This window comes from Pseudomonas sp. HP_12, assembly GCF_055283955.1.
In genome coordinates this window covers 343,411-458,753 of sequence record NZ_JBTOQG010000001.1, presented here as the reverse complement: position 1 = coordinate 458,753, position 115,343 = coordinate 343,411, and the positions used below count along the sequence as shown (strand labels likewise).

Sequence of the window (115,343 nt, the reverse complement as noted above, 5' to 3'; positions counted from 1 at the left end):
GTTATTCTCCCCATGTCGGCGAGCCCCCAATTTTTGCCGAGCTGTGCGCCGCGTTGGGTTCACGTAATGGGGTTTCCCATGTCAAACCTGATCCAATCACCCGTGAATCAATCCCGTGGTCAATAGGAGATGTCTACTTGCGCGCAGACTACTACAATCATGTGGCGATCCATCTTGTTCAGATACAGCGGGCTTTGGTCGTGAAGGAGAATTTTGCCTGTGTAAAATGTGAGCCAAGCACAGCGTCGGAGTACCGGGAAAGCCAAATTCCCTTTTCCCGAACTGAGGAGTTAGTACTGCGGCGAAGGTCAGTCACAATTTTCTCAATTGTAGTGGTCAGTTGCTCTGGATTAACGTCTTTTGTAATGCCTAAATAATCGATAAAGTACTGCCCGTCATCTTCTAATATTAATTCGGATGAAATTTCTCTTGTCGGAAATACTAAATCAATAACATTTGGGGAGATAACGACTCTCGGAAATCTCGCGGTCTCGCTTTCTACCTTGTAGGCGTCAATCAAACCAGCGCTGAAAGTGAACGCGCCATTGCTGAAATGTCGATTTACTGCTATTCCGCCCCTGCAAAGTAATCCTTCGTCTAACAACATGCGCTGGTACTTTGCAATCGATGTAATGAATCGAGAGAATGCTTTGGCCTTGTAGGGTTCGGATATTACGATTGAGTCAGAAAATTGGACCGTTGTTAGCGTGTTAGCATCAAAGAGCGTCTTGGCCTCCTTGTGACATTTGAATAATTTGTTGAGGTAAATTCCTTCTCCGCCGTTGGATTCGCTTTCAACCATAGACTTAAAGCCTAGGATGTCTAGAAACGCAACATAGAATATTTGCTGTTCAATCTTCATGGTTTGGATTTGTCAAATGCTTCAATGGTGTGGGCAATTTTTTCAAATAGCTTTTTGTAGTGGGTCATTCGTTTTTGTGCGCCAGTCCAATTATTGCCCGCCCACGGTTTCTTACTTTTCGTGATTAAAGCTGTATCTAGGCGATCGATATTGAAAACTGCTTTACCTACCTCCTGCATGAGAGGGGCAAGCTGGTTGAAATCAGGGATCTCTACAGATATAGGGTTCGGTGCTTTCTGAGACTGAGTAGGGAGATAGAGAGCTGGGTTGGCATCAAACTCGCTCAGTGCTGGACGTAATTTTTCTTCGATTTCCAACGGCAGTCTGCCCATCCAGAGCTTAAATCCAGGCTTGGCCTCGCCGGCATATTTTTTAAATGCTTGAACTACCGCACCTAGGAAAACAGGTTTGCCTGGCCGAATTGGCATGTCGACTGCCTCATACTGGGACAGTACTTGATCGTGATCTTTTATCCATCTCTTTAGAATTGTTGACAACGTGCCGATCGCTTGGACATTGAACCGATCAGGGGCAGCTGGAATAAAAAAGGCGTCACAGGCCAAGAAAAATGCTCTTGTTAGAGCGCCTGAGCTTGGGCCTACGTCTATAAATATATAATCATATTTTCTTTATTTGCCAATCGTACTAAGAAATCCCCTATAGCTACATATGTTCTCATCAGATTTGTGCGCATACTCATGCGCTGCACGTGTGCTTCTGCTAGATCATCCTCAATTGAGCTAAGATCTACCGCGCCTCGAAGGAGATACAGGTTTTTATGTACTTCGTGTGGGTGAATCTTATCAATATCAATAAATGCGACGTCACCCTTAATCCTCTGATTCAGCGCTTCGAGGATACTTGTCCCCGGAAGATCATCAATTTTTTAATGTCTGACTTAGCTGCTGCCTTGGCGTCGAGGGAGTCGATAGTCCGCGATAACGCGATCTCCGTCAGATTGCACTGCGGATCTGCGTCCACCATCAAGACTTTTTTGCCTTGATCGGCCAGATATGTGGCGATATTGAATGTGGTAGTGGTTTTAGAGACGCCGCCCTTGTGGTTATAAAGGGTAATTATTTTCATGCATAAACCTCTAACGATATAGGCTGGCGATAAAGACAATTAATAAGGCCGTTAGGCGATGAAACCCTTTTTAGTTCGAAAGCAGTGCTAAAAGCTCCCTGCGGGAGGGGGGTAGGTCTATCCACCGGGTTGGAAACGTCATGAAGCATGTTCATTCCTTTGACAGCCAGCTTTTCTCCGATAGTAGCGAAAGCATATTCGTTCGGCTAGGGGGAGGTTGTTTCAAGGTCTGGAGACTTGGCGGACTCGATAGGCGGATGCGCACAAAATTGACAGCCTGATCGGGGCGGCCGCGTGCTTTGATGCACGTGATCATTTTCCCGACAGGACTGGACCCGCCACTGCACGGTCTTGGAACCTTCATTGCGCTTCAATCTGCCCGGCTCGATGCCTGACTGGGTTACGTCTCAGCGTGTCCTACCCGTGTTCTGATTCAAGGACCAAGATTTGAGAAAGATTCAGTTATTCCTCGACATCCTTTGGTCATCTGGAACATCTGCAGGAAACCCGGGATGGCCCCTAGGCTCCAAGGCATGCCTGATGTATTTCTAGCCTATCCTGTGCTTAAGGAGGCTCAAGAATAAGCGGTTCTAGATAGGAAGATTCAGTTCCGCCCCCGATCCCTGACGGATCATATAAAGCGGTCTGCGGGATACGTAAGAACCAGCCATCACGGAAATTAGAAACGCATAACTTATTGAAAATATAGGATTTAACACTTGGATTGTAAATCCGCTTACGCCGGATCGATTCCGACCTCGGCCTCTCATTCAAAGCCCGTACGATCAACGTCTTACGGGCTTTTTGGCTGGCGGCGATTTAGTGAAACAAATTTGAGTCAGATAACACCGCACGCCATGCGATCACCGCCACCGCCCAATGGCATGGGCATATCGGAGTGGTTGTCGCCGCCGACATGAATCATGAGCGCGTGGCCTTTGATGTCGGCAATTTTCTTCAGGCGTGGTGCGAGCACAGGGTAGTTGGCCACGCCATCGGCATTGACGTAAACCGCCGGCAGGTCACCCAAGTGGCCCTCGCCATAAGGGCCCAGATGTTTGCCGGTGCTCGCCGGGTCAAAGTGGCCGCCTGCTGCCAGTGCCGCGACTTTTTTGCCGTCTTTCATGCCCGAATCGCAACTCGCTTTTTCGTGAACATGAAAACCGTGAATGCCGGCAGGTAAAGATTTCAGCTCGGGGGTAAACACCAGCCCGTAAGCGGTCTCGCTGATGGTCATCTCGCCAACAGGCTGTGGGGCGCCATCGGCACTCACCAGGTTCATTGGGACATTGAGCGACGCCGCCTGAGCGCTCACCGAAAATGCTCCAATCAGGCCAAGCCACAAAGCGGATTTCATAGACACCTCATTCAGTTTGTCTAAAGAAGGGCAGGACAGCTGCGCGAGCGTGTCACCCTTCGCTGGGAGAGAGCATAGACAAGGTATCGAGATTGCGACGGTAAACAAACGTAACCAATTGAATCCGAAAGCTTTGAACTTGCCTCCAGGGCTGCGGGTGTATATATTCCCCACTCTTATCAGCTGGCCTCGCTACACAGCACGCGGAGGTCAAGGTTGATATGTGCTACCGCCCTGATGGTGAAATTGGTAGACACACCGGACTTAAAATCCGTCGTCCGAAAGGATGTGCCGGTTCGACTCCGGCTCGGGGCACCATTCAGAAGAAAGGCACTTGAGAGCAACCTCAAGTGCCTTTTTCGTTTTACCCCCTCAAAACCTTCCGCAAAAACGGCGCCGTCCGGCTCTCATCCACATCCGCAACCAACTCAGGCGTGCCAGCAGCCACAACATTCCCACCCTTGTCCCCAGCCCCCGGGCCGATGTCGATCACCCAGTCACTTTGCGCAACCACGCGCATTTCATGCTCCACCACAACCACGCTATGCCCTGCATCCACCAACGCGTTCAACTGCGTCAGCAGTCGATCCACGTCAGTGGGGTGCAGCCCCGTGGTCGGCTCATCAAGCACGTACAACGTGGCGCCACGCTGACTGCGCTGTAGCTCCGTCGCCAGTTTGATGCGCTGAGCCTCACCGCCGGACAGTTCAGTCGCAGGCTGACCAAGGCGCAGATAGCCCAGACCAATATCACGCAGTACCGTCAGCGAACGCAGCACGCCGGGTTGTTCGGCGAACACGTCCACCGCTTGTTCAACCGTCAGCTGCAACACGTCGGCGATGCTCAAACCATTCCACTTGATGGCCAGGGTGTCCGGGTTGTAGCGGGCGCCGTGGCAGGTTGGGCAGGGCGCGTAGACGCTGGGCATGAACAGCAATTCAACGCTGACAAACCCTTCGCCTTCGCACACCGGGCAGCGGCCTTTGGCGACGTTGAAGGAGAACTGTCCGGCGTCGTAGCCGGCCTTCTGCGCATCGGGCGTCGCGGCGAACAGTTTGCGCACGTTGTCGAACAGCCCGGTGTAGGTCGCCAGGTTGGAGCGCGGGGTGCGGCCGATGGGTTTCTGGTCGACCTGCACCAGACGCTTGATCGCGCTCAATCCGCCAGCGATGTGCCCGCCGGTGGGTTGCGGCGCGTCGTCTTCCAAGCTGGATTCTTCCGCTTCGACTTCCGCGACCGGGCGTCCCAACTCCGCGCCCACCAGTTCCAGCAGCGCTTGGCTGACCAGGCTGGATTTGCCCGAGCCGGAGATGCCGGTCACGGATGTGAAGCAGCCCAGCGGAAACTCTGCGCTCAGTTCGTTGAGGTTGTTGCGGGTGATGCCTTCCAGGCGCAGCCAGTCAGTGGGCTGCCTTCTTGCGGCGCGCAACTCCGTGTGTTCGGCGAAAAGATGCCGCCGCGTTTGCGACGCCTCGATTTCGGCCAGGCCTGCGGGAGGGCCGCTGTACAGCACGTGCCCGCCATGCTCGCCGGCAGCGGGGCCGACGTCGATCAGCCAGTCGGCGCGGCGCATGGTTTCCAGGTCATGCTCGACGACGAACAGCGAATTGCCGGACGCCTTGAGCTGCTGCAGCGCTGTAAACAGGGCTTCGCTGTCCGCCGGGTGCAGACCCGCCGACGGCTCGTCCAGCACGTAGATCACGCCGAACAGTTGCGAGCCTAATTGCGTCGCCAGCCTTAGCCGCTGCAGTTCGCCGGACGACAGCGACGGCGTGCTGCGATCCAGCGCCAGGTAACCGAGCCCCAGCTCGGTGAGGGTGCTGACCCGCGCCAGCAAATCCTGAGCAATACGCTGAGCGGCGAGGCGTTTTTCGACAGACAAGTTCGGCGTCGCACGCACATCCGGTGCGGCGTCGTGGGCCGAACCGCCTGCACTGACCCGCTTCTTTTTCGCTTTGGCCATTTGCTCGCGATCCAGCACAGCGCTGTCGCGATCTTCATCAGCGAAGACGCCCGCTGCCACCGGCCGCAGCACCTCGGCCAGCCGCAACAGCGGCATTTGCGCCAGCTCGCCGATGTCGAGGCCGGCAAAGGTCACCGACAGCGCTTCGCGCTTCAGGCGTTTGCCATCGCACAGCGGGCATGGGCTGCCGCGCATGAACCGCGAGACGCGCTTTTTCATCAGCGCGCTCTGCGTGGTGGCAAAGGTGTGCTGCACGTAGCGGCGGGCGCCGGTGAAGGTGCCTTGGTAGCTGGGCTCGACCTTGCGCTTGATCGCCAGACGCGTCTCTTCAGGCGTCAGGCCGGCGTAGACCGGTACGTTGGGCTGTTCGTCGGTAAACAGAATCCAGTCGCGGTCCTTTTTCGGCAGGTCGCGCCACGGGGTGTCGACGTCGTAACCCAGGGTCACCAGGATGTCGCGCTGGTTCTGACCGCCCCAGGCCAAGGGCCATGCGGCGATAGCGCGCTGGCGGATGGTCAGCGAATCGTCCGGCACCATCAGCTCTTCAGGAATCTCATAGACCCGGCCCAGCCCATGGCACTCGGGGCAGGCGCCTTGGGGCAGGTTGGGCGAGAAGTCCTCGGCGTAGAGCATGGGTTGGCCCGGCGGATAGGTGCCGGCGCGGGAATAGAGCATGCGGATCAGGCTGGACAGGGTGGTCACGCTGCCGACCGAAGAGCGCGTGCTCGGCGTACCCCGTTGCTGCTGCAGTGCAACGGCGGGCGGCAGGCCTTCGATGGAGTCGACGTCGGGCACGCCCACTTGGTCGATGAGGCGTCGGGCGTAGGGCGCGACGGATTCGAAATAGCGGCGCTGGGCTTCGGCGTACAGGGTGGAGAACGCCAGGGAGGATTTGCCCGACCCCGACACGCCGGTGAACACCACCAGCGCGTCGCGGGGGATGTCGACGTCCACGTCCTTGAGATTGTGCTCACGGGCACCGCGAACCCGGACGAATCCGGGGCGGTCGGCATCTACGGTGAAGGAAGCAGGGCGGGCGTCATCTGTCAGGTGCGGCGGTGTGGTCATGGGTGAGGCCTTTGAATCCTGAAATGCAAGAACGGGTTTACTCGGCGAGGGGCACCTTGGGGGTGTGCCCGGCGTCATCGTGGTCGCCGCCGGTCAGCGGCTCGTCTTCACGCACATCGTCGGTGCGGTCGCGGTCGTCGGCCACGTCAGCGGGGCGCGCGTCCGGGTCGTTGAGTTTTTCACCGGGAATATGAGCGTCATGGGGGGTCATGCTGTTTCTCCTGTCAGTTCTTCGGATGCTTCACGAATGACCTCGGCGGCCTGCAGGCCCTGGAGGAAACCGGCCAGCGCCACTTCCTCCAGACGCAGCCCCTTGCGCTGGCGGATGCGCGGCAGCTTGGCCAGTTCGCCCATGGCGAAGGCTTCCAGCACGGCCGGGTGGATGTAGCACTTGCGGCAGACGGCCGGGGTGTTGCCCAGCAATCTGGCGACCTCCTTGACCATGGACACGACGTGTTTCTTCGCGTCCGCCTCCGGTTCCCAGTGCAGCTTGCGCAGGGTCGCCAGGGCCATCGCGCTGCCGGCCCAAGTGCGGTAATCCTTGGCGGTGAAGTCAGCGCCGGTCAGTGTGTGCAGGTACTGGTTGATGTCGTGGGAAGAAACGGTATGCCGCTGGCCGTCGTCGTCCAGGTACTGGAATAGGTTCTGGCCGGGCAATTCCATGCAGCGCTTGATGATGTTGGCCAGGCGTCGGTCGGTGACGCTGAGCCGGTGCTCGACGCCGCTCTTGCCACGAAACTCGAAGTAGATCTTGCTGCCCTTCACGTCGACATGTTTGTTGCGCAGCGTGGTCAGCCCGTAGGAGCGGTTGTCCCGGGCATACTGGCTGTTGCCTATACGGATCAGCGTCTGGTCCAGCAATGACAGCACCGCCGCCATGACCTTCTCGCGGCCCATGCCGGGTTTCGCCAGCTGCGTTTCCAGCTGCTTGCGCACCTTGGGCAGCGCCTGGCCGAAGGCGATCATCCGCGAGTATTTGTTCTCGTCGCGGATCTCGCGCCAGCGCGGGTGATAGCGATACTGCTTGCGCCCGCGGGCGTCGCGGCCAGTGGCTTGCAGATGGCCCTGGCGGTCGGCGCAGATCCACACGTCGCTGTAAGCCGGGGGGATCACTAGCGCGTTGATGCGCTTGATCTCGTCCTCGTCGCGAATGCGCTGGCCGTCGATGTCGAAATAGGCGAACTTGCCGCGCAGGATCTTGCGGCTGAATCCGGGCTGGCTGTCGTCGACGTAGTGCAGATCTTTGGGCAGGTCTTCGCTGTGAATTGTGTCCGGCATGAAAGGCAGTCCTGAACGCGGGGTCTTTCTGCATTGACCGTGGCGCTGCGCAGTCGTGCCGAATAATTGCGTTCTGACGAGTGCGATGGATCGGGCCTAGGCCAGCAGCGCCACTGACTTGATCTGCGCCCACAACCGTTGACCGGGTGCCAATTGCAGCTGATCCCTGGAATAGCGGGTAATCCGCGCCAGCAGTGGCGAGCCGTCGGCATCCAGGCGGACCAGCACATGGGCGGTGTTGTCAGCGGCGATCTCTTCGATGACCGTAACCGGCAGGCGATTGAGAATGCTGCTTTGAGCGTCGGGTTGCAGGCTCAGGCTCACGTCCCGCGCCTGCACCTTCAGGCGCAGCGGCTTGCCGGGCTGCAATGCCGAGTGGGCCACGCGGATACTCAGTTCGCTACGCGGCAGTTGTACGGTGATGAGCTGATACGCAGCGTCATAGGCCAGCACGCTGCCTTCGATGACCACGCCCGCGTCGTCGCCCATCGCCAGCGGCAGATCCAGCCGCGCCAGAGTTTCGCCTATGGGGCCGCTGGCCAGTGCTTTGCCGTCGCTGAGCAGCACCAGATGATCGGCCAGTCGAGCCACTTCATCCTGGGCGTGACTCACGTAGATCACCGGAATATCCAGATCGTCATGCAGACGTTCGAGGTAAGGCAGGATTTCGCTTTTGCGTTGCGCATCCAGCGCCGCCAGGGGTTCGTCCATCAGCAGCAGGCGCGGGCTGGTCAGCAGCGCGCGGGCGATGCCGACCCGCTGACGCTCGCCGCCGGACAGTTTGTCGGGCGCGCGGCTGAGCAGATGATCGATGCCCAGCAATGACGTCGCCTGTTGCAGCGTAATGCGCCTGTCGCGCTCGGGGATGCGCTTGAAGCCGAAGCGCAGATTGCCCTCGACGTTGAGGTGCGGGAACAGGCTGGCTTCCTGGAACACGTAGCCCAAGGGGCGTTTGTGTGGGGGGAGAAAGACATGGTTGGCGCTGTCCTGCCAGACCTCGCCGTTGACACGGATATAACCGTCGGCCGCCTTTTCCAGCCCGGCGATGCAACGCAGGCAAGTGGTTTTGCCAGAACCGGAATGGCCGTAGAGCGCCGTGACGCCACGACCGGGCAGGGTCAGGTCTACGTCCAGGGCGAACTCGGGGTAATCCACCTGGAGGCGCACTTCAATGTTCGCGCTCATGCGCCGCTCCACGCCGAACGCGCCTTGCCGCTGGAGTACAGCGCCAGCAGCACCACAAAGGAAAACACCAGCATCGCCCCGGCCAGCCAATGGGCTTGGGCGTATTCCATGGATTCGACGTGGTTATAGATTTGCGTGGACACGACTCGGGTTTTCTCCGGGATGTTGCCGCCGATCATCAGTACCACGCCGAACTCACCCACGGTGTGAGCGAAACCCAGAATCGCCCCGGTGATAAAGCCAGGGCGCGCCAGCGGCAGGATCACCGAGAAGAACGTGTCCCAAGGGCCTGCGCGCAATGTGGCCGCCACTTCAAGGGGGCGAGGGCCGATGGCGGCGAAAGCGTTCTGCAAGGGCTGCACCACGAACGGCAGGGAATACAGCACCGAGCCGATCACCAACCCGGTGAAACTGAACGTCAGCGTGCCGAGCCCCAGGCTCTGGGTCAGTTGCCCGACCGCACCGTTCGGCCCGAGCAACAGCAACAGATAAAAGCCGATCACCGTGGGCGGCAGCACTAGGGGCAGGGCGACCACCGCGCCGATCGGGCCTCTCAGCCACGAGCGGGTGCGCGACAGCCACAGCGCGATGGGCGTGCCGACGATCAGCAGAATCAAGGTGGTCAGGGACGCCAGCTTCAGCGTCAGCCAGATGGCCGCGAGGTCGGCACTGCCCAGCAGCATTTACAACTGATACCCGTAGGACTTGATGATCGCGGCGGCTTTCGGGCCCTTGAGGTAGTCCATCAGCGCCTTGGCGGCGGCGTTGTCCTTGCCCTTGTTGAGGATCACGGCGTCCTGCTTGATGGGTTCATGGAGGTTGGCCGGAACGATCCACGCCGAGCCGCCGGTCAGCTTGCCGTCCTTGAACACTTGGGAGAGGGCGACGAAACCCAGCTCGGCGTTGCCGGTCTGCACGAACTGATAGGCCTGGGCGATGCTCTGGCCTTCGACAATCTTGCTTTTGGTCGCGTCAGTCAGGCCCAGTTTGTCCAGGGTCTGGGTGGCGGCGAGGCCATACGGAGCGGCTTTCGGGTTGGCAATGGACAAGTGTTGGAATTTGCCATCCTTGAGCACTTGGCCTTTGTCGTCGACGTAGCCGTCTTTGGCCGACCACAACGCGAGGGTGCCAACGGCGTAGGTGAAGCGCGAGCCTTTCACGGTCTCGTTTTCGCCCTCAAGTTTTGCCGGAGTGGTGTCATCGGCGGCGAGGAAGACTTCGAACGGCGCGCCATTTTTGATCTGGGTGTAGAACTGGCCGGTCGCGCCGAACGAGGCCACGAGTTTATGGCCCGTATCCTTTTCGAAGTCGGTGGCGATGGCCTGGATCGGCGCCGTGAAATTGGCCGCGACGGCCACCTGGACTTCATCGGCAAACGCTGTGCCCGAGCACAGCGCGACGAAGGCGATGGCCAGTGAGGTGAGGGTGAAGCGGTGTGAAACTGCGCGCATGGAACGGCTCCGGGATGGCGAACGGGGTGCGGCAAACGGGGGTGAGGAAGAACGCCAACCGGACGCCGGTAAACGCTATGCAGCGAAATATATAGCGACTCTTCCCCGCGCGGAAGCCGGATCTTGCCGCGCTGCGTTTTAAATCGGCGGCTTAAGTCCCCGGCTTAGCGCCCGGCCAGCCGTTCAAGGGCGCCGATGGCCAGCGTCCGGGTGAGTTCTTCCGCCGACAGCGAATGCTTGATGCCCACCGCCTGACCCGCCCAGAGGTTCATGAAACCGTCGTCGCCCCGGGCTTCGGCCTTGCTGCGCAGCGGCATCAACGCGCCGCCCGCCGTGGGGAAGGCCGGCGCGGCATCGGCCATGGGTCCGATGTCAGCCATGATGCGGTTGACGATGCCCCGGGCCGGGCGGCCGGTGAAAATGTTGGTGATGGCGGTCTGGCTATCCTGCGCTCGGCTCAGTGCCGCCTGATGCAGCGCGGAAGTCTTGGCTTCCGGGGTAAACAGATACGCGGTGCCGATCTGAACCGCTGACGCGCCGAGCATGAACGCAGCGGCAATCCCGCGACTGTCGGCAATGCCACCGGCCGCGATGACCGGAATCTTCACGGCATCGACAATCTGCGGCACCAGCGCCATGGTCCCGACCTGGGTGTGAAGCTGATCGCTGAGGAACATGCCGCGATGCCCACCGGCCTCGTAGCCCATGGCGATGATCGCATCGCAGCCCCGCGCTTCGAGCCAAATCGCTTCTTCAACCGTGGTTGCAGAAGACAACACCTTCGCGCCAGTCGCCTTCACCCGCGCCAGCAACGCGGCATCGGGCAGGCCGAAGTGGAAGCTGACCACTTGAGGCTTCAGTTCTTCGATCAAGGCGCAGGCCGCTTCGTCAAACGGTGCGCGGTTGGAGGTGGGGGTGGGAGCGTCGAAGTCGGCGCCCAGTTCGTCGTAGTAGGGCTTGAGCAGGAGTTTCCAGTCTGCATCCGCCTGCGGATCGGCGGGCGGAGTCGAGTGGCAGAAGAAATTCAGGTTAAGCGGCGCGTGAGTGCTCGCGCGTATTCGCGCCACTTCTTCGCGAATCTGCGCGCGGGTGAGCATGGCGCAAGGCAGCGAGGGCAGACCGCCCGCTTTGCCGACGGCGATGGCCATTGCCGAGCCGGACGCGCCGGCCATGGGCGCTTGGAGGATGGGCAGTTCGATGTCCAGCAGTTTGAGCAGGCGGGTGTCGGGCCAGGCGATCATCGGCAGAGTCTCCATAGCGAAAAGGCTGTTAAAAAGCAGCATTTGAAACGTTGCGGTTGATTTAATAGACGCTCGGTCTAATATGCAACCCCATGAACGACATCATTGCAAAACCACGACGCCCCGGCCGCCCGCCCAAAGTGGCGCGCCCCGATGACTTCGACACCCGCGAGGCGCTGATCCGTTGCGGCGTCGAGGTGCTGACCGAGCAGGGCTTCATGGCCGCAGGCATTGACGGCATCCTCAAGCGCGTCGGCGTGCCCAAAGGCTCTTTCTACCACTACTTCGCCAGCAAAGAGGTGTTCGGCCTCGCGGTGCTCGACAGCTACGCCGGCTACTTTGCCCGGCGCCTTGATCGCTGGCTGCTGGATGAAACCCTGTCGCCACTGGAGCGGCTGGCCGCGTTCGTTCAGGAATCAAAGGTCAACATCGCCCGCCATGAGTTCCGCCGCGGCTGTCTGGTCGGCAACATGGGCCAGGAAGTGAGCGTCCTGCCAACGGGTTTCCGCGAGGCCCTGGAGAAGGTTTTCCTCGATTGGCAGGCGCGCCTGACGGTCTGCTTCAAGGCGGCGATTGCCGCAGGGGAACTGCCAGCGCGCACGGATTGTTCAGAACTGGCGGCGTATTTCTGGATCGGCTGGGAGGGCGCCGTGCTGCGGGCTCGACTGGTGCAGAACGAGCAGCCGCTCAACACCTTCATCATCGGATTTCTGCGCGGCTTGCCGCGCTGATGTTTTCAGGTCTGGTTATAGACGAGCGGTCTAAATAGGAGAGGGGCAATGTTCAAAGGCATCCTGATCAACAAAGACGACAACGGCTACCGCGCCGAGCTGGCAGACATCGATGACAGTCAGTTGCCCGAGGGCGACGTCACGCTGCGCGTCAGCCACAGCACGCTGAATTACAAGGACGGCCTGGCGATCACCGGCAAAGGGCCGATCGTGCGGCAGTTCCCGATGGTGCCCGGCGTGGATCTGGCCGGCACGGTCGAGGACAGCCGCGACCCGGACTTCAAACCCGGCGATCAGGTGTTGCTGAACGGCTGGGGCGTGGGCGAAGGCCATTGGGGTGGCTTGGCAGAAAAGGCGCGGCTGCAAGGCAGATGGCTGATCCCGCTGCCCAGCGCCTTTACACCGGCGCAGGCTATGGCCATCGGCACGGCGGGATACACCGCGATGCTGGCAATCATGGCACTGGAGAAAAACGGCGTGACGCCGGACAAGGGCGAGGTGCTGGTGACCGGGGCCAACGGCGGTGTCGGCAGTTTCGCCATCGCGTTGCTGGCCAAGCTCGGTTATCGCGTCGTGGCCTCCACCGGCCGCGTGAACGAGAGCGAATACCTGACGTCCCTCGGCGCCGCTGAAATCATCGACCGCGCGACCCTTGCCGAGCCCGGCCGCCCGTTGGCCAAAGAGCGCTGGGCCGGGGCGATCGATTCGGTGGGCAGTCACACGCTCGCCAATATCTGCGCCAGCACACGGTACTGGGGCACGGTGGCGACCTGCGGCCTGGCCCAGGGCATGGATTTTCCGGCGTCGGTGGCGCCGTTCATTTTGCGCGGCGTGACCCTGGCCGGTATCGACAGTGTGATGCGCCCGCGCCAGGACCGCATCGACGCCTGGGCGCGTCTGGCCGGGGATCTCGATGTCTCGCTGCTGCCGTTGATCAGCCGGGAGATCGGATTGGGTGAGGTGATTGAAACCGCACACCAGCTCATGGACGGGCAGGTGCGCGGGAGAATCGTGGTCGACACCCAGCGCTGATCAGCCGCAGGTGAAAGAGCGCACGTCGAGCACCCTGACCTGCGCCATGGCGGGGTGAAGGGGGTTGAGCAGCAGGTTGCGCGTGTGGGTGATGATTGCGGAGGGCACGATCAAACCCAGTTGCTCACGCCGTTCCAGCCAGGCGCTGCCGAAATCCATGCTGGGCCGGTCTGCCGGCGTGACATCCCAGCCGGGCGGCAGGTGCGCGAGGGCAGGCTGCCAATACAGTGCCGGGTCATCCGGCAACTGCAGGTGAACCAGCTGGAAACCCGGCTGCGGCAGGCTCGCGCACTGGACGAGGGTGTCCAGCGCGCAGCCTGACGCGCTCAGCGCCAGGTAGAGGGCAGGCTGGTCGGCATGATTCCAGCGCCCGCCGAACTGCGCGGCGCCCGTGCCGGACAGATCGTTCGCGGCATTTGCCTTGCTGATCCTCCAGGCCTGCATCAGACAACCCCGCCGTGCTGCAAGGCGCTGAGCACCCGACGTGCCTGGCGCGCGCCGATCTCGGTTTCGCACAGGGCGATAGGCGTCTGCCCGTTGAGCGCGCGGTTGGACGCAATCATCCAGCGGCGGGCGGTGTTCTGGTCTTCGAAGAGCTCGGCGGCGTGGGTGGCGAGGGCGGCGACCCGGTCGAGGCGTTCGGAGCCGACGATGTCCAGCGGTCGTTGCTGACGCTGGCGGCGCTCCAGCGTGGAGACCGAGGTGGCCAATAAGGCTTCGAGCTGGCTGTTGCTGAGGCGGAAGGCATTGCGCAGCACCTTGACCCAGCCGGGCGGGAAGCCCGAGCGGATGTAGTCCAGCCGTTCGGTTTCGTTGCGTGCGTTGAGCTGGTCGGCGATCAACCAGAATGAGGGGGCGGTGTCGGTTATCGCTGCTTGAAGAGTCGAAGGCACGTCCATGCTCCTTGTGAGATCCGGTGCAGGGACCTTACGCCGCTGTCAGGGTTTCTCAAGCGAGAAGCTGTTACCGGCGTTTGCATGCTTTGCTTCCCTAGTGGAGCCGGCTTTAGCCGGAAACGCCTAACGGATGGCGTACAGCGCAATCCGACAGCTGACCCTGTTCTTGACGATTTTTAATGACTCACTATGATTAACTTTAAATCACTCTCTAATCAGGACCGTCCTATCATGGCAACTTCCGCAAAGACCCGATCGGTGACGGCTCACGTTCCTGAGGCGTTGGCACAAAAAGTCGATTTGATGGCGGAGCGGCTGGAACGCTCCAAAAACTGGATCGTCAAACAGGCCCTGTCCGCCTGGATAGATCAGGAAGAAGAGCGCAGTCGCCTGACTCGCGAGGCATTGGCTGATGTCGATGCTGGTCACGTAATTGACCACCAGACCGTTCAGGCCTGGGCTGATAGCCTTAGCACCGACACGCCGTTGCCGGTTCCACGCTGATGGAACTGAAGTGGACGAGCAAGGCGCTTTCCGACATTGCCCGGCTCTATGAGTTTCTGGCAGCGGCCAATCAGCCTGCCGCCGCACGAACCGTGCAGCAACTCACGGCAGCACCGACTACGCTGCTCGTTAATCCACGCATCGGCGAACGCCTTGAAGAATTTGAACCGAGGGATGTGCGCAGAATCCAGATCGGCCATTACGAGATGCGCTACGAGATAGCCAATTCCACAATCTATCTGCTGCGTCTGTGGCACACCCGCGAGGATCGATAGGATCGTGGAAGCAGCGGAACTGAAGTTTGAGCTGGGCTGAAACCAATCAAAATAGCTCAGCGTGAATGCTGTGGTTCCGTTCCTTGACCTTCACGAGTGAGCAACGCGCGCTTGCGCTCCACACCCCAACGATAACCCGACAACGCGCCATCACTGCGCACCACCCGGTGACAGGGAATTGCCACGGCAATCCGGTTTGCCCCGCAGGCCAGGGCGACCGCGCGACTGGCGGTCGGCGCACCGATTTGCCGGGCGATTTGTGCGTAACTGGCGGTCGTGCCCGGCGGTATCTGCGCCAGGGCCTGCCAGACCCGCTGCTGAAACGCCGTGCCCTGCAAATCCAGCGGCAGATTAAGCCCCAGCTTCGGCGCCTCGATAAACCCGACCACCTCAGCCATGAGCCGCTCGAAGTCGGCATCGCCGCCGATCAGCGTGGCGCTGTGAAACTGATCCTGCAGGTCTTGCACCAGTCGGTTGGGGTCATCGCCCAGCAGAATGGCGCACACGCCTCGCGCACTCTGGGCCACCAGAATCGCACCGAGAAAGCACTCCCCCACGGCAAAACGAATCTCCAGCGCGGCGCCGCCCTTGCGGTAGTCGGTGGGGCTCATGCCCAGCAGTCCGGCACTGGCTTCGTAAAAGCGGCTGCTGGAATTGAAACCGGCGTCGTAGAGGGCGTCGGTGATCCGCCCGCTGTCCGTCAGTTTGCTGCGCACCTTGTCTGCGCGGTGGGCATTGGCGTAGCCCCTGGGCGTCAGGCCGGTGACGGCTTTGAACACGCGGTGGAAATGCCAGGGGCTCATGCCGGCGTGGACGGCCAGCTCGGCGAGGGTCGGCAGCAACTCTGCGTCGGCGATCAGTCGACAGGCGCCAGCGACAACCGCAGCATGCTGCTCAGCCAGACCGGTGCGGTCGGCGGCGGCGCGTTTGCTCGGGCGAAACCCGGCGGCTTCGGCCTCGGTGGCACTGTCAAAGAACACCACGTTTTTCGGGCGTGGCAAGCGCGCGCTGCTGCTCGGCCTGCAGTAGACGCCCGTGGTGCGCACGCCGTAGACAAACAGCCCGTCGGCGCTGGCGTCCCGGGACAGCACGGCGCTCCAGCGCGGGTCGAGCTCGACGCTTTCGGGTGACGGATTACGCGGCTGGCGGCTCATTGGCGGCTCTCTGACTGTTCACTGGCCTGTACGTTAAGCGCTGCGACGGAGGACGACACTCCGAGTCTTGCGTTCAAACTCTTGTACGCAGGACCTCGCATTCACATCAGCCCAGCATCGGCGGCAAGGTGCCAAGCAACGACACCGCCGCCAGCGCACCTGCGCCGAACAGGCATTCCAGAAACACGCTCATCTTCAAGCGCGCCACCGGCAGATCGGCCGAGTGGGCCAATTGCCGGTTCAGCGCCGCCAGCACCAGCATACCCAGCACCATCACGACTTTGACCGCCAGCACCAGGCCAAACCCGGCAAACGCAGGTGCAGGCCAGAACCCGCCGCTGAGCGCACGAACGTTGATCAGGCCCGTGGCGATGATCACCGCCACCAGCCCGTAGCCGATGCCACTGAAACGCCGCAATACCGCCGCGAGATCGACGCCATGATCAACCCTCAGCAGCCAGGCCAGCATCCATAACCCGCCGAGCCAGGTGCCGACGCCGAGCAGGTGCAGCATTTGATTGAGGATCAACAACTGGCCTTTCAGCCCGTCAAACATCGCGCCGTGACCGACCGGCGCCAGGGTCATCAGCAACAGGGCATTGAGGACCAGCATGACCCTCGGCTTCGCCCGGCGATTGAGGATGACAACCAGCGCGTTCAACAACAGATGGACGATCCACATGTGCCCGAACCAGGTATTGCCGAGTACCCGCCCGACCGTGGACGGATCGATTGCGCTGCTCCAGTCACTGCTCAGGTAAGCAGCCGTCAGCATCAGCCAGGCCACTGCGCTCGCCAGTGCAATAGCGGCTAGCCAGCCAAGCAGTCGACTCAGCGGAGGTCCCGCGGGGCTGGCCTCAAAAGGGCGCAGGTGCGGGACAAACAACAGGCTGCGGAACGCACCGATCCCGAACAGCAACAGCACTGCGCCGAAGTGGATGAACCGGCACAGGATCAGTCCTTCGTGCATGGGGTTATGGCGTCACCTGAAAGCGATAGGTGCCTTCGCTCTTGTGGGTGTCCACCGACACGGCGTGCCATTCCACCTTGTATTTGCCCGGGACCATCGGCACGGCCGGGGTCACGATCAGGACTTTCTTGTCGTTGGGATCGGTTTCGACGTTGCGCGTCTGGATGATTTCAGTCGGCGTATCGGGCGCGTCCAGGCTGATCACGACTTTGGTGAAGGTGTCTTCGACGCCTTCGGAGAAGATCAGGCGCAGCTCTTTGGGTGCGCTCACTTCACTGTCGGCAGCCGGCTGCTGGCTTTCAAGATGGGCGTGGGCGAAGGCGGCAGTGGAGGTCAGACAGGCCAGCAGGGACAGGCAGGAGAGGGCGTGCTTGAAACGGTGGGCAGACATCGGCGGGACCTTTGCTAGGGCGGCAGTTGCAGCGAATGGATGATGGAATCGACGGTAGTCGACTCGCGATGATCGGATCGCTACTAGACCAGAAAGTGCAGAAGGACTCCAGCGATTAAGCCGGGGGCAGCTTCGGAATCAAGACGTCTTCAGAGAGGAAATCAGCGCGGCGGGGTGATGGCGTAAATGGCTGCGTCGCCTGAACGACGCAGCCTGGCAGGCTCAGACCTTGAAGAAGCTCACGCGGTCGGTGAGCACGTCGGCCAGGGTCGACAGCTCGCGGCTGGAGCGTGCGACCTGATTGGAGCCGACCGCAGTTTCCAGTGCGGAATCGTGGATGCGGTTGATGTTGATGCTGACGTCATCGGCCACCGCCCGTTGCTGCGCGGCGGCGCTGGCGATCTGCGCGTTCATGTCGTTCAGCGCACCGACTTCGTGGCGGATCTTCACCAGCGCGGTTTGCGCTTCGTGGGTCTGCTCGACGGTGCGCTGGGCCATTTCGCGGCTTTCGCGCATCAGGTCGGCGGTCTTCACCGCACCCGCTTGCAACTGGCCGACCATGTCGCGGATTTCCTGGGTTGATTCCTGAGTGCGATTGGCCAGAGAACGAACCTCGTCGGCCACTACGGCGAAACCGCGGCCCGCTTCACCGGCGCGGGCGGCCTCGATGGCGGCGTTGAGCGCCAGCAGGTTGGTGCGCTCGGCGATGGAGTTGATCACCGCCACCACGTTCTCGATGGCGCGGCTGTCGCTGGACACCTGGCCCACCGAGTCAGCGGCGCTTTCCAGCTTGCGCGCCAGTTGGTCCATTGCCTGGGCAGTGCCTTCGACCACGCGCTTGCCGTTTTCGACTTCATGGTCAGCCGTCTGGGTGGCATTGGCGGCCTGGTCGGCGTAGCCCGCGACTTCTTTTACGGTGGTGGCCATCTGATTGATCGCCGTCGCCATCTGCTGGGTTTCACTGGCTTGCAGGCGCATCTGCTCGCTGTTGCTGTCGGAACTGGACAGCAATTGGGCGGAGGAGTGAGTCAACGCTACTGCGGCAGAGCGTACTTCGGTGATGGTGGCCGACAGGTGCAGGTTGGTCGCCTTGAGCGCACCCATGACGCTGTCGGGGTAGGACGTTTCAATCTTGTCGGTCAGCTCGCCGGCCGCCAGACGACGGATTGAAGCCGCGACCTGGTGGGGTTCGGCGCCGAGGGTCGACTTGAGGCTGCGGATGATCAGCAGCGAGGCGATGATGCCCAACACCACGGCGATGCCGGTAGCCAGCAGCATCAGCGAAGCGAATTGCGAGGCCGTGGCTCGTACCGAAGTGATGTGCCCGCCAATGGACGCTTCTTCGAGGTCAATCAGTGCGTTGATACGGGCGAGCCAGTCTTTGTAGGCGCCGGACACTTGCTCCATCAGCAATGTCTGGGCCTGGTCGATCTCGCCTTGCTGACGCAGCTTCAGCAGTTTCTCGGTGGCGCTCAGTGCCGTGCGTTCGGCGGTCTTGATGTTGGCCAGCAGCTCCTGCTCACGGGACGACGCACCCTTGGTCTGGTAGATGCGGTCCATGGGCGCGGCCGAGGCCTGATAAAGGCCGTCCAGGCGCTCGATGTCACGCAAGTGCGTGGCAAGGCCTGCGTCGTTGCGCACCAGCACGGCATCGCGCAGGGCAATGGCGCGGTCATGCACGCTGCCGCGGAAATTGATCGCGTAGCGCTGTTTGACGGTGGCGTCCTCACTGACGTCGGTCAAGGCGGATTCCATCAGATGAACCCTGTTAACGCCCACCAGGGTGACGAGAATCATCAGCGCGAGGACAAGCCCGAAGCCCAGTCCCAGGCGCTTGGCGATTGAAAGATCTTTGAACATAAGGGCACCTGAAATGATGGCGTTCGTGATATTAGAACGCTATTACTTGGTGCGCTTTATATCGGAGTTTCCAGCGCGGTGTCGAAATATTTTCGCTATTAAAGCAATAGAGTCCGTTGGTCCTTTTACAAGGAATTTTTCCGCCGTTGGGTGTTCGGGGACATGTCGCGAACGTCCGGTAGAACGCGGGCATAAAAAAAGCCACCGCACTGACGTGAGGTGGCTAAAAGTCTTACCAAAGGAATGATGAAGCGGAGCATGATTCGATTGCCTGATGCTGCGGAGTCATCCGGCAATTGAGTCGTGTTCTTCATCGCCGACGACGGTAACACTGGCTTAAAGTTTTCGACTATTACGAAGATTGATAGTGACTATCAAGACTCGTTGGGAATCCCGCCGGTCGGATAGTGCTACAAGATTTTCGGCCTTCAAGTGCGGGGTACAACCTGACCAGAACGTGCATCAACAATAATCGATGTGCTCCATTGGCTGGAACAGCCGTCCAGTCACTGGCATGTGTGTTTCGCTTCCATCTGCCGCAACGCCCGCTTCAGCGCTGAATCGTCGTGTCAACTTGAAACAGTGTCCCGCATTCGGGGGCGCACGCGCTGGGCCTTAATCGAGACAGGGGATAACAATGACTTTCGTGAAATGGAATCTGATGACGCTGGCGGTATCGCTGGGCGTCAGTCAATTGGCAACGGCAGCAGTTGTCAGTGATCAATCGGAGGCCAAGGGCTTCGTCGACGACAGCAGTCTGACCGTCCACCTGAAGAACTATTATTTCAACCGGGACAACAAAAACGGCAAGGACGACAGCAAGGACTGGACCCAGGGCGTGCTGGGTAATTTCAGCTCCGGCTTCACCCAGGGCACCGTGGGTTTTGGCGTTGATGCCTACGGTTACTGGGGCCTGAAACTGGATGGCGGTGGCGGGACCACCGGCACTGGCAACCTGCCGGTGGACAGCCATGGCAATCCCCAGGATGAATACGGCACAGCCGGCGGGGCGCTGAAGATGCGCATCTCGAAGACTGAATTGCGCTACGGCAATCTGCAGCCCCAGGCGCCAGTGTTTGCCGCGGGCGGCTCACGCCTGTTCCCGCAAACCGCGACCGGTTTCAACGTGCTGAGCAGTGACATCGCCAACCTGGAACTCGACGGCGGCCACTTCACCGGCAGCAACGGCCCGATCACCACCAACAATGATCACGGTATCTGGGCGGCGTATGCCAACGTCGAAGCCAGCAGCATTGACTACGCCGGCGGTAAATACGCACTCACCGATAACCTCTCGGTCAGCCTTTACGGCTCGGACCTCAAGGATGTCTGGCATCAGTACTACGGCAATGCCAACTACACCCTGCCGATCTCTGATCAGCAGTCGTTGAACTTCGATTTCAATATCTATCGCACCAACGACAGCGGTGCCGCCAAGGCGGGCGATATCAGCAACACGACCTGGTCGCTGGCGGCGGCCTATTCATTCCTGACCGCTCATACCCTGACCCTGGCCTACCAGAAAGTGCATGGCGACACGCCGTTCGATTATGTGGCCTTTGGTAATAACGGCGCGGGCGACACCGGCGACTCGATACTGCTCGCGAACTCGGTTCAGTATTCCGACTTCAACGGCCCGGGGGAAAAGTCCTGGCAGGCGCGGTATGACCTGAACATGGCGAGTTATGGCGCGCCGGGGCTGAGCTTCATGGTCCGTTATATTCACGGTGACGACATCGATGGGTCCCATATTCCATCGAACAGCACTTACACCGGTTATGGCGATGACGGCGACCACCACGAAACCAACCTCGAAGCGAAGTATGTCGTGCAGTCCGGACCGGCGAAGGATTTGTCCTTGCGCATGCGTCAGGCCTGGCACACCGCCAACGGCGATCAGCCTGACGGCGACGTGAAGGAATTTCGTTTGATTGCGGATTATCCGATCAATATTTTCTGATCGGGAGGCGGGTGATGTGAATCCCCGCTGCATAAGAAAGCCAGGCTGTCCGAAAGGAAGCCTGGCTTTTTTGCTTTTGTCACTGGCCGGGATATGTATCAGCAGGGCGGGCTTCTTCCCGGCTAAAGCCGGTCCCACACAGTGCATGCCGCTGCTTTTAGTGCGACCGGCTTCAGCCGGGAAGGGGCCGGTATGGACGACACACCTCTCAATGCCAGTCAGTCAGGCCTGTGATCCCCACGAATCGAAAAATTCGCCATGTGTTCCAGCCCCTTGATCACCCCCGAGTGATCCCAGCCACTCCCGCCCAACGCCGCGCAGGTGCTGAACACTTGCTGGGCGTTGGCCGTATTGGGCAGATTCAGGCCCAACTCCCGCGCACCTTCAAGGGCGAGGTTCAGATCCTTTTGATGCAGCGCGATCCTGAAGCCCGGGTTGAACGTCCCTTTGATCATCCGCTCGCCATGCACTTCAAGAATCTTCGACGAGGCAAAACCGCCCATCAACGCTTCCCGCACCTTGGCCGGGTCGGCACCGTTTTTCGAGGCAAACAGCAGGGCTTCGGCCACGGCCTGGATGTTCAGCGCGACGATGATCTGGTTGGCGACCTTGGCGGTCTGGCCGTCTCCGTTGCCACCGACCAGGGTGATGTTCTTGCCCATGGTCTGAAACAGGGGCAGGGCGCGCTCGAATGTGGCCTGCTCGCCGCCGACCATGATGCTCAGCGTGGCCGCCCTGGCGCCGACTTCGCCGCCCGACACCGGTGCGTCGAGGTACTGCGCGCCGGTGGCGTTGATTTTCTCGGCGAAGGCTTTCGTCGCCGAGGGGGAAATCGAGCTCATGTCGATGACCACGTTGCGGCTATCGACGCCCTCGCTCAGACCGTTTTCGCCGAACAGCACGTCGTTGACCTGCGGGGTGTCCGGCAGCATGACGATGATGAATTCCGCTTCCTGCGCCACTTCCCGCGGGTTGGCCAGCACCGTCGCGCCGCCCTCCACCAGGGACGCGGGCGGGGCGATGAAGTGCCGGGAGAGAATCAATTGATGACCTGCTTTCTGCAGGTTTTCTGCCATGGGCAGGCCCATGATGCCGGTGCCGATGAAGCCGATGTTAGCCATGAGATTTTTTCCCTTGTTTGGAGGAGGCAGACGGGTTGCGTACATGCCTCAATATTTCTTCCTGTCGGAGTGAGCTTGCTCGCGATTGCGATTTATCAGCCAGCGCATCGTCAACAGCCCACAGCATCGCGAGCAAGCTCACTCCTACAAGAATCGGTATCAGATCAAATTATGGGTTTTCAGCCACCCAAGCCCGGCTTCGGTGGTGGTCAGCGGCTTGTATTCACAGCCGATCCAGCCGCTATAACCCAGCCGGTCCAGGTGCTTGAACAAAAAGCCGTAGTTGATCTCGCCGGTGCCCGGTTCGTGGCGCCCCGGGTTGTCCGCCAGTTGCAAGTGACGGATCGCCGGCAGGTGGTTTTCAAGGGTGCGGGCCAGGTCGCCTTCCATGATTTGCATGTGGTAGATGTCGTATTGCAGCGACAGATTGCGGCTGCCGACCTTCTCGCGAATCGCCAGCGCCTGGGCGGTGGTGTTCAGGTAGAACCCCGGAATGTCCCGGGTGTTGATCATTTCCATCACCAGATCGATGCCCTGGGCTTGCAGGCGGTCGGCGGCGTATTTGAGGTTGTCGACGAAGGTCTTCTCGATCAGCCCGTCGTCGAATCCCTGGGGCTTGATCCCCGCCAGGCAATTGATCTGGGTGTTGCCCAGGACCTTGGCGTACGCAATGGCCAGGTCAACGCCGGCATAGAACTCCTCGACTCGATCGGGGTGACAGGCGATGCCGCGCTCGCCCTTGGCCCAGTCCCCGGCTGGCAAGTTGAACAGCACTTGAGTGAGCCGGTTGCGGTCCAGCTCGGCTTTGATCTGGGCGGAGCTGAAGTCATAGGGAAACAGGTACTCGACGCCACTGAACCCGGCGTCGGCGGCGGCTTCGAAACGTTGCAGAAATGCCAGCTCGGTGAACAGCATCGACAGGTTGGCGCATAAACGGGGCATGACGTACTCCTTGTTCGTGTTCCGGGTTCGCGTTGGGAGCTCTTGTTTGGAGCAACCAGGCGCGATCAGTCCAGCAGGCTGATGGCGGTGGGGGCGTCGGCGCGGCTCTCGGCCAGGGACTCGAATTCATTGATGGCGTTGATCTCGGTGCCCATCGCAATGTTGGTGACGCGTTCGAGAATGATCTCCACCACCACCGGCACGCGGTACTGCTGCATCAGGCTCGACGCTTCGGCGAAGGCGGCCTGCAGGTGCGCCGGGTCAAGGACGCGGATCGCCTTGCAGCCGAGGCCCTCGGCAACCCCGACGTGATCGACGCCATAGCCTTCCAGCTCAGGCGCATTGATGTTGTCGAACGCCAGCTGCACGCAGTAATCGATGTCGAAATTGCGCTGGGCCTGACGGATGAGGCCCAGGTACGAGTTGTTCACCACCACGTGGATGTACGGCAGCTTGAACTGCGCACCGACGGCGAGCTCTTCGATCATGAACTGGAAATCGTAATCCCCTGACAGCGCGACCACCTGGCGGCTCGGGTCGGCCTTGACCACGCCCAGCGCCGCGGGAATGGTCCAGCCCAGCGGCCCGGCCTGTCCGCAGTTGATCCAGTGACGCGGTTTGTAGACGTGGAGGAATTGCGCGCCGGCAATCTGCGACAGGCCGATGGTGCTGATGTAGCAGGTGTCCTTGCCGAAATACTGATTCATCTCCTCGTACACCCGCTGCGGCTTGACCGGGATGTTCTCGTAATGGGTCTTGCGCTGCAGCGTGCGCTTGCGTTCCTGGCAACTGGCGAGCCATTCGCTCCGGTTCTTCAGCTTGCCGGCGGTGTGCCACTCGCGCGCCACTTCGATGAACATCGCCAGGGCTGCGCCGGCGTCGGAAACGATGCCCAGATCAGGCGTCAGCACGCGGCCGATCTGCGTTGGCTCGATGTCGACGTGGATGAACGTGCGCCCTTCGCTGTACACCGACACGGTGCCGGTGTGGCGGTTGGCCCAGCGGTTGCCGATGCCGAGGACCAGATCGGACGCCAGCATCGTCGCGTTGCCGTAGCGGTGAGAGGTCTGCAGCCCGACCATGCCGGCCATCTGCGGATGATCGTCGGGGATCGTGCCCCAGCCCATCAGCGTCGGGATCACCGGAATGCCGGTCAGCTCGGCGAACTCCACCAGCGCGTCCGAGGCATCGGCGTTGATGATGCCGCCGCCGGCCACGATCAGCGGACGTTCGGAGGCGTTGAGCATCGCCAGGGCTTTTTCGATCTGCTTGCGGCTGGCCTGGGGCTTGACCACCGGCAGCGGTTCGTAGGCGTCGATGTCAAATTCGATCTCGGCCATCTGCACGTCGAAGGGCAGGTCGATCAACACCGGACCGGGTCGGCCGCTGCGCATCAACTGAAAGGCTTTCTGGAACACATAGGGCACCTGGCCCGGTTCCATGACCGTGGTCGCCCACTTGGCCACCGGCGCGGCGATGCTGGCGATGTCCACGGCCTGGAAGTCTTCCTTGTGCATCCGTGCGCGCGGCGCCTGGCCGGTGATGCACAGAATCGGAATCGAGTCGGCGGAGGCTGAATACAGACCGGTGATCATGTCAGTGCCGGCCGGGCCCGAGGTGCCAATGCACATGCCGATGTTGCCGGCGCTGGCGCGGGTGTAACCCTCGGCCATGTGCGAAGCGCCTTCGACGTGGCGCGCCAGCACGTGGTCAATGCCGCCGAGTTTCTTGAAGGCGGCGTACAGCGGGTTGATCGCAGCGCCCGGAATACCGAAGGCGGTGTCGACGCCTTCGCGACGCATCACCAGAACGGCGGCTTCGATGGCTCTCATGACGGTCATTTGTTAGTCTCCTGAACTCGATAGTTTTTGTACGTAAACAGCCTGATTTGAATCCGATTTTTTGTGAATGGCTGTTTTTATCCGTTCTATCGGTATCTGGAGTATCGAATGGATCGCTATACCGAATTGCGCAGCTACGTCCTGGTGGCCACCCGTGGCAGTTTTGCCGCCGCGGCGCTGGTGGAGGGGGTGACGCCGGTGATCATGGGCCGGAGATTGAGCGCGCTGGAGGATCGCCTGGGCGTAAAGCTGATTCATCGCTCGACGCGGGGCCTGACCCTGACCGATGCCGGCGAGTCGTATCTTGAGAACGCCAAGCTGGTGCTGCAGTCGTTCGAGGAGCTGGACGCCAGCATCAGCGAGAACGAAAGCAGCGTGCGCGGGCATCTGGTGGTTTCGGCGCCGGCGGGGTTTGGTCGTCAGCACGTCGCGCCCCATGCGCCGGAATTCCAGGCGCGGTTCCCGGATTTGCAGCTGTCATTCAACCTCACTGACAACGTGGTGGATCTGGTGCGTGAGGGTTATGACATGAGCATCCGCATCGGCGAGGTGCTGGACCCGAACTACGTCGCCATCAAGCTGTACGCCAATAAACGCGTGGTCTGCGGTTCGCCGGCTTATTTCGCCGAGCATGGGTTTCCCCAGGTGCTTGAGGATCTGGCGCAGCACAATTGCCTGTCGTTCAACCTGCAGGGCGGGCAGCATCGCGGCTGGACATTTCAGCGCGAGGGCAAGCCGGTGGCGATCAAGGTTGTGGGCAACCTGTACTGCAACGATGGCGAGCTGTTGTATGACTGGGCCAAGCGCGGGCTGGGCCTGAGCTGGCGTTCGACGTGGGAGATTCAGAACGAGGTTGAAAGCGGCGCGCTGGTCACCGTGCTGGACGAATTCGCCTTGCCCAGCTACGACATCCAGGGCGTGTACCCGCAGCAGCATTACCTGCCGGCGAAAGTGCGGTTTTTTATCGCGTTTCTGAAAGAGGTCTACAACCGGCCGGCGTATTGGCGCCAGGGATGAGCAACGATCCCCGAAGCACCCAAATCAAAGGCTTCCCGGCTAAAGCCGGTCCCACAGGTCGTGCGCGGTCGGCAGGACCAACCTCAGCCGGGAACCGGCCAGAAAGCGCACGCTGCTTTTGGTAGGACCGGCTTCAGTCGGGAACAGCCCAGAAAGCGCGCGCTGCTTTTAGTGGGACCGGCTTTAGCCGGGAAGGGGCCGTAACTGGCGCTGAAGATATATTGGATACGCCGACGTCTTCCCGGCTAAAGCCGGTCCCACCAATGGCGACCGAGGAACCTAAATCAACTCCACCGACACCGGTGGCAGCCCGCGAATCTCGCCAACCGCCAGACCCGGTCCGGTGGTCTTGTACATCCCGGTATAGGAACCGGTCGTAATCACCATCTCCGGCGTCACGCTCAGCCCATTCTGCGTGTGGTGATTGACCAGCCACGGCAGCAACCGCCGAGGGTCACCGGCCGGATTCGCACCATCGCCCGGCACAATGTCTTCATCGCCATAAGTGAAGCTCAGCGCAGGCTCGACAAACGGAAAGCTGGCGTCGTAGTCGACAAACTCACCGATGACCAACGCCCCATGGTTGAGCAGGTCGCCCAAGGCCAGCAATGGCTCGATCTTCGGCCAGGCCGCGAACCGGCTCGATACCACTTCAATGGTCGCGCCCATCGTCGCGATGCTGCTCAGCACGTCTTCATCCGAATACGCCTCGTCGCGAGGGGTGAATTCGCGGCCAAGACGAAAAGCGATTTCCAGCTCCAGAATCGGCGACGGATAGTCGACGCACTCAACCTGGCTGCCGCTGGCAAAAATACCGTCGTCCGGCAACAGCGCGCCATTGATTGGCCCGGTCGGCGACTTGGCGCCGACCTTCCAGCCGCCCACGGTGGTGTCGCGCAGACGCAGAATCTCGCGCTGCAGCGCGTAGGCACTGGCCGCATCGTCGGGCACGTATTCGGGACGGATTTCGGTGATTTTCTGACCGGCGCCCATGGCGGCGACGATCAATTCGGCAATATTCGCTGGGTGAGACGATGGATTCACGCGGGTCTTCCTTCAGGCAATTGATGGAAAGCGCCCCGTTCCTTTTGTTGCTGTGTCGAAGGATGACGGAGCCAGCGCGACCACTCTAACCCTATTTCAGTAGGTAGGGAGAGACTGGGGTGTCCGGTGCGAGTGACCGGGGTGGCGCTCCACCTTGCTCACGAAGAAGTCGATGCATTCAGCCACTTTTCTGGGGACTGAACGTAAGCCTTCGCGAGCAAGCTCGACTCCCACGGGGTGGTGTTCGGCTCGGGATTTTCGGTGGGTGCAGGACGTGTGGGAGTGTCCCGCCATCAACTCGGCCCGGCGCTGTAATGCAGGTCCGCGCGCAAACGCTGCACGCAGAAATCAACGAACGAGCGCACCTTGGATGACCCCCGTCGCCCCTCGACGTAGACCACGTAAACCGGCATCGGCGTGACCTCGAAGTCTTCGAGCACGGCGCACAAGGTGCCCGCCTGCAGGTGTCGGCGAATCTGATAGGACGGCACCTGGGTCAGCCCCCAGCCATCAATGGCGGCATGAATGGACGCAGTGAACGATGTCATCGACAGTCGCGACTGCACCTTCACTTCCTGGTGCTGGCCTTCGATGCGGAAGGTCCACGCGGGGCTGCGGCCGGTGATCATCACGGAAACGGTTTCGCGCTCGATGAGTTCGTGGGGATGCCGGGGCGTGCCGTGGGCGGCGAGATAAGCGGGGGAGGCGCAGACCATGCGCCGCACGGTACCGACCTGAATGGCCGTCATCGACGAGTCGGGCATCTCGCCGATGCGCACCGACACGTCGATGCCTTCTTCCAGTTGGGCGGCAATCCGGTCCATCAACAGGCCCCGGATCTGCACCTCCGGGTGCTGACTCAGGTAGTCGGTCATGACCGGCGTGACGTGCAAATCGCCGAACACCTGCGGCGCGGTAATGGTCAGCAACCCGCGCGGCGTGGCATGGATGCCGGCGGCGGCGCTTTCGGCTTCGTGCAGATCGGCCAGCAGGCGCCGGCAGTCGTCGGCGAAGCGCACGCCGGCTTCGGTCAGGCGCAACTGCCGGGTGGTGCGCACGATCAGCAAGGTGCCGAGCCGCGCTTCCAGTTGCGCGACGGCGCGGGTCACGGTGGCCGTGGAGACGTTCAGGTTGCGCGACACCGCCGCGAAGCTGGGGCCTTCGGCGACGGCGGCAAAAAGGGTCATTTCCTGAATGCGGTCCACTGAGCGTCCGTTTTCGAGCCAACGAGAGCGGCAGTCTGCGGCAAATCCGGGCGAGCGGAAAGGTCTGATCCAGACAGTCGGAAAAACGCCCGGGCGGTCATGTTTGCTTGGTGCTCCGGCGACGCCTTCTATATTCTTGCTGACACTGGATTCCTCGACGAAAGGCCGGCGCTCGACACGGCAAGGGACAGACCCGCATTCACGCAAGGCCAAAGGAACGCAGATGAGCACCACCAGCACGCCACTCTCCGGCGTCAACCAGCCATTGAAAGGCATCGCACTGATCCTGTTTGCGACCTTTCTGTTTTCAAGTCACGACACGCTGTCCAAATACCTCTCCGGCATCTACCCGATCATGATGGTGGTCTGGGTGCGCTATGTGGTGCACACCGGGCTGATGGCGTGCATTTTCATGCCGTCGTCCGGCCTGCGCGTGCTGCGCACCAAGCGCCCGGGCTTGCAGGCGTTGCGCGCCGTGTGCCTGCTGGGCACCAGTCTGTTGTTCACCAGTGGCCTGATGTTCATCCCGATTGCCGAAGCGACCGCGGTCAACTTCCTCGCGCCGCTGCTGGTCACGGCGCTGTCGGTGCCACTGCTCAAGGAGACGGTCAGCCGCGGGCAATGGATCGCCGTGCTGGTGGGCTTCAGTGGGGTACTGGTCATCGTGCATCCCGGTGGCGAGTTGTTTCGGCCGGCGGTGTTGCTGCCGCTGGGCTCGGCGTTCTGTTTCGCCTGCTATCAGCTGCTGACCCGTCTGGTCGCGGCCCACGACAGCCCGACCACCAGCAACTTCTTCGCCGGGCTGTTCAACAGCCTGTTGATGAGCGCCATCGTGCCGTTCTTCTGGCAGTCGCCGGAGTGGAAACACATCCCCTTCATGCTGGCGCTGGGCACCTGCGGCATGGTCGCGCACCTGATGCTGACCCAAGCCTTCCGCTTCGCCGCCCCGGCCATGCTGGCGCCGTTCGGTTACTGCCAGATCGTCTTCGCCGGGCTGTGGGGCTACATCGTCTTCAATCACTCACCGTCGCTTGTCGCCCAGGCCGGCATTGCGATCATCTGCCTCAGCGGCCTGGCGGCGGCGTGGCAACAGCGCAAAAAGGGTGGCTGACGACAGCGGGTTCATGATTTGCGCGGCGCCATGAAGTACATCCAGATCAGCGCAATGAAGTACATCACCGGGATCAGGGTGAACAGCACGCTGTAGTTGTTGTGTGTCGCGGTCAGGACGGCGCCGACGATCTGCGTCATGAACATGCCGCCGATGGCCGCGCACATGCCGCCGAAGCCGAACACGGTGCTGATCATGTGCCGGGGCGTGTAATCCATGACCAGACTCCAGATGTTCGCCGTCCAGGCCTGATGCGCACCCACCGCCAGGGCGATCGCCAGCACGGCCACCCAGAGACCGCTGGCGTTGGCGGCGAATACCACGCCAATGATCGTCACGGCGAATACCAGCATCGACAGCAAGCGTGCGGTCATCGGGCGCATGCCCCGGCCGATCAGCCACGACGACAGGATGCCGCCACCGATGCTGCCGAAATCGGCGGTCAGCCAGATCAGCATCAGCGGGATGCCCATCTGCGTCACGCTGATGCCCAGGTTGTATTGCTGATTCAGAAACGGCGGCAGCCAGTACAGATAGAACCAGAACACCGGCGCGGTGAGGGCGTAGGCGAGGGCGAAGGCCCAGGTGCCGCGCATCTTCAGGATCCGCGAGAGCGATACTTTCTCCGCTTCAGTCTCGGTCTCAGGCTCGGCCTCGCTGTTGATGTAGGCCCGCTCACTGGCGCGCACGGTGGGATGTTCCTGCGGATTGAAATACGTCAGCCGCCAGGTGATAACCCAGACCAGCCCCAGCGCGCCCATGCAGATGAACGCCGCCTGCCAGCCCCACACCGTCAGGATCAGCGGCAACAAGGCGGGCGTGACCATCGCACCGACGTTGGTGCCGGCGTTGAAAATGCCGGTGGCCACGGCGCGTTCGCCGGCCGGGAACCACACCCGGGTGACCTTGACGCAGGCCGGGTAATTTGCCGCTTCGGTCAGGCCGAGAATGAACCGGCAGACCATGAAGCCCGCTGCTGAAGTGGCCAGACCGTGGGCGCCGGTGGCGATACTCCACAGCAGCACCGCCAGAAAGAACGCGCGCTTGACGCCGACCCGATCGATGAAACGCCCCTGCAGCAGAAAACCGATGGCGTAACCGACCTGGAACCAGAAGTTGATGTTGGCGTAATCCATCGCCGTCCAGCTCATCTGTTTCGCCAGGATCGGTTGCATCACGCCGAGTGCGGCGCGGTCGATGTAGTTCAGGGTGGTGGCGAAGAACACCAGTGCCAGCATGCCCCAACGGGTTTTGCCGACGGCCAGGGCGCCGCGAATTTTTTCGCTCACACTGGCGTGGGGAGGCGCAGGGTGGGAGGCGACCGGGGCAGGCGAAGCAGAAGGGGACCGCATAAGCATCAAGCCTGTTTTGAAATTGTTATGGTGATGTCCGCGCGGCCAAGGCCTTGGCCCCGCATAGCGTCATAAAACTAACCGTATGGTTCATTTCAGTTGATGTCCCATGCAGCGGCGCGAATAATCCCATGAACGCCCGCCCGGTTCGAGCCCCATCATCGTGCCGAGCGCCATGTGATTATTCAGGAGCCACCCCCGCATGCAGCGATCGATCGCCACCGTTTCCTTGAGCGGCACCCTGCCGGAAAAGCTGGAAGCCATTGCCGCCGCAGGGTTTGACGGTGTTGAAATCTTCGAAAACGACCTGCTCTGTTACGACGGCAGTCCGCGCCAGGTGCGCCAGCTCTGCGCGGATCTGGGCATCGCCATCACTCTGTTTCAGCCTTTCAGCGACTTCGAGGGCTGTCGCCGCGAGCACCTGCAGCGCAACCTTGACCGTGCCGAGCGCAAATTCGACCTGATGCAGGCACTCGGCACTGACCTGATGCTGGTGTGCAGCAATACCGCCAGCGATTCCCTGGGCGAGCGAGACGTACTGCTCGATGACCTTGGGTCGATCGCCGAGCGGGCTGGGGCGCGTCAATTGCGCGTGGGTTATGAAGGGCTGGCATGGGGGCGTCACGTCAACACTTGGCAGCAGGTCTGGGATCTCGTCCGGCAGGTCGACCATCCCGCCCTCGGCGTGCTGCTCGACAGTTTCCACACGCTGTCGCTCAAGGGCGATCCGAGCGGGATTGCGCAGATTCCCGGCGACAAGATCTTCTTCGTGCAGATGGCCGACGCGCCGCTGCTGAACATGGGCGTGCTGGAGTGGAGCCGGCATTTCCGGTGTTTTCCGGGGCAGGGCGAGTTCGATTGCCCCGGTTTTCTTGCGGCGATCCTGCGCAGCGGCTACACCGGCCCGCTGTCGCTGGAGATTTTCAACGACGTGTTTCGCGCCGCGCCCACTCGGGCCAACGCCGCCGACGGCCTGCGCTCGTTGCTGTACCTGGAAGCGCAAACCCGCGCGCTGCTGGAGCAGCCATCTCAACCCATCGCGCCGTCATCGTTGTTCCATCCGCCGGCACCCAGCGCCTGCAACGGCGTCGAGTTTCTCGAGTTTGCCGTGGAGGATGCCCAAGGGGCGCGATTGGTCAGCTGGCTGCATGGCCTGGGCTTCGGCACCCTGAGTCAGCACCGCAGCAAAGCCATGACCATGCTGGGGCAGGGCGATATCAAGATCGTGCTGAACGCCGAGCGCTTGTCCTTGCCTCAGATGTCTTTCGCTGCCGCTTCCTTTGCTGACTCAGCCCTTGAAGCCCCCGGCCCGTCGCTGCGCGCCATGGGGTTGCGGGTGGACAACAGCGCTGACGCGCTGGAGCGGGCGCGTCAGTTCAATGCCGAAATCTATAGAGGACCGGTGGGGCCTGATGATCGGGAGCTCCCGGCGGTGCGTGCGCCGGACGGCAGCCTTATTTACCTGGTGGAGCCTGCCGCGCCAGGGCAATCGAGCTGGGACAAGGACTTCATCCTGAGCCCGCAGTCTCCGACGCAAAGCGGTTTGCAGTGCATCGATCATGTGGCCATGGCGTTGCCGGCCGACAGCCTGGACAGTCGGGTGCTGTTCTACAAAAGCGTGCTGGATTTTGTGGCCGATGCCGACCAGCTGCTGCCTGACCCTCACGGTCTGGTGAGGAGCCGGGCGTTACGCAGCCGTTGCAGCACCGTGCGCCTGCCGCTGAACACGACGGATCGCGGCAACACGGCAATCTCCCACGCACTGTCGAGCTACGGTGGCTCTGGCGTTCATCGCATCGCCTTCGCCTGTGACGACATCTTCGCCCAGGTTGCCCGCGCCAAAGCGGCAGGCGTGCCGTGGCTGGCCATTCCCCAGAACTATTACGATGTCCTGGGGGCGCGGTTCGGTTTCGACGACGCATCCCTTGGCGAACTGGCGCACCATAACGTGCTGTATGACCGCGATGCCGACGGTGGCGAGCTGTTTCACGCCTGCACCGAGGCGTTCGAGGGGCGTTTCTTTTTTGAAATCCTCCAGCGCAGGAAGGGTTATGCCGGGTACGGCGAGGCGAATGCGGCGGTGCGCCTGGCGGCAATGGCCAGGGCCCGCAGCGGCTCCGCACGGTTCTGATGACGTGTAGCGCATCGGCACGCACCACTTCCGTAACGCACAGGCGCAGCCCATAATCCCGCGATTCCACCGTGGTCGTGAGCCCCGCATGAAAACCGTTGACGACAGCCTCGCCGAAGCGCCCGTAGACGCCCCGCGCAAGTCCCGCAAGAACAATCCGGAGAAAACCCGCGACGGCATCCTTCAGGCGGCCGTCGCCGAGTTCGTCGCCCAAGGGCTCTCCGGCGCCCGCGTCGATGCGATCGCCGAACGCACGCAAACCTCCAAGCGCATGATCTATTACTACTTCAACAGCAAGGAGCAGCTGTACACCGAAGTGCTGGAGAAGCTGTACGGCGACATTCGCACCACGGAAAGCAGCCTTGACCTCGGCGTGCTCGCGCCGGAAGAAGGGGTCAGGCGGCTGGTGGAATTCACCTTCGATCACCACGACCGCAACGTCGATTTCGTGCGCATCGTGTGCATCGAAAATATCCACAACGGCGCCAACGTCAAACAGTCCCCGACCATCCGCGAACTGAGCCGGCACGTCTTGCAGGCGCTGGACGACACCTTGCGGCGCGGCGAACAGGACGGCGTGTTCCGTCCAGACGTACAGGCCGTTGATCTGCACATGCTGATGAGCTCGTTCTGTTTCTATCGGGTGTCGAACCGCCATACCTTTTCCGAGATTTTCCAGATCGACCTGGAAGACGAAGCGGTCAAGGCGCGGCAGAAGGCGATGATCTGTGATTCGGTGATGCGCTACCTGCTGCCGTGACCCGGCACGTTCAACGCCACGCTCGCCTGAGGACCCGACGATGTCGCAACGCCAATCCACGCTGATCGCCTTGTTGGTGGCCGTCACTTTTTTCATGGAAAACCTCGACGCCACGGTGATCGCCACGGCCATGCCGGAAATGGCCCGGACCTTCGGCGTCGCGGCGGTGGACCTGAATATCGGCATGAGCGCTTACATGCTGGCGATCGCCGCGTTCATTCCCCTCAGCGGCTGGTTGGCCGACCGACTCGGTTCACGCCGGGTGTTCGGCGGCGCCATCGCGCTGTTCACGGTGGCTTCGATGCTGTGCGGCATCAGCGACAGTCTTCAGACGTTCGTCGCCGCCCGGGTCCTGCAAGGCATGAGCGGCGCAATGATGGTCCCGGTCGGGCGCCTCGCGGTCATGCGCGCCACTGAAAAGAAAGACCTGGTGCGGGCCATTTCGCTGATCACCTGGCCCGGGCTGGTGGCGCCGATACTCGGGCCGCCCCTGGGCGGGTTCATCGTTACCCACGCGTCGTGGCCGTGGATTTTCTACCTCAACCTGCCCCTCGGCGTCATGGCGCTGATTGCCACCCTCATCCTCATCCCCCAGCGCAATGAAGTCAGCGCTCGGCCGTTTGATCTGAAAGGTTTCCTGCTGCTGGGCGTGGCCTGCACGGCGCTGTTGTTCGGGATGGAACGGCTGGGGCAGGGCGATGGCAGTCAGTGGCCGGGCCTTGCGGTAACGGCGCTCGGCGTGGTCTGCGGCGCGCTGGCCTGGCGCCACATGCGTCGGCATCCGCAGCCGCTGATGAACGTCGCGGTGGTGCACATCCGCACCTTCAGCGTCAGTCTGCTGGGCGGTTCGGTGTTCCGCATCGCCATCAGCACGCTGCCGTTCCTGCTGCCGCTGATGTTTCAGCTGGGCTTTGGCCTGTCCGCATTCGACGCCGGGCTGCTGGTGTTGGGGGTGTTTGCGGGCAACCTGGCGATGAAGCCCTTTACCAGCGCAATCATGCAGCGCTGGGGCTTTCGTCAGGTGCTGTTGGTCAATGGCTGCATCGGTGTGGCGGCGATTGCCGCCTGCGCGCTGCTCGATCAGGCCATGGGCTGGCCGATGATCCTGCTGATCCTGTTCATCGGCGGGCTGTCGCGCTCGATGCAGTTCACCGCGTTCAACACGCTGGGTTTCGCCGACGTGCCCAAAACGCAGATGAGCGATGCGTCGACGATGTTCAGCATGTGCTTCCAGTTGAGCATGGGCCTGGGCGTCGCGATTGCTGCGCTGTTGTTGCGTGGCGCGATGGCCCTCCATGGCAACGACGGGCAGGCGATGACCGCTGATTTCCAGCTGACGTTTATTGGCGTCGCGGTGATCGCGGCCTTGGCGCTGCTGGATAACCGCCGGGTGTCGGCCCAGGCCGGTGCAGCGCTGCTGCAACCCAAGGCCTGACCTGCTGGCAAACACGAAGCGCCACTGGCCAAAACCACCAGACGTTCTGCGCGCTTTGACCATTGCCCATCGGCGCGGCAGAGCGGAGTATTTCGCCACTCCAACAATAAAAGTGTAAGGACGACACAATCATGCAGATCCAAGGCAAGGTATTTCTGGTCAGTGGCGGCGCGTCCGGGCTGGGTGCGGCCACCGCGCAGATGCTCATCGACGCAGGGGCCAGCGTGATGCTGGTGGACGTCAACGCCGAGGCACTCGCGGCCCAAGTGGAAAAACTGGGCGACAAAGCCCGCGCCAGCGTCAGCGACATCACCCAGGAGAGCGCTGTTCAGGCCGCGGTGGATGCGGCGCTCAGTGCGTTCGGCCAGATCAACGGCGTCATCAATTGCGCCGGCATTGTGGGCGCCGAGAAAATCCTCGGCAAAGAAGGTCCCCACGGCCTCGACAGTTTCAGCCGGGTGATCAACGTCAACCTCATCGGCAGCTTCAACCTGCTGCGCCTCGCCGCTGTAGCCATCGCCGAAAGCACGGCCGATGCCGGCGGTGAGCGTGGCGTCATCATCAACACGGCGTCGGTCGCCGCCTACGACGGCCAGATCGGCCAGGCGGCGTACGCGGCCTCCAAGGGCGCCATCGTCAGCCTGACCCTGCCCGCCGCCCGTGAACTGGCGCGCTACGGCATTCGCGTCATGACCATCGCCCCGGGCATTTTCGAAACGCCGATGATGGCCGGCATGACCCCGCAAGTGCGCGAAAGCCTGTCCGCCGGCGTGCCATTCCCGCCACGCCTGGGCAAGCCCGAGGAATACGCGGCACTGGCCCGCCACATCATCGAAAACAGCATGCTCAACGGCGAAGTGATCCGCCTGGACGGCGCCTTGCGCATGGCCGCTCGCTAATCGAGGAAACCCCATCATGTCTTTGAACAAACGCCAGATGTTGAACGACGATCCCGTGGTGATCGTGAGCGCCGTGCGCACGCCCATGGGCGCCTTTCAGGGCGATCTCCAGAGCCTGACCGCGCCGCAACTGGGCGCCGCTGCCATCCGCGCCGCCGTCGAGCGCGCGGGCATCGATGGCGCGCAGGTCGACGACGTGCTGTTCGGTTGTGTATTGCCAGCCGGGCTGGGACAAGCGCCGGCCCGCCAGGCGGCATTGGGCGCCGGGCTCAGCGAGGCCACGACGTGCACCACCCTGAACAAGATGTGTGGGTCGGGCATGCAGGCGGCGATCCTCGGCCACGACATGCTGCTCGCCGGCAGCGCCGACGTGGTCATCGCCGGTGGCATGGAAAGCATGTCCAACGCGCCATATCTGCTGGAGAAGGCCCGCAGCGGTTACCGCATGGGCCACGGCCGGATCATCGATCACATGTTCCTCGACGGCCTCGAAGACGCCTACGACCGAGGCCGCTTGATGGGCACGTTTGCCGAGACGTGCGCCGGGCTTGAAAATTTCAGTCGGGAAGCCCAGGACGGTTTTGCAGTGGCCTCGCTGACCCGGGCGCAGGAGGCCATGACGCGCGGCTGGTTCGACGCTGAAATCGTCCCGGTGGAAGTCACCGTCGGCAAGGAGCGCAAGACCATTCGCCAGGACGAACAGCCGCCCAAAGCGAAGCTGGACAAGATCCCGCAGCTGAAACCGGCGTTCCGCGAGGGCGGCACCGTGACAGCCGCCAACTCAAGCTCGATCTCCGACGGCGCCGCGGCCTTGACCCTGATGCGCCAGTCCGAAGCACAACGTCGTGGCCTCACGCCGCTGGCGGTCATCCATGGCCACGCCGCTTACGCCAATGAGCCGGGGCTGTTTCCGACCGCACCAGTGGGCGCGATCGACAAGCTGATGAGCAAGACCGGCTGGTCCCTCCGGGATGTGGACTTGTTCGAGATCAACGAAGCCTTCGCCGTCGTCGCGCTGGTCACCATGGCCCGCCTGGAACTGCCCCATCACAAGGTCAACGTGCACGGCGGCGCCTGCGCGTTGGGCCATCCCATTGGCGCATCGGGGGCAAGGATTCTGGTGACCTTGCTGTCAGCGTTGAAGCAGCGTGGACTGAAGCGAGGTGTCGCGGCCATCTGCATCGGTGGCGGCGAAGCAACGGCTATGGCGGTCGAGCTTGTCTTTTGATATCAATGGCTTGCGTCATGTTTCGCAGGTTAGATCTGTGATAACGGCTGATTGGCGTTCTACATAATAAAAGGTCTATAAAATAATGAATTACACGACAATCCTCAAAGAAGTCAGAGGTCGCGTTGCACTCCTGACCCTCAATCGTCCAGAGGCGCTTAACGCCCTCAATGCCCAGCTTATCAGCGAACTCAACCATGCCCTCGATGAGCTGGAACGCGATCACGGCATCGGCTGCATCGTGCTGACCGGCTCGGCAAAAGCGTTCGCTGCCGGGGCTGACATCAAGGAAATGGCCGAGCTGAAATACCCGCAGATCTATCTGGACGACCTGTTCAGTGACAGCGATCGGGTGGCCAACCGCCGCAAGCCGATCGTTGCTGCCGTCTCGGGCTTTGCCTTGGGCGGGGGCTGCGAGTTGGCGCTGATGTGCGACTTCATCCTGGCGGCCGACAACGCGCGCTTTGGCCAGCCGGAAATCAAGCTGGGCGTGCTGCCGGGCATGGGCGGGACCCAGCGCCTGACCCACGCGGTCGGCAAGGCCAAGGCCATGGAAATGTGCCTGACCGGGCGCCTGATCGACGCCGTCGAAGCGGAGCGTGCCGGGCTGGTCGCGCGCATCGTGCCCCAGGACCAGTTGCTGGAGGAGGCGCTCAACGTTGCGGCCGGCATTGCGGCGAAGTCGTTGCCGGCGGCCATGATGGTCAAGGAAAGCGTGAACCGCGCCTTTGAAGTCAGCCTGGCCGAAGGGATTCGTTTCGAACGCCGCGTGTTTCATGCAGCGTTTGCCAGCGAGGACCAGAAGGAAGGCATGGCGGCGTTCATCGAGAAGCGCGAACCGGCGTTCAAGCATCGCTGATTCAGGTCAGGGCGGTGGCGCGTCTCAGGGGTGTCTTCTGGCGCCAGCGTGTATAAAATGCGCCGGTCGCCGAGGTTCACCCCGGCCTGTCATTATCGATCACCCTATTTTCAGCGTTTATCGCCATCGGCCCGACGCGCAAGACGCGTCGGATCCGAGCGATTTATCGCCACCGGAACAAGAGAGCAATCATGGGCGCACAGTGGAAGGTCAAACACAAAGAAGCGGCAGCCAACGCCAAGGGGCGTATTTTCGGCAAGCTGTCCAAAGAGATCATGATTGCCGCACGCTCCGGCGCTGACCCCGACATGAACGCGCGCCTGCGTCTGGTGGTCGAGCAGGCCAAGAAAGCCTCGATGCCGCGCGAAACGCTGGAGCGTGCCATCAAGAAAGGCGCCGGTTTGCTCGGCGAGCACGTGCACTTCGAGAAACTCACCTACGAAGGCTTCGCGCCGCATAAAGTGCCGGTCATCGTTGAATGCCTGACTGACAACATCAACCGCACCGTCTCGGAAATCCGCGTGCTGTTCCGCAAGGGCCAACTGGGTGCCGAGGGCTCGATTACCTGGGATTTCGATCACCTGGGGATGATCGATGCGGTTGCTGCATCACCCGAAGCGGACGCCGAGGAAGCCGCCATCGAAGCCGGCGCTCAGGACGTTGAACAAGGCGAAGAGGGCGTTGCGACGTTTTACACCGACACCACCGACCTCGACGCCGTGTGCAAGGCGCTGCCCGAGTTCGGCTTCACCGTTGAATCCGCCAAGATCGGCTACCGCCCGAAAAACCCGGTTGAAGGCCTGAGCGACGAGCAGATGGCCGAAGTGGAAGCCTTCCTCGAAGCGATCGACAGCCACGATGACGTGCAAAACGTGTACGTCGGCTTGGCCGGATAAGGCTGACCGGGCCAACTGACTGAATCGGTCGTTGTAGGACCGGCTTCAGCCGGGAAGGCGTCGATGGGCACACTGCGAAATCGAGGGTGTCCACGCTGGCCTCTTCCCGGCTGAAGCCGGTCCCACAGGTTATGCGGCGTGCTCTGGATTGGGTCCTACTGATACGCCCCATGCCTCCCACGGGTCTCACTGACACGCCGCGTGCTTTTAGTGGGACCGGCTTTAGCCGGGAAGGCGTCGGTGGGCACACTGCGAAATCGAGGGTGTCCACGCTGGCCTCTTCCCGGCTGAAGCCGGTCCCACAGGTTGTGCGGCGTGCTCTGGATTGGGTCCTACTGACTAAACTGCTGCTCAATCTCCGCAAACCCGGGCCGCTGCATCACATCCGCCTGCACGCAACGCCGCTCCAGCTCCCGCAACCCGGCAACCTGCGAATCGTTATCCCCGCAGCAGTCCAGCAGTTCCCCCAGCAATAGCCCGAACGCGCGCACTTCAACGCGCTCCAGCCTGCGTCCCGTTTCTTCATCCGGGTAAAACGCCGCTGCGCCAAAATCCCCCAGCAGGCTGTCCCCACTTTCGTTCCAGAGGATGTTGTGGCCGTACAGGTCACCGTGGTTGATCCCATGCCCGTGCAAATGTGCGCACGCCGCTGCGATCCCGGCGGCCATACGCTTCACGATCGACAGAGTCAGCCGGGTGTCGACGTACGTGTCCCGTGTGCAGGATTCAAGGGTCGGCGGACGCGCAAGGGTCACGAAAGAAGGCGAAATCAGCTCCATCACCAGACCGCGAGCGCCCTGCGGGTGGTCCAGAATCTGCCCGAGCACCGGAATCAGATGAGCATGACGACCCGCCGCAATGCACGCCTGCATCTCGTTCAACGGCGAGCCGTCGCTGGTGACATCGCCCTTGTACAGCTTCACCGCGACGTCCAGCGCCGCCGCGTCCTTGTCCGCGCGCCACTGGGCCTGTTGAATCACCCCGGACGCGCCTTCGCCCAGCACCTGTTGCAGCGTCAGTTGCGGCCACGGAATCTGCCGGATCGGCGCTTCGGTGTGGATGTCGTTCAACGGATTGCCGGCAAACGCCAGCCAGGCCAGCGCGGGCATCTCCAGCAACCAGCGCGGCAGTTCATGGAAATCGTTGACCGCGATCCGCACCAGTTCCAGGCGCTGACAGCGGGCCAGTGATTCCGGCAATTGCCGCAGCCGGTTGCCCGCGAGCATCAGCTTCTGCAGGTGCGCACAGTCGCCGATGGCTTCAGGCAGGGTTTCGATACGGTTGTCGGTCAGCACCAGAGAGCGCAGCGAAGGCGGCAGCGCGTTGGCGGGGACATCGGCGATCTCGCAGGCCTTGAAGCCGACGAAGAACAGCTGCTCGCACTGGCCCAGGCATTCTGGCAGGCGGGTAAAGGGATTATTCGAACAGAACAGGATTTTCAGGCGCTTGAGCCGGTGCAGGTCGGCGGGCAGGTCAGTCAGCCGATTGCCGCTGAGGTCCAGCACCTCCAGCGAATCGGCGAGGCTGAAAATCTCCTCGGGAAATTCACTGAGGTCGGCACTGAGATTGAGCCGCGTGATGCCTGCCAGTTTGCCGGCACGCAGGTCTGCAAGGGTGTGCATGGGGGGAAGGGCGCCTGTGATCAATGGGCGGCCATGATAACCAGTCAACCCGGTCGTTGCTCGTTTGCTACGAGCGCGACGGGTGAGGGATCAATTCAGGCAGCGGTCCAGCAATTGATGCATGCGCTCAAGGGACGGCGCCGATTCGGCGTACAAGATGCGGTAGACCATGGGTGCGACGACGGCATCGACCAGTTCGTCCGCCGAAGGACTCTGTTCACCGCGTTCCCGGGCGCGGTCGATGATGATCTGCAGTTGATCGCGAACCATGTTCAGGCACTTGCCCGAGCACAGGGTCGCGCTGCTGGCGACCACGTCGCGCATCATTTCGCGGCCCGGCGCCGAGTTGGTTTCTTCGAGATAGACCTCGACCCACGTGCGCAGGTCATCGCGCAGGTTGCCGCAATCCACCGGTTCGTCGGGGCGCAGACGCTCGACAGCGGCGTCGGCCAGCAACGAGGTCAAGTCGCCCCAGCGCCGGTAAATGGTCGACGGCGTGACACCGGCGCGGGCCGCAATCATGGGCACGCTGAGGGCCGAACGCTCCTGCTCCTGGAGCAAATCGCGGACCGCCGCGTGAATCGATGTCTGCACCCGGGCACTGCGGCCGCCGGTGCGAATGCCTTCTTTGATAGCCATGGTGCGGACCCTAACACAAAGTATTTGCTTTAAGCAGACGCTGCTCGCACACTGCTAAAGCTAATTAATAGCTTTTGTGGCGTGCTTTTTCGGGAGAGTGTACTCGTGTCTGATTCTTTGCAGAACCCGCAAGTCGATGGTCGGGGGCGGAGCCACCTGGTATTTCTGGCTTTCGTGCTGCTATGTTTCTTCGCCGCGTCCAGTGCGCCTACGCCGCTTTACCACCTCTATCAACAGGCGTGGGGCTTTTCCTCGGCGCTGTTGACGGTGATTTTCGCCGTCTACGCCTTGAGCCTGTTGGCGACGCTGCTGATGTTCGGCTCGCTGTCGGATTACCTCGGTCGCCGCCCGGTGATCTTCATCGGGCTGCTGCTGGAGATCGTCTCGATGCTGCTGTTCATCGCTGCCACCGACGTCAGCTGGCTGATCGTTGCGCGGGTGCTGCAGGGCGTGGCGACGGGCATCGCCACCAGCGCGTTGGGTGCCGCGATGCTCGACAGTGACGCGCAGCAGGGTCCGCTGCTCAACAGCATCACGCCGATGTTCGGCATGGCACTGGGCGCCCTTGGCACCAGTGCGCTGGTGGAATACGCGCCGCTGCCCATGGGCCTCGCCTATGGTTTGCTTCTGGCGGCGTTCGTCGGGCAGGCGGCGTATCTGTTGTGGATCGCTGAAACAGTGACGCCGCAGCCGGGCGTGCTGAAAACCCTGCGGCCGCGGCTCGCCGTACCGGCCCAGGCGAGGGGGACGCTGTTGCTGGTGCTGCCCGCGGACATCGCCGCCTGGGCGCTGGGCGGGTTTTTCCTGTCGCTCGCGCCGTCGCTGCTGACTGCCGCGACCGGTTCGACCTCGGTACTCAACGGCGGCTTTGCCGTGGCAGCGCTGACCATCAGTGGCGCGATTTCGATCCATAACCTGCGCCTGCGCGCGCCCAGGCTGGCATTGCTGGTGGGCTGCAGTTTTCTGGCGATCGGGGTTTCAGTGATTCTGGCGGCGGTGAACCTGGGCTGGCTGTGGCTGTTCTTCACCGGCGCCGTGGTCGCGGGGGTTGGCTTCGGGGCCAGCTTCCTCGGCGCCCTGCGGCTGTTGCTGCCATTGGCCCACGCCCACGAGCGGGGTGCGCTGATGGCGGCCTTTCTGGCCTTGAGTTATCTGGCGTTTTGCATACCGGCGTTGCTGGCCGGCGTGTCGATCAAGACGGCGGGGCTGGTGACCACCACGAATGTCTATGGCGGGGTGGTGGTCTTGCTGGCGGTGTCGGCGCTGGCCGGTCTGCTGATTCAGCGAGCCGGCCGCGCCAGGGCGGCGTAGGTTGTTTTAGCGGTTATGACGCAGAATCGAAAAATTCAGCGCCGACGCCACGGTCAGCCACACCAGATAGGGGAACAGGATCAGCCCGGTAATAAGGTCCAGCTGGATCCCCAGCACCACCATGGCGGCAACCACCAGCCACAGCAGCAAGATGATGACCATGCCCGCAATGATCCGGTGGGCGCCGAAGAACACCGGCGTCCACAGCGTGTTCAAGGCAATCTGCGCGGCCCACAACGCCAGCACGGTCTCACTGCCAGGGATCAGGGTCAGGCGATAACCGGCCCAGGCCAGCAGCAGATAAATGGTCGTCCAGGCCACCGGAAACAGCCAGTTGGGCGGTGTGAAACGTGGTTTCTGCAGCGATTCATACCAGCTGCCGGGTTTGAAAATGATGCCGGTGCTGGCCGCCGCGCAGCAGGCAATGAGGTAAATGTAAAAAGTCATGTGGGGTCCTTTGCTGAAACCATTTGAAGTGCAGGCCGTGGGGCCGTCTCGGCATTGGATGCGTCTGCGCCGGAAAAATCCGTATCTGCCCGGAGAGATTAATCGCGAGCCAGCCCGTGGAGATGATCACCCATCCAGTCCTGGAATGAGCGCGCAACAGGTCGCGCACATCCAGTTGCTCGTCGAACAGGCGGAGGGGCTTACGGCGGCGCGGCGGCGGTATGACACAGCAGCGGTGTGACGTGCCAGCGAGGGAGGCGGCGAGCCGTCCGGTCAGGATCGATCCGCCAGTTGGCCAAGACGTTCCTGCACGGCGTCGTCGAAGATCATGTACAGCGTTTCTACGTCTGCCGGGCGAAGACGTCGGCTGGTCTCCAGGCTGAGGATGAAACTGATTTCCATGGCGGCCTCGCGTTCGAGGTCTTCCTTGGTGGTGGCGGCGTTCAACGCGCGCACCAGATCGTCGATCGCACCCTGAATGGGTTTGGGAAGCCGAAGTGCAGCGATTCGCTCTTGAGGCATTGCTCAGTCCTGGGGGGTTGGGTTTGGCGGCGAACCGAAAGGCGTGAAGCCCTGGAGCCTGGGATCGGGGGCGTATTGTGGCCGAGTTACAGCGCAGATCCCACCAGTGGAAACAAAATAGTGAAATGACAGCCCGTGCCTTCGCCCTCGCTGTGGGCGGTAACGCTGCCGCCATGGGCTTCCACCAGCTGCCGGACCACCGTCAGCCCGATGCCCAGGCCCGAGCCATTGAAGCCGATGGCCTGGGTGTCCTGCACATAAGGATCGAAGATCACCGGCAATGCCTGGGCGGAAATGCCGATGCCGTTGTCGGAGACGACGATCTTCAAGCCTTCCGGAACGGTCTCGGCACGCAGTTCTATGTTGCCGCCGCACGGCGTGTATTTGGCCGAGTTGGTCAGCACATTGGTGAAGATCTGCACGATCCTGATGTGATCACCGTTGACCCGTACCGGCGCGTCGGGAAGGCTGACGTCCATGTGCAGGTTTTTCTTGTGCATCAGCGGCGCGCAGGCGTCCACCGCTTCCTGAATGATCTGCACGATGTCGAGGTGGGCGTAGCTCAGGCGCAGCTTTCCGGTGCTTGCCCGGGAGACGTCGAGCAAGTCTTCCACCATGCGCGACAGATGCTGCACCTGACCTTCGATCAGGTTGCGCATTTCCGGCAGTCTGTCGCTGGACGTGCGCACCATGCGTTCGGCAATCATGCTGATGGGCGTCAGCGGGTTGCGCATTTCATGGGCTACCGAGGCCATGGCCGTGCGTTGCTGGGCCAGCGCCTGTTCAGCCTGGGCTTGCAACGTCTGCGCGTGGAGCGCAGAAATCACCAGATGCTCGTTGGCCTCGCGCAGATACTGATAGACATCAGCGTGTGCACTGGCAGCGGGTGCTTGCGCCTGTGCCGCCAACACCGCCAGCACCAGTTTCTGATTGGCTTCCACCAGCAATTCGATATGCAGCCCGGCGCCGGCAGAGGCTTCGGCCTCGTGCAGCTCTCGGCGCAGGAACGCCAGGTGCGCCAGGGCCCGTTCCTTTTTCTGCGCGAGTCGCTCGAATTCTCGGTCGGCGTCTGTGCCTCCGGTTGCGTCCTTGCTGTCGAATTCGCTCATGGCAATGCGCTCATCGAATGGTGTCTCCCGCTTCAGCAACCCCTGGCGACAGCCGCGTCGGGCGTCCGCCCAGCAGCCCTTCCTGATTATGCAGACGGGTGCCGATCTGCAAGCCGTTGTCGTCGATGCGGTACAGCCGGAGTTCATCCGAGTGAGCGCTGGCCCGGACCTTGACCACCGCCATGATGCGCTGCAAGCGGCTGTCGATCTCGATGTAGCGCTGGACGATGATGGCATCCGTAAGAAAGGCCGTGCCGTAAGGACTGAAGCGCAGATCCGTGTAGCGGTCTTCCAGTTCCGAGGTCATCAATACACTGACCCCGGTGCTGGTCAACGCATTGACCATGCGCGACAGGGATTCGCGGAAGTCTTCGCGGAAGGCGGGCGCCACGGCCAGCTCGAACCCGGACAGCGAGTCGATGACCACACGCGTTGCGTCCAGCCGGCGGATTTCGCTGAGCAGCTGCTGCACGATCTCGTCGATGGACAGGTCCGGCACCCGTCGGTCGACGACGCCTACTTTGTCCATGTGCACCAGACGCGTGAGTTCGGCGTTATGCAGGTGATTGGGTCGCTGTTCGAAAACGGCGATCACGCCTGTTTCGCCGATGCGCGCACCCTCTTCGAGAAAGGCCGCCGCCAGCAGGCTTTTGCCAGAGCCGGAAGGGCCGGCAACCAGCAACGAATAGCCACGGGGCAGGCCGCCGCCAAGCATATCGTCCAGATGCGGCACGCCCATCTTCAGACGCTGCTGAGGGCTGCCGTGGTTCAGCGCGGCGCGGTCCTGAAGCGTGACCGCGGCCGGTGGAAACACCGTAATGCCCGAATCGGCAATGCGGAAGGTATGCAGCCCGGGCAGCGTCGGCTGGCCGCGCATCTTCATGATCTCCATCTTGCGCACCATGGAGTTGCGCTGAACGCTCTGGCGCAGCCAGATCAGCCCATCGGCAACGGTGAAGATCGGGTTGCTGTCGAGCTCGTTGAAATACTCCCCCAGCAGGAAGGTCGTCGCCTGCCAGGTGGTCATCAGCATGCCCAGCTGCTGCACGAACTGCGGCAGGTTGTTCTTGGGATTGCAGTCGGTTTCGCTGGCCAGCACGACGGAGCGGAACGAGTCCACAAACACCAGGGCAGGGCTGTGGGCCTCGACTTCGGCGACGATGCGCCGCAGCACTTCGTCCAGATCGCCAGCCAGGGTGTCATCCGCCAGATTGACGTAGCGGATCGAGCGGTTCACCGCTTCTTCGTCGAAAAAGCTGAACTGCTGTTGGTAGCGCAGCATTTTCAGCGGCGGCTCTCCGAGCACCGTGAAGAAGATCGCCGGGCGTTCGGGCGTGGCCAGGGCGAACATCATCTGATGGGCCAGCGTGGTCTTGCCACAGCCGGGCGGACCGGCGATAAGGTTGAAGGAAAACTCCGGCAGGCCGCCACCCAGAATCTCGTCGAATCCCGGTACGCCCGTTGCCAGACGGTTGATCGTGACTTTACTACTCATCGTGAAATGTCCTGGGCAGGCGGGCCGCTGAAAGAGTGTTCCCACACGTCAAGGAGCAGCCGTGCAGCGAGTGATGGTCCGATCAGCGTGGCAAGTAATGCGTGAAAAGTGTTCAGAACTTCCTGGCCGAACAAGAGCGCGTCGGCTATCGATTCTTCGGCCAGTAACGCCTTCAATTGTTGAAGATCCATGCCCACGGCCAGCATCTTGTAGTTGTCTCCAGCCAGCGGGTGCTTTGATATGTAGAGATGAAGGCTGCGGCGATGCAGGGCGGCAACACCTTTCGGCCCTATGATTGGGGTCAGGGAGGTATTAATGTCCTCGAACATCGAAGTAATTGCTTCAGCGACCTCGGAAAGTTCCGCGCTGCCATTGACCCGATGGGTCAGGCATGTGGCAATTCGTTGGCCTGCTTCGCTATCGGCAAACATGGGATTAAGTTCTGGTAGGTGTCAGTGGATAGTACACGTTCTTGCCCGAACGGACAGACGCATGAAGCGTGCGGCGCTCTGCCGCGCAGGCCCTCAGGCTTCACCGGGCCCGTTCCGCCGATCAAAGGTGGGGGAGACTCAATTGGAGGCGAGTTTCACGGCTAGCGGTTTGGTCAACGCCCGGCGTTGTTTTAATTCTATCCATCGGGATGACTATGAATGTATCGGTGGCTCTCGGGGCAGGTTGGATAACGCGGACGGTTATTCATTTGGAGGGCGTGAAGTTTAAGCACGCCATAACTATTCAATCAAACGAGTGATTGCGTAAGTTGCAGGACGGCGAATAAGTGCTCGCTATTTATTTATGATCGATAACGTAAAAGTGTTCGACTGAATTGTTTGCATGGGTCAGTTGAATGGAAAATCCCCACGCATCATCTTCTCGGCGTACCCCTCATTGGCCGAGCGTGCCGCGTTCACTGTGTAGCGGGAATGCCCCGGGTTTGTATCGCTCAAGTTACAAAGGCGTCCGCCGACACCCTGTTCAGGAAGTCTATTACTCACTTGAACAGGGAAGTGCCATGTCAGCGATTTCTTCGGTCACCTCATCCGCGGCATTGATGCCGGTGGTCAAACCGGCGGCCACCGTCGCGGTGAATGACAGCGCCGTTGCTGGCACCACCGGCGCCTCGCCGTCATCCGTCGTCATGCTGGGCCAGGACGCCAAGGTCAGCGAGCCGCTGACCTACAACGTCCGCGGGCTGATGGGGGATGGCAACGTCCCGCCGGCCTGGGAGTACACCCGCCAGGACAAAGTCTCGCTGGCGATGGCGGGCAACTTCAGCACCTCCGCCACGGCGGGGCGTTTCCAGGGCCTGGGCGCAACGTTGCTCAGTCAGTTGGCCCAGACCGGCCAGAACATTTCCCAATCGGTGCTGCGCTCGACGACCGGCAAAGCGCTGGAGCCGGCGGAACTCGCCGCCGCCCAGGACCGCCTGCACAGTAATCCGGCCAACAGCATCAGCCTCACCCTGAAAACCGCCAGCGGCAAAACCATCGAGCTCAGCCTTGCCAGTCAGGACGATGGCCTCGCGGTGCAGGCCCAGGTGAGCGGCGGCGAACTCAGCGACGACGAGCTGAACGCACTGAACGCCATGGCGGACGGCTTTCAGTCGGCCATCGACGGCCTGACAGCCAAGCCGCCGACCCTGAAACTCGACGCCCTGACCCATTTCGACGCCAAGGCCTTCGCCTCCGTGGATTTGAAAACCAGCCTCAAGCTGGAAGACGGCAGCGCCCAGACCCTTGAACTGCATGCCGACGCCGACCAGCGTTCGGTGCGCATGAGTGGCGCGCTGGGCAATCTCGACCTTTCGGTTGACCTGAAAAACGCGGCCATTCGTGGTGACAGCGCTCAGCAGGCCAAGGCGCTGGACGGCTATGTCAGCCAGATCGAGGCGGCGCGCAAGCGTGGCGACGGCGATGCACAGTTGCTGTCGATGTTTGAGGACGCCTTCAAAACCCTGCACAGCCAGTACCCGGACACCCGCGTTTCCTCGGCGCCGCAGACCGTCAACTCGATCGAGCTCGCCGACACTGACCACGGCCTGTTGACCGGCCTCGGCGACTTCAGCGCGTCGGTCAGCGAGAAGAGCGTCGAGGGCAACCCGGGCCGCCCCGGTGAGCTCGATTCCTTTGCTTACACCTTGTCGCAGACCACCCAGTCCAAGGGACGCGATCAGATGAACCGGACCATCGTTCAGAACCAGCAATCGCAGCTGACCGCCAGTTACCACAAGCCCCTGCCAGGCGGGCAAAAGCTGGCGTTGAGCACCGATCCGACAACACAGAATTACCTGTATTACGAGGTCAGCGACCAGGCCAGCAGCAAGACCAGCATCGGCTATAAAAAAGGTGAGTTGGTCGATGCGACGCTGAGTCAGTCCGCCAGCCAGTCGACGCGCATTGCCAAGTACGTAATGGGCCGCCTGGAGAAAGACACCCACACGCCGATCTCCACCTCCAAAACCCAGAACTTCCTCAGCGTGCTGCAGCAGGCCTTGCAACAGGACAAAGAGGCGAAGCAGGGCCGTGGCGCGTCGACGCTGAAAGGCACCCTGGCCGGGATTCACGCCAAGGTGCTGCTGCAGAGTGATCCGTCGAAGCTGGATGGCTGATAGCGGTATAGCCTTGGTTTTGCGGCGTGACACCCAACGCTTTCCCGGCTAAAGCCGGTCCCACTAAGTGCGCGTCGTTCCTCATATTGGGACACTGCCAGAACCATTGGCCGCGCACGATGCTTTTTGTGGGACCGGCTTCAGCCGGGAAGGGGGCAGTGGGATCAGCCTCAGATTCCGGCCTTGCTCCAGCCGCCAGGCGCTCGAAGTCCTCAACCTGACAAACCTCAAGCATCCGGCTATAAACAAAGCGTGCCAAGCACTTTGCTGTCCCCAGAGGCTAAAAGCCCGGAGTGTGATCGATGATTGACCGTGAGCCACCGTATCCCCGCAAACCGCCGCTCAGTAATTCCCAAAAACTCGCACGCCTGGCCGGCATTGGCCTGATCGTTCTGGTCGTCGCGGGCGCCTTCGCCTACGTCAATGGCAGCCTCGACCCCCGGCGACTGACCCCCGCGCGGGTCGTTGACGTGTTCGAACGCAACAACGGTGTGCATCCCGGTTACCGTCGCAACCACCCGAAAGGCATCTGCGTGGCCGGCTACTTCGAGAGCAACGGTGCCGCGGCCAGCCTGTCCAAAGCCGAAGTGTTCGCCAGCGGGCGCACGCCGGTGATCGGGCGTCTGGCCGTGCCCACCGGCAACCCGTATTCCCCTGACAGCGCTGCGCCCCTGCGCAGTTTCGCCGTGCAGTTCACCCAGCCCAACGGCCAGCAGTGGCGCACGGGCATGAACAGCATGCCGGTGTTTCCGGTCGCGACGCCTGAAGCATTCATTGACCTGCAGATCGCCACCGGCCCTGACCCCAAGACCGGCAAACCCGACCCGGCGAAACCCCCGGCGTTCTTCGCCGCGCACCCGGAAGCCCAGCCTTTTCTGGCGTGGGTCAAGACGGCCAAGCCTTCGGCCAGTTTCGTCACCGAGACCTACAACAGCGTCAACGCCTTCGTGCTGGTGGACGCCAGCGGCAAGCGCCAGCCTGTGCGCTGGAGTCTGGTGCCGGAAGCCACCGATGCAGCGCCCGCGCCTGACGCCAAGGAATATCTGGACAAGGACCTCAGCGACAGACTGGCCAGCGGCCCACAACGCTGGAAGCTGATGCTGACGCTGGCCAACCCTCAGGACCCGACCAACGACGCGTCCAAAGCCTGGACCGGCGAGCACAAGACCGTGGATGCCGGGACCCTGGTGGTCAATTCCGACAGCCCGCAACTGGATGGCGACTGCCGCGACATCAATTACGATCCGCTGATCTTGCCCAGCGGCATCGAAGGCTCGGATGACCCGCTGCTCGCCGCGCGCTCGGCGGCCTACGCTGCGTCCTACATGCGCCGCACCAGTGAAGTCGATCAGCTGAAAGCCGAGCCCGCCCAGGAGAAACAGCCATGAGTACGCCCGTCAAGCATTTCGCCCCACTGGCGCGCCTGCTGCACTGGCTGATGGCCCTGATGGTCATCGCCATGCTGTTCATCGGCGCCGGCATGGTGGCTTCGGTGTCCGAGCGCCACGAGTGGCTGCTGAACCTGCACAAGCCCCTGGGTATCGCGATTCTGCTGCTGGTCATTGTCAGGATCGTCGTCCGGGTCACTACTCAAACGCCGCCGTTGCCGGCTGACCTGCCGGCCGTGCAGGCGCTGGCCGCCAAGCTGTCCCATTACGTGCTGTATGGGTTGATGCTGGCGATGCCGCTGATTGGCTGGGCGATGATTTCAGCCGCCGGGGACCCGGTCATGCTCGGCAGTTCGGTGCGCCTGCCGTCCATCGTCGCGGCCAACCCGGAAACCTTCGCGCTGCTGCGCAAGGCCCACGCCTATCTGGCGTACCTGTTCTTCCTGACAATTCTGGCGCATCTGGCAGCGGCGCTGTTTCACGGCTGGGTGAGGCGGGATGAGGTGCTGGACAGCATGCTGCGGGGTAAATCGCGGGGTTGATGTTGCCGTGATTGACCGCGGCGAATAAGGCAGACGACATCGCCAGTGGGTTTAACCCCGCTGGCGATGTCGTTTATGGACGCCGGTCAACCTGTCGACATCAGGCGGCGGTTCAGCGCAAGACGGACACCATCTGCCCCAGGGTGGTCAGCACATCGCGGGCCAGCTGTTTCGAACGCTGGCCCGACCAGCCGGTGACGACATCGGGGGCATCGTCGTTGTCCTTGAACGGCATTTCAAGCGTCAGCGACAGGCACTTGTAGCGCTCGCCGACGCTGTTGCACGCCAGGTTCATGTTGGCCTTGCCCGGCGCCGATTTCGGATAGCCGTACTTGCTCTGGAAGTCCCGGGTCAAGCCGCTCAAACGCGCGCGGAAGTCAGCTTCCAGTTGCGCTTGCTGGTCGGTGTACCCCGGATTGCCTTCGCAGGCGGCGGTGAAGACGTAGGGAATTTCCTCATCGCCGTGTACGTCGAGGAACATGTCCACGCCGTATTTTTCCATCTGCTCTTTGACGAAGAACACTTCCGGGCTCAGCTCGGGGGTCGTGTCCTGCCAGGCGCGATTCAGGTCCTTGCCTTGGGCGTTGGTGCGCAAATGCCCGTGGAACGACCCGTCCGGGTTCATGTGCGGCACCAGATACAGGTCCGCCGAGGCCAGCAAGGCCTGCAACTCAGGGTCGTTTTCCTGAAGCCGCTCGATGATGCCTTCCATGAACCACTCGGCCATGTGCTCGCCGGGGTGCTGTTGCGCGATGATCCAGATGTTGCGCTTGCCCGCCGCGCCGTCGCCCTTGCGCAGCAGCGGAATATCACGGCCTTCGACGCTCTTGCCGGTGGCGATCAACTGGGTGCCGGCCTTATTCAGCGCCTGATCCACCAGCCAGTCGTGGCGCTCGCGGCTGTAGGGTTCGAAGTAGGCGAACCACACTTGGGATTCGCTGGGCGTCAGCTCGAAGTTCAGCGCTTTGCCGTCGAACTGGCTCGGCACGCGGAACCAGGTTTTCTGATCGTAGGAGGCCACTGCGTTGTAGCCGGTCCAGGCGCGGTTGTAGCTCGACTCGCCGGCGTTGGTCAGGCTGAAGCCGTGGGGCTCGCCGATCTGCAGGCCGTCAACCTTGAAGTGGAACCACTGGAAATGCGCGCTGCGGGTATCGGGACGGATCGCCAGTTGCACGGCTTTAGGGTTACTGGCGTCAAGCACGACGATGTTGCCGCTGTCAAAATCGGCGGAGATGGAAAGGGCGGTTTGAGTCACGGGAGCGTCCTGGTTGCATGATCTGCCATTACGAAGCCATCGGGGAGGCAAGCAGGCCGGACCTGATTGCCTCGCTGGGCTGTTATGACAATTACTTTACACGCAACCGATAGGGGGACGGCGACAGAATAGTTCGCTAAAGAGTCAGGGGCGGCTTCAACTATAGGCCTCGGCAGTGACCAGCAGGCCGCACAGCAACATCGTCACCAGCAACCAGCCGAAATAGACCCGCGGTTTGTGCCGATGCCAGCCACTGGCGCCGAGGATGGCGGCGGGTGCATGCAACGTGCGCCAGAACTGCTCGGTGTTCTGAAACGCCGCCAGGTGCCGGGGATCGGCGTCGAGCCAGTGACGAAACTCGATGCGCTGACTCGCCGTGGCCTGGGAGCTTTGCAGGTGCACGTACCAGCCCAAGGCCTGAAGCAGAACCGCACGGGACGGGTCATGTTCGGCGGGCTCGCTGACGCAATGCTCAAGCGCAACCGTCATGCAGCGTTCGACGGTGCGAGCGTCCACGTCAAGCAGGCGGGCGATATCAGTGTAGGAAAGGGCGTCGAGACGGCTCAGCAGAAAAACCTGCAGCACCCTGCGAGGCAGCCGCTGAAGGCGGCGTCGGTAAAGATCAGTTTCGGCGCTCGCGCCCGGGGAGGGCGACACGGGGGAAGCGGTCATCAACGAGTCGAGGAGCTGAGTCATGGCGTCTTGCTCACTGTTTGAATAGCGGCGGTCGCGGAAAACAACGTCGTGAATGTGGAGGTTTTTACTGAATGTGTCAGTTTTTGACAGCTGCAACGGCCCATCGCTCGATCCATTTGCTATGATGCGCGCCATCGAAAAGGCAGATCACCGTCGAACCCTCTTCATTAGCCTGAAGACGCAACACCCGACCGAACCCAGACCCGAAAAGGGCATAAAAAAAAGACCCGGCTATAAGCCGGGTCAAAAACCGTGATTAGCCTGATGAGGAGATAATCCGGAAGCCGACCTAAGGCTTCTGGGTTACCAACCAGTCTCGCGACCGGTTGCGCTCAATAATAATCATTCCCATTTGAGAGTCAATGCTTTTTTCGCCCCTCGGTGAAAAGAGTTTTTTGTGCGTGGGCGGTTCTTGCCTCGCCTCTCAGTCAATCGGCGTATCAGTCGATCGGCAATTCTGTCGTGCGCTTCACCACACTCATCGCGATGTTCGAATGCGCCTCCTGCACATGGGGGCTTTGCAGCAGGTGGTCGCGCAGAAAACGCTCGTAGCTGGCGATGTCCTGCACGACGACCTTGAGCAGGAAATCCATGTCGCCGGCCATGGTGTAGCACTCCAGCACTTCGCGAAATCCGGTGATCGCCTCCTCGAACTCCGTCAGGTACTTGCGCCCGTGGCCGGACAGCTTGACGTCGACGAACACCGTCATGGTCAGCCCGAGCTTGGCCGGGTTGAGCAGGGCGACCTTGCGCTCGATGATGCCTTCTTCTTCCAGGCGATTGATGCGCCGCCAGCAGGGTGATTGCGAAAGTTCGACACGCTCGGCGATCTCGGCGGCGGAGAGATTGGCGTCGTGTTGCAACAGACGGAGGATCTTGCGATCGATGGGGCTGAGCTTGACCTGCATGAATTGACCCTTTTTTATTCTTGAACGGGAACGGGCATGCACGATATGAGCAGATTCGCGCCGATTTAGGAAGAAAAAGCCTGCGTCGGGCAGGCAGTATTTTGTCTGTGACCGTTGGGCTGAACCGTCCTGGCGGCGAGGTGCTGGCAAGGCTGTAAAATGCCGCTGGCGCCGCATTCAAAACGCACTAATAAAAATAAAGGAGTGCCTGAATGTCCCTGGCTGATATTCGTCTGGACGATAAGTACCGACTCGCAACCGGCAATCTGTACCTGACCGGAACCCAGGCGCTGACCCGCCTGCCGATGCTGCAGAAGCAGCGCGACGAAGCCCGCGGGCTCAACACCGCCGGGTTCATCTCGGGCTATCGCGGCTCGCCGTTGGGCAACCTCGACAAGAGCCTGTGGGACGCCAAGGAATATCTCCAGCAGAACGCCATTCATTTCCAGCCCGGCGTCAACGAAGAGCTCGCCGCGACGGCGGTCTGGGGCAGTCAGCAAGTCAATCTGTTCCCCCACGGCAAATACGACGGCGTCTTCGCCCTCTGGTACGGCAAAGGCCCGGGCGTTGACCGCTGCGGCGACGTGTTCAAGCACGGCAACTCGGCGGGCGTTGCCGAAAAGGGTGGCGTGCTGATCCTCGCCGGCGACGACCATGGCTGCAAATCCTCGACCATCGCGCACCAGAGCGAACACGCCTTCATCGCTTCGATGATTCCGGTGCTGAACCCCAGCAACGTCCAGGAAATCCTCGATTACGGCATCATCGGCTGGGAGCTATCACGCTACAGCGGTTGCTGGGTGGCCATGAAGACCATCGCCGAAAACGTCGATTCCTCGGCCGTGGTCGAAGTCGATCCGCTGCGCATCCAGACGCAGATCCCCGAAGACTTCCAGATTCCCGAAGGCGGCCTGCACATTCGCTGGCCCGACCCGCCCCTCGCTCAGGAAGCGCGCCTCAACACCTACAAAATCTACGCCGCCCGTGCGTTCGCCCGGGCCAACAATCTCAACAAAGTGGTGATCGATTCGCCGCAGGCGCGTCTGGGCATCATCACCACCGGCAAGTCTTACCTCGATGTGCGTCAGGCCCTGGAAGAACTGGGTATCGACGAGGACCTGTGCGCCTCGGTGGGCATACGCGTGCTCAAGGTCGGCATGAGCTGGCCGCTGGAACCGGTGTCGGTGCACGGTTTTGCGGAAGGGCTGGACGAAATCCTTGTGGTCGAGGAGAAACGCAGCGTGATCGAGGATCAGCTGACCGGCCAGCTGTACAACTGGCCGGTGGATCAGCGTCCTCGCGTGGTCGGTGAGTTCGATGAAGAAGGCCGTTCGCTGCTGCCCAACTTGGCCGAGCTGACGCCGGCGATGATCGCCCGGGTCATCGCCAAACGCCTTGCGCCGATTTACAGCAGCCCGAAAATCGACGCGCGTCTGCAATTTCTGGCCGACAAGGAAAAGGCCCTTGCCGCGCCGCTGTTCAACACCCAGCGCACCCCGCATTTCTGCTCGGGCTGCCCGCACAACACCTCGACCCGTGTGCCGGAGGGCAGTCGCGCCCTGGCCGGGATCGGTTGCCATTACATGACCATCTGGATGGACCGGGAAACCGAGACGTTCACCCAGATGGGCGGCGAGGGCGTGACCTGGATCGGGCAGGCGCCGTTTACCGAAACCCCCCACGTGTTCCAGAACCTGGGTGACGGCACCTACTTTCACTCCGGGCATCTGGCGCTGCGGGCGGCGGTCGCTTCGAAGGTCAACATCACCTACAAGATCCTCTACAACGACGCCGTCGCCATGACCGGCGGCCAGCCCATCGATGGCGTGCTGCGGGTGGATCAACTGAGCCGGCAGGTGTTCAACGAAGGCGTGCAGCGCATTGCGCTGGTGTCGGATGAACCGGAGAAATACCCAAGCCGCGAGCAGTTCGCGCCGATTACTACCTTCCACCACCGTAGCGACCTCGACGCCGTGCAGCGCGAGTTGCGTGAGTTCAAAGGCGTGTCGGTGATCATCTACGACCAGACCTGCGCCACTGAGAAACGCCGTCGCCGCAAACGCGGCACGATGGTGGATCTGGACAAGCGCGCCATCATCAACCCGGCCGTGTGCGAGGGCTGCGGCGATTGTGGCGTCAAATCGGGCTGTCTGTCGGTGCTGCCGAAGGAAACCCCGGAAGGCCGCAAGCGCGAAATCGACCAGAGCGCGTGCAACAAGGACTTCAGCTGCGTCGAAGGCTTCTGCCCGAGCTTCGTCACGGTGCATGGCGGCAAGCTGCGCAAGCCACAGTTGCCCAAGCAGGCCCAGGCGTTCGCTGAACTGCCGCAACCGACACTGCCGAGCCTTGCTGAGCCGTACAACATTTTGCTGCCGGGTGTGGGTGGCACCGGCGTAACCACGGTTGGCGCGATGCTGGGTTATGCGGCGAATCTGGAAGGCAAGGGCTGCAGCGTGCTAGACCAGGCCGGTCTGGCACAGAAGTTCGGCCCGGTGGTCAGCCACATCCGTATCGCCGCGCGGCAGGAAGACCTGTTCGCCGTGCGCATCGCCGCCGGTGAGGCGCATCTGCTGCTCGGTTGCGACCTGTTGGTGGCGTCGGGGCCCGATGCGATCGCCAAGCTCAACAGCGCGAAAACCCATGCGGTGATCAACAGTCAGCAGACGCCGACCGCTGAATTCACTCGCAATCCCGACGCCGAGTTCCCGGCCGAAGCGATGATGCAGACCATCCGCGAAGCCGTCGGCGCCGAGAAAACGCACTTTGTGCAGGCGACGGACCTGGCGACCAAATTGATGGGCGACAGCATTGCCAGCAACCTCTTTATGCTCGGTTATGCCTTCCAACTGGGGTTGATTCCGTTGACCTCTGCGGCCATCGAAAAAGCCATTGAGCTTAACGGCGTGGCGGTCAATCTGAACCAGCAAGCGTTCCTGTGGGGGCGTCGTGCGGCGTTTGACTTGCGAGCGGTGCAAGCAGCGGCCAATCCGCAGACCCAGCCAGCGCCGGACCCAGAACACCTGACCCTGGAGGAGCGCGTTACACGCAATGTTCACGGCTTAATCGCCTATCAGAACGGCGCGCTGAGCGAGCGTTACCTGACGCTGGTGAATCGGGTGCGGGATGCCGAAGCGCGGCTGTTCCCCGGCCAGCCGCCTGCGTTGACCGAGGCGGTGGCGTTTAATTACTTCAAGCTCCTGGCCTACAAGGACGAGTACGAAGTGGCGCGGCTGTACAGCAATGGCGACTTCACCCGTCAGCTGGAAGCGCAGTTTGAGGGCGATTACCGCATCGAGTTTCACCTGGCGCCGTCCTGGCTGGCCAAGCGCGACCCGAACAACGGCACCCCGCGCAAACGCAGTTTCAGGCCGTGGATGTTGAAGGCCTTCGACGTCCTGGCACGGTTCAAATTCCTGCGCGGCACAGTGCTCGATCCGTTCGGCCGCAGCGTCGAGCGTCGTCAGGAACGTGAGTTGATTGATGCCTATGTCGGCGACATCGAGCTGATCCTTGGCCACCTCAGTGCGAGCAACCGCCATACCGCGCTGAGTCTGGCACGGCTTCCGGAACGCATTCGCGGTTATGGTCACGTCAAGGAAAGCGCCATGAAAGCAGCGGCATTGCAGGCGGCGCGTATGCGCCAGAGTTTGGTCAGTGGCGAGGTGGAAGTGCTGAAGTTGTATGAAGTAGCGGCGTAACGAATGGGAGGAGGTCGTTCAGGCCTCCTCTGATCGAACTGGATGCATCGCTTAGTAGGATCGGCTTTAGCCGGGAAGACGCCGGTATTGCCACGCTCGATTTCGCGGCGTGACGACTGAAGCTTTCCCGGCTGAAGCCGGTCCTACATTTGCGTTCGCACACAATTTCATTGGACACACGAATCGTTGTAGGACCGGCTTTAGCCGGGAAGGGGCCATTGTGAACGCCATCGATTTTGCGGTGCGCCACCTGACGTCTTCCCGGCTAAAGCCGGTCCTACATTCGCGTTCACGCCCGATCCCACCGGGGTTTTGACATTTATTCAGCGGCCAACTCCACCAGCACTGTCCCTTCCTTGACCATCTCGCCTTCGGCGCAACAGAGCGCTGCGACGGTCCCCGCCGTGTTCGCGCGGATGCTGTGTTCCATTTTCATCGCTTCCAGGACCACCAGCGGTGTACCGACTTGCACCTGTTCGCCCACGCTGACCAACACCCGAACGATGCTGCCATTCATGGGCGCGGTGAGGCCGCCCTGGTGCCCGTGGCTGGAATCCACTTCGGCAATCGGGTCAACCTGTTGAATGGCGTGCACGTCGCCCTGCCATCGCAGGTAAAGCGTGTCGGCCCGACGAATTGCAATCGTCTGGTGACGCACGCCGTCCCGCTCGATCAACAGGCGCTCGCCGTTCAGCCGAACGCCTTGCTGCGAGTCACCACGCAGCACGATGCTCCGGGTTTCGGCGCCACACGCCGGGTGCAACGTCACTTCGCCAGGACCGCCGAGGCGCAGGCCGTTGGTGGTTGACCAGGGTGAATGGGCGTCGTCGGTTCTGACCGCCACTGGCGCGGTGCTCAGATATGCCCGCGCCGCCAATTGCCAGAACGCCTCCGTCAAACCCTCAGCCGCTGGCAGCAGCTCCTCCTGATAGCGAGGGATAAACCCGGTGTCCAGTTCCGCTTCAGCGAAAGCCGGGTGCGCGATGATCCGGCGCAGAAACGCAAGATTGGTGCGCAGGCCGCCGATGGCGAATTCATCCAGCATCGCCAGCAGCCGCAAACGCGCTTGTTCGCGGGTCTCCCCCCAGGCAATCAGTTTGCCGAGCATCGGGTCATAGAACGGCGAGACCTCGTCACCTTCCGCCACACCGCTGTCCACGCGACGTCCCGGCCCCGCAGTTGATTCGCGATACAGCGACAGCGTTCCGGTCGCAGGGAGAAAGTCGTTGGCCGGGTCTTCGGCATACAGTCGCACTTCAATCGCGTGGCCGTTGAGGGGAACCTCGGCCTGGGTGATCGGCAGCGGCTCGCCCTGGGCCACGCGAATCTGCCAGGCCACCAGGTCCAGCCCGGTGATCGCCTCGGTCACCGGGTGCTCGACCTGCAGGCGCGTGTTCATTTCCATGAAGAAGAAATCCCCACGGGCATCCAGCAGAAACTCCACCGTGCCCGCGCCGACATAGCCGATCGCCTGCGCCGCGCACACAGCCGCTTCGCCCATGGCCTGACGCATCTGCGGTGTCAGGCCCGGTGCGGGGGCTTCTTCGACGACTTTCTGGTGACGGCGCTGAATCGAGCAGTCGCGCTCGTTGAGGTACAGGCAGTGGCCGTGCTGGTCAGCGAATACCTGAATTTCCACGTGGCGCGGCTTGAGCACGTACTTTTCGACGAGCATGCGCGAATCGCCGAACGACGACTGCGCCTCACGTTGCGCGGACGCCAGCGCTTCGGCCAGGTCGTCGTCGCGCTCAACCACCTTCATGCCCTTGCCGCCACCGCCAGCCGTGGCCTTGAGCAGCACCGGATAACCGATGCGGGCGGACGCTTCGCGGAAGGTTGCGGCGTCTTGCGCATCGCCGTGATAGCCGGGCACTAGCGGCACCCCAGCGGTTTCCATCAGCGACTTGGCCGCCGATTTGCTGCCCATGGCGTCAATGGCCGAGGCGGGCGGACCGAGGAAGATCAGGCCTGCCTGTTCCACCGCGCGGGCAAAGCCTGCGTTTTCCGAGAGAAACCCATAACCCGGGTGGATGGCTTGGGCGCCACTGGCCTTGGCGGCTGCAATCAGCTTGTCGCTCCGCAGATAGCTCTCGCTGGCCTTGCTGCCGCCGAGGTTCACCGCGATGTCAGCCTCACGGACGTGCCGCGCGTTGCTGTCCGTGGCGCTGTGCACGGCAACGGTGGTCAGGCCCATGGCCTTGGCCGTGCGCATGACCCGGCAGGCGATTTCACCCCGGTTGGCGATCAGCACCGAATTCAGCGGTTGTGTGTGGGGGGCGCTCATCAGTGCGACTCTCCTTGTGGGGCACGCAGGGCCTGTGGTGTTTGAGACAGCGTGCCGGGCTCGCCGCGCCAGGCTGGTTCGCGCTTTTGCAGAAACGCGCGCAGACCTTCCTGGCCTTCGGCGCTGACGCGAATGCGCGCAATGGCGTTCTCGCAATAGCGGCGCAGGGCAGGGGTCAACTCACCGTCGGCGACTTCGCGCAGCAGGTCTTTGCTGACGCGCATGGCCTGGGGGCTGTTGAGCAGCAGGTTGGCGATCCAGTGTTCCAGGTGCTGCTCAAGCTCGGCGGCGGGGTAACACTCGGCCAGCAGGCCGATTTCCCGCGCCCGGGTGCCGTCGAAGCGTTCGGCGGTCAGGGCATAGCGTCGCGCGTGGCGTTCGCCAATCGCTTGCACCACGAACGGGCTGATCACCGCCGGGGCGAGCCCGATCTTCACTTCCGAGAGGCAGAACTGCGCGTCTTCAGCGCCGATGGCCATGTCGCAACAACTGATCAGGCCCAGTGCGCCGCCATAAGCCGCGCCTTGCACCACGGCGAGGGTCGGCGCCTTGAACTTGGCGAGGTTGTACATCAACTCGCCCAGCTCCCGGGCGTCGCCCAGGTTGGTGTTGTAATCGAGGTTGGCCGACTCCTGCATCCAGGCCAAGTCGGCGCCGGCGCTGAAGTGCCGACCGCGTCCGCGCAACAGCAGAAAACGCAAGCTGTCGTCCCGCTGCAACTGGTCGAGGGCGATGATCAGCTCGCGAATCATCTGCGCGTTGAAGGCGTTGTTTTTCTCCGGCCGGTTGAGCCAGAGCGTGGCGAACCCTCGTGGGTCGAGGGCGATGTCGAGGGTGGCGAAATCATTCATGGGGCGATTCTCTCGGGTCACATCCGGAACACGCCGAAGCGGGTCGATTCGATGGCGGCGTTGAGCGAGGCACTGATGGCCAGGCCGAGAATGTCGCGGGTCTGGGCGGGGTCGATGACACCGTCGTCCCACAGCCGGGCGCTGGAATACCAGGGATGGCCCTGATGCTCGTACTGATCGAGGATCGGCTGGCGCAACGCGGCTTCCTCCTCGACGCTGAAGGTCTGGCCCCTGCGTTCGGCCTGCTCGCGCTTGACCTGGACCAGCACGCCGGCGGCCTGTTCGCCGCCCATGACACCGATCCGCGCGTTGGGCCACATCCACAGAAAGCGCGGGTCGTAGGCGCGGCCGCACATGCCGTAGTTACCTGCGCCGAAGCTGCCGCCGATGATCACCGTGAACTTTGGCACCTTCGCGCAGGCGACGGCGGTGACCAGCTTGGCGCCGTGCTTGGCGATGCCGCCGGCCTCGTATTTCTGGCCAACCATGAAGCCGGTGATGTTCTGCAGAAACAACAGCGGAATGCCGCGCTGGCAGGCCAGTTCGATGAAGTGCGCGCCTTTCTGCGCGGCTTCGGCGAAGAGGATGCCGTTGTTGGCGAGGATGGCGATCGGGTAGCCGTGCAGGTGGGCGAAGCCGCAGACCAGCGTAGTCCCGAACAGCGCCTTGAATTCATCGAACACCGAACCGTCCACCAGACGCGCGATGACTTCGCGCACGTCGAACGGCTGCTTGGCGTCTGCCGGAATCACGCCGTACAGCTCGTCATCGGCATACAGCGGCGCCTGGGGCGGGCGGGTCTGCAACTGGCCGAGCTTGCGCCAGTTCAGGTTGGCCACGCAGCGTCGTGCCAGGGCCAGCGCATGGTCATCGCTGTCGGCGTAATGATCGGCCACGCCGGAGATTTTACAGTGTACGTCGGCGCCGCCGAGGTCTTCGGCGCTGACCACCTCGCCCGTGGCGGCTTTCACCAACGGCGGCCCGGCGAGAAAGATCGTCGCCTGTTCGCGGACCATGATGGTTTCGTCAGCCATGGCCGGCACATAGGCGCCGCCAGCGGTGCAGGAGCCCATGACCACCGCGATCTGGGCGATGCCCTCGGCGCTCATGTTGGCCTGGTTGAAGAAGATCCTGCCGAAGTGCTCGCGGTCCGGGAACACCTCGTCCTGGCGGGGCAGGTTGGCGCCGCCGGAGTCCACCAGGTAGATGCACGGCAGGCGGTTCTGCTGGGCGATGGTCTGGGCGCGCAGGTGTTTTTTCACGGTCAGCGGGTAATACGTGCCGCCTTTCACCGTCGCGTCGTTGGCGATGATCATGCATTCGACGCCTTCGACCCGGCCAATGCCGGCGATCAGCCCTGCAGCCGGGACGTCTTCGCCGTACACGTCATGGGCGGCGAGCTGGCTGAGTTCGAGGAAGGGCGAACCGAGGTCGAGCAGGCGATTGATCCGCTCCCGGGGCAGCAATTTGCCCCGGGAGGTATGGCGTTCCTGGGCTTTGACACCGCCGCCGCGCTGGACGTGGTCGAGCAGGCTGTGCAACGCATCGAGCTGCTTGCGCATGGCGTCGCTGTTGGCAGCGAATTCCGGCGAACGCGGGTTGATCTGGGTGTGCAGAGTGGTCATGGGGCCTCCGGCGCGGTCAGCGGGTTTCGTTGAACAGCTCACGCCCGATCAGCATGCGGCGGATCTCGCTGGTGCCGGCGCCGATCTCGTAGAGCTTGGCGTCGCGCAGCAGTCGTCCGGCCGGGAATTCGTTGATGTAGCCGTTGCCGCCGAGAATCTGGATGGTGTCGAGGGCAAACTGTGTCGCCCGTTCGGCGGCGTAAAGGATCACCCCGGCGGCGTCCTTGCGCGTGGTCTCGCCGCGCTCGCAGGCCTGGGCCACGGCGTACAGGTAGGCGCGGCTGGCGTTGAGCTGGGTGTACATGTCGGCGACCTTGCCTTGGATCAGCTGGAACTCGCCGATGCTCTGGCCGAACTGTTTGCGGTCGTGAATGTAAGGCAGCACCACGTCCATGCAGGCTTGCATGATCCCGACCGGTCCGCCGGAGAGCACGACACGCTCGTAATCCAGACCGCTCATCAGCACCTTCACGCCACCGTTCAGCGCACCGAGCAGGTTTTCTTCCGGCACCTCGACGTCATCGAAGAACAGCTCGCAGGTGTTGGAGCCGCGCATGCCGAGCTTGTCGAACTTGTTGCCCCGCGAGAAGCCGTGCCAGTCGCGCTCTACGATGAACGCGCTGATGCCGTGGGCAGCTTTTTCCAGGTCGGTCTTCGCGTAGATCACGTAGGTGTTGGCGTCAGGGCCGTTGGTGATCCAGGTCTTGCTGCCGTTGAGGACGAAGCGGTCGCCCCGTCGGTCGGCGCGCAGCTTCATTGAGACCACGTCGGAACCGGCGTTGGGTTCGCTCATCGCCAAGGCACCGACGTGCTCGCCGCTGATCAGTCTGGGCAGGTAGCGGGCTTTCTGTTCGGGCGTGCCGTTGCGATTGATCTGGTTGACGCAGAGATTGGAGTGGGCGCCGTAGGACAACGCCGCGGAGGCGGAGCCCCGGCTGATTTCTTCCATGGCGATGACATGGGCCAGATAGCCGAGGCCCGCGCCGCCGTATTGCTCATCGACGGTGATGCCCAGCAGACCCATGTCGCCGAATTTGCGCCACATGTCGGCGGGGAAGAGGTTGTCTTTGTCGATCTGTGCAGCGCGCGGGTCGAGCTCGGCAGCGACGAAGGCGCGCACTTGATCGCGCAGCATGTCGAGGGTTTCGCCGAGGCCGAAGTTGAGCGTGGGGTAATTCATGGACTGCATCCCGTGTTGTTATTGGAGGGCTGTCAGGGGGGAAGATGATGTGCACCTTTACGTTAACGTAAGCCTGCGGTCATGCTGATGTCAACGGGAACGAGGCGTTGGTCCGGGGAATACTGAAGGGGGGAGAGGTTTACAAATGCCGGATAGCACGAAGGGGAGCCTGGGCTCCCCTTCAAGTTCGATTGCATGCTCGTTTTTATTGTTAGGTGGCCTGTTGTTGTTTTTGTCAGCCAGCCTCTTTTGCTTTTCTGAGCGACCCCCGAACGGGGCCAAGAGCAAACGTATTTTTTTGAGCGCTGATCCGCTTCGATCTTTCGATCCGACTGGTCTGGTAGCTGCCTAAACGCAGTTTTATTGTTCTCAGTCCGGTCATGAGGCCAGGGCCTCAAGTAGAGCGGTCCACTCCAAAAAAATCAGTTAGCTGCGTCTCTGTCCGTGTTGTTCTTGTTATGTCAGAGCCGATACGTCTTGTTTTTATTGGGTTATTGCATTTGTTATTTTTGTTGTATGTAAGACATAGCAGAAGCCATGCCAACTTTAGGAAGATCCCGGTTTTCGGGGTTTTGCGGACTTCACCGGCCTGGATTCACTGCTGAATCTGTCGCCAGGTGTTTCCGTGTTACCCGTTTCCCTGAACGCGATGGCGGGCAGGGTAACACTGTGTGACAACTTGTCGCACATCAGGCCGACAGACGTGCTCTTGCCACCCGCGAGCCGTTCGCCCGTCCGAGGGTCTCGCTGATGCGCTGGCCTGCTGCGATGAGCTTGTCCAGATCGATACAGGTCTCGATGCCCAGGCCATTCAGCAGGTAAACCACGTCCTCGCTGGCCACGTTGCCGGTTGCGCCTTTGGCGTAAGGGCAGCCGCCGAGGCCGGCCACGGAACTGTCGAACACCTGAATGCCTTCCAGCAGGCTGGCGTAAATATTGGCCAGCGCCTGGCCGTAGGTGTCGTGGAAATGCCCGGCCAATTTGCCGCGCGGGATGTGCCCGGCGACCACGTCGAACAGCGTGCGGGTGGCCCCCGCCGTGCCGGTGCCGATGGTGTCGCCAAGGGACACCTCGTAGCAGCCCATGGCATACAGCTCGTTGGCGACTGCCGCCACTTGCTTCGGCGCAATGTCCCCTTCATAGGGGCAACCGAGCACGCAGGACACGTAGCCGCGAACGCTGATGCCGTGCAGGCGCGCGGCTTCCATGATCGGCAGGAACCGGTCCAGGCTTTCGCTGATCGAGCAGTTGATGTTGCGTTGGGAGAACGATTCCGATGCGGCGGCGAACACGGCGACTTCTTTCACGCCAGCAGCGAGTGCGTCTTCGAACCCCCGCAAGTTAGGCGCCAGTGCGGCGTAGGTCACGCCGTCCCTGCGCTGGATGCCGGCGAACAGTTCAGCGGAGCCGGCCATCTGCGGCACCCATTTCGGCGAAACGAAACTGCCCGCTTCGATATAGCTGACGCCCGCGTCGGCGAGGTCATGCACCAGCTGCAGTTTGTCGCTGACGCTGACGGGGCGGGATTCGTTCTGCAGACCATCCCGAGGGCCGACTTCGACCAGACGCACACGCTGAGGGAGAGACATATCGGAATCGTTCCTGAGAGGTTTGACTTGAGGTGATTGGGTTATCTGGTTGAATCAGCTGGACATTTCCAGCGCGGCTTTGCAGCGTTCTTCAGCGGTGTCGAGCTCCAGCTGCATCTGCTGAATGTCCAGGAGCTGCTGATCCAGTTGAGCGCGACGCTCGGCGATTTTCTCGAGCATGGTGCTCAACTGTTTGTGATTGCCTCCAGTGGGGTCGTACAGACCGATGAGGTCGCGGCACTCGGCCAGGGAAAACCCGATGCGCTTGCCGCGCAGAATCAGCTTGAGGGTGACCTTGTCACGGGGGGAGTAAATACGCTCCTGCCCGCGGCGTTCGGGGCTGAGCATGCCTTGTTCTTCGTAGAAACGGATGGTGCGGGTGGTGATGTCCAGCTCGCGGGCGAGGTCGGAGATGCTGTAGGTGGTAGCTGTCATGGCAGTGCTCGATACGGAAGGCATGGGCGTAACGTAAGTTGGGCTTTACGTTAACGTCAAGCGGCGTTATCAAACACTGGACAGCTTTTGCCAATCGTAGGACCGCGTTTTGAATGTAGGACCGGCTTTAGACGGGAAAGGGCCAGCAGCTACACCGCACAATTGATGGTGTTCACACGGGCCTCTTCCCGGCTAAAGCCGGTCCTACAGAGACCGCGTCAGCAGCCACACCGCGAATTTGATGGCGCCCACGCAGGCCTCTTCCCGGCTAAAGCCGGTCCTACGAAGACCGCATGCGCCGCTGAACGCTTACTTCACCGCTGCTTCAAGGGTTTTGCCCAGCTTGCGCTCCTGCGCGGTCACCAACTGGCAAAGCTCGATGATCTGCTCGCGCATCCAGCGGTTCGCCGGGTCCTGGTCGGTGCTTTCGTGCCAGTACAGGTGCGTCTCCACGGTTGGCACGTCGTTTACCGGCAGATACACGAAATGCAGGTCATTGCGCCGGGCGAAGCGCTCGGGAACGGTCATGACCATGTCGGTCTGCTGCAGCACTTGCGAGGCCATCAGGTAATGCTGCGAACGCAACGCGACCTTGCGCTGAATACCCATTTTGCCCAAAGCCAGATCCACGTAACCCAAGCCACTGCGTCGGCTGGATATATGAATGTGCGCAACGCCAAGGTAGTCATCCAGGCTGATGGCGTCCTTGTTCGCCAGCGGATGGCCGCGGCGCATGGCGCACACATAGTGGTCTTCCATCAGCTTGACGTGGCGCACCTGCGGGTCGGTGTTCAACGGCGCGTCCACCGCGAAGTCCAGACGGCCGGCCGCGAGTTCCTTGGTCGTCTCCCGGCGTTTGGACAGAAAGCTTTCAATGGTCACGGCCGGCGCCAGACGCCGCAGCCGCTGGAACAGCGCGGGCAGGATCACCGCCTCGGTGAGGTCGGTCATGCTGATGCGGTAGTTCTTGTTGGCCTGCAGCGGATTGAAGATCCGGCTCTCCTGCACCGACACCCGCAGCAACGACAGGGCATTGCGCACCGGGCCGATGATGTTCTGCGCCATCGGCGTGGGCACCATGCCCTGGGCCGTGCGCACGAACAGCGGATCGTTGAAGGTTTCGCGAAGGCGCGACAGGGCGTTGGACACGGCAGGCTGGGTGATGCCCACGATCTGGCCGGCGCGGGTCAGGTTGGCTTCGGTGTAGATGGCGTCAAACACAATAAAAAGATTGAGATCGACCTTGCTCAGGTTCATTGCTGTGCGCCTCGTGCAGTTCTTGTTGTTTGGAATGCGCCGAATCATATATCGGTTATGAATGTTTATACACGCCGAGAATAGGTTAGATAAATGGGGGGCGCTGTTCTAGCATCAGATCACGACCTGACAACACCTCATAGAAGGCAGCAGCCCCATGGATTTCGCTTACTCCCCCAAGGTTCAGGCACTGCGCGAGCGCGTGACCGCCTTCATGGACACTTACGTGTACCCGGCCGAGCCGGTGTTCGAGCGTCAAGTAGCCGAAGGCGATCGCTGGCAGCCCACGGCGATCATGGAGGAGCTCAAGGCGAAGGCGAAAGCCGAGGGGCTGTGGAACCTGTTCCTGCCGGAATCCGAACTGGGGGCAGGGCTGTCGAACCTCGAGTACGCGCCGCTGGCGGAGATCATGGGCCGCTCGCTGCTGGGCCCGGAGCCGTTCAACTGTTCCGCGCCGGACACCGGCAATATGGAAGTGCTGGTGCGCTATGCCAATGACGCGCAAAAGGAGCGGTGGCTGGAACCCTTGCTGCGCGGGGAGATTCGCTCGGCGTTTGCGATGACCGAACCCGACGTGGCGTCCTCGGATGCCACCAACATGGCCGCAACCGCCGTACGCGATGGCGATGAGTGGGTTATCAACGGACGCAAGTGGTGGACCTCCGGCGCCTGTGACCCGCGCTGCAAGATCATGGTGTTCATGGGCCTGAGCAACCCGGACGGCCCCCGTCACCAGCAGCATTCGATGATTCTGGTACCGACCGACGCGGCGGGGGTGCAGATCGTCCGGCCGCTGCCGGTGTTCGGCTACGACGATGCGCCCCACGGTCACGCCGAAGTGCTGTTTGAAAATGTACGCGTGCCGTACGAAAACGTCCTGCTGGGTGAAGGACGCGGGTTCGAAATCGCCCAGGGTCGTCTGGGTCCGGGCAGGATTCACCACTGCATGCGCTCGGTCGGCATGGCGGAGCGCGCGCTGGAACTGATGTGCAAACGCTCGGTTCAGCGCACCGCGTTTGGACGGCCATTGGCGCGACTGGGTGGCAACATCGACAAGATCGCCGACTCGCGCATGGAAATCGACATGGCGCGCCTGCTGACCCTGAAGGCCGCCTACATGATGGACACCGTGGGCAACAAGGTGGCAAAAAGCGAGATCGCGCAAATCAAAGTGGTCGCCCCAAACGTCGCCCTGCGGGTGATCGACCGGGCAATTCAGATGCACGGCGGTGCGGGGGTGTCCGGCGATTTCCCGCTGGCCTATATGTACGCCATGCAGCGCACCCTGCGCCTGGCCGATGGTCCGGACGAAGTGCACCGCGCGGCCATTGGAAAGTTTGAGATCGGCAAGTACGTGCCGAAGGAGATGATGCGCGGCGAGCATCGGTGATCGACCACGGCGTCACCAGCAACCCGTAGGTTGCTGGCACGGATGCAGGCGGCTCAACCGCCTTACTCCACCCAAACCTCGACTCGGCGGTTCTTGATCCGGCCTTCATCGCCATCATTGGCCGCCACCGGCATTTCGTCGCCAAACCCGCGCACGTCACGCAGTACCACCTGATGTTTCAGCAGCTCCCGGCGCACCGCCATGGCGCGCAGTTTTGACAGCAATTGCGCCCGCGCCGGATCGCTCTTGGCATCGCCAAATCCCGCCAGCGTTACCTTCTGATCCAGCTTGTCATGGGCCTTCAGGTACTCGACCACGCGCTTGAGATCGAGCATCGCCTTGGTGTCCAGCGTCGCGCTGCCCTGGGCGAAACGGAAATTCACCGACAGCCGCTCGGCCTCCCGCGCCAGATTCTGATACTCCAGCGGCATCTGTGCCGTCGCCCGCACTTTCACCGCCTGAACCGTCTGCGCCACAAACCCGTTCTGCGCGACGATAGACTGGCCCTGGGGACTCTGGGCGAACCGCACCAGCGCCTTGGCCCAGCGCTGCCTCGAGTCGGGCGGCAGGTAGAAATACAGGCGGCGCGACAGCGGATAGTCTTCGGTGGCAATCAGGCTGACCGTGGGCAGCATCGGTTTTGACTCACCGTCGATGATCGCCACGGCCTTTGCCTGACGAATATAGGGCAGGCCGATGAAGCCGATGCCCTGACGGTCCTGACTGACCTGGTCGGACAGTTCCTCACTGGACTCGAAGCGCCTGGCCTCCTTCGACAGCGTCTTGGCGGACTTGGCCAGCACCAGCTCGTTGAAGGTGTCGAACGTGCCGGACTGTTGATCCCGTGCGTATAAATGGATAGCCCCGGCCGGGCCGCCCATTTGCTCCCAGTCGCGGATCTCGCCGGAAAAGATTTTCGCCAGTTCCGCCGTGCTCAGCTCCCGCAGCGGGTTGCCGGGGTGAAGAATCACTGCCACGCCGTCGATGGCGATGACCTGCTCGGCCTCATGACTGCGCAGATCGCCCAAAGCCGCCAGCTCGGTGGCTTCGTTGTTTTTGATCGGTCTTGAGGATGCCGCCACATCCGCTACCCCGTCCTTCAGCGCCACAAACCCGGTGCTCGATCCGTGGGCAGCAATGTCGATGCTGACGTTCTGGCCCGAGGGCAACTGAGCGGTGAGACGCAGTTCGTTGGGGTGCGGGCCAGGTTGTTCCTGAATCGCCATTGCGCCTTGCTGCGCCAGCAAGCCCTTGACCAGCGCCGGCCCCAGCTGCGCGCCAATCGTATTCGAGCCCTGAATGCGCAAGGCGGGCGAGCCGTCAGTCGGCGCCGGAAGCGTAGCGGCGGCTGCGTTTACCGTGAGGGTGGCGGCAAGGAGTGAAGAGAGGACAAGGAAAACGCGAGTGCGCAGCATGTGCGGCATCTTTATATGAGCTGAGGTGGCCGGAGAATAAGACAGGCGGATGACGGCCAGATGACAGATCACGGGGTCGTGCGCGTTGGACGATCAAGCCGCGGGACAGGCGCCGCGCGGCTCGTCACTTAATGGTTCGGTTATTCCAGCTCAAGCCAGATCGGCGCGTGGTCGGACGGTTTGTCCATGGAGCGCAAGTGATAATCCACGCCCGCGCCCTTGATGCGCGGTTGCAGGCCGTGGGACGCGAGGATCAGGTCGATGCGCAGGCCGCGCTTCGGCTCGTCTTCAAAACCGCGACTGCGGTAATCGAACCAGCTGAATTGATCGACCACTTCCGGGTACAGGTGGCGGAAGCTGTCCACCAGGCCCCAGTTCTTGAGTTTCGCGAGCCACTCGCGCTCCTCCGGCAGGAAGCTGCACTTGCCGGTTTTCAGCCAGCGCTTGGCGTTGTCGGCGCCGATGCCGATGTCGCTGTCTTCCGGAGAGATGTTGACGTCGCCCATCACCACCAGCGGCTGGTCATTGCTGAATTTCGTTTCCAGCAAGTTCTGCAGATCTGCGTAGAAGCGCAGCTTCGCCGGGAATTTGGTCGGGTGATCACGGCTTTCCCCCTGTGGGAAATAGCCGTTCATGACCGTCACCGGATTACCGTTGCGATCGGCGAATGTGCCCCAAATGAAGCGGCGCTGGGCGTCTTCGTCGTCATTGTCGAAGCCCTTGTGAATTGACAGCGGCGGCTGACGGGAGAGCAGGGCGACGCCGTAATGACCCTTCTGCCCGTGGAAATGCACGTGATAGCCCAGCGCTTCGATATCGGCCTGGGGGAATTGCTCGTCGGAGACCTTGGTTTCCTGCAAGCCAATGACGTCGGGCTGATGTTTCTCGATCAACGCCGCCAGTTGGTGCGGTCGGGCGCGAAGGCCGTTGATATTAAAAGACACAAGTTTCATGGGCGGCGCTCCTGGCAGCTCCTTGCAAATACAAACGGCGATGCTAGCCGACCTGCCCGGTGACGGCCAGCGCCCGGTTCGCTCGGCTGCATTGGAACCGGGGGGCGTGCATTTCTGAATGGCGGCCAAGTCGTGGGAACTGCGCTTGCGGGCGGCGACTCGAAGCCTTGAAGACAGCCACCCGAGCGACCGCCCCGGGGCTCATCAAAAGGACGAACTCCATGCCTGAACTGCCTGGCGAAACGGCGCAGATCCGTCAGCTCGACAGCGGCTATTCCCGCGAAACCCGCACATTGCTGTACCTCGCCTACCGTCAGGAGCCGAGCTTTGCCTATCTATTTGAATCCGGCCGCTCCGGCTATGACCACCGGGTCAAGGCGACCATCCGTGCGTTGGTCAAACAGCACTTTCTTCAGGACTTGCCGGCGTTGGGGCTGTTCGTGGCGGACCGCCTGGTGGGCGTTGCGCTGATTGCACCGCCCCAGCGGCGGCTGGGCATTACCGAAAGCTGGGCCTGGCGGATTCGCATGTTGATCAGCACCGGCCTGCGCGGGACCCAGCGCTACCTGGAGTATTACCATGACGTGCTGGCCTGTGCGCCGTCGGAAGCGGTTCATGTGCTGCCGCTGCTCGGCGTCCATCCTGATTTTCAGGGCAAGCATTATGGTGAGCAGTTGCTGCTGGCGTTGCATGACTGGTGTGGGCAGGACAAAAACTCGAAAGGCATCGTCCTCGACACGGGAAATGGCCATTATCTGGATTTTTACGATCGACACGGTTATCAAGAAATCGGCGAAGTGGAAGTAGGACCCGTCCGAGAACGCATATTTTTCCGCCCAAACCCCCAGGTTTCATTGGGCTCTGTGGCTTGAGCTACGCAAGCTTCCCCATTTGAGCGGGTTCCAGCAGCCCGCGTCGCTCGTGTAGCATTCGCGCCTATGAAGTTTCCCCATCGATACACCAGTGGCTTTCTCTTGATGTTGTCCAGCTGCGCGGCATTCGCCGATGCGCAGCTGGAGGTCCGGATCAAGCCGTCCAATGCCGCCCTCAAATCCAACATCGAAGGGTATGTAGGCAGCCTCGGCGAGCGCGACGAGCCGGCCCTCGAACGTTTCAGCGTGGGGGCCGTCGAGCAGGCGCAGAAGGCCGCTCAGGCCCTTGGTTATTATCAGGCGCAGATTGACAGCGAAGTCCGCCATGTCGACAACAACCTGCAACTGCTGCTGAAGGTCGAGGCGGGTGAGCCCGTCCACCTGCGCAATGTGTCCATCCGCGTGACCGGGCAGGCCACCCAGCTGAAAAGCTTTCGGGTCCCAAAGGGTGACGCCCTGAAACCCGGCGCTGTGCTCAACCATGGTGTCTACGAGGACGCCAAACACCTGATCGAAACCCAGGCCGCGCGCTATGGCTTCTTCAATGGCCGGTTCGTGACCCAGCGCCTGTCCGTTGACCCCCGTGCCGGTGTCGCCGACATTGAACTGGTCTACGACAGCGGGCCGCGTTTCTCCCTTGGCAAAGTCACCTTCAGCGGCGACGCGCCGTTCGATGAAGACCTGCTGCGGCGCATGGTGCCGTTCAAACAAGACACGCCTTACGACTCCGAACTGATCGCCGAACTCAATCAGGCCATGCAATCGAGCGGCTACTTCGAAGGGGTGCGGGTCAACGCATCGCCCACCGACGCCCAGGCTCAGGTCATTCCGGTGGACGTTCAGCTGCAAACCCGCAAGCCGCGCACCATGGGGCTGGGTGTCGGCTATTCGACCGACGTTGGCCCTCGGGTAAAAGCCAACTGGACGCGCCACTGGGTCAATCCCCAGGGTCACAGCTATGGCGCTGAAGCCGAAATCTCTGCGCCACGGCAGAATGTCGGCCTGTTCTACGACATCCCGCTGGACCCGCCCCTGACCGACAAACTGCGTTTCGCCGGCGGCTACCAATATGAAGAAATCGCCGACACCGACAGCCTCAGCAAGCTCTTGACCGTCGGCCCCGAGTGGCACAGCAAATTGCCCAGCGGCTGGGAACGGGTGATCTCGCTGAAATGGCAGCGCGAAGAATACCGACTGGGCAACGATGAAGGCCTCAGCACCTTGCTCATGCCCGGCGTCAGCTATTCATACCTGCGCAGCGATAACCGCATCGACCCGCACAATGGCTACCGGCTGCAGTTCGATACTCAGGTCGCCAAGGAAGGACTGGGCTCGGACGCCAACCTCTTGCACGGCACGGTCATGCTCAAAGGGCTGACCACCGTGGCGCAGAACCACCGCTTTCTCGGGCGGGTGCAGGTCGGCGGCAGTGCCACCAATGGCTACAAATCGATCCCGCCTTCGCTGCGTTTCTTTGCCGGTGGCGACCAGAGCGTGCGCGGTTATGACTACCAATCGCTGTCCCCGGAAAACTCCGACGGCGACAAGATCGGCGGCCGCTACATGATTGCCGGCAGCGCCGAGTACCAGTACTCCATCGCCGAAAAGTGGCGCGTGGCGGCGTTCGTCGATCAGGGCAACTCGTTTAATACCCTGGACCTGCCGAGCCTCAAGACCGGCGTCGGCGTTGGTGTGCGCTGGGTGTCTCCGGTCGGGCCGCTGCGCCTGGACCTCGCCCACGCATTGGATGAAGACGGCGGTATTCGTCTGCACTTCTCGATGGGACCTGAATTGTGACGAATAGGGATTTGTTGAAACGCACCGTTGCGATAACGGCGCTTACGCTGCTTTCGTTGGTCATCCTTGTGATGCTGACATTGACGCTCGTCCTCGGTACGCAGAGCGGCAGTCGTTGGGCGCTCGGTCTGGTGCCGGGCCTGTCGGTCGACGGGTTTTCCGGTCGGCTGGGCGGCGCATGGCAGGCGGATCACCTGATCTGGCAGCAAGGCCAGAGCACAGTCGACATTGACGCGCCGGTGTTCGACTGGTCACCGGCGTGCCTGGCGCGCATGACGCTGTGCATCGACAACCTGCAGACGGGCGACATCAGGCTGCAATTTCCGCCTTCGACCGACGAAGCCAGCAGCGGCCCCATCAAACTGCCGGATCTCAAGCTGCCGCTGGCCCTGCAGCTGGGTAGCGTGCAGATCGGCAGTCTGCACCTGGACGGCACCGAACAGGTTCGCGACGTGCAACTGGCGGCGCACTGGACTGCCGAAGGGTTGAAGATCGATTCGCTGCACGCCGGTCGTGATGACATCGCGCTGGACTTGTCGGGCCTGCTTAAACCCGAGGGCGACTGGCCGCTGACCGCCGAAGGGCAATTGAAGCTGCCGGATGTCAGCGGTCAGCCGTTGTCACTGGCGCTGAACATTCAGGGCGATCTGCTCAAGACGTTGACGCTGAATGCGCAGAGCAAGGGGTATATCGACGCTCATCTGATCGGTGAGCTGCAGCCGTTGGTGGAAAACCTGCCGGCAACCATTGCCATCACCAGCGACACGTTCAAACCCGCTGCCGATTTGCCGGACACGTTGCAGCTCAATCAGTTGGTTCTCAACGCCAAGGGCGACCTTGCCCAGGGCTACGCCATCACCGGCAACGCCAGCCTTCCCGCTGAAAAAGGTCCGGTGGCACTGGCGCTACAAGGGCGTGTCGACGCCAAGGGCGCGGACATTGCGGCGCTGGACCTGACCGCCAGTGACAATCAGCGGCTCAAGGCCAGCGGCACGCTGGATTGGCAACAGGGCCTGCGCGCCGACGCGAAAATCGACTGGCTCGATTTCCCCTGGCATCGCCTGTACCCACTGATCGAAGAGCCGCAGGTCAGCGTTCATACGTTCACCGGCGAAGTGTCCTACACCGACGGCAAATATCTCGGCCATTTCGCTGGGGACTTCAAAGGGCCGGCCGGTCCCTTCACTCTGGAAAGCCCGTTCAGCGGCGATCTGCAGCAGATCTTTCTGCCCCAGCTTGAACTGGCAGCCGGGCAGGGCAAGGCCAGCGGTCACCTGAACCTGCAATTTGCCGACGGCATCGCCTGGGACACGGCGCTGGATCTCAGCGCCATCGATCCCGCTTATTGGGTCGCGGAGTTGCCGGGCTCCCTGGCAGGTCCGCTGCGCAGCAAAGGGTCGCTGCGTAACGAGCAATTGAACCTGAATGCCGACCTGGATCTGAAAGGGCGTCTGCGCGGTCAGCCTGCGGTGCTGCAAGCCAAGGCCGATGGGGCCGACAATAAATGGAATCTCAACGCCCTGGACATCCGCCTGGGCGACAACCGGATTCAGGGCACGGGCAGCCTCCAGCAGAAGATCGCAGCACAGCTGGACATCAACCTCCCGCGGCTGGGTCAACTGTGGCCCGGGCTACAAGGGCAGATGAAAGGCCGCCTTGATGTCGCCGGCACCGTGCAGGCGCCCCAGGGGCAATTGGCGTTGCAGGGCACTCAACTGGCCTTTGAGGCGAACAAGCTGCAAGCCCTTACGTTGGCGGCCAAGCTCGACAACGCCCAGCGCGGGACCCTTGATCTGAAGACCTCCGGCATTCAAGCCGGCGATACCGCATTGGGCGCTTTGACTGTCAACGGTCAGGGCGACATCAAGCGTCAGCAGGTGAAACTCGACCTGCAGGGACCGTTGCTCAAACTGGCCCTCGCGCTGGACGGCAACCTGGACAAAGGCAACTGGCGCGGGCGTCTGGCCAGCGGTGACATCCAGAGCGGCGGGCAGGACTGGAAGCTGCAGCAGCCGGCCAAACTGGAGCGTCTGGCCGACGGCAAGGTCAACTTCGGTGCCCATTGCTGGGTCTCGGGGCCTGCGAGTCTGTGCGGCGAAGATCAGCGTCTGATGCCGGAACCGCGCCTGCGCTATCACCTCAAGCGCTTCCCGCTGGAAAGCCTGGCTCAGTGGCTGCCCAAGGATTTTGCCTGGAAGGGCGCGCTCAATGCCGACATCCAGCTGGACGTTCCCGCTGCCGGCCCCAATGGCCAGGTGGTCATCGACGCCAGCGGCGGGACGCTGCGGGTCGAGGACAAGAACCAATGGCTGGACTTCCCCTACGACACGCTGAAGCTGACCAGCAGCCTGACCCCGAAGAAAGTCGACACTAGCTTCGATTTTCGTGGCGGCAAGCTCGGCGAACTGCTGGCCCGACTGAGCATCGATCCAATCGCCAAAAACAAACCCGTCACCGGCGATTTCACCCTTAGCGGCCTGGATATTTCGGTCGGCCGGCCTTTCGTCCCGATGATTGAGAAGCTCAACGGCAAGCTCAATGGCAGCGGCCGGATTTCGGGCAGCCTGATGGCGCCGCAGATCAACGGCAATGTGGCGCTCACCGACGGTGAGGTGTCGGGTCCGGAAGTGCCCGTGAACTTTGAAAAACTCAACGTTCAAGCCCTGATTGCCGGCGAACGTGTGGATTTGACCGGCAAATGGAGCAGCGGCGCGGCGGGTCAGGGCAGTATTGGCGGGCATGTGGCCTGGGCCGATGCGCTGGACGTCGACGTTGCGGTGAAAGGCACCCACCTGCCGATCACTGTTGAGCCCTACGCCAAGCTGGAAGCGGCGCCGGACCTGAAGATTACTCTGCAGGGCGACCGGCTGGCGGTGTCAGGCAAAGTCCTCATCCCGAAAGGCGAGATCACGGTGCGCCAGCTACCGCCCTCGACCGTTAAAGTGTCCGATGACACGGTGATCGTCGGCCAGCAGACCAAACAGGGCAAAACCCCGCTGGCCATCGCCATGGACGTGAACGTCGAAGTGGGGCAGGAAACCCTGAGCTTCACCGGCTTTGGCCTGACCGCCAATCTCGTCGGGCACGTGCACATCGGCGACAACATGGACACGCGCGGCGAGTTGAACCTCAACGATGGCCGCTACCGGGCTTACGGCCAGCGCCTGACCATTCGCAAGGCACGCCTGTTGTTCGCAGGGCCGGTGGATCAGCCGTATCTGGACATCGAAGCCATTCGCCAGACCGACGACGTGATTGCCGGCATTCGACTGAGCGGCAGCGCCGAGCAACCGACCACCACGGTGTTCTCGGAACCGGCCATGAGCCAGGAGCAAGCGCTGTCCTATCTGGTGCTGGGCCGTCCGCTGAGCACCAACGGTGAGGACAGCAACATGGTTGCCCAAGCGGCGTTGGCATTGGGCCTGGCCGGCGGTTCCTCGACGGCGGGCAAGCTGGCGTCCGGGCTGGGGATTCAGGATTTCGACCTGGACACCTCCGGCAGCGGCGACAAGACGGCGGTGGTCGCCAGCGGCAAGATCACCGACAAGCTCAGCCTGCGTTATGGCGTGGGGGTGTTTGAACCGGCTAATACGCTGACCTTGCGCTACCTGCTCAGCAAGAAGGTGTACCTGGAGGTCGCGGGTGGTGTGGCGAGTTCGCTGGATATTTTCTACAAGCGGGATTTTTGATCAGACGAGGGCGAACGCCTTCGACGAAGCCGGCTTGCTCGCGGGGGAGAGTGCTCCGCTAGCAAGCCGGTTTTGAGGAGTCACGCAACCGCCGCGACTTAAGCGGCTGTCGAGTAACCGGCTTCAGCCGTTGACCAGCTTCATCGCCGCATCCGGATAGCGACCACCCGCCACAGCGTTAACCGGGAACAAGTCTTTCAGCGCCTGTAATTCCGCCGCACTGAGTGTCACGTCCAGCGCAGCGACGTTCTCCTCCAGGTACTTACGCTGCTTGGTGCCAGGAATCGGAATCACGTCAGTGCCTTGGGCGAGCACCCAGGCCAACGCGAGCTGGCCGGCGGTGATGCCTTTTTCTGCCGCCAATTGCTCGACCTTCTGCACCAGCAGCAGGTTTTTGGCGAAGTTTTCGCCCTGAAACCTAGGGCTGCTGCGGCGGTAGTCATCGGCGGCGAAGTCGTCCGTGCTTTTCAGGGCGCCCGTCAGAAAACCTCGGCCCAACGGGCTGTACGGGACAAACGCGATACCCAGACGGCGGCAAGTGTCCAGCACGCCGTTTTCTTCCGGATCGCGGCTCCACAGGGAGTATTCGGTCTGCAAGGCGGCAATGGGGTGAACCTTGTGAGCGCGTTCGAGGGTGCTGGCCGACGCTTCGCTCAAGCCGAGAAAGCGCACCTTGCCGGCCTTGACCAGCTCAGCCATGGCGCCAACGGACTCTTCGATTGCCACGCCCGGATCGATGCGGTGCTGGTAATACAGATCCAGGGTGTCGATTTTCAACCGCTGCAACGTGCCATCGATCGCGGCGCGGATGTACTCGGGACTGCCATTGACCCCGCGCGCGCCGGCGTCGCCCGGTATACGCACGATGCCGAACTTGCTGGCGATGAACGCCTGATCCCGCTTGCCCGCCAGCGCTTTGCCCAACAGTTCTTCGTTGGTGTGGGGACCGTACATGTCGGCGGTGTCGAGCAGGGTGACGCCCAGCTCAAGCGCCCGGTGTAGGGTGGCGATCGCTTCATCGGGATTGCCGCCGGTGGTGTAAAAGTCGGTCATGCCCATGCAGCCCAGGCCCAGGGCCGAGACCTGTGGTCCGTTTTTGCCAAGTTGACGCGTTTGCATGATGAATGCCTTGTCAATCAAGAGGACCGCCATTCTTGCGCCTCGACAGCGTCGGGATAAACCGGCTAAAAGTGCTTTCACTATTGGTTATATCTAAACAATCCCTCAGCGGACCTGTGATGAGCCATGGATAAATTCAATGCGATGCGAGCTTTCACGCGTATCGTCGAGCTGGGCGGTTTCGCCAAAGCCGCCGACAGCCTGCACATGCCGCGCGCCTCGGTGACCATTCTTATCAAGCAACTGGAGGCGGAACTGGGCGTGCAACTGTTGATGCGCACCACGCGGCAGGTGACGCCAACGCCGGACGGTCAGGCCTATTACCACCGCTGCTTGAATGTGCTGAACGCGCTGGAAGCCGCCGAATCGGTATTCTCCTCGGTGGCCAAAGACCCGGAAGGGGTGCTGCGCGTCGACATGCCGTCTGGCATCGGTCGGCTGATCATCATGCCGCTGTTGCCGGAGTTCACCGAGCGTTACCCCCGGCTGGAGATGGAAGTGGGCATGAACGACCGCCCGGTGGACCTGATTCGGGAGGGCTACGATTGCGTGATTCGCGGTGGCCAGCCCCTCGATCATTCACTGGTGGCCCGGCCGCTCGCTCAGATGCGCCAAGTGGTGTGCGCCAGTCCGGGCTATCTGCAGCGAAGGGGCACACCGCAATCACTGGCCGATCTGCAGCATCACCAGATCATCGAATACTTTTCTTCGACCACCAACAAGCGCTACGGGCTGGAGTTCGTCATCGACGGCCGGACCCAGGCGCCGGACCTGCCCAAAGCCCTGGCGACCAACAGCGCCGATGGCTACCTCGCCGCGTGCAGCGCGGGTTACGGTCTGGTGCAGACGCCGTATTACCATGTTGCCGAATTATTGCGTCGTGGCGAGCTGATCGAAGTGCTGGGCGATGTCGAACAACCACTATTGCCTTTGACCGCGCTGTATCCGGCACACCGGCAGACCTCACGGCGGGTGAGGGTATTCGTCGACTGGGTGGTGGACGTGTGCTCGCGTCCGGGGCTGATGGACAAACCGGTAATGCACCGCGTTTCCTGACAACAAAATCGTTTCTGGCGGTAGGTTGCCGCGGTTTTTCATGGTTAACTTCCGCCTTCGCATGCCACTCAAACAAGGACTCAGCTCATGCCACAAGTGACTCGTAGAGGCTCCCCGGTACAGATCAGCGGCGAACTGCCGAAAGTCGGCAGCAAGGCGCCGGCCTTCAAACTGGTAGCGGGCGATCTGTCCGACGCCACGCTGGAAACCTTCGCCGGCAAGCGCAAGGTGCTGAACATTTTCCCGAGCGTCGACACACCGACCTGCGCCACCTCCATCCGCAAATTCAACGCCCAGGCCAACGAGCTGAACAACGCCGTCGTGCTGTGCATCTCCGCCGACCTGCCGTTCGCCCAGGCACGTTTCTGCGGCGCCGAAGATCTGCAAAACGTGAAGAACCTGTCGACCATGCGCGGCGCGGAGTTCATGCAGGACTACGGCGTTGCCATCGCCGACGGGCCGATGGTGGGGCTGACCACCCGTGCCGTGGTCGTGCTGGACGAAAACGACGTTGTGTTGCACAGCGAGCTGGTACCGGAGATCGGTCAGGAGCCGAACTACGACGCAGCACTGGCGGTATTGAAGTAAGCTCGCAGGCGGCTTATTGCCACCAGCGGGCGCGGTAACATCCCGCAACATACAAGCGGCCTGACTCCATCAGGCCGTTTTTATTGGTACATCAGCACCTTATCCAAAGTAAGCACCAGGTAAATTGCCGGTAAAGGCCCTTTGCCTGTCCGCTGTCTGTGCTTATTGTTCAGCCTCCCGAAGACGCTCACGCGCACACTGGTTGATTTATTCATGCAATCGTCTGCCCCCCGCAATTCCCGTCGCTGGCTGATAAGCCTGCTGGTTCTGTTGATCGTCGCTGGCCTGTGCTGGCGCTTCTGGCCGGGATCCGCGTCGCAACCGAACGGCACGGCGCAGAAAGGCGAGCAGGCCCAGGCCAGCGCAACCCGCGGCGGCAAGGCGGTGGCCAAACGGCCCGGGTTCGGCGGTTCGACCGTTCCGGTACCGGTGCGGGTGGCAGCAGCGACCACCGGTGATTTCCCCATCTATTACAAAGCCCTCGGCACCGTGACGGCGCTGAACACGATCAACGTGCGCAGCCGTGTGGCGGGCGAATTGATGAAGATCAATTTTCAGGAAGGCCAACAGGTCAAGGCCGGTGATCTGCTGGCGGTGATCGACCCGCGCAGCTATCAGATCGCCCTGCAGCAGGCCGAAGGCACGCTGATGCAGAATCAGGCGCTGCTCAAGAATGCTCAACTCGACGTACAGCGTTATCGGGGCCTGTACAAAGAGGACAGCATCGCCAAGCAAACCCTGGACACTGCCGAATCCCTGGTGGGCCAGTATCAGGGCACGATCAAGACCAATCAGGCGGCGGTGGGCGACGCCAAACTCAACCTGGAGTTCTCGCAGATTCGTGCGCCGATCTCGGGCCGCATCGGCCTGCGCCAGCTGGACGTCGGCAATCTGGTGGCGGCCAATGACACCAACCCGTTGGTGGTGATCACCCAGACCAAGCCGATCACGGTCAACTTCACGCTGCCGGAAAAAGACCTCGCCGAAGTACTCAGCCGTTATCGCAGCGGCGGCAAGCTGCCGGTGGAAGCGTGGGATCGCGGGGACCTTAAGCTGCAGGCCACGGGCGTGCTCGCCAGCATCGACAACCAGATCGACATCACCACCGGCACGCTGAAATTCAAGGCGCGCTTCGATAACGACAATGAAGCGCTGTTTCCCAATCAGTTCGTCAACGCGCGGCTGCTGGCCAACACGCTGAAAAACGTGGTGCTGGTGCCTTCGGCGGCGGTTCAGTTCGGGGTTAACGGCACCTTCGTGTACGTGATGGACGGCGACAAGACCGTGCGCATCCGCTCGCTTAAAACCGGTGCCAGCGACGAGACCTCCACAGTCATCACCGAAGGTCTGGTGGCCGGTGACCGCGTGGTGCTTGAGGGCACCGACCGCCTGAAAGACGGCAGCGCCGTGGACGTGGTCAATGACAGCAAGGACGTACCGGCCACGCCGGGGCAGCAGTTGCAGGGCAAGCCGTCCAAGGAGCCCGGTGAGTCTGCGGGTGCCGAGCCGGCGAAGAAAGGCGACGTATGAACCTGTCACGGCTGTTCATCCTCCGGCCGGTCGCCACCACGCTGAGCATGCTGGCCATCGTGCTGGCCGGTCTGATCGCGTACACGCTGCTGCCGGTATCGGCGCTGCCGCAAGTGGATTACCCGACCATCCGGGTGATGACGCTGTACCCGGGCGCCAGTCCGCAAGTGATGACCAGTGCCGTGACCGCGCCCCTTGAACGGCAGTTCGGGCAGATGCCGGGCTTGACGCAAATGGCCTCGACCAGCTCCGGCGGCGCCTCGGTCATCACCCTGCGTTTCAGCCTCGAGATCAACATGGACGTGGCCGAGCAGGAAGTGCAGGCGGCGATCAACGGCGCGACCAACCTGCTGCCCAACGACCTGCCGGCGCCCCCGACGTACAACAAGGTCAACCCGGCCGACACGCCGGTGCTGACCCTGGCAATCACCTCGAAGACCATGCTGCTGCCCAAACTCAATGATCTGGTCGACACGCGCATGGCGCAGAAGATCGCGCAGATCAGTGGAGTAGGCATGGTCACCATCGCCGGCGGTCAGCGTCAGGCGGTGCGGATCAAGGTCAACGCCGACGCGCTGGCGGCCAACGGTCTGAATCTGGCGGACGTGCGCACGCTGGTCAGCGCCTCCAACGTCAACACGCCCAAGGGTAATTTCGACGGCCCGACGCGGGTGTCGATGCTCGACGCCAATGACCAGCTCAAGTCCCCCGAGGAGTACGCCAACCTGATTCTGGCGTACAACAACGGCGGCCCGTTGCGACTCAAGGACGTCGCCGAGATCGTCGACGGCGCTGAAAACGATCGCCTCGCCGCCTGGGCCAATGAGAACCAGGCCGTGTTGCTGAACATCCAGCGTCAACCGGGCGCCAACGTCATCGACGTGGTCGATCGGATCAAGGCGCTGCTGCCCAGCATCACCGAGAACCTGCCCGCCGGACTGGAAGTCACCGTGCTCACCGACCGCACGCAGACCATCCGTGCCTCGGTCAGCGACGTGCAGCACGAGTTGCTGATTTCCATCGTGCTGGTGGTGCTGGTCACCTTTCTATTCCTGCGGCGCTTCAGCGCGACGATCATTCCCTCGGTGGCCGTGCCGCTGTCGCTCATCGGTACGTTTGGCGTGATGTACCTGGCCGGCTTCTCGGTCAACAACCTCACGTTGATGGCGATGACCATTGCCACCGGTTTCGTGGTCGACGATGCCATCGTCATGCTGGAGAACATTTCCCGGCACCTGGAGGAGGGCGAAACCCCCTTGCAGGCCGCGCTCAAAGGTGCGCGGCAGATCGGCTTCACGCTGATCTCGCTGACCATCTCGCTGATTGCCGTGCTGATTCCGTTGTTGTTCATGGCCGATGTGGTCGGGCGCCTGTTCCGCGAGTTCGCCATCACCCTGGCCGTGGCGATCCTGATTTCCCTCGTAGTGTCCTTGACGCTGACGCCGATGATGTGCGCGCGCTTGCTCAAGCGTGAGCCGAAGGAAGAAGAGCAGGGCCGTTTTTACCGCGCCAGCGGCGCGTGGATCGACTGGCTGGTGGCCGCCTACGGGCGCAAGTTGCAGTGGGTGCTCAAGCATCAGCCGCTGACCCTGCTGGTTGCCGTCGCTACCCTCGGGATTACGGTGTTGCTGTATCTGGCCGTGCCCAAAGGCTTTTTTCCGGTGCAGGACACCGGCGTCATTCAGGGCATTTCCGAAGCGCCGCAATCGGTGTCGTTCGCGTCCATGAGTCAGCGCCAACAGGCCCTGGCGAAAATCATCCTCAAGGATCCTGCAGTCGCCAGTCTGTCGTCCTACATCGGCGTCGACGGCGACAACGCGACCCTCAACAGCGGCCGCATGCTGATCAACCTCAAGTCCCACGGCGAGCGGGATGTCACCGCGTCCGAGGTGATCCAGCGCTTGCAGCCCGAGGTCGATCAGCTGTCGGACATTCGCCTGTTCATGCAGCCGGTGCAGGACCTGACCATCGAAGACCGGGTCAGTCGCACCCAGTACCAGTTCAGCATGTCCTCGCCGGACGCCGACCTGCTCAATCTGTGGAGCGGCAAACTGGTTGAGGCGCTGGTGCAGCGCCCGGAACTGACCGATGTCGCCAGCGACTTGCAGGACAAGGGTTTGCAAGTCTTTCTCAATATCGACCGCGATGCCGCCAGTCGGCTGGGCGTGACCGTCGCCAACATCACCGACGCGCTGTATGACGCGTTCGGCCAGCGGCAGATTTCCACCATCTACACCCAGGCCAGCCAGTACCGCGTGGTGCTGCAGGCGGATTCGCGCAGTGAACTGGGACCCGAAGCGCTGGAGCAGATTCACGTCAAGACCACCGACGGCGGGCAGGTCAAGCTGTCCAGTCTGGCCCGGGTCGAACAGCGTCAGGCGCAGCTTGCAATTGCCCATATCGGCCAGTTTCCGGCGGTGATGATGTCGTTCAACCTGGCGCCCGGTGTCGCGCTGGGCAAGGCCGTGGAAGTCATCGAGCAGGTGCAGAAAGACATCGGCATGCCGATCGGCGTGCAGACGGAATTCCAGGGCGCGGCCGAAGCGTTTCAGGCGTCGCTGTCCAGCACATTGCTGCTGGTGCTGGCGGCGGTGATCACCATGTACATCGTGCTTGGCGTGCTCTATGAGAGCTACATCCACCCGATCACCATCCTGTCGACCCTGCCGTCGGCGGCCATCGGTGCGCTGTTGGCGCTGCTCATCAGCGGCAATGACCTGGGCATGATTGCCATCATCGGCATCATCCTGCTGATCGGCATCGTCAAGAAGAACGCGATCATGATGATCGACTTCGCCCTCGACGCCGAACGCAACCGCGGCATCGACCCGCAGACCGCCATCTACGAAGCGGCACTCCTGCGCTTCCGCCCCATTCTCATGACCACTCTGGCGGCACTGTTCGGCGCCATTCCGCTGATGTTCGCCTCAGGCTCCGGCGCCGAACTGCGCCAGCCCCTGGGTCTGGTGATGGTCGGTGGCTTGCTGGTCAGCCAGGTCCTGACGCTGTTCACCACGCCGGTTATCTATTTGTACTTTGATCGGTTGGGGCGCAGGTTTCAGCGCAACGAGAAAACCGAGGTGGCGGTATGACCGGCAGCCACAAGCTTCAAGCGCCAAGCTACAAGAGTGGGGTTCGCCGCAGATTCACTTGCCGCTTGAAGCTTGCCGCCTGGAGCTCCCCCCCATGAACCTCTCCGGGCCCTTCATCAAACGCCCCGTAGCGACCATGCTCCTGAGTCTGGCGATCATGCTCCTGGGCGGGATGAGCTTCGGTTTGCTGCCGGTGTCGCCGCTGCCGAACATGGATTTTCCGGTGATCGTGGTCAGCGCGTCGTTACCTGGCGCCAGTCCGGAAATCATGGCGTCGAGCGTGGCGACGCCGCTGGAGCGCTCCCTCGGGGTGATTGCCGGGGTTAACACCATGAGCAGCCGTTCAAGTCAGGGCTCGACGCGGATCATTCTGCAGTTCGACATGGACCGCGACATCAACGGCGCGGCGCGGGAAGTGCAGGCGGCCATCAACGCCGCGCGCAACCTGCTGCCCAGCGGGATGCGCAGCATGCCGACCTACAAGAAGGTCAACCCGTCCCAGGCGCCGATCATGGTGCTGTCGCTGACCTCCGACGTGCTGGAGAAAGGCGAGCTGTACGACATGGCGTCGACGATCCTGTCCCAGAGCCTGTCCCAGGTGAACGGCGTCGGCGAGGTGCAGATCGGCGGCAGTTCGCTGCCCGCCGTGCGCGTGGAGCTGGAGCCCAAGCTGCTGTCCCAGTACGGCGTGTCGCTGGATGAAGTGCGCACGACCATCTCCAATTCCAACGTGCGCCGGCCAAAAGGCTCGGTGGAGAACAGCGAGCACAACTGGCAGGTGCAGGCCAACGACCAGCTGGAGAAGGCCAAGGATTACGAATCGCTGATCATCCATTACGCCAACGGCGCGGCGTTGCGTCTCAAGGATGTGGCCAAGGTCAAGGACTCGGTGGAAGACCGCTACAACAGCGGCTTCTTCAATGACAAAGCCGCGGTGCTGCTGGTGATCAACCGCCAGGCCGGCGCCAACATCATCGAAACCGTGGCGGCGATCAAGGCCCAATTGCCGGCGTTGCAGGCGGTGCTCCCGGCCAGCGTCAAGCTCGACCTGGCCATGGACCGCTCGCCGGTGATCAAGGCCACGCTGCACGAAGCGGAAATGACGCTGCTGATTGCCGTGGTGCTGGTGATTCTGGTGGTGTTCCTGTTCCTGGGGAATTTCCGCGCCTCGCTGATCCCGACCCTCGCGGTGCCGGTGTCGCTGGTCGGCACCTTCGCGATCATGTACCTGTACGGTTTCTCGCTGAACAACCTGTCGCTGATGGCGTTGATTCTCGCCACCGGGCTGGTGGTCGACGATGCCATCGTGGTGCTGGAAAACATCTCCCGGCACATCGACCAAGGCGTGCCGCCCATGGAAGCGGCTTACCTGGGCGCCAAGGAGGTGGGCTTCACCCTGCTGTCGATGAACGTCTCGCTGGTGGCGGTGTTTGTCTCGATCCTGTTTATGGGCGGGCTGGTGGAGAGCCTGTTCCGCGAGTTTTCCATCACCTTGTCGGTGTCCATCGTCGTTTCGCTGGTGGTCTCGCTGACCCTGACGCCGATGCTCTGCGCGCGCTGGCTCAAGCCCCACGTGCCGGGTACGGAAAATCGCTTGCAGCGCTGGAGCCAGCGGGTCAACGACCGCATGGTCGCCGGCTACGACCGCAGCCTGCGCTGGGTGCTGCGTCATCGGCGCCTGACCCTGCTGACGCTGCTGTTGACCATCGTCGGCAATATCGCTTTGTACGTCGTGGTACCAAAGACTTTTCTGCCGCAGCAGGACACCGGTCAGCTGATGGGTTTTGTGCGCGGCGACGACGGCCTGTCCTTCTCGGTGATGCAGCCGAAGATGGACACGTTCCGCTCGGCGATCCTCAAGGACCCGGCCGTGGAGAGCGTCGCGGGCTTCATCGGCGGCAACGGCGGCACCGGCAACGCGTTCATCATCGTGCGCCTGAAACCGATCAAGGAGCGCAACATCGGCGCCATGGAAGTGGTCGAGCGACTGCGCAAGGAAATGCCGCTGGTGCCGGGCGGGCGCCTGTTCCTGCAACCCGATCAGGACCTGCAACTGGGCGGCGGCCGCGAGCAGACCACTTCGCAATACCAGTACATCCTGCAAAGCGGCGACCTGGAAACCCTGCGCCTGTGGTACCCGAAGATCGTCGCCGCCCTCAAGTCGCTCAAGGAGCTGACCGCCATCGACGCCAACGACGGCGGCGGCACCCAGCAGGTGACATTGATCGTCGACCGCGATGCGGCCAAGCGTCTGGGCATCGACATGAACATGGTCACCACGGTGCTGAACAACGCCTACAGCCAGCGCCAGGTGTCGACCATCTATGACCCGCTGAACCAGTATCAGGTGGTCATGGAGGTCAACCCGAAATACGCCCTCGACCCGACCACCCTGGAGCAGGTCCAGGTGATCACGGCCGATGGCGCACGGGTGCCACTGTCGACCATCGCCCGTTACGAGCGCAGCCTGGAAGACGACCGGGTCAGCCACGACGGCCAGTTCGCCTCGGAAAACATCTCCTTCGACCTGGCCGATGGCGTCACCCTCGATCAGGCGAATGCGGCCATCGAGCGCGCCGTCGCGGCGGTGGGCCTGCCTGAGGACGTGATCGCCAAGATGGCCGGGACCTCCGACGCCTTTGCCGCCACCCAGAAGAGCCAGCCGTGGATGATCCTCGGCGCGTTGGTGGCGGTGTACTTGGTGCTTGGCATTCTCTACGAAAGCTACATTCACCCGCTGACCATCCTCTCGACGCTGCCCTCGGCCGGGGTCGGCGCGCTGCTGAGCATCTACCTCACCGGCGGGCAATTCAGCCTGATCTCGTTGTTGGGGCTGTTCCTGCTGATCGGCGTGGTGAAGAAGAACGCGATTCTGATGATCGACCTCGCCTTGCAGCTTGAGCGTCAGGGCGGCATGACCCCGGTGGAGTCGATTCGCAATGCCTGCCTGCAGCGTCTGCGGCCGATTCTGATGACCACGCTGGCGGCGATCCTCGGCGCCGTGCCGTTATTGCTGAGCAGTGCCGAAGGCGCGGAAATGCGTCGGCCGCTGGGCCTGACCATCATCGGCGGCCTGATCCTCAGTCAGATCCTCACGCTGTACACCACGCCCGTGGTTTACCTTTATCTCGACCGTCTGCGCCATCGTTTCAACACGTGGCGCGGTGTGCAGACGGATGCTGCCCTGGACACTCCGCTATGAGCGACTCGATGAAAGCCCCTGGCCCACAGCGGACGTTGCCGTTTCCCAGGACGTTCGGCGTCGCCCTTTGTGCGCTGCTGCTCAGTGCCTGTGCCGTCGGCCCGGATTACAAAACGCCTGAAATGCCGACCCCGGCGCACTTCAAACAGGCCGAAGGCTGGACCCAGGCCAACCCGAGTGATGCGATGGCCCGCGGCGCGTGGTGGGAAATCTACGGCGACGCCCAGCTCAACGCGCTGGTGGAGAAACTCAACACCTCCAACCAGACTGTGGCGCAGTACGAGGCTCAATACCGGCAGGCCGCCGCTCTGGTGCGCAGTGCGCGGGGCGCGTTCTTCCCGACGCTGGACCTGACCACCAGCAAGAACCGTTCGAGCCAGGGCACCGGCAGCAGCAGTTCGAGCCTGAGCAGTTCCAGCAGTGGCATTCGTGACACCTACAACGCGCAGCTGGGCGTCGGTTGGGAAGCCGACGTGTGGGGCAAACTGCGCCGCGGCCTGGAAGCCGACAAGGCCAGCGCCCAGGCGAGCCTCGCCGATCTGGCGTCGATGCGCCTGAGCCTGCAATCGCAACTGGTGCAGAGCTATCTGCAACTGCGGGTGATCGACGAGCAGAAGCGCTTGCTCGAAGCGACCGTTGACGCCTATCAGCGCTCGCTGACCATGACCCAGAACCAGTACCGCGCCGGGATTTCCGGCCGCGACGCTACCGCCCAGGCGCAGACGCAGCTCAAGAGCACCCAGGCTGACCTGATCGACCTGCAATGGCAGCGCGCCCAGTTCGAAAACGCGATCGCCGTGCTGATGGGCCAGGCGCCAGCGGATTTCAGCCTCGCGGCGACCACCTCGATTCCGGCGGTACCGCAGATCCCGGCGCAGCTGCCGTCACAGTTGCTTGAACGCCGCCCTGATATTGCCGCGGCCGAGCGTTCGGTCATGACTGCCAACGCCAATATCGGCGTGGCCAAGGCGGCCTATTACCCGGACCTGACCCTGAGCATGAGCGGCGGTTACAGCAGCAGCACCGTCAGCAACTGGATTTCCCTGCCTAATCGCTTCTGGTCGGTGGGCCCGCAACTGGCGATGACCCTGTTCGATGGCGGCCAGCGCGCTGCCGAAGTGGACCGCACCGAAGCGGTCTACGATCAGACCGTCGCCCAGTACCGCCAGACCGTGCTCGACGGCTTCAAGGAAGTCGAGGACTACATGGCCCAGCTGCGCGTCTATGAGGAGGAAGCCGGGGTGCGCGACGAGGCGCTGCAATCGGCGCGTGATTCTCTGCGTCTGACCAACAACCAGTACAAGGCCGGGCTGATTGGCTACCTGGACGTGGTCAACGTGCAGACCACCGCCCTGAGCAACGAACGCAGCGTGCTGAACGTACTGGAAAGCCGGTTGGTCGCCAGCGCCCAGTTGATTGCGGCATTGGGTGGCGGCTGGGACGCCGCGACCGGACTGAGACCGGGCGCGGAAGTTTCCGATCGTTGATTGCAGCTAAATAGCGATGTGCCATCTTTGCGACGGAGTGACGGGACTTTTACGGGAATTTCGGTACAATCGCCGCCGAATTGATCAGGGCTGAAAGGCCGCACTCCGTTGAGCCAAGGGCCAGCCCATGTTGATCGGCCATTACACCTATTCGCTGGTTTTGATTTCGTTTCTGGTCGCGATACTCGCGTCCTACACCACCCTTGATCTGGCCGGGCGCATCGCCTCGGCCAGTGGTCGGGCCCGCGGGCTGTGGATGGGGGGTGGTGCGCTGTCTATGGGCGTCGGCATCTGGTCGATGCACTTCATCGGCATGCTCGCGTTCAACCTGCCGATCCAGCTGGCGTACGACATCCCGCTGACGGTGCTCTCGCTGATCATCGCGATCTTTTCCTCAGGCTTCGCCCTGTGGCTGGTCAGTCACGACCGTGTGCCGCTGCCGCATCTCCTGTTTGGCGCCGTGGTCATGGGGCTTGGCACCAGCGCGATGCACTACACCGGCATGGCGGCGATGCGCATGCAGCCGGGCATTGACTATGACCCCACATTGTTTGGCCTTTCGCTGTTTATCGGCGTGACCGCCTCCGCCGTCGCACTGGCCATTGCCGTGCGTCTGCGCCGCCAGACACCTTACGTTCGGCTGGCCCGCGCTGGTGCGGCGGTGATCATGGGGTTCGCCATCCTCGGCATGCATTTCACCGGCATGAGCGCGGCGAACTTTCCCGAGGGCAGTTTCTGCGGCGCGACGCTCAACGGTCTGCACACCAACGGCCTGGACAAGCTGGTGCTGGTTACCAGTATGGCGGTGCTGGGCATCACACTGCTGACGTCCGTGCTCGATGCCCGCCTGGAAGCGCGTACCGCTCAGTTGTCGCTGTCGCTGAAAGAGGCCAACCGCGAGCTGACCCAACTGGCCCTGCACGACAACCTCACCGGGCTGCCCAACCGCATCCTGCTGGCGGATCGCATCGATCAGGCCATGCGCAAGGTCGACGCCCAGGGCGGCATGTTCGCCCTGATGTTTCTGGATCTGGACGGCTTCAAACCGGTGAACGACGCGTTCGGTCACCACGTCGGCGATCAACTGTTGCGCGCGGTGGCTGTGCGCATGCGGGAAAACTTCCATCGCCACGACACCCTGGCGCGCATCGGCGGCGACGAGTTCGTGCTGCTGGTTGAGCTCGACGATGGCGAAGAAGCGGTCAGCGTGGCCTCGCGTCAGGTTTCCCTGGTGAGCCAGCCGTTCAGCGTGCAGGAACATGATCTGCAGGTGACGGTGAGCATCGGCATCAGCCTGTACCCCGGCAACGGCCGCACCCAGCAGGAACTGCTGATGAACGCCGACGCCGCCATGTACCACGCCAAGAATGCCGGCAAGAACGGCTACAGCTTTTTCGATGCGTCGATGAACACCAACGCGCGCAATCAGCTGCAGCTGTTGCAGGACCTGCGCCTTGCGCTGCGTAAAGGGCAGTTCTGCCTGCATTACCAGCCGAAATTCTCCGCCGGCACCCAGGAGCCCATCGGCGCCGAAGCGCTGGTGCGCTGGAATCACCCGCAGCTCGGGTTGCTGATGCCGGACAAATTCATTGGCCTTGCCGAAAAAACCGGCCTGATCATTCCCATCGGCGAGTGGGTGCTGCACGAGGCCTGCCGGCAGATGAAGCGCTGGTACGACAGCGGCTTTACCCACTGGCGCATTGCGGTGAACCTGTCGGCGTTGCAGTTCAGCCATGTCGGGCTGGTCGACACCGTCGCGGACGCGCTGGCGACCCACGGTCTGCCGGCCAACTGCCTGACCCTGGAAATCACTGAAACCACTGCCATGAGCGACGCCGATGCGAGCATGACCGTGCTGCAGAAGCTCTCGGACATGCACGTCGACCTGTCCATCGACGACTTCGGCACCGGCTATTCCAGCCTTATGTACCTCAAGCGTCTGCCGGCCAACGAATTGAAGATCGACCGCGGTTTCGTCCGTGATCTGGAGCACGACAGCGACGACGCGGCCATTGTCTCGGCCATCGTTGCGCTGGGCCAGGCGCTGAACTTGCGCATCGTCGCCGAGGGTGTCGAGACCGCCAGCCAGCAGAATTTCCTCACGCGCCTGGGCTGCGACTCGCTGCAGGGTTACCTGCTGGGTTATCCACTGCCGGCCGAGCGGTTCATGGCAGACATCGAAGCCGCGCGGCGGCGTGTCAGCGAAATCACGGATTGAGTGTTAATGCCCACCCCACCTCCACGCATTGATCGAACGGGAACATTTATGGATAAAAATCTCCTCATCACCGGCGGCTCCCGGGGTATCGGGGCCGCCACGGCGGTTCTGGCAGCAGCGCAGGGTTATCGCGTGTGCATCAACTATCTGTCCGATCACGCCTCCGCCGAGCGGCTGTGCGGGCAGATTCGCGAGACGGGCGGTCATGCCATCGCGGTGCAGGCCGATGTCAGCAACGAAGACGAGATCATTCGTCTGTTTGCGCGGATCGATTCGGAGATGGGGCGGATCACCGCGCTGGTCAACAACGCCGGTACGGTGGGCGAGGCGTCGCGGCTGGACACCATGTCCGAGTTTCGGCTGCTGAAGATCATGATGAGCAACGTGGTCGGGCCGATGCTGTGCAGCAAGCAAGCACTGCTGCGCATGTTGCCCCGCCACGGCGGGCGCGGTGGCAGCATCGTCAATGTGTCGTCCGTCGCCGCACGGCTCGGATCACCCGGTGAGTACGTCGACTACGCGGCATCCAAAGGCGCGCTGGACACCTTCACCGTCGGGCTCGCCAAGGAGGTGGCGGGCGAGGGCGTGCGGGTCAATGCCGTGCGTCCCGGTTACATCTTCACCGACTTCCACGCCCTGAGCGGTGACCTCCATCGCGTCAGCAAGCTGGAACCGACCATCCCCATGGGCCGTGGCGGACTGGCCGATGAAGTGGCGGAAGCGATCCTGTGGCTGCTGTCCGACAAGGCCTCGTATTCGACGGGGTCGTTCATTGATCTGGGCGGCGGGCGCTGACGGCTCTGCAGCCATATCCAAGGCCGGCTAACCCATCATCGAGCGAATGATTTTCCCCAGCGTCTCCATCGCCCGTTCAGTCGTCTCACCCCACGGGCTGCCGTAGTTCAGGCGGATGAAGGGCTTGAATCGCCGCGTTGGCGAGAACATCGGGCCGGGGGCGATGCTGATGCCCTGGGCGAGGGCGGCCTGGAACACTTTCAGTGAATCGATTTGTTCCGGCAGCTCAACCCACAGGAAGTACCCGCCGGTGGGCTGGCTGACGCGGGTCTGCGCCGGAAAGTACCGGGCGATGGCGCCAAGCATCGCGCGCTGCTGATCTTCGAGGCTGTGGCGCAGCTTGCGCAGGTGGCGGTCGTAACCGCCGTGTTGCAGGTAATCGGCGATGGCAGCCTGGGCCGGCATCGAGGCGCACAGCGAGGTCATGATTTTCAGCCGCTCGACCTTCTGCGCGTAACGCCCGGCAGCCACCCAACCCACCCGATAACCGGGCGCCAGGCTCTTGGCGAAGGAGCCGCAATGCAGCACCAAGCCTTCGCTGTCAAACGCCTTCGCCGGCTTCGGCGCGTGCTGGCCGTAATACAACTCGGCGTAGACGTCATCCTCGATCAGCGGCACCTCGTGCTTGCGCAGCAATTCCACCAGTTCCCGTTTGCGCGCTTCAGGCACCGTCGCGCCGGTGGGATTCTGAAAACTGGTCATGCTCCAGCAGGCTCTGATCGGGTAGCGCTCGAGCGCCTGTTCAAGCACCGCCAGGTCAATGCCCTGTTGCGGGTGCACCGGAATTTCCACCGCCTTGAGCTTAAGCCGTTCGAGCACTTGCAGGCAGGCGTAGAACGCCGGCGCCTCGATGGCCACCAGATCGCCGGGCTCGGTCACCACTTGCAGGCACAGATTCAGCGCTTCGAGGGCGCCGTTGGTGATCAGCAGCTCGTCCATGGGCAGCATTTGCCCGGCGACCATGTACCGCAGCGCGATTTGCCGGCGCAGCGCAGGATTGCCGGGCGACAGGTCGCTGACCACCATGCGCGGGTCCATGTCGCGGGTGGCGCTGGCGAGGGAACGGGCTAGGCGCTGCAACGGGAACAGCCCGGCGCTGGGGAAGGCGGAGCCGAAGGGTACGGTGTTGGGGTCCTTGATGGATTCGAGAACCGAGAACACCAGATCGCTGACGTCGACTTCGGTGGACTCGCTCACCTGTGGCGCCGGGCGCGCATCGTGTTCTGAAACCTCACCGCCCAAGCCTTGCAGGCGGACACTGTCGTTGACGAAGTAGCCGGAGCGCGGGCGTGCCCGGATCAGGCCTCGACGTTCCAGCAAGTAGTACGCCTGGAACACCGTAGACGGGCTGATGCCGTGGGTCTGGCTGGCGTAGCGCACCGAAGGCACCCGTTGCCCTGCAGCCAGGACCCCAGACCGGATCAGCTCGGCAATGTCGTCGGCAAACTTTTCATAGCGCTTCATGGCGGACTCGTGCTGAGTGGCTTCTGGGGTGCAGCCGCCATACACATGCGACTGCGGCAGGGCGGAGGACCCGGCTGCAGGACCGGAATATGCCCTCGGCCGGCGGATTAGTACAGATGCAGATCGGCTGACAACCACCGGATCAGGCGTATCTCTTCGGTATCCACCTCCCGCACTCTCGCCCCGCGCTGCGGTCCATACCGCACTGACGTTAACCGAAGGGAATGCACTGATGAATGCCTGGTGGGAAGAAGTGGTGGACACACTGCAGGCCGAGTTCTCTGATATCACCGATGCCGGGCAGATCACCCGCGTGATCATACGCCTGGTCATCGCGGCGCTGCTGGGCGGGATTCTGGGTTTCGAGCGGGAACACAAGGGCAAGGCGGCCGGCGTTCGAACGCACATGCTGGTGTGCATGGGGGCCGCGCTGTTTGTGCTGGTGCCGCGCATGGCCGGTGCCGACGATGCTGCTTTGAGCCGGGTGGTGCAGGGCATTGTGGCGGGGATCGGCTTTCTCGGCGCCGGGACCATCCTCAAGGGCGATGCGCTCAATGCGACTCAGGTGAAAGGCCTGACCACGGCGGCCGGTTTGTGGATGACCGCGGCCATTGGTATTGCGGCCGGGATGGGCAGGGAGATGACGGCAGTCTTGAGTACGGTGCTGGCACTGGGCATCTTCAGCCTGATGCCTATGATCGTCAGGCGGGTTGAGTCGGCGGAAGAACGTGCACACGACCCTGCCCGCAGGACGGGTGGCGATGCACAGGAGCCTTAGTCCGGCGGTTATTCAGGGGTATTGAGGGTGTGACGCTCGATTAATATTGAGACCGGCTTTGGCCGGGAGGAAGCCAGTTGGCGCACCCTCAACATTGCGGCTAGCCATCTAGAAGCTTCCCGGCTAAAGCCGGTCCCACAAGACCGCGGTGGGTCAAGGAATTACTCAGGAAACGTGTCATCCAGAATGGCCGGGGGCTCGCCACTTGGCGGGTCACCCACCGGCGGTTCGATCACCGGAGGCATCAGCGGGGAAGGTGGCTCCTCGGGCTTGGGCACCGGCAGCTCGGGGTCGTCGATGTTCGGATCAGGCGTTTCTGCGGGAACGGGAATGCTCATGATCTTCGCTTCCTTGGGTTCGTCGAGAGAGGCGTGTCAGGTGACGTTGCAGCACACCCGCCAGCACGCACACATGTCGACCGCGGCGCCCTGGCAATGATTCACTCAATCCGCCTGGATACCCCGTTACGCCGGAGCCCCCGGCCTGCCATTATCCCTGGGGTGACTTGATCAAACGTCATGCAAGCTGTTTGAACTTTTGCCCGCGGCTGGCGTTCGGAACCTATGCTGCCACGTCCGGATGCGTTGATCCCGTGGCTCTCTCTTATGTTATGGACAAAGACGCTGAAGCAATGGGCGCCCCACGGTGGGCGTCCCTGGGCGTGAGGAGTGATGCTCGATGAATGATACTGCTGATCAGCCGTACGGCCCGGATTCCCTGGCCAACGATGTTCTCCACTCTATCCACCCTATCCCCCTGACCCAAGCCTTGCAGCTGCCGCGGATCGTGATCGAGGACACCCAGCCGGTGATCGATAACGGTCAGCTGGCGGCCAAGGCCGTTGTCGGTCAGCCGGTCACGGTCACCAGCAAAATCTACGCGGACGGCCACGACAAGATGGCCGTACGTATCGTCTACCGGGCCATCGACGACGAAGAATGGCAATCGGTGCCCATGCGCGAGCTGGGCAATGACAGCTGGATCGGCGAATTCACCCCGCCGACCTTCACCCGCTACGTCTATCGCCTTGAAGCCTGGATCGATCAGTTCGGCAGCTACCGCTACGAGCTGGAGAAGAAATACGCCGCCGGTGTGACCATTGATCTGGAGCTGGAAGAAGGACGCCTGCACCTGGTGCACGCCGCCGAGCGCAGCAAGCTGGAAGTACGTGGGCAACTCGACACGTTGATCACGCGCTTCGGCGAGGCCACGGAAAACGAGGCCAAGGTGGCGCTGCTGCTGAGCAGTGACACCGCCAGCGTCATGGCCAAGGCCGACAACCACGCGTTCCTCAGCCGCAGCCTGGAATTCCCGCTGGACGTCGAACGTGAGCTGGCTCAGTTCGCCAGTTGGTACGAACTGTTTCCACGTTCGATCACAGACGACAAAAAGCGTCACGGCACCTTCAAGGACGTCCACTCGCGCCTGCCGATGATCCGCGACATGGGCTTCGACGTTCTGTACTTCCCGCCGATCCACCCGATCGGTCGCGCTCACCGCAAAGGCCCGAACAACTCCCTCACCGCAGGGCCAGATGATGTGGGCAGCCCGTACGCCATCGGCAGCGAGGACGGAGGCCACGACGCTATCCACCCGCAACTGGGTACCCGCGAGGACTTCCGCGAGCTGGTCGCCGCGGCAGCCGAGCATGGCCTGGAAATCGCCCTCGATTTCGCCATCCAGTGCTCCCAGGACCACCTGTGGCTCAAGGAACACCCGGGCTGGTTCTCGTGGCGTCCGGACGGCACCATCCGTTACGCGGAAAACCCGCCGAAGAAATATCAAGACATCGTCAACGTCGATTTCTATGCGCCGGACGCGATTCCGGGCCTGTGGACCGAGCTGCGTGACGTGATCCTCGGCTGGGTGAAGGAGGGCGTGAAGATCTTCCGCGTCGACAACCCGCACACCAAGCCGCTGCCGTTCTGGCAGTGGATGATTGCCGACGTGCGCAGCAAGCACCCGGAAGTCATGTTCCTCGCCGAGGCGTTCACCAAGCCGGCGATGATGGCGCGCCTGGGCAAGGTCGGTTATTCCCAGAGCTACACCTATTTCACCTGGCGCAACACCAAGGCCGAGTTGAGCGAGTACTTCACTCAGCTCAACGAGTCGCCATGGCGCGAGTGCTACCGCCCGAATTTCTTCGTCAACACGCCGGACATCAACCCGCCGTTCCTGCATGACTCGGGTCGTCCGGGCTTCCTCATCCGTGCGGCGCTGGCGACCATGGGGTCGGGTCTGTGGGGCATGTATTCGGGCTTCGAGCTGTGTGAATCGGCGCCGGTACCGGGCAAAGAGGAATACCTGGACTCGGAGAAGTACGAGATCCGTCCCCGCGATTTCACCGCGCCCGGCAACATCATTGCCGAAATCGCCCAGCTCAACCGCATCCGTCGGCAGAACCCGGCGTTGCAGACGCACCTGGGCCTGAAGATCTACGCCGCGTACAACGACAACATCCTGTACTTCGGCAAGCGCACGGCGGATGGCAGCAATTTCATTCTGGTCGCCGTGAACCTCGATCCGCGCAACGTGCAGGAAGCGACGTTCGAGCTGCCGCTGTGGGAAATGGGCCTGCCGGACGATGCCGCCACCCTGGGCGAAGACTTGATGACCGGGCATTCCTGGACCTGGTATGGCAAGTACCAGTTCATGCGCCTGGACCCTTCGTACCAGCCGTTCGGTATCTGGCGCATCAAAGCCACAAACCAATAATTCAAAGGATGTGGTCATGGCAAAGAAACCCCGCAACGCTGCCTTTATCGAAGACCCGCTCTGGTACAAGGATGCGGTGATTTACCAGGTCCACGTGAAGTCGTTTTTCGATTCCAACGACGATGGCATCGGTGACTTCCCCGGCCTGATCGCCAAGCTCGACTACATTGCCCAGCTGGGCGTCAACACCATCTGGCTGCTGCCGTTCTACCCGTCGCCACGCCGCGACGATGGTTACGACATCTCCGAGTACCGTGGCGTGCACAGCGACTACGGCACCATGGCGGATGCGAAGAAGTTCATCGCCGAGGCGCACAACCGTGGCCTGCGGGTGATCACCGAACTGGTCATCAACCACACTTCGGACCAGCACGCGTGGTTCCAGCGCGCGCGGCATGCCAAGAAGGGCTCCAAGGCGCGGGATTTCTACGTCTGGTCCGATGACCCGCAGAAATACGACGGCACCCGGATCATCTTTCTCGACACCGAGAAGTCCAACTGGACCTGGGATCCGGTGGCCGAGCAGTACTTCTGGCACCGTTTCTATTCCCACCAGCCGGACCTCAACTTCGACAATCCGCAGGTCATGAAGGCGGTGATCGAGGTGATGCGCTACTGGCTGGACATGGGCATCGACGGCCTGCGTCTGGACGCGATCCCGTACCTGATCGAGCGTGACGGCACCAACAATGAAAACCTGCCGGAGACCCATCAGGTCCTCAAGCAGATCCGTGCCGAAATCGACGCCAACTATCCCGACCGCATGCTGCTGGCCGAAGCCAACCAGTGGCCCGAAGACACCCAGCTGTACTTCGGTGACCGCAAGGGCAAGGACGGCGACGAATGCCACATGGCATTTCACTTCCCGCTGATGCCGCGCATGTACATGGCGGTGGCTCAGGAAGACCGTTTCCCGATTACCGATATTCTGCGCCAGACCCCGGAAATCCCGGAGAACTGCCAGTGGGCTATCTTCCTGCGTAACCACGATGAACTGACGCTGGAAATGGTCACCGACCGCGAGCGTGATTACCTGTGGAATTACTACGCCTCGGACCGTCGCGCGCGGATCAACCTGGGCATCCGTCGTCGCCTGGCGCCGTTGCTGGAGCGTGACCGTCGTCGCGTTGAACTGCTCAACAGCATGTTGCTGTCCATGCCCGGCACGCCGACCCTGTACTACGGCGACGAAATCGGCATGGGCGACAACATCTATCTCGGCGACCGCGACGGTGTGCGCACGCCGATGCAATGGTCGATCGACCGCAACGGCGGCTTTTCCCGCGCCAACCCGGCGAGCCTGGTGCTGCCACCGATCATGGACCCGCTGTACGGTTACCAGTCGGTCAACGTCGAAGCGCAGGATCACGATCCGCACTCGCTGCTGAACTGGACCCGGCGCATGCTCGCCGTGCGCCGACAGCAGAAAGCCTTCGGCCGCGGCACCCTGAAAATGCTCTCGCCGAGCAACCGCCGCATCCTGGCCTACACCCGCGAGTACACCGGGCCGGACGGCAAGACCGAAATCATCCTTTGCGTCGCCAACGTCTCGGCCGCCTCCCAGGCCGCCGAGCTTGAACTGGCGCCATACGCCGGGACCGTTCCCGTCGAGATGCTCGGTGGCAGCGCCTTTCCACCTATTGGCCAGCTCAATTACCTGCTGACGTTGCCGCCGTACGGCTTCTACTGGTTCTTGCTGGCCGCGGAGAATCAAATGCCCAGCTGGCACGTTGAACCGGCTCAGAGCATGCCGGACTTCCCGACCCTGGTGCTCAAGCAGCGCCTGGAAGAATTGCTCGAAGAACCCCTGCGCCAGACCATGGAGCAGCAGTCGCTGTCGGTCTATCTGCCGAAACGCCGCTGGTTCGCCGGCAAAGGCACGGCGATCGACAGCATTCACATCGCCTACGCCGTGCGCTTCGGCTCCACGGTGCGGCCGGCGTTGCTGAGCGAAATCGAAGTCACCTCCGGTGGCGAAACGGTGCGCTACCAGTTGCCGTTCGGCCTGTTGCCGGAAGACGACATCAGCAGCGCCTTGCCGCAACAGCTGGCCCTGTCCCGCGTGCGTCGTGGCCGTCAGGTCGGCTTGATCACCGATGCATTCACCCTCGAGCCGTTCATTCGCAACGTCATCAAAGGCATGCAGGACAACACCGTGCTGGCGACGCCGGACGGTGAGCTGCAGTTCCAGAGCACGTCGCAACTGGCGCCGCTGGGCCTGAACGAAGACGCCGAGGTGCGTTACCTCTCGGCCGAGCAGTCCAACAGCTCGGTGGTGGTCGGCAAGAAGCTGGTGCTGAAAATGATTCGCCGTGTCGCGGCCGGTACTCACCCCGAGCTGGAAATGGGTGCGTACCTCACCGAAGCCGGCTACCCGCACATCTCGCCGCTGTTGGGCGCAGTCGTGCGCGTCGACGGGCAGGGCGAGAAAAACCTGCTGATGATCGCCCAGGGTTACCTGAGTAACCAGGGCGATGCGTGGGAATGGACGCAGAACAACCTCGAACGCGCGGTGCGTGATCATATGGCCCACGGTCAGTCGGCGCTGGAGCAGCAAGCCAACGCGCTGATCGAGCTGAAAGACTTCGCCGGGCTGTTGGGCCAGCGTCTGGGCGAGATGCACGTGATCCTCGGCGCCCCGACGGATAACCCGGACTTCAAGACCGAAGTCACCAGCGTCAAGGACAGCGAGGCCTCGGCGAAGAGCGTGTCGGCGCAGATCGAGCGCGCCTTGCAGCTGCTTCAACAGCACCGCGACTCCCTCGAGGCCCAGGATCAGCAGCTCATCACTGAACTGCTGGGCAAACGCAAAGCGCTGCTGGCCCAAGTGAAGACCCTGGCCAAGCAGTCCGTTGGCGGCCTGAGAATGCGCGTGCACGGCGACCTGCACCTCGGCCAGATGCTGGTGGTGAAGGGCGATGCCTACCTGATCGACTTCGAAGGCGAGCCCGCGCGTCCGCTGCAGGAACGTCGGGCCAAATACAGCCCGTTCAAAGATGTCAGCGGCGTACTGCGCTCGTTCGACTACGCTGCGGCGATGGCCCTGCGCAACGCGCAAAGTGCCGACACGTCGGTGCAGGCTGAAACCGCCCGCCAGCAAGTGGCCGAGACGTATTTGAAGCAGGCGCGCGAGGCCTTCCTCGACGGCTATCGCAAGGCCACCGTCGAAGTGGGTCACGACTGGAAAGATGCCAAGGGTGAAGCGGCCGCGCTGGCGCTGTTCACTCTGGAAAAAGCCGCTTATGAAGTGGCCTACGAGGCCGAGAATCGGCCGACATGGTTGTCGGTTCCGCTTCAAGGCTTGCGCGGGCTTCTCGACCTGTCTGATGGAGAATGAAAATGAGTGCCTCTGACCAATTCGGTAACGGCAACCACGCAATATTGCCCAGCGCCGTCGACCTGGACGCGCTGATCCGCGCGGAGCACCGCGACCCGTTCTCGATGCTTGGCCCCCACAGCGATGGCGCTGAAGGCCAGGTGATCCGCGCCTATCTGCCCAATGCCCTGGCCGTGCGCGTGCTCTCGCGCGACGGCGAACGTGACCTCGGCGAGCTGAGCATGACCGACAAGCCGGGCTTTTTTGCCGGCCACTTTGCGGTTCGCGAACCCTATTTGCTGAAAATCTCCTGGGCCACCGGCGAGCAAATCACCGAAGACCCTTATAGCTTCGGCGAGCAGTTGGGCGAGATGGACTTGTACCTCTTCGCCGAGGGCAACCACCGCGACCTGAGCAGCGCTCTGGGCGCACAGGTCAAGAATGTCGATGGCGTCGACGGCGTGCGTTTCTCGGTGTGGGCACCGAATGCCCGCCGAGTGTCCGTGGTGGGCGATTTCAACAGCTGGGATGGCCGTCGTCACCCGATGCGCCTGCGTCACCCGACTGGCGTGTGGGAAATTTTCATCCCGCGCATCGGGCCGGGCGAAGCGTACAAGTACGAGATCCTCGGTCAGCACGGCGTTCTGCCGCTGAAAGCTGACCCGATGGCCCTGGCCACCCAGCTGCCGCCGGCAACCGCGTCGAAAGTCGCTGCACCGCTGACGTTCGAGTGGCAGGACCACGACTGGATGCAGTCCCGGGGTGAAAAGCACGACATTCATCAGCCGCTGTCGATCTACGAGCTGCATGCCGGCTCGTGGCAGTGGCACCACGGCGGCGATGACGAGCCGGATCGCCCGTACGACTGGCGCGAGCTGGCTGAAAACCTGATTCCTTACATCAAGGACCTGGGTTTCACCCACATCGAATTGATGCCGATCATGGAGCACCCGTTCGGCGGCTCATGGGGTTATCAGGTGTTGTCGCAGTTCGCACCGAGCGCGCGCTACGGCACGCCGGAAGACTTCGCCGCCTTCGTGGATGCCTGCCACCGTAACGACATCGGCGTGATTCTTGATTGGGTGCCGGCACACTTTCCGACCGATGCACACGGTCTGGCTCAGTTCGACGGGACTGCACTGTACGAATACGCCAACCCCCATGAAGGTTTCCATCAGGACTGGAACACCCTGATCTACAACCTGGGTCGTACCGAAGTCCACGGTTTCATGATTGCCTCCGGTATTCATTGGCTGAAGAACTTCCACGTCGATGCGTTGCGCGTGGATGCGGTGGCGTCAATGCTGTATCGCGACTACTCCCGCAACGCCGGAGAATGGGTCCCGAACCGTTACGGCGGCCGCGAAAACCTGGAAGCCATCGACTTCCTGCGCCACCTTAACGACGTGGTTGCGATTGAAGCACCGGGCGCGCTGGTCATTGCCGAGGAATCGACGTCCTGGCCGGGCGTTTCGCAGCCCACCCAACAGGGCGGTCTGGGTTTCTCGTACAAGTGGAACATGGGCTGGATGCACGACACGCTCAAGTACATCGAGCAGGACCCGATCCATCGCCAGCATCACCATTCTCAGCTGAGTTTTGGTCTGGTCTATGCCTGGTCCGAGCGGTTCGTGCTGCCGATTTCCCACGATGAAGTGGTGCACGGCAAGCATTCTCTTATCGACAAGATGCCTGGCGACCGCTGGCAGAAATTTGCCAACCTGCGCGCGTACCTGTCGTTCATGTGGACCCACCCGGGTAAGAAGCTGCTGTTCATGGGCTGCGAGTTTGCCCAGTGGCGCGAGTGGAACCACGACACCGAACTGGACTGGCATTTCCTGCAGTACGCCGAGCACAAGGGCGTGCACACGCTGGTCAGCGACCTGAACCGGCTGTACCGGACGGAAAAGGCGTTGTACGAGCAGGACTGCCAGCCACAGGGTTTCCAGTGGGTAATCGGTGACGACGCCGGTAACAGCGTCTATGCCTACCTGCGCTGGAGCAAGGAGGGCGAGCCGTTGCTGGTGGTCGCCAACCTGACACCGGTGCCGCGCGAAGGCTATCGTGTCGGCGTGCCCTTCAGCGGCAAGTGGGCCGAGCTGTTCAACAGCGACGCGGGGGTCTATGCCGGTTCCAACTTCGGCAACGGCGGCGGCGTGCGCACCGACGACATCAAGAGCCATGGCCAGGCGTTCTCGCTGCCCTTGAATCTGCCACCGCTGGGTGTGGTGATCCTGAAGCCGACCGTGGAGCAGCTGCAGCAGGAGGGTTGATTTCCTCCGCCACACTGTTGTGAACCTGTGGGAGCGGGCGTGCTCGCGAATAGCTTTCTATCAGTCGACCTGATCGCCTGATGAAGCATTCGCCAGCGGGCTCGCTCCCACAGTCGTTTCTGCCCTGCCGACAAAGGTTGTGGGACCTTTCCCGGACGAATGTCATCCCTCGCCACTGAACCTGACATCTTTTGAATGGTCTGTTGACCACTGCGCGCGCAGTACGCTGGGGCCACGGCCTTCGACGTCCGGCTGAATTTCGCCCGCGCCAGATGCCTATTCCAGCAGTTGCAGCGCGTTGTTCGTCGCTGTCCGACCAGGCGTGATTCCCTTGCATGCGGCCCGCCCACCGGCCTTCTTTTCAATTTGTCGAAGATTATCCATGCCAATTTCTCCCTCCGATGTTTCCTTTCGCTTTACCCCTGTGCCGGGCGTTCGACGCCGTTTGCTCAACGCCGGCCTGCTGACCTCGCTGTTGTCCGTTGCCGTTGCCAGCCCGTTGGTCCACGCCGAAACGCAGAGCAAGGACCGCTGGGTCAGCGACACACTCAGCACTTACGTGCGCAGTGGCCCCACCGACGGTTATCGCATCGTCGGCACGCTGAAATCCGGGCAGAAAGTCGAGCTCATCAATACCCAGGGCGACTACAGCCAGGTGCGCGGCAGCGCCGGCGACAACGTCTGGATTCCCACCGCTGACCTGCAGGAAGTGCCGGGGCAGGCGGAGCGCTTGCCGCAACTGACCCAGAAAGCCGCGGATCTCAGCGCGCAACTGAAAACCATCGACGACGACTGGAAGACCAAGGTTCAGGGCATGCAGGAAACCCTGGAGTCGCGTAAGAAGCTGGTCGACGAGCTCGAAGCGCGGACCAAGGATTTGAACGCGCAGTTGGCCAGCGCGCAGTCCGACTTGCGCACCACCCAGGCGAAACTGGGTGACGAGAACAATCAGGTGCTCATGCGCTACATGGTCTACGGCGGCAGCATCGCTGGCGCGGGCCTGTTGCTGGGCCTGATCCTCCCGTCCCTGACCAAGGGCCGCAAGCGCAACGATCGCTGGTTCTGAAGCAGACTCAGCGCTGTCCTGCATCTACGCGCACCGAGCCCGGCATTCACCCTGCCGGGTTTTTAACGCTCACTGGCAACTTTCCCTCCATGCGCTAGTTTAGTGCGGGGCACCCTCTGCCCACGCTGTCCCCCCACCACAAGAAAAAGAGAAACCGCCCATGAAGTTCGAACCCTTCGCCCAGTCCCTCGTTGCGACGGCGCTGATCCTAGGTCTGTCCTGCGCTCACGCCGCTTCCGTGGCCCCGGCTGCCGCTGAAAACGGCATGGTCGTTACCGCGCAACACCTGGCCACCCACGTGGGCGTTGACGTGCTCAAGTCGGGCGGCAACGCAGTCGATGCGGCAGTCGCCGTGGGCTATGCGCTGGCCGTGGTCTATCCCGCCGCCGGCAACCTGGGCGGGGGCGGTTTCATGACCATCCAGCTGGCAGACGGGCGCAAGACCTTCCTCGACTTCCGCGAAAAAGCGCCGCTGGCGGCCACCGCCAACATGTACCTGGACAAGGACGGCAACGTCGTGCCGGACCTGAGTTCCAAGGGTCACCTGGCCGTCGGCGTGCCCGGCACCGTGTCCGGGATGGAAATGGCGCTCAGCAAATACGGCACCAAAAAACGCGCCGAAGTCATTGCCCCGGCGATCAAGCTCGCTGAAAACGGCTTCGCCCTGGAGCAGGGAGACGTTGACCTGCTTGGCACCGCCACCGACGAGTTCAAGGCCGACGCCAAAGACCTCGGCACGATCTTTCTGAACAAGGGCCAGCCGCTTCAAGTCGGCGACACCCTGGTGCAGAAAGACCTCGCCAAAACCCTGAAGGAAATCTCCGCCAAAGGCAGCGACGGTTTCTACAAGGGCTGGGTGGCCAAGGCCATCGTCGATTCCAGCCAGGCGGGGAAGGGCATCATCACCCAGGCGGATCTGGACAAGTACGCGACCCGCGAACTGGCGCCGATCGAGTGTGATTACCGCGGCTACCACGTGGTCTCGGCGCCGCCACCGAGCTCCGGCGGCGTGGTCATCTGCGAGATCATGAACATCCTCGAAGGCTACCCGATGCAGGAATTGGGTTATCACTCCGCCCAGGGCCTGCATTACCAGATCGAAGCCATGCGTCATGCCTACGTCGACCGCAACAGCTACCTGGGCGACCCGGACTTCGTCAAAAACCCGATCAGCCATCTGCTCGACCGCGACTACGCCGCCAAGCTGCGCGCCGCCATCGAACCGCAGAAAGCCGGGATCTCCCAGAACATCAAACCCGGCGTCGCGCCCCACGAAGGCAACAACACCACGCACTATTCCATCGTCGACAAATGGGGCAACGCGGTGTCTGTGACCTACACCCTCAACGACTGGTTTGGCGCTGGGGTGATGGCGAGCAGCACCGGCGTGATCCTCAACGACGAGATGGACGACTTCACCTCCAAGGTCGGCGTGCCGAACATGTACGGCCTGATACAAGGCGAAGCCAACGCCATCGCCCCGGGCAAGTCGCCGCTGTCGTCGATGAGCCCGACCATCGTCACCAAGGACGGCAAAACCGTCATGGTCGTCGGCACGCCGGGGGGCAGCCGTATCATCACCGCCACCTTGCTGACCATGCTCAACGTCATCGACTACGGCATGAATATTCAGGAAGCAGTCGATGCGCCACGCTTCCACCAGCAGTGGATGCCGGAAACCACCAACCTGGAAACCTTCGCCGTCAGCCCCGACACCCAAAAGATCCTGGAAAGCTGGGGCCACACGTTTGCCCGTCCTCAGGACGCCAATCATCTGGCCGCCATTCTCGTTGGCGCGCCTTCGCTCGGTGGGAAGCCAGTGGGTAATAACCGTTTCTACGGCGCCAACGATCCGCGTCGCAGCACGGGGTTGTCGCTCGGCTATTGATCTGCGCGACAGCCGAGTCACCGGACGGGGCAGGGTGCTCATGGCCGGTGACGAGGCATTGTGGTGGTTTCGGGCCACACCCTGCGCGTGATTTTGGTTGCGCGCAGGACACCTTGAAGTGTTATGTTATAACTCTATTTTTACAGGCCTGACATGGACCTGTCGGTTATAGCGCTTCGAGAGTCCACTGCGTATGCAAACCCTGTCTGTCCCTCTGCAATCTCCCAGCACGTCCATCGCCCACCCCGGCCGCCTGCAATCGATCGATGCCCTGCGTGGGCTGATCATCATCTTCATGTTGCTGGACCACGTGCGCGAGACGTTCTTTCTGCACCACCAGGTCAGCGACCCGATGGATGTCGCTCACACCAGCGTCGATCTGTTCATCAGCCGCACCCTCGCGCATTTTTGCGCACCGCTGTTCGTGTTCCTGACCGGGCTTTCCGCCTGGCTGTACGGCGAACGGCATGCGGGCAGGGGCGCGGTGGCGGGCTTTCTGTTCAAGCGGGGGCTGGTGTTGATCGCTCTGGAACTGACGCTGGTGAATTTCGCCTGGACGTTCCACTTTCCACCGACGGTGATTTACCTGCAGGTCATCTGGGCAATTGGCCTGAGCATGATTGCGCTGTCGGCGATGGTGGTATTGCCGCGCGGTGTGCTGGCGGCGCTGGGGCTGGCGATCATCGCCGGGCACAACCTGCTGGACGACGTGCATTTTGCTGTGGGCTCGGCGATGCACATTCCGTGGGCGATTCTGCATGACCGCGGCTGGATCGAGGTCGGCGACAGTGTGCGCTTGCGTACCTCGTACCCACTGCTGCCGTGGATCGGCGTGATCGCCGTGGGTTACGCCGCGGGGCCGTGGTTTGGCCGCGACGCGAATGCGGAGAAGCGCGAGATCCACCTGATCGCTTGGGGTTTTGGCGCATTGGCGCTGTTTCTCGCCCTGCGCGGCATCAACGGTTATGGCGAAAAGCCGTGGGTGGAGGGTGACACAACGGCCCACACGCTGATGAGCGTCCTCAACGTCACCAAATACCCGCCGTCGTTGCTGTTCATCAGCCTGACCCTGGGCGTCGGCTTGCTGGTGCTGGCCTGGCTTGAGCGGCAGCAGGGAAGGCCATGGCTGCGACCGCTAGTGACCTTTGGCGCCGCGCCGATGTTTTTCTATCTGCTGCACTTGTATGTGCTCAAGCTGCTGTATGTCGGCGCGGTGGCGATCTGGGGGACGACCCACGGCCAATACTTCGGGTTTACCTCGGTACTGGGCCTGTGGGGTTGCGCCGCGGTGCTCACGGTCGTGCTGTTGCCGGCAGTGAGCTGGTTCGCGGCGCTCAAGGCGCGACGCCGGGACATCGCCTGGCTGAAATACTTCTAAGCACGGCCATGCAGGACCGGCTTTAGCCGGGAAGGCGTCAGGCGCGGCGCAGGCTGCGTTCCATACGCGCCAGGCCTTCTTCCAGCATCGGCCGCGGGCAGCCAAAGTTCAGACGCACGAACTGGCCACAGTCCTCGCCGAATTCCAGGCCGTCGCTGAGCGCGACTTTGGCGTGTTCGAGGAAGAACTGCTGTGGGTTTTCCAGCCCCAGGCCGGAGCAATCCAGCCACGCCAGATAGGTGCTCTGGGGCAGGTTCATCGTAATACCGGGAAAGCGGGTTTTGATGGCCTCGGCCAGGTAATTGCGGTTGTCCTGCAGATATGCCACGACCTGTTCCAGCCAAGGAGCGCCTTCGCGATAGGCCACTTCGGTGGCTTCCAGGCCCAGGGCGTTGACGCTGTCCACCAGCCCCAGCCGCCCGGCATTGAAACGCTGGCGCAGCTCGGGGTTCTGCACCACGGCGAACGCGGTTTTCAGCCCGGCGATGTTCCAGGCCTTGCTCGCCGACATCAGCGTCACGCTGCGCGCCGCGATCTCCGGGCTCAGGGAAGCGATCGGCGTGTGATGGCGGCCGTCGAACAGCAGGTCGGCGTGGATTTCATCGGAAATGATCAGCGCCTTGCGCCGCGCACAGGCCTCCCCGATTGCGAGCAATTCGTCGCGTTCGAACACCTTGCCCAGCGGGTTGTGGGGATTGCTCAGCAGCAGCGCGCCATGGTCAGGCAGCGCGCGTTCCAGTGCCGCGACGTCGGTGGGGTATTCACCCTGGGCGTCAGCATGGAAGGGCAGATCGATGCGCGGCAGTTTCCAGTTGGCCGGCGCGTGCAGCAGCGGTGAGTAGTTCGGCGTCTGGACCAGCACCGCGCTGGATGGCGAAACCAGCGCGTGGAGCGCCATGTTCACCCCAGGCTCGACCCCGGGCAGAAACACCAGATCCTGCGCCTCGATCTGCCAGCCGTAGCGGTCGGCGAGATGCTTGACCAAGGTTTCCCGCAACGCTTGCTGGGGCACGGAATAGCCCAGCAGCGGATGCTCCAGACGGTTCTTCAGCGCCTGCACAATGGGCGCTGCCACCGGGAAATCCATGTCCGCCACCCACATCGGCAGCACGTCTTCGGGGTACTGGCTCCACTTCTTGCTGCCGGTGTTCAAGCGCTGAAAAACGTTGTTCAGATCCATGTTCTGGCCTGTCCTGCTCGAAAAAAGAGGGGATTGTGCCAGAGAATGGCGGCCTGGGTTTGCTGTCGATTTGCGGTTTGTAGGATTACTCCGTAAATGCCGCTGGAACCGTCTCCTTCGTGTCTCCCCCTCTGGAGTCACACTTTGAAATGTCGCATCTTCGCCCGCTTCAGCCCTCTCTCATGGACGAGTTGACCCGGTTTTCTGCAGACCGGTCAGGGGCGCTTATTCCTGCCAGGGACGCTCATTCATGCTCACCGTATTGCCACCTTTCTTCGATCACAGCCGCCATAAACTTGTTGTTCATGGTTTGCCCATTGCGCTCGATGTACTTGCCTTTGAAGGTGAAGAACAGTTGAGCCAACCGTTTCTTTATCGCGTTGAATTTACTTCCGTCGAGCAGGACATCGGGGCTGAGCGTGTGTTGGGGCGGGGTGCGCAGTTCAGTCTGCATGCGGCGGCGCATACGTTGCCTGTTGCGATTCGTGGGTTGCCGGTGCCTTCGGTTAAACCGCTGCGCACGTTGCATGGGGTGGTGACGGGTTTTAAACGTCTTTCCGGTTCTGCTGACGAAGCCAGATACGAGATTACTTTGCAGCCGCGCCTGGCGTTGCTGGCGCGGGGGCGGCAGTTTCGAATTTATCAGCATCAGTCGGTGCCGGAGATTGTCGAGAGTATCTTGCGGTCGCGGCACGATTTTGAGGGGCAGGATTTTCTGTTTTCGTTGGTGCGGGAGTACCCGACGCGTGAGCAGGTGATGCAGTACGGCGAGAGTGATCTCGCTTTCATTTCCAGGCTGTTGGCGGAGGTGGGGATCTGGTATCGCTTCACTAACGATGAGCGATTGGGTATTGCGGTCGTCGAGTTTCACGATGATCAGCGGCATTACGTTCGGCCGCGTGTGAGCTTGCCGTTTCGGCCGCAGTCGGGATTGGGCAGCAGTGGTGCGGATGGGGTTTGGGGATTACAGCTCAGTCATGAGGTGGTGGAGAAGAGCGTTCATTTTCAGGCTTATCACCACCGGGATGCGAACGCATGGCTGGATGGGGATGTTGATCAGACGCGGGGGGATTCCACGACTTATGGCGAGGCGTATCACTATGCCGAGCCTTATAAGGCCTTAAGCGACAAGCTGGATCAGGACGAGGATCTGCTCGGGGAAAGCGGGTTTTTTTATGCCCGGTTGCGGCATGAGCGGTATCTGAATGATCAGACGCGCCTGAGCGGTATAAGCAGCAGTGCTTCTTTGGGATTGGCGCAGGTACTGGCGATTTCCGGTGGGGCGCCCCAGGCGTTTGAACCGGGGGCGGTGATCACTGGATTGAAGCTGCGTGCGGCGCGGGACCGTAGTTTTGATTTGAGCTTTGAGGCGATTCCGTATTCCGAGAGCGTGTGTTTTCGGCCGCCTTTGCTGGTCAAGCCTGAGATAGCGGGCACTGTTCCGGCGCGAGTCACCAGTTCGCTGGCCAACGATCCCTACAGTCACATCGACCGCGAAGGCCGCTATAAGGTCAGCTTTTTGTTTGATCGCGACAACTGGAAGCTGGGTGAGGAAAGTCTTTGGTTGCGCCTTGCCCGTCCGTACGCAGGCGATACCCACGGCCTGCACCTGCCACTGATCTGCGGGACCGAAGTAGCCATTGCTTTCGAGCAGGGCGACCCGGATCGACCCTATATCGCTCACGCGCTTCATGACAGCCGACATCCTGACCATGTGACGCTGCTGCGCAGCGATTACAAACGCAACGTGCTGCGCACCCCGGCGAACAACAAGCTGCGCATGGAAGACGACCGCGGCAAAGAGCACATCAAGCTCAGCACCGAACACAGCGGCAAGAGCCAGCTGAACCTTGGCCATCTGGTCGACAACGAGAAGGATAAGCGCGGCGAAGGCTTTGAATTGCGCACCGATGGCTGGGGCGCGATTCGGGCCGGGCGCGGGGTGTTTATCAGTGCGGATGAACAGACCAGGGCGCAGGGTAAACAGCTCGACATGAGCGCGGCGGTCGGTCGATTGCAAAGTGCCGGCGATCAGTTGGAAACAATCTCGGCAGACGCTGCCATCAGTCACGCCAATCCTGCCGACGTGCAGGCACAACTCGATCTGCTGAAACAGGACCTGGACGCGCTCAAATCCTCGGTCCTGCTGCTCAGCGCCCCGGATGGTATTGCGCTGACCAGCGGCAAGCACTTGCAGCTGGCCGCCCAAAACAACCTGATGCTCAATGCGGGTAGCCACGCCGACATCAGCGTGGTCAAGAAAATGTTCATGGGTATCGGCCAGGGCTTGAGCCTGTTCGTTCGCAAGGTCGGCCTCAAGCTGATTTCCAACGAAGGCCCGGTGAGCATCCAGGCGCAAAACGATCGTCTGGAACTGCTGGCTCGGCAGGGCATAAACATCACCAGCACCGAAGATGAAATTCACATCACGGCGAAGAAGCGGATCGTCCTCAATGCTGGCGGCAGCTACCTCGCCATTGAGCGGTGCAGCATCGAATCCGGTACCGCCGGCGACTACCTGATCAAGGCCGCGCACTTCGACTTTAAAGCGAAAGCCGCACAGGAGGTTGAACTGCCGGCCTTGCCACCGCTGCTGGATATTCCGCCGGAACTGCACGAGTTCTGGCCCAGCTTCAGCGGCGGCAACATTCACTACGAGCGGAGCATGATCAAGAATGCTGCGCCGGTTAAAGAGCCTGAGCTAGTTGAGGAGGAAGAAGAGGAAGAGGAAATCACCGAAGGAATTACTCTGCGTATTGGGCTGTTCTTTGATGGGACGGGGAACAACCTGAGCAATGCGGCGGCGACGGAGCGGTGCCGACGGCAGGATCTGGAGAGTTTTAGCAGCGAAGAGCTGGAGAGCATTGCGGCGACGTGCAAGCAGTACGGGTTTGGGGAGTTTGACGGCAGTGCGTTTAACAGCGCGCCGAATAACAGTTATGGGAATGCGCCGAGTAATGTGGCGTATTTGTATCAGCTGTACCCGGACAACGCGGTGGATGGTATTTCGGCTAAAGCCAAAACCGCGTACATCAAGGCGTACGTAGACGGTATAGGCACCCGCAGCGGTGGCAAGGATGCCATCTTGATCGGGCAGGGCCTTGGCCAAGGCGAAACTGGCGTAGTAGCGAGGGTAAAGCAGGTTCCCGATCTGGTTGCAAAGCAATTGAGTAGTTTCCACGAAACTAATCCCGGCATTGTTATCCATAGTATCGAATTCGACATTTTTGGCTTCAGCCGTGGCGCTGCCGCTGCACGGCATTGCGCTAATGAAGTCCTTAAACCAGGTCGCGGGCTATTCAACGAACTGCTCCGGGGTGGCCTGGCGGGGCTGCTGAGAAGCTTCGATTCGGCCGCTGATGTGTGCATCAATTTCGTCGGTCTGTTCGATAAGGTCGCGGCCATCTCAACGCCTTGGCGCGGCGACTTTAGTCCCGGCGATGACATCAATCGTGGCGTTAATCTCTACCTGCCACCCGACTGCGCGCGGCAGGTTATCCAGCTTCAGGCGCTCGACGAGTACCGCGCCGACTTTTCTCTTAATCAAGTGCACCACACGCACCTTCAGATAGGCCTGCCGGGCGCTCACTCCGATGTTGGTGGGGGTTATCCCCCACGCGCGCGAGAAAAGTTGTGGATGACACGACCCCGCAAGGCCAGCGTTCCGACCGGCCAAAGGGTTGAATCCCATACCGCGTGGGGCCTTGCCGAGGCGGACGCCAAAGTATTACGCGAATCAGGCGTCGCCCGCGAGGGCCTTATTACGGTCAAGGCGTGGCCTGCAGCAACTAACCCTCGCGGCAAAGCCGAGCCTGTCCTACAGGACTACTGGATAACAGTGCTACTCGAACGCCCGGTGCATGGCGAACTGAGCCTCATTGCATTGCGTGTCATGCGTGAGATGGGTGTGCGTCATGGGGTGCCATTCGACGTTATTACCGAGACGGATAAACGCTTCAAGTTACCGGATGAGCTCCTGCCTATCGCCAAGCGAATTTTGCAGCGGGTGATGACGGACCGGCTGGTACGACTTGAATCTGAGGAAGAGGCGTTGCTACGAGCGCGGTACATCCACCTGTCCGCGCACTGGACTCCACTAGGCCTCTTCTTACTTAGCAAGCCAGCACCGCTGAATCGTAGGAATGTGCATCTCAACCGTCCGCAACCAGGCTATCCAGAATGAGACGTCTGGTGTTTGCAGCGGGATTGCTAATCAGCCTGAGTGCTTGTGCAAAGGGAGGCTCAGTGCCTCCACCTGTCAAGCTGCCTTATCCGGCGTGGTATGTAGGCTTAGCCGCGCCGAGGCATATGGAAGTGTGGGTGGAAAGCGTCGATGTGCTCGATCAGCGGGGATACGTTTTTTTCAACGTGCATGCCGGCGTCGCCGGTTACACGCGTAAGCCCGAGGGTTGGCACAAGGGCACATCTGGCGGGAAACCCATAAGTAACGTCGACTTACCAGACCAACTCCTTCTGCGTTGGCAATCACTCGTAGAGCCTCAAGCTTACAAAATCAGTATCCGGATACCGCAGTGGGTCCGTGAAGAGATGGTTAGACCGGAGCGTGTTCTCTGCCAGTGGAATCAGCAATGGAAAACAGACTATCGAGAGACTATCACACTCGGCATGGCACCCGGCGGGATTGTAAAAGTTTGGCTAGGCGGATCTTGCCTGAGCTTCAAAGAAGTGGGCCGCTATCAAGCTAAAGTCGAGCCGCTTGGCCCCAACCAGGACGGAAAAGGGCTGTTTTACCGTGCACCCAATCCAGCGGCACAAGCCTGGATAGATCAACACGGCATCCCTTATGGAAGTTGGTAATACTGTATCGGCATTCAAAGTTCCAGACGCGTTCTTAGTTGTAACTCCCCGAGCAGCTCAGGCCAGTGCAACAACTATCGCCCGATACAGCCCACTCGTCAGTAAGTTATTTCTCTAAACTTAATAGCGACAGAAACACGACGGGTAGAGCCAAACAACTAAATCCAGAATCACCGCAATCAAAGCATCAGTCACTAAAACCAACAACGAGCCTCAAACATGAAAGACATCATCCGCCTAGGCGACCTCACCACCCACGGCGGCGTCGTGCTTCAGGCCTTTCCGCAGACCAACCTGAACGGCAAGCCCATCGCCGGGGTGGGACACAATGTCAGTTGCCCGTTATGCAAAGGCATTTTCCCCATCGCCGAAGGCAGCAGCACCTACACGGTCGACGGAATTCCGGTCGCATTAGACGGCATGAAAACCGCCTGTGGTGCGGCGCTTATCGCCAGTGGCCCAAAAGGCGCCGTTACCAGCTGAAACAACCTGCGCTGGCCACCGACGGGCCTCGCTAGAACGATTCAGGGAGATCGACGGCGCAATGCCGTCGATCCTCGTGCCGCCCCGCCGATCGACACTAATTGTGGTCGCCTTTCAGTAGTTATCTGAACTCGAATGAAATGAGAAACCGCCCGTCGGCACATCATCAACCGTTATAAACTTTCAGCGCGAAACCATTGGTCGGGTCTATTCCCGCTTTCCTGAATTACATCTTCAGCGATGTCTCTTTATATCTGTGCGGTCTGCTTAGTTGACAGATCGCCGCAATAGAAAGCTGAACTTGTCGTTAAAAACCCTGATACGAAATTAGCCTGAGAAGGGAGTAAGACTATGTTCCTGCACAATAAACGTCTTCAATACACGGTTCGCGTCGCCGAGCCTAATCCGGGCTTGGCCAACTTGCTGCTGGAGCAGTTCGGCGGCGCCCAGGGCGAGTTGGCTGCGGCCACTCGTTATTTCACCCAAGCGTTGGCTGAAGAAGATCCAGGTCGCAAGGATCTGTTGCTGGACATCGCCACCGAGGAACTGAGCCACCTTGAAATCATTGGCTCGATCATCGTGATGCTCAACAAGGGCGCCAAAGGCAAACTCGCCGAAGGCGTGCAAGCTGAGGGCGAGTTGTACCGTGACATCAACGGCGCGGGCAATGATTCGCACATCACCAGCCTGCTGTACGGCGGTGGTGCTCCGCTGGTCAACTCGGCCGGTGTGCCATGGACCGCAGCCTACATCGATACCATTGGTGAGCCGACGGCGGACTTCCGTTCGAACATCGCTGCTGAAGCACGGGCGAAGATCGTCTACGAGCGTCTGATGAACGTGACCACCGATCCAGGCATCAAGGACGCCCTGGGCTTCCTGATGACCCGCGAAATCGCGCATCAGATCTCATTCGAGAAAGCGCTGCACTCGATTCAGCCGAACTTCCCGCAAGGCAAATTGCCAGGCATGCCAGAGTTCTCCCGAACTTACTTCAGCATGTCCAACGGCGAGCCGAACGTACGTGGCCCGTGGAACAGCGACGCTGATTTCGAATACGTCGAGAATCCAAAGCCGGCAGTCGATGGTGGTGACGGTACCGCTTCGGTCACGTTGAGCGAGGACGACTCGGTCACCCTGACGATGATGAAGGAGCGTCTGAAGTCTGACCTGGAAGCGGACCCGATGACCGGCGCCGACCTTGGCTCGGGTCTGGCTCAGGGTAAAGCAGAGTAGTGCGATAAGGGGAGGGCCGGTATGTAGCGGCTCTCCCGGCGATGTGATCAAGACCACGTACGACATGGAGATTCTGATGAACAAGTTATTGGAAGATTCGACGTCCAATGAAGCCAGCGAGTTGTTCAACGACAACGCCCGGCTGGACTTCACATCCTGTGTGACCCGCTTCGAAGCAGAAGCCGCAACGCTGGGGCGTGGATTCAGAACCGCGTTGTTTGTTCAGCAATTCAAGGCCGGACTGTTGCCGAAGTCCGTAAAAGGGGTTGAAAGACTCCACTAAGGCCCGTGGCTTCTAAGTTTGATGCAATAGAAGCGTCCGCTGGCCGGGCTGTCTGATCCGCTACGACTCCATCGATTTTGCCCGCGAAAGCGGGCTTTTTTTTGTCCCCGATCAGGGGGTAAAGTTGGATCCCGGCGTAGCCCCGGCATGCCCCGCCACCCGCAACGGTGCGACGGGCTGGACTGATCCGCGATTACCCGCCACTGTATTGCCTTTCGCGCGTGGGCAATGCGTATTTTCAGGCCTGATGCACATCAGGAGAGGGAGCAGATTTGAATCAGCTAAAACGCCTTGAAAGCGGGATCAAGGGCTTCGACGCACTGCTCAAAGGAGGCCTTGTGGCGGGCGCGTCATACATCATTCAGGGACGCCCGGGGTCGGGCAAGACGATCCTTGCCAACCAGTTGGGGTTCAATCACGTCCGGCAGAACGGCCGCGTGCTGTTCGCCACACTGCTGGCCGAGCCTCACGACCGGCTGTTTCATTTCCTCTCGACGCTGAGCTTTTTCGATCGCCAGGCGGTGGGCCAGAGCATCCAGTTTGTCAGCGCTTTCGACACGCTGGAGAACGACGGTCTCGACGAGGTCGTCAAGTTGCTGCGCCGCGAGATCAGTCGTCAGCATTCCAGCCTGCTGATTCTGGACGGGCTGCTCAACGCACGCTCCAGGGCAGAGACGTCGCTGGACACCAAGCAAT

Annotated in this window: 90 protein-coding genes, 1 tRNA gene and 3 pseudogenes (1 of these 94 running past the window's edge); 46 read left to right on the top strand and 48 right to left on the bottom strand. The window is 61.7% G+C overall.

Features of this window, described 5'->3' with window-relative positions; translation table 11 throughout:
- Nucleotides 1–178: 178 nt before the first annotated feature.
- From ACYASU_RS01975 to sodC, 4 genes are all read right to left on the bottom strand, one after another.
- A complete protein-coding gene (locus ACYASU_RS01975; protein ID WP_463581768.1) occupies nt 179–862 on the bottom strand; it encodes a hypothetical protein in 684 nt (227 codons plus the stop codon).
- Nucleotides 859–1,470, bottom strand: a complete 612-nt coding sequence (locus ACYASU_RS01970; protein WP_463581832.1) for a P-loop NTPase family protein — start codon at nt 1,468–1,470, stop codon at nt 859–861. Before ACYASU_RS01970 ends, ACYASU_RS01975 begins: the two co-directional genes overlap by 4 nt.
- Nucleotides 1,471–1,705: 235 nt before the next feature.
- Nucleotides 1,706–1,948: a ParA family protein gene (locus ACYASU_RS01965; RefSeq protein ID WP_463581767.1), complete on the bottom strand. Its 243-nt coding sequence runs from the start codon at nt 1,946–1,948 to the stop codon at nt 1,706–1,708.
- An 838-nt stretch (nt 1,949–2,786) separates the two neighbouring features.
- On the bottom strand, nt 2,787–3,305 hold the full coding sequence (sodC, locus tag ACYASU_RS01960) for a superoxide dismutase [Cu-Zn] SodC (RefSeq protein ID WP_463581766.1): 519 nt from the start codon (nt 3,303–3,305) through the stop codon (nt 2,787–2,789).
- 231 nt (nt 3,306–3,536) lie between these two features.
- On the opposite strand from sodC, the gene ACYASU_RS01955 reads away from it, so the two are divergent.
- Nucleotides 3,537–3,623 (top strand) — tRNA-Leu (locus ACYASU_RS01955).
- Nucleotides 3,624–3,669: 46 nt separating this feature from the next.
- On the opposite strand, the gene ACYASU_RS01950 is transcribed toward ACYASU_RS01955, so the two are convergent.
- The 7 genes from ACYASU_RS01950 to ACYASU_RS01920 form a co-directional block, all read right to left on the bottom strand.
- Nucleotides 3,670–6,336: an excinuclease ABC subunit UvrA gene (locus tag ACYASU_RS01950; protein WP_463581765.1), complete on the bottom strand. Its 2,667-nt coding sequence runs from the start codon at nt 6,334–6,336 to the stop codon at nt 3,670–3,672.
- Between the two features lie 37 nt (nt 6,337–6,373).
- Nucleotides 6,374–6,547 (bottom strand): hypothetical protein, encoded by a 174-nt coding sequence (locus ACYASU_RS01945; RefSeq protein WP_346625953.1) that lies wholly within the window; start codon nt 6,545–6,547, stop codon nt 6,374–6,376.
- Nucleotides 6,544–7,614 carry a DNA topoisomerase IB gene (locus tag ACYASU_RS01940; RefSeq protein ID WP_282372348.1) on the bottom strand — a complete coding sequence of 357 codons (1,071 nt, stop codon included), beginning with the start codon at nt 7,612–7,614 and terminating at the stop codon, nt 6,544–6,546. The genes ACYASU_RS01945 and ACYASU_RS01940 overlap by 4 nt, the downstream gene beginning before the upstream one ends.
- A 96-nt stretch (nt 7,615–7,710) precedes the next feature.
- A complete protein-coding gene (gene modC / locus ACYASU_RS01935) occupies nt 7,711–8,799 on the bottom strand; it encodes a molybdenum ABC transporter ATP-binding protein (protein ID WP_463581764.1) in 1,089 nt (362 codons plus the stop codon).
- The gene (gene modB / locus ACYASU_RS01930; RefSeq protein ID WP_463581763.1) at nt 8,796–9,482 is read right to left on the bottom strand and encodes a molybdate ABC transporter permease subunit; all 687 of its coding nucleotides are present in this window, start codon (nt 9,480–9,482) and stop codon (nt 8,796–8,798) included. Before modB ends, modC begins: the two co-directional genes overlap by 4 nt.
- Nucleotides 9,483–10,250 carry a molybdate ABC transporter substrate-binding protein gene (gene modA / locus ACYASU_RS01925; RefSeq protein WP_463581762.1) on the bottom strand — a complete coding sequence of 256 codons (768 nt, stop codon included), beginning with the start codon at nt 10,248–10,250 and terminating at the stop codon, nt 9,483–9,485. It lies immediately after the preceding gene.
- 164 nt (nt 10,251–10,414) lie between these two features.
- A complete protein-coding gene (locus tag ACYASU_RS01920) occupies nt 10,415–11,491 on the bottom strand; it encodes an NAD(P)H-dependent flavin oxidoreductase (protein WP_463581761.1) in 1,077 nt (358 codons plus the stop codon).
- A 92-nt stretch (nt 11,492–11,583) separates the two neighbouring features.
- On the opposite strand from ACYASU_RS01920, the gene acuR reads away from it, so the two are divergent.
- Nucleotides 11,584–12,222: an acrylate utilization transcriptional regulator AcuR gene (acuR, locus tag ACYASU_RS01915; protein ID WP_463581760.1), complete on the top strand. Its 639-nt coding sequence runs from the start codon at nt 11,584–11,586 to the stop codon at nt 12,220–12,222.
- A 48-nt stretch (nt 12,223–12,270) separates the two neighbouring features.
- Nucleotides 12,271–13,254, top strand: coding sequence for an acrylyl-CoA reductase (NADPH) (gene acuI / locus ACYASU_RS01910; protein WP_463581759.1), 984 nt, complete (start codon nt 12,271–12,273; stop codon nt 13,252–13,254).
- Here the strand turns inward: acuI and ACYASU_RS01905 are convergent, their stop codons facing one another.
- Nucleotides 13,255–13,698, bottom strand: coding sequence for an RES family NAD+ phosphorylase (locus tag ACYASU_RS01905; RefSeq protein ID WP_463581758.1), 444 nt, complete (start codon nt 13,696–13,698; stop codon nt 13,255–13,257).
- Nucleotides 13,698–14,147, bottom strand: a complete 450-nt coding sequence (parS, locus tag ACYASU_RS01900) for a type II RES/Xre toxin-antitoxin system antitoxin (RefSeq protein ID WP_282372338.1) — start codon at nt 14,145–14,147, stop codon at nt 13,698–13,700. The genes ACYASU_RS01905 and parS overlap by 1 nt, the downstream gene beginning before the upstream one ends.
- 234 nt (nt 14,148–14,381) lie before the next feature.
- Here parS and ACYASU_RS01895 point away from each other — a divergent pair, with 234 nt between their 5' ends.
- Nucleotides 14,382–14,654, top strand: a complete 273-nt coding sequence (locus tag ACYASU_RS01895; RefSeq protein WP_122537276.1) for a CopG family ribbon-helix-helix protein — start codon at nt 14,382–14,384, stop codon at nt 14,652–14,654.
- Nucleotides 14,654–14,929 (top strand): type II toxin-antitoxin system RelE/ParE family toxin, encoded by a 276-nt coding sequence (locus tag ACYASU_RS01890; RefSeq protein ID WP_122537187.1) that lies wholly within the window; start codon nt 14,654–14,656, stop codon nt 14,927–14,929. The genes ACYASU_RS01895 and ACYASU_RS01890 overlap by 1 nt, the downstream gene beginning before the upstream one ends.
- A 56-nt stretch (nt 14,930–14,985) precedes the next feature.
- Here ACYASU_RS01890 and ada read toward each other — a convergent pair whose 3' ends face one another.
- The 5 genes and pseudogenes from ada to ACYASU_RS01865 form a co-directional block, all read right to left on the bottom strand.
- Nucleotides 14,986–16,083, bottom strand: a complete 1,098-nt coding sequence (ada, locus tag ACYASU_RS01885) for a bifunctional DNA-binding transcriptional regulator/O6-methylguanine-DNA methyltransferase Ada (protein WP_463581757.1) — start codon at nt 16,081–16,083, stop codon at nt 14,986–14,988.
- A gap of 106 nt (nt 16,084–16,189) precedes the next feature.
- The gene (gene copD / locus ACYASU_RS01880; RefSeq protein ID WP_463581756.1) at nt 16,190–17,053 is read right to left on the bottom strand and encodes a copper homeostasis membrane protein CopD; all 864 of its coding nucleotides are present in this window, start codon (nt 17,051–17,053) and stop codon (nt 16,190–16,192) included.
- A gap of 4 nt (nt 17,054–17,057) precedes the next feature.
- Entirely contained in the window at nt 17,058–17,444 is a 387-nt protein-coding gene (copC, locus tag ACYASU_RS01875) for a copper homeostasis periplasmic binding protein CopC (RefSeq protein ID WP_192173942.1), read from the bottom strand.
- A gap of 222 nt (nt 17,445–17,666) precedes the next feature.
- Nucleotides 17,667–18,371 carry a methyl-accepting chemotaxis protein gene (locus ACYASU_RS01870; protein ID WP_463581831.1) on the bottom strand — a complete coding sequence of 235 codons (705 nt, stop codon included), beginning with the start codon at nt 18,369–18,371 and terminating at the stop codon, nt 17,667–17,669.
- A gap of 423 nt (nt 18,372–18,794) precedes the next feature.
- A pseudogene (locus ACYASU_RS01865) lies at nt 18,795–19,304 on the bottom strand (MCP four helix bundle domain-containing protein); the annotation flags it as partial.
- A gap of 637 nt (nt 19,305–19,941) precedes the next feature.
- Between ACYASU_RS01865 and ACYASU_RS01860 the strand changes: the two are divergent.
- Entirely contained in the window at nt 19,942–21,264 is a 1,323-nt protein-coding gene (locus ACYASU_RS01860; protein ID WP_463581755.1) for an OprD family porin, read from the top strand.
- Between the two features lie 218 nt (nt 21,265–21,482).
- Here the strand turns inward: ACYASU_RS01860 and ACYASU_RS01855 are convergent, their stop codons facing one another.
- The 3 genes from ACYASU_RS01855 to gcl all read right to left on the bottom strand — a co-directional run bounded on the left by ACYASU_RS01855 (nt 21,483) and on the right by gcl (nt 25,168).
- The gene (locus tag ACYASU_RS01855; protein ID WP_463581754.1) at nt 21,483–22,385 is read right to left on the bottom strand and encodes a 2-hydroxy-3-oxopropionate reductase; all 903 of its coding nucleotides are present in this window, start codon (nt 22,383–22,385) and stop codon (nt 21,483–21,485) included.
- A 159-nt stretch (nt 22,386–22,544) separates the two neighbouring features.
- On the bottom strand, nt 22,545–23,327 hold the full coding sequence (hyi, locus tag ACYASU_RS01850) for a hydroxypyruvate isomerase (RefSeq protein WP_463581753.1): 783 nt from the start codon (nt 23,325–23,327) through the stop codon (nt 22,545–22,547).
- 65 nt (nt 23,328–23,392) lie between these two features.
- Nucleotides 23,393–25,168 (bottom strand): glyoxylate carboligase, encoded by a 1,776-nt coding sequence (gene gcl, locus ACYASU_RS01845; RefSeq protein ID WP_463581752.1) that lies wholly within the window; start codon nt 25,166–25,168, stop codon nt 23,393–23,395.
- Nucleotides 25,169–25,276: 108 nt separating this feature from the next.
- On the opposite strand from gcl, the gene ACYASU_RS01840 reads away from it, so the two are divergent.
- Nucleotides 25,277–26,185 carry a LysR family transcriptional regulator gene (locus ACYASU_RS01840; protein ID WP_463581751.1) on the top strand — a complete coding sequence of 303 codons (909 nt, stop codon included), beginning with the start codon at nt 25,277–25,279 and terminating at the stop codon, nt 26,183–26,185.
- A gap of 279 nt (nt 26,186–26,464) precedes the next feature.
- On the opposite strand, the gene ACYASU_RS01835 is transcribed toward ACYASU_RS01840, so the two are convergent.
- Nucleotides 26,465–27,229, bottom strand: coding sequence for a 2-keto-4-pentenoate hydratase (locus ACYASU_RS01835; protein WP_463581750.1), 765 nt, complete (start codon nt 27,227–27,229; stop codon nt 26,465–26,467).
- 293 nt (nt 27,230–27,522) lie between these two features.
- Nucleotides 27,523–28,434, bottom strand: coding sequence for a LysR family transcriptional regulator (locus ACYASU_RS01830; protein ID WP_463581749.1), 912 nt, complete (start codon nt 28,432–28,434; stop codon nt 27,523–27,525).
- 223 nt (nt 28,435–28,657) lie between these two features.
- On the opposite strand from ACYASU_RS01830, the gene ACYASU_RS01825 reads away from it, so the two are divergent.
- Nucleotides 28,658–29,545: a DMT family transporter gene (locus tag ACYASU_RS01825; protein ID WP_192173934.1), complete on the top strand. Its 888-nt coding sequence runs from the start codon at nt 28,658–28,660 to the stop codon at nt 29,543–29,545.
- An 11-nt stretch (nt 29,546–29,556) separates the two neighbouring features.
- Here ACYASU_RS01825 and ACYASU_RS01820 read toward each other — a convergent pair whose 3' ends face one another.
- Entirely contained in the window at nt 29,557–30,897 is a 1,341-nt protein-coding gene (locus ACYASU_RS01820) for an MFS transporter (protein WP_463581748.1), read from the bottom strand.
- A 202-nt stretch (nt 30,898–31,099) separates the two neighbouring features.
- On the opposite strand from ACYASU_RS01820, the gene ACYASU_RS01815 reads away from it, so the two are divergent.
- From ACYASU_RS01815 to ACYASU_RS01785, 7 genes are all read left to right on the top strand, one after another.
- Nucleotides 31,100–33,028, top strand: coding sequence for a bifunctional sugar phosphate isomerase/epimerase/4-hydroxyphenylpyruvate dioxygenase family protein (locus tag ACYASU_RS01815; protein ID WP_463581747.1), 1,929 nt, complete (start codon nt 31,100–31,102; stop codon nt 33,026–33,028).
- A gap of 88 nt (nt 33,029–33,116) precedes the next feature.
- A complete protein-coding gene (locus tag ACYASU_RS01810) occupies nt 33,117–33,788 on the top strand; it encodes a TetR/AcrR family transcriptional regulator (RefSeq protein ID WP_463581746.1) in 672 nt (223 codons plus the stop codon).
- 40 nt (nt 33,789–33,828) lie between these two features.
- Nucleotides 33,829–35,223 (top strand): DHA2 family efflux MFS transporter permease subunit, encoded by a 1,395-nt coding sequence (locus tag ACYASU_RS01805; RefSeq protein ID WP_463581745.1) that lies wholly within the window; start codon nt 33,829–33,831, stop codon nt 35,221–35,223.
- A gap of 131 nt (nt 35,224–35,354) precedes the next feature.
- Nucleotides 35,355–36,122 (top strand): 3-hydroxyacyl-CoA dehydrogenase, encoded by a 768-nt coding sequence (locus tag ACYASU_RS01800; RefSeq protein ID WP_282373204.1) that lies wholly within the window; start codon nt 35,355–35,357, stop codon nt 36,120–36,122.
- 37 nt (nt 36,123–36,159) lie between these two features.
- On the top strand, nt 36,160–37,350 hold the full coding sequence (locus ACYASU_RS01795; RefSeq protein ID WP_463581830.1) for an acetyl-CoA C-acyltransferase: 1,191 nt from the start codon (nt 36,160–36,162) through the stop codon (nt 37,348–37,350).
- 85 nt (nt 37,351–37,435) lie between these two features.
- Entirely contained in the window at nt 37,436–38,209 is a 774-nt protein-coding gene (locus ACYASU_RS01790; RefSeq protein WP_463581744.1) for an enoyl-CoA hydratase, read from the top strand.
- Between the two features lie 191 nt (nt 38,210–38,400).
- Nucleotides 38,401–39,105: a YebC/PmpR family DNA-binding transcriptional regulator gene (locus tag ACYASU_RS01785; RefSeq protein ID WP_192173927.1), complete on the top strand. Its 705-nt coding sequence runs from the start codon at nt 38,401–38,403 to the stop codon at nt 39,103–39,105.
- A gap of 332 nt (nt 39,106–39,437) precedes the next feature.
- Here ACYASU_RS01785 and ACYASU_RS01780 read toward each other — a convergent pair whose 3' ends face one another.
- Both ACYASU_RS01780 and ACYASU_RS01775 read right to left on the bottom strand, forming a co-directional pair.
- Entirely contained in the window at nt 39,438–40,727 is a 1,290-nt protein-coding gene (locus tag ACYASU_RS01780; RefSeq protein WP_463581743.1) for a leucine-rich repeat-containing protein kinase family protein, read from the bottom strand.
- A gap of 90 nt (nt 40,728–40,817) precedes the next feature.
- Entirely contained in the window at nt 40,818–41,366 is a 549-nt protein-coding gene (locus ACYASU_RS01775; RefSeq protein ID WP_282373669.1) for a TetR/AcrR family transcriptional regulator, read from the bottom strand.
- A gap of 105 nt (nt 41,367–41,471) precedes the next feature.
- Between ACYASU_RS01775 and ACYASU_RS01770 the strand changes: the two genes are divergently transcribed.
- Nucleotides 41,472–42,677 carry an MFS transporter gene (locus tag ACYASU_RS01770; protein WP_463581742.1) on the top strand — a complete coding sequence of 402 codons (1,206 nt, stop codon included), beginning with the start codon at nt 41,472–41,474 and terminating at the stop codon, nt 42,675–42,677.
- Nucleotides 42,678–42,683: 6 nt separating this feature from the next.
- On the opposite strand, the gene tspO is transcribed toward ACYASU_RS01770, so the two are convergent.
- The 6 genes and pseudogenes from tspO to ACYASU_RS01740 all read right to left on the bottom strand — a co-directional run bounded on the left by tspO (nt 42,684) and on the right by ACYASU_RS01740 (nt 46,681).
- Nucleotides 42,684–43,124 carry a tryptophan-rich sensory protein TspO gene (gene tspO / locus ACYASU_RS01765; protein ID WP_463581741.1) on the bottom strand — a complete coding sequence of 147 codons (441 nt, stop codon included), beginning with the start codon at nt 43,122–43,124 and terminating at the stop codon, nt 42,684–42,686.
- Between the two features lie 112 nt (nt 43,125–43,236).
- A pseudogene (locus ACYASU_RS01760) lies at nt 43,237–43,332 on the bottom strand (aromatic alcohol reductase); the annotation flags it as partial.
- A 65-nt stretch (nt 43,333–43,397) separates the two neighbouring features.
- Nucleotides 43,398–43,646 carry a hypothetical protein gene (locus tag ACYASU_RS01755; protein ID WP_463581740.1) on the bottom strand — a complete coding sequence of 83 codons (249 nt, stop codon included), beginning with the start codon at nt 43,644–43,646 and terminating at the stop codon, nt 43,398–43,400.
- 86 nt (nt 43,647–43,732) lie between these two features.
- Nucleotides 43,733–44,755: a sensor histidine kinase gene (locus ACYASU_RS01750; protein WP_463581739.1), complete on the bottom strand. Its 1,023-nt coding sequence runs from the start codon at nt 44,753–44,755 to the stop codon at nt 43,733–43,735.
- A gap of 10 nt (nt 44,756–44,765) precedes the next feature.
- Nucleotides 44,766–46,250, bottom strand: a complete 1,485-nt coding sequence (locus ACYASU_RS01745; RefSeq protein WP_463581738.1) for an ATPase domain-containing protein — start codon at nt 46,248–46,250, stop codon at nt 44,766–44,768.
- A complete protein-coding gene (locus tag ACYASU_RS01740; RefSeq protein ID WP_244656005.1) occupies nt 46,247–46,681 on the bottom strand; it encodes a hypothetical protein in 435 nt (144 codons plus the stop codon). The genes ACYASU_RS01745 and ACYASU_RS01740 overlap by 4 nt, the downstream gene beginning before the upstream one ends.
- Before the next feature lie 581 nt (nt 46,682–47,262).
- On the opposite strand from ACYASU_RS01740, the gene ACYASU_RS01735 reads away from it, so the two are divergent.
- The 3 genes from ACYASU_RS01735 to ACYASU_RS01725 all read left to right on the top strand — a co-directional run bounded on the left by ACYASU_RS01735 (nt 47,263) and on the right by ACYASU_RS01725 (nt 50,788).
- Nucleotides 47,263–48,858, top strand: coding sequence for a lactate dehydrogenase (locus ACYASU_RS01735; RefSeq protein ID WP_463581737.1), 1,596 nt, complete (start codon nt 47,263–47,265; stop codon nt 48,856–48,858).
- Nucleotides 48,859–49,160: 302 nt separating this feature from the next.
- Complete coding sequence (locus ACYASU_RS01730; protein ID WP_463581736.1) at nt 49,161–50,246, top strand: catalase family peroxidase; 1,086 nt, start codon at nt 49,161–49,163, stop codon at nt 50,244–50,246.
- On the top strand, nt 50,243–50,788 hold the full coding sequence (locus ACYASU_RS01725; RefSeq protein WP_192173918.1) for a cytochrome b: 546 nt from the start codon (nt 50,243–50,245) through the stop codon (nt 50,786–50,788). The genes ACYASU_RS01730 and ACYASU_RS01725 overlap by 4 nt, the downstream gene beginning before the upstream one ends.
- Before the next feature lie 112 nt (nt 50,789–50,900).
- Here the strand turns inward: ACYASU_RS01725 and ACYASU_RS01720 are convergent, their stop codons facing one another.
- The 3 genes from ACYASU_RS01720 to ACYASU_RS01710 form a co-directional block, all read right to left on the bottom strand.
- Nucleotides 50,901–52,043, bottom strand: coding sequence for a M14 family metallopeptidase (locus ACYASU_RS01720; protein ID WP_463581735.1), 1,143 nt, complete (start codon nt 52,041–52,043; stop codon nt 50,901–50,903).
- A gap of 156 nt (nt 52,044–52,199) precedes the next feature.
- Nucleotides 52,200–52,739 carry a FecR/PupR family sigma factor regulator gene (locus ACYASU_RS01715; RefSeq protein ID WP_463581734.1) on the bottom strand — a complete coding sequence of 180 codons (540 nt, stop codon included), beginning with the start codon at nt 52,737–52,739 and terminating at the stop codon, nt 52,200–52,202.
- A gap of 440 nt (nt 52,740–53,179) precedes the next feature.
- Nucleotides 53,180–53,647 (bottom strand): Lrp/AsnC family transcriptional regulator, encoded by a 468-nt coding sequence (locus ACYASU_RS01710; RefSeq protein WP_065990584.1) that lies wholly within the window; start codon nt 53,645–53,647, stop codon nt 53,180–53,182.
- A 212-nt stretch (nt 53,648–53,859) separates the two neighbouring features.
- Here ACYASU_RS01710 and ACYASU_RS01705 point away from each other — a divergent pair, with 212 nt between their 5' ends.
- Nucleotides 53,860–57,345, top strand: coding sequence for an indolepyruvate ferredoxin oxidoreductase family protein (locus ACYASU_RS01705; protein WP_463581733.1), 3,486 nt, complete (start codon nt 53,860–53,862; stop codon nt 57,343–57,345).
- Nucleotides 57,346–57,664: 319 nt separating this feature from the next.
- Here ACYASU_RS01705 and ACYASU_RS01700 read toward each other — a convergent pair whose 3' ends face one another.
- The 7 genes from ACYASU_RS01700 to ACYASU_RS01670 all read right to left on the bottom strand — a co-directional run bounded on the left by ACYASU_RS01700 (nt 57,665) and on the right by ACYASU_RS01670 (nt 66,566).
- Nucleotides 57,665–59,629, bottom strand: a complete 1,965-nt coding sequence (locus ACYASU_RS01700; RefSeq protein WP_463581732.1) for an acetyl/propionyl/methylcrotonyl-CoA carboxylase subunit alpha — start codon at nt 59,627–59,629, stop codon at nt 57,665–57,667.
- Nucleotides 59,629–60,480: a gamma-carboxygeranoyl-CoA hydratase gene (locus ACYASU_RS01695; protein ID WP_463581731.1), complete on the bottom strand. Its 852-nt coding sequence runs from the start codon at nt 60,478–60,480 to the stop codon at nt 59,629–59,631. The genes ACYASU_RS01700 and ACYASU_RS01695 overlap by 1 nt, the downstream gene beginning before the upstream one ends.
- Before the next feature lie 17 nt (nt 60,481–60,497).
- The gene (locus ACYASU_RS01690; protein WP_463581730.1) at nt 60,498–62,105 is read right to left on the bottom strand and encodes a carboxyl transferase domain-containing protein; all 1,608 of its coding nucleotides are present in this window, start codon (nt 62,103–62,105) and stop codon (nt 60,498–60,500) included.
- A gap of 16 nt (nt 62,106–62,121) precedes the next feature.
- Nucleotides 62,122–63,285, bottom strand: coding sequence for an isovaleryl-CoA dehydrogenase (locus tag ACYASU_RS01685; protein ID WP_463581729.1), 1,164 nt, complete (start codon nt 63,283–63,285; stop codon nt 62,122–62,124).
- A 689-nt stretch (nt 63,286–63,974) separates the two neighbouring features.
- On the bottom strand, nt 63,975–64,874 hold the full coding sequence (locus ACYASU_RS01680) for a hydroxymethylglutaryl-CoA lyase (protein ID WP_463581728.1): 900 nt from the start codon (nt 64,872–64,874) through the stop codon (nt 63,975–63,977).
- A gap of 54 nt (nt 64,875–64,928) precedes the next feature.
- Complete coding sequence (locus ACYASU_RS01675; protein ID WP_192173909.1) at nt 64,929–65,309, bottom strand: MerR family transcriptional regulator; 381 nt, start codon at nt 65,307–65,309, stop codon at nt 64,929–64,931.
- A gap of 309 nt (nt 65,310–65,618) precedes the next feature.
- Entirely contained in the window at nt 65,619–66,566 is a 948-nt protein-coding gene (locus ACYASU_RS01670; RefSeq protein ID WP_133775085.1) for a LysR family transcriptional regulator, read from the bottom strand.
- 157 nt (nt 66,567–66,723) lie between these two features.
- Between ACYASU_RS01670 and ACYASU_RS01665 the strand changes: the two genes are divergently transcribed.
- Entirely contained in the window at nt 66,724–67,956 is a 1,233-nt protein-coding gene (locus ACYASU_RS01665) for an acyl-CoA dehydrogenase (RefSeq protein WP_463581727.1), read from the top strand.
- Between the two features lie 62 nt (nt 67,957–68,018).
- Here the strand turns inward: ACYASU_RS01665 and ACYASU_RS01660 are convergent, their stop codons facing one another.
- The gene (locus ACYASU_RS01660) at nt 68,019–69,371 is read right to left on the bottom strand and encodes a substrate-binding domain-containing protein (RefSeq protein WP_463581726.1); all 1,353 of its coding nucleotides are present in this window, start codon (nt 69,369–69,371) and stop codon (nt 68,019–68,021) included.
- A 140-nt stretch (nt 69,372–69,511) separates the two neighbouring features.
- Nucleotides 69,512–70,324, bottom strand: coding sequence for an exodeoxyribonuclease III (xthA, locus tag ACYASU_RS01655; RefSeq protein WP_192173906.1), 813 nt, complete (start codon nt 70,322–70,324; stop codon nt 69,512–69,514).
- A 221-nt stretch (nt 70,325–70,545) separates the two neighbouring features.
- Between xthA and ACYASU_RS01650 the strand changes: the two genes are divergently transcribed.
- From ACYASU_RS01650 to ACYASU_RS01640, 3 genes are all read left to right on the top strand, one after another.
- Nucleotides 70,546–71,196 carry a GNAT family N-acetyltransferase gene (locus tag ACYASU_RS01650; protein ID WP_463581725.1) on the top strand — a complete coding sequence of 217 codons (651 nt, stop codon included), beginning with the start codon at nt 70,546–70,548 and terminating at the stop codon, nt 71,194–71,196.
- Nucleotides 71,197–71,262: 66 nt separating this feature from the next.
- The gene (locus tag ACYASU_RS01645; RefSeq protein WP_463581724.1) at nt 71,263–72,993 is read left to right on the top strand and encodes an autotransporter assembly complex protein TamA; all 1,731 of its coding nucleotides are present in this window, start codon (nt 71,263–71,265) and stop codon (nt 72,991–72,993) included.
- A gap of 71 nt (nt 72,994–73,064) precedes the next feature.
- Nucleotides 73,065–76,682: a translocation/assembly module TamB domain-containing protein gene (locus ACYASU_RS01640; RefSeq protein WP_463581723.1), complete on the top strand. Its 3,618-nt coding sequence runs from the start codon at nt 73,065–73,067 to the stop codon at nt 76,680–76,682.
- 123 nt (nt 76,683–76,805) lie between these two features.
- On the opposite strand, the gene ACYASU_RS01635 is transcribed toward ACYASU_RS01640, so the two are convergent.
- The gene (locus ACYASU_RS01635; protein ID WP_463581722.1) at nt 76,806–77,801 is read right to left on the bottom strand and encodes an aldo/keto reductase; all 996 of its coding nucleotides are present in this window, start codon (nt 77,799–77,801) and stop codon (nt 76,806–76,808) included.
- Nucleotides 77,802–77,927: 126 nt separating this feature from the next.
- Here ACYASU_RS01635 and ACYASU_RS01630 point away from each other — a divergent pair, with 126 nt between their 5' ends.
- The 8 genes from ACYASU_RS01630 to ACYASU_RS01595 all read left to right on the top strand — a co-directional run bounded on the left by ACYASU_RS01630 (nt 77,928) and on the right by ACYASU_RS01595 (nt 91,769).
- Nucleotides 77,928–78,857, top strand: coding sequence for a LysR family transcriptional regulator (locus tag ACYASU_RS01630; RefSeq protein WP_463581721.1), 930 nt, complete (start codon nt 77,928–77,930; stop codon nt 78,855–78,857).
- Nucleotides 78,858–78,944: 87 nt separating this feature from the next.
- Nucleotides 78,945–79,445 carry a thiol peroxidase gene (tpx, locus tag ACYASU_RS01625; RefSeq protein ID WP_463581720.1) on the top strand — a complete coding sequence of 167 codons (501 nt, stop codon included), beginning with the start codon at nt 78,945–78,947 and terminating at the stop codon, nt 79,443–79,445.
- 198 nt (nt 79,446–79,643) lie between these two features.
- The gene (locus ACYASU_RS01620) at nt 79,644–80,975 is read left to right on the top strand and encodes an MdtA/MuxA family multidrug efflux RND transporter periplasmic adaptor subunit (protein ID WP_463581829.1); all 1,332 of its coding nucleotides are present in this window, start codon (nt 79,644–79,646) and stop codon (nt 80,973–80,975) included.
- The gene (locus ACYASU_RS01615; protein WP_346625992.1) at nt 80,972–84,067 is read left to right on the top strand and encodes an MdtB/MuxB family multidrug efflux RND transporter permease subunit; all 3,096 of its coding nucleotides are present in this window, start codon (nt 80,972–80,974) and stop codon (nt 84,065–84,067) included. Before ACYASU_RS01620 ends, ACYASU_RS01615 begins: the two co-directional genes overlap by 4 nt.
- 94 nt (nt 84,068–84,161) lie before the next feature.
- Entirely contained in the window at nt 84,162–87,269 is a 3,108-nt protein-coding gene (locus tag ACYASU_RS01610) for an efflux RND transporter permease subunit (protein ID WP_346630386.1), read from the top strand.
- Nucleotides 87,270–87,277: 8 nt separating this feature from the next.
- Nucleotides 87,278–88,756, top strand: coding sequence for an efflux transporter outer membrane subunit (locus ACYASU_RS01605; protein WP_463581719.1), 1,479 nt, complete (start codon nt 87,278–87,280; stop codon nt 88,754–88,756).
- 127 nt (nt 88,757–88,883) lie between these two features.
- On the top strand, nt 88,884–90,974 hold the full coding sequence (locus ACYASU_RS01600; RefSeq protein WP_463581718.1) for a putative bifunctional diguanylate cyclase/phosphodiesterase: 2,091 nt from the start codon (nt 88,884–88,886) through the stop codon (nt 90,972–90,974).
- A 48-nt stretch (nt 90,975–91,022) separates the two neighbouring features.
- Complete coding sequence (locus tag ACYASU_RS01595; protein ID WP_463581717.1) at nt 91,023–91,769, top strand: SDR family oxidoreductase; 747 nt, start codon at nt 91,023–91,025, stop codon at nt 91,767–91,769.
- Between the two features lie 27 nt (nt 91,770–91,796).
- Here ACYASU_RS01595 and mapR read toward each other — a convergent pair whose 3' ends face one another.
- A complete protein-coding gene (gene mapR / locus ACYASU_RS01590; RefSeq protein WP_463581716.1) occupies nt 91,797–93,233 on the bottom strand; it encodes a GntR family transcriptional regulator MpaR in 1,437 nt (478 codons plus the stop codon).
- Nucleotides 93,234–93,465: 232 nt separating this feature from the next.
- On the opposite strand from mapR, the gene ACYASU_RS01585 reads away from it, so the two are divergent.
- Complete coding sequence (locus tag ACYASU_RS01585; RefSeq protein ID WP_463581715.1) at nt 93,466–94,011, top strand: MgtC/SapB family protein; 546 nt, start codon at nt 93,466–93,468, stop codon at nt 94,009–94,011.
- 161 nt (nt 94,012–94,172) lie between these two features.
- Here ACYASU_RS01585 and ACYASU_RS01580 read toward each other — a convergent pair whose 3' ends face one another.
- Nucleotides 94,173–94,349, bottom strand: coding sequence for a hypothetical protein (locus ACYASU_RS01580; RefSeq protein ID WP_163022162.1), 177 nt, complete (start codon nt 94,347–94,349; stop codon nt 94,173–94,175).
- A gap of 340 nt (nt 94,350–94,689) precedes the next feature.
- Here ACYASU_RS01580 and ACYASU_RS01575 point away from each other — a divergent pair, with 340 nt between their 5' ends.
- The 6 genes from ACYASU_RS01575 to ACYASU_RS01550 all read left to right on the top strand — a co-directional run bounded on the left by ACYASU_RS01575 (nt 94,690) and on the right by ACYASU_RS01550 (nt 106,647).
- Complete coding sequence (locus tag ACYASU_RS01575; RefSeq protein WP_463581714.1) at nt 94,690–96,726, top strand: alpha-1,4-glucan--maltose-1-phosphate maltosyltransferase; 2,037 nt, start codon at nt 94,690–94,692, stop codon at nt 96,724–96,726.
- Nucleotides 96,727–96,742: 16 nt separating this feature from the next.
- Nucleotides 96,743–100,063: a maltose alpha-D-glucosyltransferase gene (gene treS, locus ACYASU_RS01570; RefSeq protein WP_463581713.1), complete on the top strand. Its 3,321-nt coding sequence runs from the start codon at nt 96,743–96,745 to the stop codon at nt 100,061–100,063.
- A gap of 2 nt (nt 100,064–100,065) precedes the next feature.
- Nucleotides 100,066–102,315 carry a 1,4-alpha-glucan branching protein GlgB gene (gene glgB / locus ACYASU_RS01565; protein WP_463581712.1) on the top strand — a complete coding sequence of 750 codons (2,250 nt, stop codon included), beginning with the start codon at nt 100,066–100,068 and terminating at the stop codon, nt 102,313–102,315.
- Between the two features lie 382 nt (nt 102,316–102,697).
- Complete coding sequence (locus tag ACYASU_RS01560; RefSeq protein WP_423571351.1) at nt 102,698–103,381, top strand: TIGR04211 family SH3 domain-containing protein; 684 nt, start codon at nt 102,698–102,700, stop codon at nt 103,379–103,381.
- A 160-nt stretch (nt 103,382–103,541) separates the two neighbouring features.
- Complete coding sequence (ggt, locus tag ACYASU_RS01555) at nt 103,542–105,269, top strand: gamma-glutamyltransferase (protein WP_463581711.1); 1,728 nt, start codon at nt 103,542–103,544, stop codon at nt 105,267–105,269.
- Between the two features lie 193 nt (nt 105,270–105,462).
- Nucleotides 105,463–106,647 (top strand): acetyltransferase domain-containing protein, encoded by a 1,185-nt coding sequence (locus ACYASU_RS01550; RefSeq protein WP_463581710.1) that lies wholly within the window; start codon nt 105,463–105,465, stop codon nt 106,645–106,647.
- Nucleotides 106,648–106,684: 37 nt separating this feature from the next.
- On the opposite strand, the gene ACYASU_RS01545 is transcribed toward ACYASU_RS01550, so the two are convergent.
- Nucleotides 106,685–107,827, bottom strand: a complete 1,143-nt coding sequence (locus ACYASU_RS01545) for a MalY/PatB family protein (RefSeq protein WP_463581709.1) — start codon at nt 107,825–107,827, stop codon at nt 106,685–106,687.
- Nucleotides 107,828–108,077: 250 nt separating this feature from the next.
- Here ACYASU_RS01545 and ACYASU_RS01540 point away from each other — a divergent pair.
- The 7 genes and pseudogenes from ACYASU_RS01540 to ACYASU_RS01510 all read left to right on the top strand — a co-directional run.
- A pseudogene (locus ACYASU_RS01540) lies at nt 108,078–110,340 on the top strand (type VI secretion system Vgr family protein); the annotation flags it as partial.
- A gap of 152 nt (nt 110,341–110,492) precedes the next feature.
- Nucleotides 110,493–112,010 (top strand): T6SS phospholipase effector Tle1-like catalytic domain-containing protein, encoded by a 1,518-nt coding sequence (locus ACYASU_RS01535; protein WP_463581828.1) that lies wholly within the window; start codon nt 110,493–110,495, stop codon nt 112,008–112,010.
- Nucleotides 112,007–112,645 carry a DUF2931 family protein gene (locus tag ACYASU_RS01530; protein WP_192173885.1) on the top strand — a complete coding sequence of 213 codons (639 nt, stop codon included), beginning with the start codon at nt 112,007–112,009 and terminating at the stop codon, nt 112,643–112,645. Before ACYASU_RS01535 ends, ACYASU_RS01530 begins: the two co-directional genes overlap by 4 nt.
- A gap of 219 nt (nt 112,646–112,864) precedes the next feature.
- The gene (locus tag ACYASU_RS01525; RefSeq protein ID WP_463581708.1) at nt 112,865–113,128 is read left to right on the top strand and encodes a PAAR domain-containing protein; all 264 of its coding nucleotides are present in this window, start codon (nt 112,865–112,867) and stop codon (nt 113,126–113,128) included.
- A gap of 351 nt (nt 113,129–113,479) precedes the next feature.
- Nucleotides 113,480–114,364 carry a manganese catalase family protein gene (locus ACYASU_RS01520; protein ID WP_192131726.1) on the top strand — a complete coding sequence of 295 codons (885 nt, stop codon included), beginning with the start codon at nt 113,480–113,482 and terminating at the stop codon, nt 114,362–114,364.
- 76 nt (nt 114,365–114,440) lie between these two features.
- Nucleotides 114,441–114,647, top strand: coding sequence for a hypothetical protein (locus ACYASU_RS01515; RefSeq protein WP_463581707.1), 207 nt, complete (start codon nt 114,441–114,443; stop codon nt 114,645–114,647).
- A 272-nt stretch (nt 114,648–114,919) separates the two neighbouring features.
- Nucleotides 114,920–115,343, top strand: the 5' end (the start) of a protein-coding gene (locus ACYASU_RS01510) for an ATPase domain-containing protein (protein ID WP_463581706.1). The gene runs 965 nt beyond the window's last position; the window shows 424 of its 1,389 coding nt (coding positions 1–424); its start codon is at nt 114,920–114,922; the stop codon falls past the right edge of the window.

What these genes read in the sequence shown, in the direction of transcription:
- ACYASU_RS01975 (WP_463581768.1), bottom strand. Translation starts at nt 862, where the DNA reads ATGAAGATTGAACAGCAAATATTCTATGTTGCGTTTCTAGACATCCTA.
- ACYASU_RS01965 (WP_463581767.1), bottom strand. Translation starts at nt 1,948, where the DNA reads ATGAAAATAATTACCCTTTATAACCACAAGGGCGGCGTCTCTAAAACC.
- sodC (WP_463581766.1), bottom strand. Translation starts at nt 3,305, where the DNA reads ATGAAATCCGCTTTGTGGCTTGGCCTGATTGGAGCATTTTCGGTGAGC.
- ACYASU_RS01950 (WP_463581765.1), bottom strand. Translation starts at nt 6,336, where the DNA reads ATGACCACACCGCCGCACCTGACAGATGACGCCCGCCCTGCTTCCTTC.
- ACYASU_RS01945 (WP_346625953.1), bottom strand. Translation starts at nt 6,547, where the DNA reads ATGACCCCCCATGACGCTCATATTCCCGGTGAAAAACTCAACGACCCG.
- ACYASU_RS01940 (WP_282372348.1), bottom strand. Translation starts at nt 7,614, where the DNA reads ATGCCGGACACAATTCACAGCGAAGACCTGCCCAAAGATCTGCACTAC.
- modC (WP_463581764.1), bottom strand. Translation starts at nt 8,799, where the DNA reads ATGAGCGCGAACATTGAAGTGCGCCTCCAGGTGGATTACCCCGAGTTC.
- modB (WP_463581763.1), bottom strand. Translation starts at nt 9,482, where the DNA reads ATGCTGCTGGGCAGTGCCGACCTCGCGGCCATCTGGCTGACGCTGAAG.
- modA (WP_463581762.1), bottom strand. Translation starts at nt 10,250, where the DNA reads ATGCGCGCAGTTTCACACCGCTTCACCCTCACCTCACTGGCCATCGCC.
- ACYASU_RS01920 (WP_463581761.1), bottom strand. Translation starts at nt 11,491, where the DNA reads ATGATCGCCTGGCCCGACACCCGCCTGCTCAAACTGCTGGACATCGAA.
- acuR (WP_463581760.1), top strand. Translation starts at nt 11,584, where the DNA reads ATGAACGACATCATTGCAAAACCACGACGCCCCGGCCGCCCGCCCAAA.
- acuI (WP_463581759.1), top strand. Translation starts at nt 12,271, where the DNA reads ATGTTCAAAGGCATCCTGATCAACAAAGACGACAACGGCTACCGCGCC.
- ACYASU_RS01905 (WP_463581758.1), bottom strand. Translation starts at nt 13,698, where the DNA reads ATGCAGGCCTGGAGGATCAGCAAGGCAAATGCCGCGAACGATCTGTCC.
- ACYASU_RS01895 (WP_122537276.1), top strand. Translation starts at nt 14,382, where the DNA reads ATGGCAACTTCCGCAAAGACCCGATCGGTGACGGCTCACGTTCCTGAG.
- ACYASU_RS01890 (WP_122537187.1), top strand. Translation starts at nt 14,654, where the DNA reads ATGGAACTGAAGTGGACGAGCAAGGCGCTTTCCGACATTGCCCGGCTC.
- ada (WP_463581757.1), bottom strand. Translation starts at nt 16,083, where the DNA reads ATGAGCCGCCAGCCGCGTAATCCGTCACCCGAAAGCGTCGAGCTCGAC.
- copD (WP_463581756.1), bottom strand. Translation starts at nt 17,053, where the DNA reads ATGCACGAAGGACTGATCCTGTGCCGGTTCATCCACTTCGGCGCAGTG.
- copC (WP_192173942.1), bottom strand. Translation starts at nt 17,444, where the DNA reads ATGTCTGCCCACCGTTTCAAGCACGCCCTCTCCTGCCTGTCCCTGCTG.
- ACYASU_RS01870 (WP_463581831.1), bottom strand. Translation starts at nt 18,371, where the DNA reads ATGGCCACCACCGTAAAAGAAGTCGCGGGCTACGCCGACCAGGCCGCC.
- ACYASU_RS01860 (WP_463581755.1), top strand. Translation starts at nt 19,942, where the DNA reads ATGACTTTCGTGAAATGGAATCTGATGACGCTGGCGGTATCGCTGGGC.
- ACYASU_RS01855 (WP_463581754.1), bottom strand. Translation starts at nt 22,385, where the DNA reads ATGGCTAACATCGGCTTCATCGGCACCGGCATCATGGGCCTGCCCATG.
- hyi (WP_463581753.1), bottom strand. Translation starts at nt 23,327, where the DNA reads ATGCCCCGTTTATGCGCCAACCTGTCGATGCTGTTCACCGAGCTGGCA.
- gcl (WP_463581752.1), bottom strand. Translation starts at nt 25,168, where the DNA reads ATGACCGTCATGAGAGCCATCGAAGCCGCCGTTCTGGTGATGCGTCGC.
- ACYASU_RS01840 (WP_463581751.1), top strand. Translation starts at nt 25,277, where the DNA reads ATGGATCGCTATACCGAATTGCGCAGCTACGTCCTGGTGGCCACCCGT.
- ACYASU_RS01825 (WP_192173934.1), top strand. Translation starts at nt 28,658, where the DNA reads ATGAGCACCACCAGCACGCCACTCTCCGGCGTCAACCAGCCATTGAAA.
- ACYASU_RS01820 (WP_463581748.1), bottom strand. Translation starts at nt 30,897, where the DNA reads ATGCGGTCCCCTTCTGCTTCGCCTGCCCCGGTCGCCTCCCACCCTGCG.
- ACYASU_RS01815 (WP_463581747.1), top strand. Translation starts at nt 31,100, where the DNA reads ATGCAGCGATCGATCGCCACCGTTTCCTTGAGCGGCACCCTGCCGGAA.
- ACYASU_RS01810 (WP_463581746.1), top strand. Translation starts at nt 33,117, where the DNA reads ATGAAAACCGTTGACGACAGCCTCGCCGAAGCGCCCGTAGACGCCCCG.
- ACYASU_RS01805 (WP_463581745.1), top strand. Translation starts at nt 33,829, where the DNA reads ATGTCGCAACGCCAATCCACGCTGATCGCCTTGTTGGTGGCCGTCACT.
- ACYASU_RS01800 (WP_282373204.1), top strand. Translation starts at nt 35,355, where the DNA reads ATGCAGATCCAAGGCAAGGTATTTCTGGTCAGTGGCGGCGCGTCCGGG.
- ACYASU_RS01795 (WP_463581830.1), top strand. Translation starts at nt 36,160, where the DNA reads ATGTTGAACGACGATCCCGTGGTGATCGTGAGCGCCGTGCGCACGCCC.
- ACYASU_RS01790 (WP_463581744.1), top strand. Translation starts at nt 37,436, where the DNA reads ATGAATTACACGACAATCCTCAAAGAAGTCAGAGGTCGCGTTGCACTC.
- ACYASU_RS01785 (WP_192173927.1), top strand. Translation starts at nt 38,401, where the DNA reads ATGGGCGCACAGTGGAAGGTCAAACACAAAGAAGCGGCAGCCAACGCC.
- ACYASU_RS01780 (WP_463581743.1), bottom strand. Translation starts at nt 40,727, where the DNA reads ATGCACACCCTTGCAGACCTGCGTGCCGGCAAACTGGCAGGCATCACG.
- ACYASU_RS01775 (WP_282373669.1), bottom strand. Translation starts at nt 41,366, where the DNA reads ATGGCTATCAAAGAAGGCATTCGCACCGGCGGCCGCAGTGCCCGGGTG.
- tspO (WP_463581741.1), bottom strand. Translation starts at nt 43,124, where the DNA reads ATGACTTTTTACATTTACCTCATTGCCTGCTGCGCGGCGGCCAGCACC.
- ACYASU_RS01755 (WP_463581740.1), bottom strand. Translation starts at nt 43,646, where the DNA reads ATGCCTCAAGAGCGAATCGCTGCACTTCGGCTTCCCAAACCCATTCAG.
- ACYASU_RS01750 (WP_463581739.1), bottom strand. Translation starts at nt 44,755, where the DNA reads ATGAGCGAATTCGACAGCAAGGACGCAACCGGAGGCACAGACGCCGAC.
- ACYASU_RS01745 (WP_463581738.1), bottom strand. Translation starts at nt 46,250, where the DNA reads ATGAGTAGTAAAGTCACGATCAACCGTCTGGCAACGGGCGTACCGGGA.
- ACYASU_RS01740 (WP_244656005.1), bottom strand. Translation starts at nt 46,681, where the DNA reads ATGTTTGCCGATAGCGAAGCAGGCCAACGAATTGCCACATGCCTGACC.
- ACYASU_RS01735 (WP_463581737.1), top strand. Translation starts at nt 47,263, where the DNA reads ATGTCAGCGATTTCTTCGGTCACCTCATCCGCGGCATTGATGCCGGTG.
- ACYASU_RS01730 (WP_463581736.1), top strand. Translation starts at nt 49,161, where the DNA reads ATGATTGACCGTGAGCCACCGTATCCCCGCAAACCGCCGCTCAGTAAT.
- ACYASU_RS01725 (WP_192173918.1), top strand. Translation starts at nt 50,243, where the DNA reads ATGAGTACGCCCGTCAAGCATTTCGCCCCACTGGCGCGCCTGCTGCAC.
- ACYASU_RS01715 (WP_463581734.1), bottom strand. Translation starts at nt 52,739, where the DNA reads ATGACTCAGCTCCTCGACTCGTTGATGACCGCTTCCCCCGTGTCGCCC.
- ACYASU_RS01710 (WP_065990584.1), bottom strand. Translation starts at nt 53,647, where the DNA reads ATGCAGGTCAAGCTCAGCCCCATCGATCGCAAGATCCTCCGTCTGTTG.
- ACYASU_RS01705 (WP_463581733.1), top strand. Translation starts at nt 53,860, where the DNA reads ATGTCCCTGGCTGATATTCGTCTGGACGATAAGTACCGACTCGCAACC.
- ACYASU_RS01700 (WP_463581732.1), bottom strand. Translation starts at nt 59,629, where the DNA reads ATGAGCGCCCCCCACACACAACCGCTGAATTCGGTGCTGATCGCCAAC.
- ACYASU_RS01695 (WP_463581731.1), bottom strand. Translation starts at nt 60,480, where the DNA reads ATGAATGATTTCGCCACCCTCGACATCGCCCTCGACCCACGAGGGTTC.
- ACYASU_RS01690 (WP_463581730.1), bottom strand. Translation starts at nt 62,105, where the DNA reads ATGACCACTCTGCACACCCAGATCAACCCGCGTTCGCCGGAATTCGCT.
- ACYASU_RS01685 (WP_463581729.1), bottom strand. Translation starts at nt 63,285, where the DNA reads ATGAATTACCCCACGCTCAACTTCGGCCTCGGCGAAACCCTCGACATG.
- ACYASU_RS01680 (WP_463581728.1), bottom strand. Translation starts at nt 64,874, where the DNA reads ATGTCTCTCCCTCAGCGTGTGCGTCTGGTCGAAGTCGGCCCTCGGGAT.
- ACYASU_RS01675 (WP_192173909.1), bottom strand. Translation starts at nt 65,309, where the DNA reads ATGACAGCTACCACCTACAGCATCTCCGACCTCGCCCGCGAGCTGGAC.
- ACYASU_RS01670 (WP_133775085.1), bottom strand. Translation starts at nt 66,566, where the DNA reads ATGAACCTGAGCAAGGTCGATCTCAATCTTTTTATTGTGTTTGACGCC.
- ACYASU_RS01665 (WP_463581727.1), top strand. Translation starts at nt 66,724, where the DNA reads ATGGATTTCGCTTACTCCCCCAAGGTTCAGGCACTGCGCGAGCGCGTG.
- ACYASU_RS01660 (WP_463581726.1), bottom strand. Translation starts at nt 69,371, where the DNA reads ATGCTGCGCACTCGCGTTTTCCTTGTCCTCTCTTCACTCCTTGCCGCC.
- xthA (WP_192173906.1), bottom strand. Translation starts at nt 70,324, where the DNA reads ATGAAACTTGTGTCTTTTAATATCAACGGCCTTCGCGCCCGACCGCAC.
- ACYASU_RS01650 (WP_463581725.1), top strand. Translation starts at nt 70,546, where the DNA reads ATGCCTGAACTGCCTGGCGAAACGGCGCAGATCCGTCAGCTCGACAGC.
- ACYASU_RS01645 (WP_463581724.1), top strand. Translation starts at nt 71,263, where the DNA reads ATGAAGTTTCCCCATCGATACACCAGTGGCTTTCTCTTGATGTTGTCC.
- ACYASU_RS01640 (WP_463581723.1), top strand. Translation starts at nt 73,065, where the DNA reads ATGCTGACATTGACGCTCGTCCTCGGTACGCAGAGCGGCAGTCGTTGG.
- ACYASU_RS01635 (WP_463581722.1), bottom strand. Translation starts at nt 77,801, where the DNA reads ATGCAAACGCGTCAACTTGGCAAAAACGGACCACAGGTCTCGGCCCTG.
- ACYASU_RS01630 (WP_463581721.1), top strand. Translation starts at nt 77,928, where the DNA reads ATGGATAAATTCAATGCGATGCGAGCTTTCACGCGTATCGTCGAGCTG.
- tpx (WP_463581720.1), top strand. Translation starts at nt 78,945, where the DNA reads ATGCCACAAGTGACTCGTAGAGGCTCCCCGGTACAGATCAGCGGCGAA.
- ACYASU_RS01615 (WP_346625992.1), top strand. Translation starts at nt 80,972, where the DNA reads ATGAACCTGTCACGGCTGTTCATCCTCCGGCCGGTCGCCACCACGCTG.
- ACYASU_RS01610 (WP_346630386.1), top strand. Translation starts at nt 84,162, where the DNA reads ATGAACCTCTCCGGGCCCTTCATCAAACGCCCCGTAGCGACCATGCTC.
- ACYASU_RS01605 (WP_463581719.1), top strand. Translation starts at nt 87,278, where the DNA reads ATGAAAGCCCCTGGCCCACAGCGGACGTTGCCGTTTCCCAGGACGTTC.
- ACYASU_RS01600 (WP_463581718.1), top strand. Translation starts at nt 88,884, where the DNA reads ATGTTGATCGGCCATTACACCTATTCGCTGGTTTTGATTTCGTTTCTG.
- ACYASU_RS01595 (WP_463581717.1), top strand. Translation starts at nt 91,023, where the DNA reads ATGGATAAAAATCTCCTCATCACCGGCGGCTCCCGGGGTATCGGGGCC.
- mapR (WP_463581716.1), bottom strand. Translation starts at nt 93,233, where the DNA reads ATGAAGCGCTATGAAAAGTTTGCCGACGACATTGCCGAGCTGATCCGG.
- ACYASU_RS01585 (WP_463581715.1), top strand. Translation starts at nt 93,466, where the DNA reads ATGAATGCCTGGTGGGAAGAAGTGGTGGACACACTGCAGGCCGAGTTC.
- ACYASU_RS01580 (WP_163022162.1), bottom strand. Translation starts at nt 94,349, where the DNA reads ATGAGCATTCCCGTTCCCGCAGAAACGCCTGATCCGAACATCGACGAC.
- ACYASU_RS01575 (WP_463581714.1), top strand. Translation starts at nt 94,690, where the DNA reads ATGAATGATACTGCTGATCAGCCGTACGGCCCGGATTCCCTGGCCAAC.
- treS (WP_463581713.1), top strand. Translation starts at nt 96,743, where the DNA reads ATGGCAAAGAAACCCCGCAACGCTGCCTTTATCGAAGACCCGCTCTGG.
- glgB (WP_463581712.1), top strand. Translation starts at nt 100,066, where the DNA reads ATGAGTGCCTCTGACCAATTCGGTAACGGCAACCACGCAATATTGCCC.
- ACYASU_RS01560 (WP_423571351.1), top strand. Translation starts at nt 102,698, where the DNA reads ATGCCAATTTCTCCCTCCGATGTTTCCTTTCGCTTTACCCCTGTGCCG.
- ggt (WP_463581711.1), top strand. Translation starts at nt 103,542, where the DNA reads ATGAAGTTCGAACCCTTCGCCCAGTCCCTCGTTGCGACGGCGCTGATC.
- ACYASU_RS01550 (WP_463581710.1), top strand. Translation starts at nt 105,463, where the DNA reads ATGCAAACCCTGTCTGTCCCTCTGCAATCTCCCAGCACGTCCATCGCC.
- ACYASU_RS01545 (WP_463581709.1), bottom strand. Translation starts at nt 107,827, where the DNA reads ATGGATCTGAACAACGTTTTTCAGCGCTTGAACACCGGCAGCAAGAAG.
- ACYASU_RS01535 (WP_463581828.1), top strand. Translation starts at nt 110,493, where the DNA reads ATGATCAAGAATGCTGCGCCGGTTAAAGAGCCTGAGCTAGTTGAGGAG.
- ACYASU_RS01530 (WP_192173885.1), top strand. Translation starts at nt 112,007, where the DNA reads ATGAGACGTCTGGTGTTTGCAGCGGGATTGCTAATCAGCCTGAGTGCT.
- ACYASU_RS01525 (WP_463581708.1), top strand. Translation starts at nt 112,865, where the DNA reads ATGAAAGACATCATCCGCCTAGGCGACCTCACCACCCACGGCGGCGTC.
- ACYASU_RS01520 (WP_192131726.1), top strand. Translation starts at nt 113,480, where the DNA reads ATGTTCCTGCACAATAAACGTCTTCAATACACGGTTCGCGTCGCCGAG.
- ACYASU_RS01515 (WP_463581707.1), top strand. Translation starts at nt 114,441, where the DNA reads ATGAACAAGTTATTGGAAGATTCGACGTCCAATGAAGCCAGCGAGTTG.